Source organism: Leisingera sp. CC-HEC096 (genome assembly GCF_059429235.1).
Genome location: NZ_JCAIJS010000001.1, coordinates 2,175,161 through 2,257,500, shown reverse-complemented (window position 1 = coordinate 2,257,500; position 82,340 = coordinate 2,175,161). Strand labels below are relative to the sequence as shown.

General features: G+C 59.4%; 73 protein-coding genes, 1 tRNA gene, 2 rRNA genes and 1 pseudogene (1 of these 77 cut by a window edge). 43 read left to right on the top strand and 34 right to left on the bottom strand.

The genetic code is table 11. The features are described 5' to 3' along the window. The 3 genes from AC5STI_RS10900 to AC5STI_RS10890 form a co-directional block, all read left to right on the top strand. A 23S ribosomal RNA gene (locus AC5STI_RS10900) occupies window positions 1–1,766 on the top strand; it begins 1,062 nt to the left of the window's first position. Window positions 1,767–1,965: 199 nt separating this feature from the next. After that, window positions 1,966–2,080: ribosomal RNA gene (gene rrf / locus AC5STI_RS10895) — 5S ribosomal RNA — on the top strand. Window positions 2,081–2,124: 44 nt separating this feature from the next. Continuing rightward, a tRNA-Met gene (locus AC5STI_RS10890) sits at window positions 2,125–2,201 on the top strand. Here the strand turns inward: AC5STI_RS10890 and AC5STI_RS10885 are convergent. From AC5STI_RS10885 to AC5STI_RS10865, 5 genes are all read right to left on the bottom strand, one after another. Continuing rightward, window positions 2,158–3,846: a recombinase family protein gene (locus AC5STI_RS10885; RefSeq protein ID WP_495447754.1), complete on the bottom strand. Its 1,689-nt coding sequence runs from the start codon at window positions 3,844–3,846 to the stop codon at window positions 2,158–2,160. The genes AC5STI_RS10890 and AC5STI_RS10885 overlap by 44 nt on opposite strands. A gap of 25 nt (window positions 3,847–3,871) precedes the next feature. Further along, entirely contained in the window at window positions 3,872–4,051 is a 180-nt protein-coding gene (locus tag AC5STI_RS10880) for a hypothetical protein (RefSeq protein WP_260006523.1), read from the bottom strand. A 328-nt stretch (window positions 4,052–4,379) separates the two neighbouring features. Continuing rightward, a complete protein-coding gene (locus AC5STI_RS10875; RefSeq protein ID WP_495446653.1) occupies window positions 4,380–6,755 on the bottom strand; it encodes an AAA family ATPase in 2,376 nt (791 codons plus the stop codon). Then, window positions 6,701–7,606 carry a GIY-YIG nuclease family protein gene (locus AC5STI_RS10870; RefSeq protein ID WP_495446652.1) on the bottom strand — a complete coding sequence of 302 codons (906 nt, stop codon included), beginning with the start codon at window positions 7,604–7,606 and terminating at the stop codon, window positions 6,701–6,703. The genes AC5STI_RS10875 and AC5STI_RS10870 overlap by 55 nt, the downstream gene beginning before the upstream one ends. Window positions 7,607–7,746: 140 nt before the next feature. Continuing rightward, window positions 7,747–8,238: a hypothetical protein gene (locus tag AC5STI_RS10865; RefSeq protein WP_495446651.1), complete on the bottom strand. Its 492-nt coding sequence runs from the start codon at window positions 8,236–8,238 to the stop codon at window positions 7,747–7,749. A 146-nt stretch (window positions 8,239–8,384) separates the two neighbouring features. On the opposite strand from AC5STI_RS10865, the gene AC5STI_RS10860 reads away from it, so the two are divergent. Next, entirely contained in the window at window positions 8,385–8,543 is a 159-nt protein-coding gene (locus AC5STI_RS10860) for a hypothetical protein (RefSeq protein WP_167738125.1), read from the top strand. A gap of 214 nt (window positions 8,544–8,757) precedes the next feature. Beyond that, the gene (locus tag AC5STI_RS10855; protein ID WP_495446650.1) at window positions 8,758–10,581 is read left to right on the top strand and encodes a plasmid recombination protein; all 1,824 of its coding nucleotides are present in this window, start codon (window positions 8,758–8,760) and stop codon (window positions 10,579–10,581) included. 565 nt (window positions 10,582–11,146) lie between these two features. Here AC5STI_RS10855 and AC5STI_RS10850 read toward each other — a convergent pair. The 7 genes from AC5STI_RS10850 to aptA all read right to left on the bottom strand — a co-directional run bounded on the left by AC5STI_RS10850 (window position 11,147) and on the right by aptA (window position 18,727). Continuing rightward, complete coding sequence (locus AC5STI_RS10850; RefSeq protein WP_065267968.1) at window positions 11,147–11,557, bottom strand: universal stress protein; 411 nt, start codon at window positions 11,555–11,557, stop codon at window positions 11,147–11,149. 113 nt (window positions 11,558–11,670) lie between these two features. After that, on the bottom strand, window positions 11,671–12,963 hold the full coding sequence (locus AC5STI_RS10845; protein ID WP_495446649.1) for a TRAP transporter large permease: 1,293 nt from the start codon (window positions 12,961–12,963) through the stop codon (window positions 11,671–11,673). Beyond that, window positions 12,960–13,574: a TRAP transporter small permease gene (locus AC5STI_RS10840; protein ID WP_175392960.1), complete on the bottom strand. Its 615-nt coding sequence runs from the start codon at window positions 13,572–13,574 to the stop codon at window positions 12,960–12,962. Before AC5STI_RS10840 ends, AC5STI_RS10845 begins: the two co-directional genes overlap by 4 nt. Before the next feature lie 68 nt (window positions 13,575–13,642). Further along, on the bottom strand, window positions 13,643–14,650 hold the full coding sequence (dctP, locus tag AC5STI_RS10835; protein WP_495446648.1) for a TRAP transporter substrate-binding protein DctP: 1,008 nt from the start codon (window positions 14,648–14,650) through the stop codon (window positions 13,643–13,645). Window positions 14,651–14,719: 69 nt separating this feature from the next. Then, complete coding sequence (gene ald, locus AC5STI_RS10830; protein ID WP_495442699.1) at window positions 14,720–15,835, bottom strand: alanine dehydrogenase; 1,116 nt, start codon at window positions 15,833–15,835, stop codon at window positions 14,720–14,722. Window positions 15,836–15,860: 25 nt separating this feature from the next. Then, a complete protein-coding gene (locus tag AC5STI_RS10825; RefSeq protein ID WP_495446647.1) occupies window positions 15,861–17,372 on the bottom strand; it encodes a CoA-acylating methylmalonate-semialdehyde dehydrogenase in 1,512 nt (503 codons plus the stop codon). 32 nt (window positions 17,373–17,404) lie between these two features. Further along, window positions 17,405–18,727, bottom strand: a complete 1,323-nt coding sequence (aptA, locus tag AC5STI_RS10820) for an omega-aminotransferase AptA (RefSeq protein WP_495446646.1) — start codon at window positions 18,725–18,727, stop codon at window positions 17,405–17,407. 144 nt (window positions 18,728–18,871) lie between these two features. On the opposite strand from aptA, the gene AC5STI_RS10815 reads away from it, so the two are divergent. Both AC5STI_RS10815 and AC5STI_RS10810 read left to right on the top strand, forming a co-directional pair. After that, window positions 18,872–19,438: a cupin domain-containing protein gene (locus tag AC5STI_RS10815; protein WP_052257708.1), complete on the top strand. Its 567-nt coding sequence runs from the start codon at window positions 18,872–18,874 to the stop codon at window positions 19,436–19,438. A gap of 826 nt (window positions 19,439–20,264) precedes the next feature. Beyond that, entirely contained in the window at window positions 20,265–21,623 is a 1,359-nt protein-coding gene (locus AC5STI_RS10810; protein WP_495446645.1) for a KAP family P-loop NTPase fold protein, read from the top strand. A 234-nt stretch (window positions 21,624–21,857) separates the two neighbouring features. On the opposite strand, the gene AC5STI_RS10805 is transcribed toward AC5STI_RS10810, so the two are convergent. Further along, complete coding sequence (locus AC5STI_RS10805) at window positions 21,858–22,415, bottom strand: TRADD-N-associated membrane domain-containing protein (RefSeq protein WP_495446644.1); 558 nt, start codon at window positions 22,413–22,415, stop codon at window positions 21,858–21,860. A gap of 257 nt (window positions 22,416–22,672) precedes the next feature. Here AC5STI_RS10805 and AC5STI_RS10800 point away from each other — a divergent pair, with 257 nt between their 5' ends. From AC5STI_RS10800 to AC5STI_RS10785, 4 genes are all read left to right on the top strand, one after another. Further along, window positions 22,673–23,491 carry a hypothetical protein gene (locus AC5STI_RS10800; RefSeq protein WP_495446643.1) on the top strand — a complete coding sequence of 273 codons (819 nt, stop codon included), beginning with the start codon at window positions 22,673–22,675 and terminating at the stop codon, window positions 23,489–23,491. Between the two features lie 357 nt (window positions 23,492–23,848). Continuing rightward, on the top strand, window positions 23,849–24,304 hold the full coding sequence (locus tag AC5STI_RS10795) for a hypothetical protein (RefSeq protein ID WP_495446642.1): 456 nt from the start codon (window positions 23,849–23,851) through the stop codon (window positions 24,302–24,304). A 137-nt stretch (window positions 24,305–24,441) separates the two neighbouring features. After that, window positions 24,442–27,099, top strand: coding sequence for a calcium-binding protein (locus tag AC5STI_RS10790; protein ID WP_495446641.1), 2,658 nt, complete (start codon window positions 24,442–24,444; stop codon window positions 27,097–27,099). A gap of 373 nt (window positions 27,100–27,472) precedes the next feature. Next, on the top strand, window positions 27,473–29,059 hold the full coding sequence (locus tag AC5STI_RS10785; RefSeq protein ID WP_495446640.1) for a glycosyltransferase family 2 protein: 1,587 nt from the start codon (window positions 27,473–27,475) through the stop codon (window positions 29,057–29,059). Here the strand turns inward: AC5STI_RS10785 and AC5STI_RS10780 are convergent. Next, entirely contained in the window at window positions 29,056–29,535 is a 480-nt protein-coding gene (locus AC5STI_RS10780; protein ID WP_495446639.1) for a hypothetical protein, read from the bottom strand. The genes AC5STI_RS10785 and AC5STI_RS10780 overlap by 4 nt on opposite strands. A gap of 193 nt (window positions 29,536–29,728) precedes the next feature. On the opposite strand from AC5STI_RS10780, the gene AC5STI_RS10775 reads away from it, so the two are divergent. Then, the gene (locus AC5STI_RS10775) at window positions 29,729–29,980 is read left to right on the top strand and encodes a hypothetical protein (protein ID WP_495446638.1); all 252 of its coding nucleotides are present in this window, start codon (window positions 29,729–29,731) and stop codon (window positions 29,978–29,980) included. 572 nt (window positions 29,981–30,552) lie between these two features. On the opposite strand, the pseudogene AC5STI_RS10770 reads toward AC5STI_RS10775, so the two are convergent. Further along, window positions 30,553–31,989, bottom strand: a pseudogene (locus AC5STI_RS10770) (IS1182 family transposase); the annotation flags it as partial. 547 nt (window positions 31,990–32,536) lie between these two features. Between AC5STI_RS10770 and AC5STI_RS10765 the strand changes: the two are divergent. The 4 genes from AC5STI_RS10765 (at window position 32,537) to AC5STI_RS10750 (ending at window position 36,820) form a co-directional block, all read left to right on the top strand. Then, window positions 32,537–33,259 (top strand): hypothetical protein, encoded by a 723-nt coding sequence (locus AC5STI_RS10765; protein ID WP_495446637.1) that lies wholly within the window; start codon window positions 32,537–32,539, stop codon window positions 33,257–33,259. Further along, on the top strand, window positions 33,256–33,882 hold the full coding sequence (locus AC5STI_RS10760; RefSeq protein WP_495446636.1) for a hypothetical protein: 627 nt from the start codon (window positions 33,256–33,258) through the stop codon (window positions 33,880–33,882). The genes AC5STI_RS10765 and AC5STI_RS10760 overlap by 4 nt, the downstream gene beginning before the upstream one ends. Before the next feature lie 978 nt (window positions 33,883–34,860). Beyond that, window positions 34,861–36,405, top strand: coding sequence for an aldehyde dehydrogenase (gene adh, locus AC5STI_RS10755; protein ID WP_495446635.1), 1,545 nt, complete (start codon window positions 34,861–34,863; stop codon window positions 36,403–36,405). A gap of 67 nt (window positions 36,406–36,472) precedes the next feature. Then, window positions 36,473–36,820 carry a DUF779 domain-containing protein gene (locus AC5STI_RS10750; protein WP_495446634.1) on the top strand — a complete coding sequence of 116 codons (348 nt, stop codon included), beginning with the start codon at window positions 36,473–36,475 and terminating at the stop codon, window positions 36,818–36,820. 17 nt (window positions 36,821–36,837) lie between these two features. Here AC5STI_RS10750 and AC5STI_RS10745 read toward each other — a convergent pair whose 3' ends face one another. From AC5STI_RS10745 to AC5STI_RS10705, 9 genes are all read right to left on the bottom strand, one after another. Further along, window positions 36,838–39,039 carry a sensor histidine kinase gene (locus AC5STI_RS10745; protein ID WP_495446633.1) on the bottom strand — a complete coding sequence of 734 codons (2,202 nt, stop codon included), beginning with the start codon at window positions 39,037–39,039 and terminating at the stop codon, window positions 36,838–36,840. Window positions 39,040–39,042: 3 nt separating this feature from the next. Next, entirely contained in the window at window positions 39,043–40,212 is a 1,170-nt protein-coding gene (locus tag AC5STI_RS10740) for an FIST N-terminal domain-containing protein (RefSeq protein WP_475047302.1), read from the bottom strand. A gap of 32 nt (window positions 40,213–40,244) precedes the next feature. Further along, complete coding sequence (locus tag AC5STI_RS10735; protein ID WP_495446632.1) at window positions 40,245–40,940, bottom strand: LuxR C-terminal-related transcriptional regulator; 696 nt, start codon at window positions 40,938–40,940, stop codon at window positions 40,245–40,247. Window positions 40,941–41,080: 140 nt separating this feature from the next. Then, window positions 41,081–42,847 carry a PQQ-dependent methanol/ethanol family dehydrogenase gene (locus tag AC5STI_RS10730; RefSeq protein ID WP_495446631.1) on the bottom strand — a complete coding sequence of 589 codons (1,767 nt, stop codon included), beginning with the start codon at window positions 42,845–42,847 and terminating at the stop codon, window positions 41,081–41,083. 209 nt (window positions 42,848–43,056) lie between these two features. Further along, entirely contained in the window at window positions 43,057–43,857 is an 801-nt protein-coding gene (locus tag AC5STI_RS10725; RefSeq protein ID WP_495446630.1) for an ABC transporter permease, read from the bottom strand. Continuing rightward, window positions 43,854–44,573, bottom strand: a complete 720-nt coding sequence (locus AC5STI_RS10720) for an ABC transporter ATP-binding protein (RefSeq protein WP_495446629.1) — start codon at window positions 44,571–44,573, stop codon at window positions 43,854–43,856. The genes AC5STI_RS10725 and AC5STI_RS10720 overlap by 4 nt, the downstream gene beginning before the upstream one ends. After that, window positions 44,570–45,031: a cupredoxin domain-containing protein gene (locus AC5STI_RS10715; RefSeq protein WP_495446628.1), complete on the bottom strand. Its 462-nt coding sequence runs from the start codon at window positions 45,029–45,031 to the stop codon at window positions 44,570–44,572. Before AC5STI_RS10715 ends, AC5STI_RS10720 begins: the two co-directional genes overlap by 4 nt. A gap of 45 nt (window positions 45,032–45,076) precedes the next feature. Then, window positions 45,077–46,054 carry a YVTN family beta-propeller repeat protein gene (locus AC5STI_RS10710; protein ID WP_495446627.1) on the bottom strand — a complete coding sequence of 326 codons (978 nt, stop codon included), beginning with the start codon at window positions 46,052–46,054 and terminating at the stop codon, window positions 45,077–45,079. Next, window positions 46,051–47,214, bottom strand: coding sequence for an ABC transporter substrate-binding protein (locus tag AC5STI_RS10705; RefSeq protein ID WP_495446626.1), 1,164 nt, complete (start codon window positions 47,212–47,214; stop codon window positions 46,051–46,053). Before AC5STI_RS10705 ends, AC5STI_RS10710 begins: the two co-directional genes overlap by 4 nt. A 170-nt stretch (window positions 47,215–47,384) precedes the next feature. On the opposite strand from AC5STI_RS10705, the gene pedF reads away from it, so the two are divergent. After that, window positions 47,385–48,062, top strand: a complete 678-nt coding sequence (gene pedF / locus AC5STI_RS10700; RefSeq protein ID WP_495446625.1) for a cytochrome c-550 PedF — start codon at window positions 47,385–47,387, stop codon at window positions 48,060–48,062. Between the two features lie 18 nt (window positions 48,063–48,080). Continuing rightward, window positions 48,081–48,983 carry a substrate-binding periplasmic protein gene (locus tag AC5STI_RS10695; protein ID WP_495446624.1) on the top strand — a complete coding sequence of 301 codons (903 nt, stop codon included), beginning with the start codon at window positions 48,081–48,083 and terminating at the stop codon, window positions 48,981–48,983. A 10-nt stretch (window positions 48,984–48,993) separates the two neighbouring features. Here the strand turns inward: AC5STI_RS10695 and AC5STI_RS10690 are convergent, their stop codons facing one another. Together AC5STI_RS10690 and AC5STI_RS10685 are read right to left on the bottom strand one after the other, a co-directional pair. Continuing rightward, the gene (locus AC5STI_RS10690; protein WP_495446623.1) at window positions 48,994–49,896 is read right to left on the bottom strand and encodes an FAD:protein FMN transferase; all 903 of its coding nucleotides are present in this window, start codon (window positions 49,894–49,896) and stop codon (window positions 48,994–48,996) included. Then, on the bottom strand, window positions 49,893–51,977 hold the full coding sequence (locus AC5STI_RS10685) for a 4Fe-4S binding protein (protein WP_495446622.1): 2,085 nt from the start codon (window positions 51,975–51,977) through the stop codon (window positions 49,893–49,895). Before AC5STI_RS10685 ends, AC5STI_RS10690 begins: the two co-directional genes overlap by 4 nt. Window positions 51,978–52,114: 137 nt before the next feature. On the opposite strand from AC5STI_RS10685, the gene pqqA reads away from it, so the two are divergent. The 18 genes from pqqA (at window position 52,115) to AC5STI_RS10595 (ending at window position 67,031) form a co-directional block, all read left to right on the top strand. Beyond that, entirely contained in the window at window positions 52,115–52,222 is a 108-nt protein-coding gene (gene pqqA / locus AC5STI_RS10680) for a pyrroloquinoline quinone precursor peptide PqqA (RefSeq protein WP_027245494.1), read from the top strand. Window positions 52,223–52,243: 21 nt separating this feature from the next. Beyond that, window positions 52,244–53,128: a pyrroloquinoline quinone biosynthesis protein PqqB gene (gene pqqB / locus AC5STI_RS10675; protein ID WP_495446621.1), complete on the top strand. Its 885-nt coding sequence runs from the start codon at window positions 52,244–52,246 to the stop codon at window positions 53,126–53,128. Then, a complete protein-coding gene (gene pqqC, locus AC5STI_RS10670; RefSeq protein ID WP_495446620.1) occupies window positions 53,125–53,877 on the top strand; it encodes a pyrroloquinoline-quinone synthase PqqC in 753 nt (250 codons plus the stop codon). Before pqqB ends, pqqC begins: the two co-directional genes overlap by 4 nt. Then, window positions 53,874–54,161, top strand: coding sequence for a pyrroloquinoline quinone biosynthesis peptide chaperone PqqD (gene pqqD, locus AC5STI_RS10665; RefSeq protein WP_495446619.1), 288 nt, complete (start codon window positions 53,874–53,876; stop codon window positions 54,159–54,161). Before pqqC ends, pqqD begins: the two co-directional genes overlap by 4 nt. Next, window positions 54,158–55,243: a pyrroloquinoline quinone biosynthesis protein PqqE gene (gene pqqE, locus AC5STI_RS10660; protein WP_495446618.1), complete on the top strand. Its 1,086-nt coding sequence runs from the start codon at window positions 54,158–54,160 to the stop codon at window positions 55,241–55,243. The genes pqqD and pqqE overlap by 4 nt, the downstream gene beginning before the upstream one ends. Before the next feature lie 544 nt (window positions 55,244–55,787). Then, entirely contained in the window at window positions 55,788–56,360 is a 573-nt protein-coding gene (locus AC5STI_RS10655; RefSeq protein ID WP_495446617.1) for a methylenetetrahydrofolate reductase C-terminal domain-containing protein, read from the top strand. Continuing rightward, on the top strand, window positions 56,357–57,325 hold the full coding sequence (locus AC5STI_RS10650) for a methylenetetrahydrofolate reductase (RefSeq protein WP_475047277.1): 969 nt from the start codon (window positions 56,357–56,359) through the stop codon (window positions 57,323–57,325). Before AC5STI_RS10655 ends, AC5STI_RS10650 begins: the two co-directional genes overlap by 4 nt. A 533-nt stretch (window positions 57,326–57,858) precedes the next feature. After that, window positions 57,859–59,034, top strand: coding sequence for a substrate-binding domain-containing protein (locus tag AC5STI_RS10645; protein WP_490399987.1), 1,176 nt, complete (start codon window positions 57,859–57,861; stop codon window positions 59,032–59,034). 69 nt (window positions 59,035–59,103) lie between these two features. Then, window positions 59,104–59,868 carry an ABC transporter ATP-binding protein gene (locus tag AC5STI_RS10640; protein ID WP_495446616.1) on the top strand — a complete coding sequence of 255 codons (765 nt, stop codon included), beginning with the start codon at window positions 59,104–59,106 and terminating at the stop codon, window positions 59,866–59,868. Next, entirely contained in the window at window positions 59,861–60,583 is a 723-nt protein-coding gene (locus AC5STI_RS10635) for an ABC transporter ATP-binding protein (protein WP_495446615.1), read from the top strand. The genes AC5STI_RS10640 and AC5STI_RS10635 overlap by 8 nt, the downstream gene beginning before the upstream one ends. Window position 60,584: 1 nt before the next feature. Beyond that, complete coding sequence (locus AC5STI_RS10630) at window positions 60,585–61,616, top strand: branched-chain amino acid ABC transporter permease (RefSeq protein WP_495446614.1); 1,032 nt, start codon at window positions 60,585–60,587, stop codon at window positions 61,614–61,616. 1 nt (window position 61,617) lies between these two features. Then, window positions 61,618–62,676 (top strand): branched-chain amino acid ABC transporter permease, encoded by a 1,059-nt coding sequence (locus AC5STI_RS10625; RefSeq protein WP_495446613.1) that lies wholly within the window; start codon window positions 61,618–61,620, stop codon window positions 62,674–62,676. Next, window positions 62,673–63,458: an alpha/beta fold hydrolase gene (locus tag AC5STI_RS10620; protein ID WP_495446612.1), complete on the top strand. Its 786-nt coding sequence runs from the start codon at window positions 62,673–62,675 to the stop codon at window positions 63,456–63,458. The genes AC5STI_RS10625 and AC5STI_RS10620 overlap by 4 nt, the downstream gene beginning before the upstream one ends. After that, entirely contained in the window at window positions 63,455–64,051 is a 597-nt protein-coding gene (locus AC5STI_RS10615; RefSeq protein ID WP_495446611.1) for a TetR/AcrR family transcriptional regulator, read from the top strand. The genes AC5STI_RS10620 and AC5STI_RS10615 overlap by 4 nt, the downstream gene beginning before the upstream one ends. Continuing rightward, entirely contained in the window at window positions 64,048–64,815 is a 768-nt protein-coding gene (locus AC5STI_RS10610) for an enoyl-CoA hydratase/isomerase family protein (protein ID WP_495446610.1), read from the top strand. The genes AC5STI_RS10615 and AC5STI_RS10610 overlap by 4 nt, the downstream gene beginning before the upstream one ends. Window positions 64,816–64,819: 4 nt before the next feature. After that, on the top strand, window positions 64,820–66,307 hold the full coding sequence (locus AC5STI_RS10605) for a class I adenylate-forming enzyme family protein (protein WP_495446609.1): 1,488 nt from the start codon (window positions 64,820–64,822) through the stop codon (window positions 66,305–66,307). Continuing rightward, complete coding sequence (locus tag AC5STI_RS10600) at window positions 66,304–66,660, top strand: MaoC family dehydratase (protein ID WP_495446608.1); 357 nt, start codon at window positions 66,304–66,306, stop codon at window positions 66,658–66,660. Before AC5STI_RS10605 ends, AC5STI_RS10600 begins: the two co-directional genes overlap by 4 nt. Beyond that, window positions 66,654–67,031: a hotdog family protein gene (locus tag AC5STI_RS10595; protein ID WP_495446607.1), complete on the top strand. Its 378-nt coding sequence runs from the start codon at window positions 66,654–66,656 to the stop codon at window positions 67,029–67,031. Before AC5STI_RS10600 ends, AC5STI_RS10595 begins: the two co-directional genes overlap by 7 nt. A gap of 1,300 nt (window positions 67,032–68,331) precedes the next feature. Here the strand turns inward: AC5STI_RS10595 and AC5STI_RS10590 are convergent. After that, a complete protein-coding gene (locus AC5STI_RS10590) occupies window positions 68,332–69,360 on the bottom strand; it encodes an IS110 family RNA-guided transposase (RefSeq protein ID WP_027236523.1) in 1,029 nt (342 codons plus the stop codon). Window positions 69,361–69,494: 134 nt separating this feature from the next. Between AC5STI_RS10590 and AC5STI_RS10585 the strand changes: the two genes are divergently transcribed. The 4 genes from AC5STI_RS10585 (at window position 69,495) to AC5STI_RS10570 (ending at window position 74,936) form a co-directional block, all read left to right on the top strand. Continuing rightward, window positions 69,495–70,148 carry a cytochrome c biogenesis CcdA family protein gene (locus tag AC5STI_RS10585; RefSeq protein WP_082023080.1) on the top strand — a complete coding sequence of 218 codons (654 nt, stop codon included), beginning with the start codon at window positions 69,495–69,497 and terminating at the stop codon, window positions 70,146–70,148. Window positions 70,149–70,855: 707 nt separating this feature from the next. Beyond that, window positions 70,856–71,521 (top strand): L,D-transpeptidase, encoded by a 666-nt coding sequence (locus AC5STI_RS10580; RefSeq protein WP_036797386.1) that lies wholly within the window; start codon window positions 70,856–70,858, stop codon window positions 71,519–71,521. A gap of 490 nt (window positions 71,522–72,011) precedes the next feature. Beyond that, on the top strand, window positions 72,012–74,363 hold the full coding sequence (locus tag AC5STI_RS10575) for a heavy metal translocating P-type ATPase (RefSeq protein ID WP_193747985.1): 2,352 nt from the start codon (window positions 72,012–72,014) through the stop codon (window positions 74,361–74,363). Window positions 74,364–74,426: 63 nt separating this feature from the next. Continuing rightward, window positions 74,427–74,936 (top strand): L,D-transpeptidase family protein, encoded by a 510-nt coding sequence (locus tag AC5STI_RS10570; protein WP_035919395.1) that lies wholly within the window; start codon window positions 74,427–74,429, stop codon window positions 74,934–74,936. A 223-nt stretch (window positions 74,937–75,159) separates the two neighbouring features. On the opposite strand, the gene AC5STI_RS10565 is transcribed toward AC5STI_RS10570, so the two are convergent. Genes AC5STI_RS10565 through AC5STI_RS10535 form a run of 7 tightly spaced genes read right to left on the bottom strand, consistent with a single transcriptional unit; the run spans window position 75,160 to window position 79,780 of the window. Continuing rightward, window positions 75,160–75,615, bottom strand: coding sequence for a DUF411 domain-containing protein (locus tag AC5STI_RS10565; protein WP_027255769.1), 456 nt, complete (start codon window positions 75,613–75,615; stop codon window positions 75,160–75,162). 2 nt (window positions 75,616–75,617) lie between these two features. Continuing rightward, a complete protein-coding gene (locus AC5STI_RS10560) occupies window positions 75,618–76,991 on the bottom strand; it encodes a M23 family metallopeptidase (protein ID WP_027236528.1) in 1,374 nt (457 codons plus the stop codon). Further along, complete coding sequence (locus AC5STI_RS10555) at window positions 76,988–77,614, bottom strand: SCO family protein (RefSeq protein WP_027236529.1); 627 nt, start codon at window positions 77,612–77,614, stop codon at window positions 76,988–76,990. Before AC5STI_RS10555 ends, AC5STI_RS10560 begins: the two co-directional genes overlap by 4 nt. Beyond that, entirely contained in the window at window positions 77,614–78,078 is a 465-nt protein-coding gene (locus AC5STI_RS10550) for a copper chaperone PCu(A)C (RefSeq protein WP_027236530.1), read from the bottom strand. Before AC5STI_RS10550 ends, AC5STI_RS10555 begins: the two co-directional genes overlap by 1 nt. A 27-nt stretch (window positions 78,079–78,105) precedes the next feature. Then, window positions 78,106–78,765: a DsbA family protein gene (locus AC5STI_RS10545; RefSeq protein WP_027236531.1), complete on the bottom strand. Its 660-nt coding sequence runs from the start codon at window positions 78,763–78,765 to the stop codon at window positions 78,106–78,108. Beyond that, window positions 78,762–79,187, bottom strand: a complete 426-nt coding sequence (locus AC5STI_RS10540; RefSeq protein ID WP_027236532.1) for a disulfide bond formation protein B — start codon at window positions 79,185–79,187, stop codon at window positions 78,762–78,764. The genes AC5STI_RS10545 and AC5STI_RS10540 overlap by 4 nt, the downstream gene beginning before the upstream one ends. Beyond that, window positions 79,184–79,780: an SCO family protein gene (locus AC5STI_RS10535; RefSeq protein ID WP_051357804.1), complete on the bottom strand. Its 597-nt coding sequence runs from the start codon at window positions 79,778–79,780 to the stop codon at window positions 79,184–79,186. Before AC5STI_RS10535 ends, AC5STI_RS10540 begins: the two co-directional genes overlap by 4 nt. 174 nt (window positions 79,781–79,954) lie before the next feature. Here AC5STI_RS10535 and AC5STI_RS10530 point away from each other — a divergent pair, with 174 nt between their 5' ends. The 3 genes from AC5STI_RS10530 to AC5STI_RS10520 all read left to right on the top strand — a co-directional run bounded on the left by AC5STI_RS10530 (window position 79,955) and on the right by AC5STI_RS10520 (window position 82,298). After that, complete coding sequence (locus tag AC5STI_RS10530; RefSeq protein WP_039173602.1) at window positions 79,955–80,383, top strand: MerR family transcriptional regulator; 429 nt, start codon at window positions 79,955–79,957, stop codon at window positions 80,381–80,383. Window positions 80,384–80,620: 237 nt separating this feature from the next. Continuing rightward, the gene (locus AC5STI_RS10525; protein WP_039173604.1) at window positions 80,621–81,391 is read left to right on the top strand and encodes a transglutaminase-like domain-containing protein; all 771 of its coding nucleotides are present in this window, start codon (window positions 80,621–80,623) and stop codon (window positions 81,389–81,391) included. Beyond that, window positions 81,381–82,298: a cation diffusion facilitator family transporter gene (locus AC5STI_RS10520; protein WP_027236536.1), complete on the top strand. Its 918-nt coding sequence runs from the start codon at window positions 81,381–81,383 to the stop codon at window positions 82,296–82,298. The genes AC5STI_RS10525 and AC5STI_RS10520 overlap by 11 nt, the downstream gene beginning before the upstream one ends. The last annotated feature ends 42 nt before the right edge of the window (window positions 82,299–82,340 follow it).

Sequence of the window (82,340 nt, the reverse complement as noted above, 5' to 3'; positions counted from 1 at the left end):
TCCAAAACAACCAGGAGGTTGGCTTAGAAGCAGCCATCCTTTAAAGATAGCGTAACAGCTCACTGGTCTAATCAAGATGTCTTGCGGCGAAGATGTAACGGGGCTCAAGCCATGAGCCGAAGCCGAGGATGCACATAGTGCATGGTAGCAGAGCGTAGTGTGACATAGTCTCATTCCTCCTTAGTATCTTCGGATACATTGGAGGAGAGAGGCTTTCGATGAAGCCGGGGCGTGAGCCATCCGGTGGAGAGATCACTAGCGAGAATGATGACATGAGTAGCGACAAAGAGTGTGAGAGACACTCTCGCCGAAAGTCCAAGGGTTCCTGCTTAAAGCTAATCTGAGCAGGGTAAGCCGGCCCCTAAGCCGAGGCCGAAAGGCGTAGGCGATGGGAATCAGGTTAATATTCCTGAGCCAGGAGGATGTGACGGATCATGAAGGTTGTTCGCCCTTATCGGATTGGGCGGGCCGCTGATTGGTCCCTGGAAATAGCCCTCCATCAGACCGTACCCTAAACCGACACAGGTGGACTGGTAGAGCATACCAAGGCGCTTGAGAGAACGATGTTGAAGGAACTCGGCAAAATACCTCCGTAAGTTCGCGAGAAGGAGGCCCGGGTTCAAGGCAACTTGGATCCGGGGGCACAAACCAGGGGGTGGCGACTGTTTATTAAAAACACAGGGCTCTGCGAAGCCGCAAGGCGACGTATAGGGTCTGACGCCTGCCCGGTGCCTGAAGGTTAAAAGGAGGGGTGAGAGCTCCGAATTGAAGCCCAGGTAAACGGCGGCCGTAACTATAACGGTCCTAAGGTAGCGAAATTCCTTGTCGGGTAAGTTCCGACCTGCACGAATGGCGTAACGACTTCCCCGCTGTCTCCAACATCGACTCAGCGAAATTGAATTGCCTGTCAAGATGCAGGCTTCCCGCGGTTAGACGGAAAGACCCCGTGCACCTTTACTACAGCTTCGCACTGGCATCAGGATTGTGATGTGCAGGATAGGTGGTAGGCATCGAAGCCGGGACGCAAGTCCCGGTGGAGCCTCCCTTGAGATACCACCCTTCGCACTCTTGATGTCTAACCGCGGTCCGTTATCCGGATCCGGGACCCTGCGTGGCGGGTAGTTTGACTGGGGCGGTCGCCTCCTAAAGAGTAACGGAGGCGCGCGAAGGTTGGCTCAGAGCGGTCGGAAATCGCTCGTTGAGTGCAATGGCAGAAGCCAGCCTGACTGCAAGACTGACAAGTCGAGCAGAGACGAAAGTCGGCCATAGTGATCCGGTGGTCCCGCGTGGAAGGGCCATCGCTCAACGGATAAAAGGTACGCCGGGGATAACAGGCTGATACTGCCCAAGAGTCCATATCGACGGCAGTGTTTGGCACCTCGATGTCGGCTCATCTCATCCTGGGGCTGGAGCAGGTCCCAAGGGTACGGCTGTTCGCCGTTTAAAGAGGTACGTGAGCTGGGTTTAGAACGTCGTGAGACAGTTCGGTCCCTATCTGCCGTGGGTGCAGGATACTTGAGAGGAGTTGCCCCTAGTACGAGAGGACCGGGGTGAACGATCCACTGGTGGACCAGTTGTAATGCCAATTGCAGTGCTGGGTAGCTATGATCGGACAGGATAACCGCTGAAGGCATCTAAGCGGGAAGCCCCCCTCAAAACAAGGTATCCCTGAGGGCCGTGGAAGACCACCACGCCGATAGGCCGGAGGTGTAAGCGCAGCAATGCGTTCAGCTGACCGGTACTAATCGCCCGATAGGCTTGATTTGATCCAGTAACAGACAGTGTTACAAAACCAAACAAGCAAACCATCCCAAGAACTTGGACTGTTGATTGTATTGCCTTCCGCTCGTGGAAACGTCTCGTGACGTAACTGGGGTGCGGCCTCTCGCGTATTTGCTCCGCAAACACGCTGACGGCCGCCAACCAAAAAAATCCACTCGCCGAAGGCAAGTGGATTTTTCTTGGTTTGGTGGCCACAGCACAAGTGAAACACCCGGTCCCATCCCGAACCCGGAAGTTAAGCACTGTCGCGCCGATGGTACTTGGGCTCAAGCCCTGGGAGAGTAGGTCACCGCCAAACCTAGTAAAATCCAATAATCTCTCTAAACGATCAATAACACCTGTCGCGGGATGGAGCAGCCAGGTAGCTCGTCAGGCTCATAACCTGAAGGTCGCAGGTTCAAATCCTGCTCCCGCAACCAACACAATTTCCTCTGATATATCAAAGGCTTCGGATCTACCGTCCGGGGCCTTCTTCGTGTTCACCCCTTCCGCACCCGCCGCAAGCCGCAGAAGCCCGGCCAGATCCCCCTCCAGCATCAGATCCAGGCCATCGCCCTCCGCCGCAGGCGTCAGCACAATCCGCTCCACCAATGCGCGCAGCGCCTCCTTGGCTTCTTCCATGCCTCCGGCGGAGCCGAGGCTCCGGATCAGCCGCGACACCCGCTCCCGGTAGGCCTCCGCCATCGACGGGTGAAACACCACCGTGTCCGGGGCAGGGGTCTGCTCCAGCTCCCGTTCCAGCTGCTGGCGCCGCGCGTCGAGCTCGATCATCCGGTCTTTCACCTGGTCTGCGGGAATGCCCGCAATGATAGCATCCACCAGCTTCTGGTGGTCGCGTTTTGCACGGGCGAGCGCCTGTTCCCTTTCCTTGCGGTTCCCGGCGGCTGCCGCCTTCAGCCGGTTGCGCTCGGCTGTGTATTCTTCGCAGAAGACCTGCACCGCGTCCGGATCCATCAGGTGGTTCGCCAGCGCATCCAGCACCCGGGCTTCCAGATCAGCCTGCTTGATCGTGCGCTTGTTGCTGCAGACCGCGGCCCCTTTGTTCCTTGCCGGGGAGCAGCCGAAGCTGTCCTTCGAAATCTTGGCAAAGCCGCCGCCGCAGCAGCCGCAGGCCATTAGTCCGGAAAACAGCGTCTTTGGCCGCCGCCGGTCCCAGACCGGGGTCGATGTGCCTTTTGTCTTCAGCGCGCCCTGGCGGCTGCGGACTGCTTCCCAGAGTTCCGGGTTAATGATGCGCAGCTCTGGCACTTCGGTGATGGTCCATTCGCTTTCCGGGTTCAGGCGGGAAATCCGCCTGTTTGTCTGAGGGACCTTGTCGTAGCACAGCCGGTTCCAGAACTGGCGTCCGTTGTAGAGCTCATTGTTCAGGATGCCGGAGCCGCGCTGGCGGTTGCCATGGATGGTGGAGGCGCCCCAATGGCGGCCGGACGGGGACGGCACGCCTTCCTTGTTGAGCGCCTCTGCAATCTTTTTGGGGGACAGTCCCTTTGCATAATCCTGGAAGATCCTGCGCACGACCGCGGCCTCCTCCGGATTGATCTCGCGCTCGCCGCGGATCAGGTCGCCGCTTGCTGTGAGCTGCGGCTTCAGATCGTAGCCGTAAGCCTTGCCACCAGCGGATTTGCCCGCCAGCGCACGCCCCTTCAGGCCGCGGTGGGTCTTCATGGCAATGTCCTTGAGCTGAATGGCGTTCATCGTGCCTTTGAGCCCGATATGGATCTCGGAGATCAGCCCGTCCGCCACGGTCTCGATTGGAATGCGGTGGAAACAGAACTGCTGGTAGACTCGGGCAATGTCGGCCTGGTCGCGACTCAAGCGGTCGAGGGCTTCAGAGATAAGAACATCGAAGCGTCCGCATTGCGCATCGCGCAGCAGGCTCTGCATGCCGCTGCGCATAAGGCTGGCGCCGGAGATGGCGCGGTCGGAATAGGTGGCCACTACCTCCAGCCCTTGGGCCTTGGCGTAATCGGTGCAGTCGCGGATCTGGTCCTCGACAGAGGCGTCGCGTTGCAGGTCTGTCGAGTAGCGGGCGTAGATGGCTGCTCTGAGCCTGGGCTGGGACATGGCGGTGTTCTCCGGTGGTTTGATGTTAACCGGGAGAATTGCCGTCCCGGTGGTCGGTGCGGGCTGCCTCGCGGGCGAGGGCGCGCAGGAGTTCGTGAAGTGACGCGCGGGTGCTGGCGTCCTGCCGGCAGGAGCCGTTTTGCGGGCGGCCGGGTGTTTCCGGCGCCTGCTGGCATTCGGCATGTCTCTTCCGGTCCCGTGCCATTGGCCGAGGTCTCCTGTCTCCGGTGGGCGGTGGCCGCCCGCGTGTGCTGATGGAGACAGTTTACTGCGCCGGATTGGGTTGGAGCGACCCAGGTTGTAACCCCGCGGAGACGGATATTGTGGATAAGGGCCTAGAAATACGGAACTTTCCCTCTGCAGAGGGAGCTGGGAAGGGATGCGGGCATAGACCGCCCGCGCGGGGCTTTGGGGCAAAGTATTTCCAGGAGGGAGTTTTCCGGATTTTGGGCCAACTGGAGCCTGCGCCGCGGAAGTTTGCACATAAGAATTGTGCAAACCTCGCGGTGGCGCGGCTTGGTTGGCGGGCGCATCTACTGGTCCAGGACTTGCTCCGGACCATTTTTGCGCGGCACGTCACGCAGCCAGGACCGGACCGATTTGGCATCGAACTCTCGTTTCTGCACCAAGTCTGCAGCCATGTCCTCCAGCAGCTGCTGATGGGGATACAGCAGCGCGCGCGCGTGGTCCTCGGAATGGTCGAGCCGGTCCTGCAGGCGTTGGCGTTCGCTGGCCGTCAGGCGGGAGGGATCCTGCGGCCCAAACCAGCCGTTGCCGTAGGCGCCGAGTCCCAGCTCGTGGTCCACTGCCAACGCAATCCGCGCAGCCTGTGCCAAGTCGGACGTGGCGCCCCCGCCGGCCCCGGCAGAAACAGTATTGAAGACGAGCCGCTCCGCTGCCCGCCCTGACAAGTGGATATACAGCTGGCGTTCAAAGTCCGCCGGCAGACCTGCGTTCGGGGGAACATCCCGCTCAATTGTGCCGCCAGATGGAGACAGGCTGATCCTCGTGATCGTCTCGCCGTAGCTCCACGAGGTGATGGCGTGACCGGCTTCATGAATGGCGATGCGGTACAAGAGGTCTTGGTTCTCCTCCTGCGCCATGACCCCGAGATGGCGGCGCAGAAGCTGCAGATCGAGTGGGCAGCCGCTGTGCCGGGCTTCACTGCGGGCAGAGCGCACCGCGGCGTCCACGTCGGCGGCGGTTCTGCCAATGCAGTCCCGCGCCAGCTCCAACATCGCATCCTCGGGGAATGCGTCCTGCAGCCGCTCAGCAAGGAGGTGCTGCAGCATTGCCATGCTTGGCAACGGCATCTCGATCTTGATGTCAAACCGCCCGGCTCTCAGCACCGCGGGGTCGATGTGCTGCGGGTGGTTGCAGGCACCGACGACCATGATCCCTTCCTCCAGGCCGATGCGGTCCATCTGCTCCAGGAGACCAGCGATCACCTGCGATCCATATCTGCTGCCGTGGGTGTCGCCGCTGGTGCGCGAGCTGATCGCGTCGATCTCATCGATGAAAAGGATACAGGGCGCATTCTTCCGCGCGTCTTCGAAGCTTCTTCGCATCGCGAGCAGCAGGTTGCCCAAATGACCGGCGCTTTGCCATTCCGCGCAGCTTGTTTGGACGCAATTGACAGCGGCGCTCCGGCCCATCGCGCGGGCGAGGTGGCTCTTGCCGGTGCCCGGCAGGCCAAAAAGCAGCAAAGAGTGCGGGATCTCATTCCAAGCCACTTCGCCTTCGGCCCAGAGCCGCAGGTCTGCAACCAGTTGCCGGGCGGTGTCATAGGGCCGGCCAATGCCGGTGATCTCTTCCCTCGGCGCGTGGGCTTCGGGCGGTGAAGCGGCAGCGGCTGCAAGCGCCTGGGACAGGCGCTGCGCCATCTTCTTCGCTGTGGGCGCACGCAGGGCGAATGAGAGTGCGGGCGTGGAGAGCTCTTGCAGCTGGCCGTTCGGGGGCAGCGCCGCGCGGGTGGCGGCTTCATCAATGCGGCCCGTGCGGCTGTGCGTCTGGCGCAGCAGGGCGATCAGAAAATCCGCGTCCACTTGCGGCAATGCCAGCTGATGACAGTGCTCCGCCACCAGCGGCGACGGCAGTGCCATCTCATCCGGCAGGCAGATCCACAAAGGCTGGCTGTGCGCCAGGCCTTTGATGATCAGATCGTGCAGCTCATCAATGTGTTGCTGTTCAATCGCACCATCGCGGGCACAGGGGACAGCGAGGGTCACGCGCTGGTTCAGTTGCACTTGGCGCCGGCCGTCATAGGCCTGCCAGCCCGGCGGCAGCAGGGCGTGGTTAAGGAGGTTTTCCACGTTGGAAAACCCGGGAACTGGAACGTCGCGAAGGATCAGAACGGCGCCACGGGCAAGCTGCGCGTCCACTGCTGCCGGGGTGCCGAAGGCCGCGGCGATCCGAAGCAGAAGAAGCAGCTTGTCTGCCGGCAGGTCTGTGTGCGGCAGCCAGCGACCTGTCTCATCGCAGGCAAATGGGTCGGCGCCTTCCTGCTCCAGGTGTTCCCAGAGTTCCGGCGGCAGATGCCGCGCGTTCGGGTGCTCGCTCAGATGCTGCAGCAAAGAATGGGGCTGTTCCGGGGGCGTGGACACAAGCGGCTCCTCGGTGTCGGCACCGTCGGCTGGCGCGTCTTCTTTGAGTGTCTTGCGCCGAGTTTGCTGCAGCTCTCTGTGATAGAGATGATAGCGGCGGGCGCAGTCTTCGGCGAACTGCCACCAATCGGGGCGCGCGGGGGAGTGGTTGGATTGGTTCATGGCAAACCTCCAGTGAACAGGCAAAGAGGATCGGGCGCCTGGCAGAGCCGGGCGTGAAACAGTTCGGAAATTGAAGGGGAGGGAGGCGCTTAGCTGTCTTCTTCCGCTTTGATGGCGTCGAGCATCGCGAAGATCACCTGGCACACATCCGGAAAATAGACCTCACTTTTGACCCTCAATTCATCTGCGTAGAGGTCTGGCGGCGCGACGCTGTCGGGGTGCTCTGCCTTCAGCCGCGCATGCAGGCCTTTCTCAATTTGCACAGCTGTGTGGCCGGAGCTGATGGGAACTGTCCGCAGGACCTGCGCCTCCGTCTCCTTGGTCTTCAGAAGTTGGTGGTAAAGGCGGGAGACGGGATCGCGGCTGTAGCCGAGTTTGATCAGCTTGGCACCTTTGGCGAGTTTAAGCTTCATGACGTAGAGAAAACTTGGCGCACTGCTCCAGCCCTCGCCGCAGTTGCTGCATTGAAACCGGCCAGTCTGCATGTTGGCACGGGCAATCCGCTGAACATGGCCGCAGGCCTGATGCTGGTACAGACGGTAATTCTGGTTGCCACCTGTGTCTTCTCCGATCAGGTGCCACCCCCGTTCTTCTGCTTCGGCCTGTTCTTTGTCAGCGTGGCAAATCTCGCACCGTACACTGCACAGGCCTTCGGCTGCCCGCTTCACCATCTCAAATTGCCGGCGCAAGTTATGGCCGCAGGGGGCGATATAGTGGGCATAGTGACGGTCTTCCGGATCGCGGCCTGCCCACTTTAAACCTGCGGCCGCGGCGTCGGCCTGCCAGCGCGCTTCGATGCAATGCGGGCACTGCGGCTGGCTGTTCATAAGAACAAAAATCTTGCTGGCGTGTGTCCGTCGGCAGGTGTGGCAGGACAGGAGCAGGTGATAGCGGTCTTTGATGCGCTGGACGATTTTGAAACCTTTTGAGCTGGCGGCGGCGCGCCAGTGGGGATGGATTGTTTGCGGGAAATGTTCGCAGGTTGAGTGGGGCATGGGAGCCTCCGCATAGGCAAAAAGGGGCAGGGCAGGCGCCGGAACTGGCGCTTGCTGAAACTTCAGAATTGGCATGGCTGAGCCGGGCGCAGCGGCGTGTCCACTGCGGGGCGGGTCAGAAGAATGCTGGGAGGTTGGGTTTAGATCGGCAGGAAGTTCTGCGCTTCGGCCGCTAAGGAGAGTTCGACGAGTGCGTTCATCTGACGTGCGGCTGTATGCATCAGGGGCCGACGTACAGCGTCCTCGACGGTGAACAGCTCCTGGTTCTCATGGAATAGCTGCTGAAATCTGAGAGCCTCTTCCGGCCCCGTGGACTCGATGAGGAAGTGCAGCAGCATGCTCATGCGTTGCAAAGGCAAGTCGCTGGCCCGGACCACCTGTGCGGTCAGGATGTCGCCGCTGAGTTGAAGACAATCCTGCCAGCGGGCTTCGGCAGCCTCCTGAAAATCAGCGCAAGCGGGATCCCAGGAGAGGGAATGAGAAAGATCGCGCTCCAAATTAAGGGCTTCATCCACTGCTTTGGTCAGCGTGTCGAAGGTGCGGGTGATGAAGGTGGAACCATCATCTGCTTCGTTTGCAGGCCACAAGCCTTTTTCTGTGCCCATGCGCATGATACGGCAAATATCAGCCATAGTCGGTCTCCTCTCGCGAGATCGGTTTTGGTTAGGGTGCGGCAAGGGGTAGGAGCCTTGCTGCACCTGTAATATATGGTACCATAAAACCAAAAATCAATACGAGATTGTCAGACATGTCAAAAAAAGCGCGAGGACGCCCGGCGGTGGATACCGAAGCGGTCAATCTCCGATTGGCGCGTGGGATGATCGAAGTCATTGATAACCAGCGCCGCGAGCAAGACGATCTTCCGACACGGCCTGCTATGATCCGGCGGATGTTGAAGCAATGGTGCCAGGATCGCGGAATTGAAGTCGACGAATAGCTATTGCTGTCAGTGTAAATCTTCACCCCTTCCAGATTATCGAAAAAGAATAAGTCATCCACGGCCCCCGGCAGGGCGGGTCCAGCAGGCTGCTGGCCGCAGGAAGCTTTTGAAGGCGAAGGCCTGAAACAAGCTGACGAGGAGGGGATCGAAGGGGGTATCCCCCTCGCGAACTGGTAAGTTGCAATTCCGGGTCCCAGACCGGGATTGCAACTTGCCTAGTGAGTACAAGCCTCACAAAAACAAAAATAAGCCTATCGGGATTTTCTTCGCCTTCGCAGAGACTCGGATCAGAGAAGCAGATCCGAGCAGCAAGATGACCCTACAGCCCAAGTTCACCCAAGCCCAGCCCGTAATTCTTGATGAAGCACCTGTCGTGCTGCGATTTGCAGGCTTGTTTCCGCGGGACCTTGGCAAGTTCAAGATGCATGACAAGCGCAGCGGCGGCGACCTGGATCATGTCGACCAGGAGCTGTCGCGGCTGAACCAGGTGCTGGCCGGCGGGCCGGGCTGGCAGCAGCAGATACGCGGCGAAATTGCTGAGATGCGCCGTCACAATCACGAGGAGCATTTGCGCGCTCTGAAGGCCAAGTCACGCATGAAGGACGCCAGGAAGCTGGAGGCGGAAGGGCCTGCGGATCCCTGGCGGTCCTGCAGCAGAGGTCCGCTTCGGGAAGGCATATTCACTGTCAACAAAGACTGGTTCGGCGGCGCAGGGCTCTCTGAATGGGATCCGGAACGTGTCTCTGCTTTCCGCAAAACCGCCATGTTGTTCCTCCGTGAAAACTTTCCAAACGGGCAGCTGCGCTATGCAAGCGCCCACGTCGATGAAGAAGCTTACCATATCCACTTTGTCGTGGCCGTTTGGACCGAGAAACCATCCGCCAACCGCGGGCATCAGATTCTGCTGCAGGCATCTGAGAACCCGCTCATCAAAAGCTATGAGCATGCCCAGGATCTTGCCGGAGAGGCCTTCGAAACAATTGGGATCACTCGGGGGGAGCGCCGTGCCGAAGCCCGGCGCCAGGCGCGTGCAGAGGGAAAACCTCCGCCTGAGAAGCGGCAGCATGTGCCGCCGTCAAAATGGCGTGCCGAGGAGCGCCAAAAGGCGCAAGTAGAGAAAAAACGCATCCTGGGCGATGCCCAGGAGGAGGCCAAGGCGGCCGTTGAAAACGGCCGGGACCTGGCCAAGGCCACGGTCAAAAAGTCGCGCAAGCGCGCCATCAAAAAAGCGCGGGCCCGCAAACAGCGGACCGCGCGGGAAACTGCAAAGATGATCCGCCGCCGCGATGCGGCAGAGGCAGAGGCTGTGCAGAATAAAAAAGCGGCTGACGCCGCGAATGCTCTGAAAAAGAAAATTGTGGCTGAGGTCGGGGCATTGGAGCCGAGAGTGAAAGGGTATGAGGCAAGGGCAGAAGAAGCTGCAGAAAAGTACCGGGCCGAGACGGCAGCTCGGAAGGCTGAAGAGGAAAAACGCGCGCGGATCCTCCAGGAAAGGCAGCAGGCCGAGCAGGTGCTGAACGCCACGAAGGCAGAAAAATCTGATCTGGCCGCTCAGCTGCAGCGGATGGTTCAGCACCGCGGCCAGGAAGAGAAAGCGGCTGCTGAGGCCCGGGCTGCCCGGCTGGCTGAGGAGAAGAGGCTGCAGGGGGCAGAAGAAAAGGTCCGGTTGAAGGCTGCGGAGGCAGAGGTCATCACGGATGCCATCGAGACTGGGTTGGGTTTGGTTGCTGATGGGGCGATTTGCTGGCGGGAGGCGTCTGCGGATCAGCAGGCAGGCCTGGCCTGGAGCGCGGCCGCTCCGGATACCAAGGGTGCGCGGGCCGAAACGCTGAGAGAAATCCGCCCAGCAATGCGAATGGTCACGCGCATTGCTCAACTGGTGGCCCAGACCGTGAAACGCGTCCTCGCCAAGGAACGGCAAAAGCTGAAGCAGGACGCGGATTATGTCCGCGGTTTGCGTCAAGAATGGGAGCCGGAAGATGCAGCGCGGTTGTCGAGGATCACGCTCGGTGGGATAGACAGCGGACCGAAATAGGACGGATTGCTGACTTTTGCTGCTTGAAAAGCCAAGGTTTTCTGTGCGGACAAACCAGCCTTTCGCTCACGCCGCTACTGCTGATGCAGAAAGCCTTCGCCCCTGCGGCCGGGTGTCTGCGGCGACGCAGCGGATTTCCCAGTTGCGGTCTTTCATCGGTGTGAATTTCGGCCAAATCCAAACCGCCCTTTCGCCGCGACCGGGCTCGACCGTCAAAGAGCGGGAAGAAGTGTGAAATAGCTGCTCGTGCGCCTATGGCCGGTTTTGGCGCTTCGCGATTGCTGCGAACAGTATCTCCGGCGGCCAAACTTTTTCCAACGACCGCTTCCATGAGCGTCCTCATTCAGGCCAACCCCAAAAGACCGGGCAGAATATCGCGACACGACCATGCGACAGTTGCGGACAGCGCTCCGGTGAGCATCGCAGGCACACTCATTTTCTAGTTGCCCCAAATCAGGTGGCAGCAAAATGGTCCAACCGGCGCTCCTAAGTAAGCTCCAACCCTGCTTTGACTGCAAACCATTTGCACAGGGCTGGCTGTTCGATCTGCGGCCGTTATAAGCCGTTACAGGCGGAGGACATGAACCGAACAATGAGCGTGGCGGACGACCAGCGCGGCGGTCGAGCCCAAAAAGAACTCCTTCATCCCCGGTTTGTGCGAGGCAAGGACGATACAGTCGATTTTGTGTTTGTTGGCATATTCCGTTATCGCGCGGCCCGCTGACTGGCTTTCCAGAATGACGGAGTTCACATCCGCTTCACCCTGCAACCGGTCAGCCAGGCTTGCCTGGGCTTTCTGGTAGGATTTTTCGACAACATTTTGCTCCATGTAATACATGATCTGCTTGTTCGGCGGCTCGTGAATATGGGCTGCGGTGATCTTTCCACCCTCGGACAGGAGGGCACGTGCTGTGGAGAGTGCCTGTTCGCTGATGCCATGTTCCAGGGACAGCGCTACGAGTATGTTGCTATACATGGTGTTCCTCTTGTGTTCAGTTTCTGGGGCTGAAGGTTCGCGGCTGCCTGTCCGGCATCCGCCGCCGGCAGGGGAACGCCCCCGGTCCGGGGGCGCAGGAATAGGTGGCCCCCTTATTTGCTGAGCAGGAGGTCGGGCAGGAAGAGCGCCAGTTCCGGGACAAAGGTCGTCAGCATCAGCGTCGGCAGCCAGGCGAAGATGATAAAGATCAGCGTCGGCCACAGCATGCGCGAGACCGGTTCGTCACAGACCTGGGCACCAAGATAGAGAAGCGGCGCCGTGGGTGGTGTGATGTTCGCCATGCCCAGGTTCACGCCGATCACGGCAGCAAAATGGATCGGGTCCATTCCGGTGCTCTGCGCGATGGGCAACAGGATCGGGGTCGCCAGAAGCAGGCCCGAGATATCATCCATCAGCATCCCGATCAGGATCATCACGATGTTGATCATCAGCAGGATCACAATCGGGTTGTCAGATACGGAATAAACAAGATCTTTGGCCAGTTGCGGTGCGCCCTGCGAGATCAGGTTGTCCGACACGATCAGAACCATGAAGATCATGACCATCACCACGCCGATTGTGACGCCGGAATTCTGGATGGTCTGGGCCAGCGTTTTCCAGGTCAGGCCGCGGTAGAAGTAGATCGCAATCGGGATCGAATAGACCACGGCGATGCCGGCGGCTTCGGTCGGGGTCATGATACCGCCGTAGATCCCTCCCAGAATGATCAGCGGCATCATCAGCGCAGGTCCCGCCAGGCGCGCCTGGCGGCCAAAGGTGGGCAGAAAAGGCCTGGGGCGTTCTGTCAGGTTAATGCCATCGTATTTCCGCAGCATGAACTGGTTCACGACGATCAGCAGGGTGATCAGGATGAGCGCGGGGATCACGGTGGACAGAAAGCATTTCAGCACGTGCTGCTGTGCCACCCAGCCATACAGTATGTGCGACGAGCTTGGCGGGATCAGGAGGCCCAGAGGGCTTGCAGCCACGATCAGAGCAGCCGACTGCCCGCCGGGATAGTTGGCCTTTTTCAAGTGCGGCATCATGATGCCGCCGATGCAGGTCAGGGTGGCGTTGGCGCTGCCGGAAATCGAGCCAAAGACCCCGCAGGCCAGGACGCCCGCGGCGCTTAGCCCGCCCTTGATATGGCCAATGAACATTTCGGCGAGTGAAACCAGAGGCGCCGCGATCCGCCCTTTTTCCATGATGCCGCCCGCAATCATGAAAAGCGGGATGGCCAGCAGAACCAGTGACCGGATTCCCGTGGACCCCGTCGGCAAGTACCCTGTGATCGACTGATCACCGACCATGGCAATGAAAATCAGGACGGCCCCGAAGGCCACAAAAACGCTGACCCCAAGAAGCAGCATGGCGCAGACGATAAGAAGACTACCGGTGATGATCATTTTGCAGCCTCCTTGGCAGCAGCTGATTTGAGCGGGAGACCGAGACCCTGACGGATATGCACGTACAGATACGCGGTGGTGAACATAGCCATGAAGCCAAAGGCGATCATGATTCCGATCCGCCAGGTGACAAAGGGGATGCGCAGCACAGGGGTTGCGCGCAGCCGCGGGAACGAGAAGTCGTCAAGCAGCGAGACATAGCACGCGTACATGAGAAACAGGATCACCAGCAGCTCGACCGTCAGCACGATGAACCCGCGCCACCAGATCATCCGCGGGTTTTGGATGACGATGCCCAGAATATCCGCGTTGATATGCAGATTGCGCGCAGAGGCCAGAACAGCGCCTGCAAAGAAGCCCACGATGCTAATGCCCAACAGCCATTCTTCGTAGGCGAAAAGATCGCCGCCAAAGCCGTATCTGATGACAACAACCGCGCCAAAGGTGAATGCCATCAGGAACCCTGACACCATTACAATCTGTCTCATGACAAATGCGATCGCCTTCATCGGGTAGCCAATGATGACCGGCAATTCGTCGGTTATTTTGTTCCGAATGCCGTGAACTTCGTTCCCGGCGGCTGGTGGTTGTTCGCTTACCGAAACGGACATCTTTCTCCCTCCCATTGTTTCGCTCAAGAACAAAAAAGGGCCAGCTGGTCTGCCGGCCCTTTTCCTGATCAGTTGTTCTTGGCTGCCAGCAGGCGGTCGATGATGTCCTGACCAACGCTTTTTGCCATCTGCGGCCAGACCGTTTCCTGAACATGCGCGGCCATCGCAGCCTGTTCTTCATCGCTCAGGCGAAGGATGGTGTAGCCCTTATCAAGCAGCTTCTGACCGAAAACCTCGTCGTTTTCTCGGTTGTAGCTGAAGAAATCATTCGACGCTTTGGTCAGAGCTGCCTGCAACGCGTCACGCTGTGCGTCATTCAGCTTGTCCAGCGTCCGCTGCGATGCATAGAACGTTGTCAGTTCGGAGATCGAGTTGTACTCGACGAAGTGGGTGCCGACATCCGACTTGGCGAAGATGGAGTAGGTCGCGGTTTTGGTGCAGCAGATCGCACCATCGACGATACCGGATTGAAGCGCGGGGAAGATGTCCCCCCATGCCATGGTTGTTGCCTGGTAGCCCAGTTCTTCAACCATCGACTTCACAACGCTGGACGACCAGACACGAATGTTCATGCCTTTGTCTTCAAAGCTGCTCCAGTTCTGAGGCTCTTGCGAAGCAACGATGCCGATGAACCCTTCAGGGTTTTGAGCCATCACCCGGACGCCGTATTCGTCGGTGATCTCCTGCAGGATGGTGTTGAACTCGGAATCCATGTTGAGCAGCGTATTTTCCATGTCATCCCATCCTCCCAGCAGGAACGGCATGGACAGGAACTCAAGGCGCGGATCGGTGTCGGCGTAGATAAAAGCGGAAGCCAGATCGATGTTGCCGCGGGCGACATCTTCGAACAAGGCTTCACCAGAACCGAGCTGGTTTGCAGGGAACACGTCGATCTTCAGGCCAACATTGGCTGCTGCAACATCTGCGGCAACCTGTTCCATCATTTTTGTGCCCTGGTGGTCGATCGGGAACACGCCTGCAAAACGCAGGGTCATGTCTTCGGCGAAAGCCGCGGTCGACATCAGAGTGCTCAGCGCGCCAGCGGCCAGACCTTTGGTAATCTTGTTGAAACTCATCGGGTAGTTCTCCTCCTGTTTGACGAATAACGCCCGCACAGCGGTATGCTGTTGCGGGCGCGGATTTGCTTAAGTCAGCAAATTTCTGGGATCCTCGAAGCCGTATCCGAGGTCATCGGCCACAGCCTTGCAGGTCACCTCGCCGTAGGCCACGTTCAGGCCATTCAGCAGGTGATGGTTGTCGGCCAGCGCTTGCTGCCAGCCCTTGTTCGCAATGGCGATGGCATGCGGCAGGGTCACGTTGTTCAGCGCATAGGTCGAAGTCCGGGCCACCGCGCCGGGCATATTGGCGACGCAGTAATGCACAACATCATCAACGGCATAGGTCGGGTCTGCGTGTGTCGTTGCCTTGGAAGTCGCAAAGCAGCCGCCCTGGTCAATGGCAACATCCACGACCACTGCACCGGGTTTCATTTTCGCAATCAAATCACGCGAAACAAGCTTGGGTGCGGCGGCGCCGGGAATCAGAACCGCCCCGATCACGAGGTCGGCATTGGAAACCTCTTCCTCCAGCGCGGCCTGGGTTGAGTAAACCACCTTGGCGGATGCCTCAAAATGGTTTTCGAGCTTTTCCAGAACGGCCGGGTTACGGTCCAGAATGGTGACGTCAGCGTGCAGGCCAACGGCCATCTGCGCCGCGTTGAAACCGACAACACCGCCGCCGATGACAACAACCTTGCCGGGCTTCACCCCAGGCACACCGCCCAGGAGAACCCCGCGCCCGCCCTGGGCCTTTTCCAGGGCACCGGCACCGGCCTGGATCGACATCCGGCCTGCAACCTGGCTCATCGGCTTCAGGAGCGGCAGACCGCCATTGTCGTCCGTTACTGTTTCATAGGCGATGCAGACCGCGCCAGAGTTCACCAGATCTTTGGTCTGCTCCGGATCTGGAGCCAGGTGCAGATAGGTATAGAGGATCTGCCCCTCGCGCAGCATCGCACGCTCCGCTGCTTGCGGCTCCTTCACCTTTACGATCATTTCGGCGTGGGCAAACACCTCGGCTGCGTTTGTTGCGATCTCCGCACCAGCGGCACGATAAGCATCGTCATCCGCACCAATGCCCAGGCCCGCACCGGTTTCGACCAGCACCGCATGACCGTTCGTGATCAGCTCAGCCACGCTCTCGGGCGTCAGCCCGACGCGGTATTCGTGGTTTTTAATTTCCTTGGGTACACCGATGTACATTGTCTTCACTCCAGGAAAGAGAGGCTCACTTGGCCGTTGGCATGACGAATTCGGCACCTTCCGAGATGCTCTCGGGCCAGCGCTGCATGATGGATTTCTGCTTGGTGTAGAAACGCACACCCTCTTCGCCGTAGGCGTGCATGTCTCCGAACAGGCTCTTCTTCCAGCCGCCAAAGCCGTGCCAGGCCATCGGAACCGGGATCGGAACGTTGACGCCGACCATGCCGACCTGAACCTGTTTGCCGAACTCACGCGCAACGTTGCCGTCCCGGGTGAACAGCGACACGCCGTTGCCGAACTCGTGGTCGTTGATCAGCTGCAGGCCTTCGGCAAAGTTCGGCACGCGGACACAGGCCAGAACCGGGCCAAAGATCTCTTCGCGGTAGATCTTCATTTCCGGGGTAACGTTGTCGAACAGGGTGCCGCCCAGGAAATAGCCGCCTTCGTGCCCTTCGACGGTGTAGTCGCGGCCATCGACCAGAAGGTCGGCGCCTTCTTCGACGCCGCTATCAATATAGCCCTTGATCCGGTCGCGCGCGGCGGCGGTGACGATCGGGCCCATTTCTGCGTCCAGTTCGAGACCGTTTTTGATCTTCAGGGTCTCGGCGCGTTCTTTCAGTACCGGCATCAGCCTGTCTGCGGCATCGCCAACTAGCAGCGCAACCGAGATGGCCATGCAGCGCTCTCCGGCCGAACCATAGGCAGCGCCGATCAAGGCATCGGCTGCCTTGTTCATGTCGGCATCAGGCATCACCAGCATGTGGTTCTTGGCGCCGCCCAGGGCCTGGACGCGCTTGCCGTGGCGGGCGCCGACTTCGTAGATGTAATTGGCAATCGGGGTCGACCCGACAAAGGACACAGCCTTGACGTCGTCGTTTTCAAGAAGCGCATCCACAGCCACTTTGTCGCCCTGCACCACGTTGAACACGCCATCGGGGAAGCCTGCCTGCTTCATCAGGTCGGCATAGAGCAGCGAAGCCGAAGGATCGGTCGGCGACGGTTTAAGAATGAAGGTATTGCCTGCGGCGATAGCGATCGGGAACATCCACATCGGCACCATGACCGGGAAATTGAAGGGCGTGATCCCGGCCACGACGCCCAGGGCCTGGCGTGTGGTCCAGTTGTCCATGCCGGTGGACACCTGCTCCGTGTAATCACCCTTAAGGAGCTGCGGGATGCCGCAGGCAAACTCGATGATATCAATGCCGCGCTCGACCTCGCCCTGGGCATCGGTGAAGACCTTGCCGTGCTCGACAGTGATGGCGCGGGCCAGGTCGTCCTTGTGCTGACGCACCAGCGCCAGGAAATTGTTCATCAGCCGGGCCCGGCGGATCGGCGGCGTGTTCGACCACGCAGGAAAGGCCGCCTTGGCCGCGGCGACCGCAGCGTTCACGGTTTCGACGGTTGCCAGGGACACATCGCCGGTGTGTTCGCCGGTTGCAGGGTTGTAGACAGCCTGGGTGTTTTCGCCGTCGGGAGCTGTGTTTTGGCCACAGATATAGTGGCCGATCGAAGCGATCGGGGCAGCATCTTTCATGATTGCAGTCCTTTGGATTTAGAGGGGAAAGGTCACGGAAGCTCAGCCAGAACTTCGCCAAGTGTCTGAACAAGCGTGTTGATTTCAGGTTCCGAGATGATCAGCGGCGGAGAAAGTGCGATGATGTCGCCGGTTACCCGGATCATGATCCCAGCGTCCCAGGCGCGTTTCATCGCCTCATAGGCCCGCTCGCCCGGCGCGCCTTCGCGCGGCGCCAGTTCGATGGCGCCGACCAGCCCCAGGTTCCGGATGTCGATGACATTGGGCAGATCCCTCAGGCTGTGGAGCTGATCCTCCCACGGTTGCGACAGCAGAGCGGCGCGGCGGAACAGGTCGTTCTGTTCGTAGCTTTCCAGCGCCGCCAGTGCGGCTGCGCAGGACACCGGGTTGGCCGAGTAGGTGTAGCCGTGGAACAATTCGATCGGCGCGTCTGCATTTTCCATGGCGGAATTGTAGATCGCGTCGGACACGATGACCGCGCCCATCGGGATGACGCCGTTTGTTAGCCCTTTGGCGGTGGTGATGATGTCCGGAGTAACGCCGAAGTATTCCGACGCGGTCGATGCACCCAGCCGGCCGAAGGCGGTGATGACCTCGTCAAAGATAAGCAGGATGCCATGCCGGTCACAGATCTCGCGCAGCCGTTGCAGATACCCCTTGGGCGGCAGCAGCACTCCGGTGGACCCTGCCATCGGCTCGACGATGACGGCCGCGATGGTCGAGGCATCATGCAGCGCAACGATGCGCTCCAGATCATCGGCCAGTTCGGCGCCATGCGCGGGGCAGCCGCGGGTGAATGCGTTCTTTTCCAGATCATGAGTATGACGAAGGTGATCGGTACCGGTCAGGAGCGTGCCGAAGTGCATGCGGTTTTTCACGATGCCCCCGACCGAGATGCCGCCGAAGCCGGTGCCATGGTACCCGCGTTCGCGCCCGATCAGACGTGTGCGGGCGCTGTCGCCGCGCATCCGGTGGTAATGCAGCGCAATCTTGAGCGCGGTGTCGACCGACTCAGACCCCGAGTTGGTAAAGAACGCATGGCTCATCCCCTCGGGCATCATCGCCGTCAGCTTACCCGCCAGCTCGAACGCCTGCGGGTGGGCAAACTGGAAATTCGGAGCGTAGTCCAGCTCGTGAACCTGCTTCTGCACCGCCTCTACAATCAGCGGATCACGATGGCCTGCATTAACGCACCACAACCCCGCGGTGCCGTCCATAATCCGGCGGCCGTCCGAGCTGGTGTAATACATCCCTTCGGCAGACTGGATCATGCGGGGCTCGCGAAGGAAATCACGATTGGCCGAAAACGGCATCCAGAAAGACGACATGGTATTTGACTGAACGGGCATGTCCATTCCTCGCAAGGCAGATTATTATTTGATGAGAGATACTTGCAAAGTTTCAGCTTTTCGCACACCCGGCTTTGTAGGAATGTGTAAGTCATTGAAAAACAGATCGGGCCGTCTTAAGGTGCTTTCGATCAGAAGCAGGAAATCACAATGGGCGACTCTTCGGCACCCGATCTGGAAACCGCAAGACGCCTGCGATTGATTCGAACCTCAAAAGGTCTCAGCCAACGCGAGATGGCCAAGCGCGCGGGGGTGGGAAGCGGTACAATTTCCCAGATCGAAAGCGGATCAACCCAGCCTTCAGTGGCTCTGCTCAAGAAAATTCTCGCAGGTGTTGATGTTAACCTGGGCTTTTTCTTCAGCTTCGAACTGAAGAACGAGGACAACTTTTTCTTCCCCCGCAGCGGCATGCGGGACCTGGGGTCGCCGGGCGTGTCCTACCTGCTGGTCGCAGGTGAGCGGCGGAATCGAAAGCTGCAGATGCTGATTGAAGAGTACGGTGTCGGTGCAGACTCGGGCCGTGGAGCCCTGTCGCATGAGGGCGAGGAATGTGCGGTCGTAATTGAGGGGCGTCTGGAAGTAACGGTAGATGGACAATCCCGAATTCTTGGCCCAGGAGACGCTTATTACTTTTCCAGCATCCTGCCACACCGGTTCCGCAACGCCGGGGACAAGGTGTGCAAAGTCATCAGCGCGTGTACGCCTTCATCGTTCTAGGCCGGGGCGAGTGTCCGGGGCAACGATGTTCCAAGATGATTTTTTCAGGTGGTTCCGGCCCCTGTATCCAAACCTTTGGTTTCAGACAGTTCATAGAATTGTGCCGAATGTTAACTATGTCACGTAGCCTGGGCCCCGGTTCTCTGAGGATGCTGCGTGGCACAGGAACGGCTGTCTGACCAAGCTGCACCGCGGCGGCTATAGGCGGGGCGAACGGCGGCTTTGCTCCGGACTTGCTTCGGCCAATGGCAGCTTTGCGCGCATTGTGCAGTTTCACGGTTTCAACTTCGCTGCACCCGGCGTGAATGGCCGAGATCTCCGCTGCACCGCAGGCCGGTTTACCATGCCAGCGCAGAAAAATTCTTCCACTTTGCACGTGCAGCACAATTCTGACAGGTCCGGTGTGGGCTCTGACCGGGCATTCGCCGCACCTGGCGCGAATGACGACAGGCAGCCCAAACTTGCCGTTCAGTTATGGCGCGTCGCATTGAATGCTGCATGTGCGAGGCTATCCAACCATGCAGCGAAAGCGGACCTTCAACCTGAAAGTTGTACTGTTGCCGATGCCGTAAGTTGGACCAGGGGCACCGTAGCGCAGAGAACGGAAGTGGCATACTTAAGTGATGGGACCGGTTCAATATCATCCTTCACCGGTCGCTTGATACTCCGTAATTTTGGTGTCCAAGAAACCCATATTTCGATCACCAGGGCGAGAAAAATCTTTTCCAATACAACCGATCTTGTTTTGATACATACGGGACATCTCGCGCTCCACTGAAACTCACTAACCACAGGCGCTCAACCGACCAATCGTAGAAGGTATTGAATGAAACTCTTTCCCCAAGATGGTGATGTTGTTCTTTATGAAACTGGATTTGGAGACGACATCCTCGAGCGAAAATCCATCTCAAGACAGTTGTCAGATCTCACCGAGAGAATAGAAAATCCAATAGTTATTGCCCTTGACGACAAATGGGGATCCGGGAAGACCTACTTTCTAAAGAGATGGGTCTACGCACACAAGGAAGAGAACGGTGGCAGCGCTGTAACCGTCTATTTTGACGCCTTTGAAAACGACTATCTTTCGGACCCTCTTGTTTCGATCATCACGGCGGTGAGCGAGCGCATACCTGAGGAACAACGGTCAACGCTCGAAAAATGGAAGGCGGTTGCGACAAAGCTTGCAAAGCCTGTATTCGGAATCGCCCTATCTTTGGGGACCTTTGGTGCCAAGCAGCAACTCAACGAAATCGGCGATGTTCTTGTGGACGCAGCGAGCTCGGAAGCGAAGGATGCCGCCCAAAGCCTATGGGATGCTGAGAAAGAACGCAAAGATGCGGTAAATTCTTTCAAAGAGTTATTAACTAAGCTTACCGAAGGTGAAGCTGCCCCAATCGTTATTGTAGTCGATGAGTTGGACCGATGCCGCCCAGATTATGCCTTATCAGTACTAGAGGTTATTAAACACTTCTTTTCGGTCCCCAAGGTTCACTTCATTCTTGGAGTTAACGGTACAGCTCTCGAGAACAGTGTGACGGCTAGGTATGGCGCTGGCATAGACGCCGAGAGTTACCTACGGAAATTTATCAACGTGTCATTTTCGCTTCCGCGCTCCCTTGGAAGTAGTGGAGATGAAACCGTTGTTGCGCGATATGCAGATCAGTTAATCACTGAATTGAACTTGCCGGAGAAACTGTCAAACCGGTGTGCCAACTTATTGTCCTGTGTTGCGGTACAGAACAATGTCTCTCTCAGAGACGTTGGAAAAGTGGTTTCAAAAATTGCACTACTTCCTGAGATTGTATTTGAAAAAAATATTCTAAACGGTTGGATTGACATACTATGCATTCTCCTTGTGAGTTCTGTTGTCGACCCAAAGCTCCATAAGAAGCTCGTTTCGGCAAGTGCTTCTATCGATGAAATACGAGACTTCCTCGGAGCATCGAAAATCAAAACCACTGAACAGGTCGAGGACAGGTACAATCCTGACTTCGATCACAATCTAACGTTTTGGCTGGCGGAAGTTGTTTATGCCTGTGGATCAGATTCAGATGTGGAGGGCCAAGGTTTGCCATCATGGTGGAATGAAATGGGTAAGCAGTTCGATCAATTTGGAACGCCGCGAGAACCCAAGACGATTCCAGCCAAAATTCAGAAAGACTGGGTGGACGTCTTCAGAATTTGATTGCATTTTTTAATGCTGGCCTACTCAGTGGGTTCTGCTTGATGGCTTCATCAGAAAGTTCGCTTTGGGCTGGCTGGGGTAATCACAGTTGGCCTGGGACAGGCTATGCCGGTTTCTCGGCGCTGTGCCGCCGCAAAACGACAATTAGGCCAGAACGACGGAGTCTGCAGAGTGTGCCGACGTACGCGACATTTATTTTCGATACTGTTATTCTTTAGTACTCTGAAAAATGACTCAAGCTTTCCCAGGCTTGTCCAAACTATCTAGCCGCGCCATGAACCTATTTGATACGGTTTTTATCTGCTCTTCACGGCTCTTGGCGTCAGTCAGAAGCGAGGTACTCAACATTGCAGAGTAAGCTGATTGGCTGCCCAAGAGGCGGTCATGTAGGTGATTAACCTGGGTTGTGGTTTTCGAATAAAGGGAAAAGAAAATCGCTGATATGGCCTCAGCAATCAGACCGACGGCTGATCCCAGGTAAGCGGAAGACAACCCTTCAATGCCCTTTAATTGAAAATATATTCCAAAACCGACTGAAACACAGATGATTATGAAACCGGCCACGGCAGAAAACATACAAATCTTAAAACTCTGCTGCGCGTGAAGACGGGCCTCTGCTACAAACTCATCCATATTGGCGAAGCTGATTAGATTCATCAACTTAAAGATGTCTTCACCCGACGCGCTCTCAAGTTTATCTAGCAACTCTTTCTTTTCACTTCGCGCTTCCGCCCTTTCTTCTTTGCTCAATTTAATAATTTCTGCAGTTAAGTTAACAATGTCAATAATCATATTCAGCCTTGGGGATGCTACGTTAGAAAAGTTGAATGGAGTGTGCAGAACTTGGAAGTTGAAGTCTAGGTAAACGCAGAGGGAAGTTGGCTCTGGTGCAGGAAAAGTTCATTGCACCCAGCCCTTCGGTCAGTGAGGACCTTTTCTGGACAACCCAGTCAAGGTTATTGTCTTCATTGCAGCTTAGGTTGCACGCGGCAACCGCACTTGGCCGGTCGCAGCACAAAGCAGCGGTTGAACCTATCCAGTAAATCTTGTTGGATCAGCAGAAGAACTTTACTTTGTCATGCTCGCCGCGAGCAAAGAACGAGATAAAAACAATGACGTCGAATGGTGCAGCGCAAGAAAAGGTTTTAATCTCTATACGAGAGTGGTCGCAAAAGCTACAGGAGTACCCTGGCTGGCGAGAATGGAAGCGTTCGCAAATCGGTTACACGCTTCGATTTGACGATGAGCTCATAACTGCTGAAAGGGTTTCTGGAGAGTTCAAGTTTTCGCCTGAAATGGAGAGGGAACATGCCGTAGTGGTTTTTTATTTGGAGATATTGAATACAGCACACGCATTACGTGACGTTGAATGGTACTTTCGACGCTACCCATTCTCCAACGCACCTGTTTCGAGGGAAAGTCACCTAAGATACTGCTGTGAAATGTATTTTGGTCGCTTCTATCAATTTCGAGAGCGGCTAAAAAAATTATCAAAGGCGGTTAAAGACGCAGTTCCCCACCACGGACTGGATTTTGGCAAGTTCATAAAGGCATACGACAAGGAGTTCGACCAGGAAATTAGAGCCAGGAACGGTATTCACCACCATGAGGCTTTCGATGACGTGGCAATCTCACGAATCGCACTACTGGAGCTCACAGATACATCTGATAGTGGTGGGCCGCGCAAGCGTGCGTATCAAGCGCACTATCGCAAGACGGCCAAGGAATGGGCTTCAAGAGCTAAACGCCGTTCTAAAACTCTGGATCAGTTTGTCGAAGCCGTGGCTGACGCCTTGTTAAGAGTCTGCCCATTCTTGGTTGTTGAAAAAACTAGAGAATTTCGCAGCCGTTCAGAACGGGTGAAGTGACTGGTGGCATTTTTGCCCGGCCCATTCTGCGCAGAAGCGGTGCTCGGGCTTACCCGAAGAGCAATTGTTTGCCTCCGAAGCTGTTGTGTTAAAAGGCCCTGTTTCACAGGACGCGACCATAGCTGATATTGGCGCGGTCGCCGCGAACGGCAGGAACGGCGGGCTGCGCCGCAGCGGAAAACCTCGGCTGGTTGCGTCAAACCGCCGAGTTTGCAAAGGGCGCTTTCTGCGCATCGCGCCCCCTGAAGCGGTCCGCAGCATTGGCAGTAGCTCGCCGGGTTCGGTGAGTGGCCGCTTTCGGTGAGATGGCCCGAAAATTTTGCACCGGCAGCATCCTTGCCGCGTCACACCAAGTCTATGACCGCTTCGGGCTGGCTTGAGCCGATCACAACTGGCCTGGGGCAGGCTGGTGCTGGTTTCTCGGTGCTGTACCGCCGCAAGTCGGTAGTGAGCCCAACTTGTACCTTGGAATTTCTCGCTGCGCGCGCTCGCAGCAGCAAAATCGCCGCGACTGCAACATTTTCAGCACCGCCGTGCGGCGTGAAGAACGGTCATTCGTTCGGGATGCAGCGAGGTTGTATGTGGCAATCTACACGGTCTGCTGGAACAGTTCATAGCTACAGATGTTCCAAATGGCGCCATTTTGAAAGTGCAGGCAGTGAAACCTTGATGGCAAAGTGCAAAATCATAGTCGGCTTAAAAAGCCCCGCACCGACAGTAAGTAGCGAGTCGAAATTTGGACATGCGTTAGCTGATACTGCGTTCCGTGCTCAGAATAGAAAATCTTGCAACGCTATGTTTTTGCTAAAGTAACTAAGCCCACAGTCAGCCACCAAATCAAGGAGGACATGTGCAGCGCGTGCTGGTGGTCGGGAAACTTCTGAGTTGAAGCACTGATTAAATCTGACTTAGTGTGCCCTCGCATAATATATGACAGGAGTTTTATTGAAATGCCTTCATACACGCTTACCGAGACAGGCGCAGCGTCCTACGAGGTCAACCCTCACATGTTTGGCGGAAATCTTATCGGCGAAACAAATGAAACCACAGGTACGCCGAGCAGCCTGTTTCAAGAGGCAATGGCAGAGCTCGGCATGACAAGGCTGCGGTATCCCGCAGGCAAGGCAGAACCTGAAAACATCACAGAATTGGATCACTCCAAAAATGGAACAAGCAAGCTACGCGCAGATTTGCGTGAATATCTTGATTGGGTAAAGGGGAGCGGCACCGAAACGACGTTAGTTATCCCCGCGCTTGAAGAGAAGGCCAGTAATGCAGATATTCGCGAATGGTCGAAGCTTGTCTTAGACTACATGGGCGACGACGCAGAACTCATTGTTGCCTATGAAGTTGGTAATGAATACTGGGGAACTGCTGACGAAGTTGAGTATGGCAACAACGCCCGAAATATCATCAGGTCTCTTCAAGAGAGTCTGGACTCGGACAGCGAGGCGCATGAGCCCGGCATCTGGATTCAAACTGCAAATCCTGTTGGCGGTTCATCCAACTACAACGACGGCAACTCAGGGTCTATCACCGATGCTGACGCGATTCTGGCGCTTGGCACCTGGGACACCTCGGATAGACCATCCGACTGGCAAAGCGGGCAAAGTGCCAGCCAGTACTATAACTCCCTGACCTCTTTTGAAAAAAATATCATCAAAGCAAACTTGGAGCTTCTTGAGCGCCTAGACAGTGATCGAGATATCACCAATGGATTTCAGGCTGGAACAGCAGGTCTAAATGTGGACGGTATCGTTGCCCATTACTATTACAACAAGACAGATGACGCCTTTGGCGGCGATAATGCGGATCGGCAAAACAACGATCAAGATCACCGCTTCGCCGTATGGGAAGCAATGCTGCCGCAAGATGTGACGGTTCAGATAACTGAATGGAATGTGCGAGCAAGTAATTACCGGGAAACAGGGCTCAAAGCTGCTGGCGTCGTTCAAGAGCAGTTCCAGAATATGCTTGAGCTGGGTGTCGACGGCGCGGACTTCTGGGCGCTGAGGCACAATACAACAACGTCTGTTGCAGGCGATCACAGAGATGAGAACCCGATCAAACTGTCTCCTTCTGGCTTAATGCTGAAATACATGGCTGACAGCCTCGGGGGTTCAGGGCATAGTGCCATGTCCACGTTGGATATTTCTGGCTACGACAGCGAAAATGTCGAGGTCAATGCCTATGAAAGTCACTACAAAACCGTAATTTACGTCACATCACGCTCCGATGTATTTAATCAGGAGGTGACTCTGGATACGTCCGGCATCACTAACGGTGCATGGAATTGGAGTGGTCGGCATGTTGGCATTGACCCTGATAGCTCCAACGGTTTGAGCGAGCATTGGGCCTACGACACGGACGGCGATGAAATTTCTGGTACAAGAATCCGCAAACGAGTCATCTCGGCCGAAGAACGGACTGAACTTCGCGAGTTGCTTGGCAGCGATTTGGCAGATCAGTACCTCACCCCCGTAGGCGGCGGGGAATACAAAACGTACCTCCCCCACGTCGATGGTATTATTCCAAAGGTCGCCAACCCGCAATCATTGGAAGATTTCTATTTTGCTACGGAATCTGATGTGGTCGGCTTGGAAACTCTGCTTTCCAAAAATGATCTAGGTAGCGACCCGAACGGCTTGAGTTTCGAGCTAGACCCGTTTGAGTTTGTGGAAATCACTATTGATACCACACGCAGAATCGACGGGACAGGGAGCTCAGAAACTGTTTCCGGTGCCTGGGGGAGAGATGCGATTCATGGGTACAATGGTGATGATAAATTGTCAGGGAAACTGGGCGCTGACAGACTATATGGCGGCAACGGCAACGACACTCTTCACGGAGGCGACGGCAACGACTATCTCAAAGGTGGCAGCAATAATGACCGCCTCTATGGAGGTAAGGGAAGAGATACTCTTATCGGCAGCGAAGGCAATGACTACCTTCGGGATGACGCAGGAAAGGATGTCTTTAACGGCGGTAGCGGATCAGACACCGTTTCATACTACGGCCACAAATCTGGCATGACTGTGAACCTCGCTACCGGAGAAAATAGCGGTGGCGATACATACTTAAGCATCGAGCATCTTGTGGGTTCCAATTTAGCGGCTGATAATCTTTCCGGCAGCTCAGTAAGGAACAAACTGTCCGGTCATGCTGGTAACGATAGACTGGATGGCCTTGGGGGGAACGACGCACTTTTCGGTGGAAATGGTGATGATACGCTTCTAGGCGGCAACGGAAATGATCAGCTTGTTGGAGGGCGTGGAACAGACGACTTAACCGGTGGCGGTGGCGCAGATGTATTCGAATTCAAGTCTGGCGGCTTAATAGACTGGGACGATCTAAATGGGTCGTGGGCAGAAAAACAAGACCAGCTTGACCTAGTGACAGATTTTGTGATCGGAACAGACAGAATAAAATTCAATGACTTCGACGGTGTTTCTGCAATGTCTGACCTGAAGTCTTGGAAGACCACAATTGACGGTAACATCTACTTTACAGTGCAAGTTAGAGATACAAATGAGCGCATTTTGGTTGATGTGGAAGATTCAACGACGTGGTCCCAGTTTTTTGATGATGGCAATTTTTTGTTCACTTAAGTTGACGCCAGACGTTCTTCAGTAGCTCACATTTTTGGCACCGCCCGTGAGTGGGCGGTGTCCTTTGTTTCCCCCCCGGTTAAAATCCAACTTTCAAGGAGAACCTGACTCGTTAATCACCGCGAGGGAGAGTGAAAATGCCTACGCCCATGCTTGTTCTTGGGTGCGACATACGACCTTCACCCAAGCATGAAACTGTCCACGTAAAAGAAACCGGCAACAGGCTCCTCGGTCGCGCAGGAGAGTTCGTGATCGTTGCCAATTTTTGATGTAGACACGCAACAAGCGGTGATCGATCAGATTCTTAGGAGTCTCTTAAGGCGGACGTATAGGTTAACAACGGGTGTTTCCCGGGCAGCCAAGGAGCGGAAGGTTGACGAACGAAGTGAAGTGGGCTGTGGTCACAACTTGCGCAGAGCCTAGAAGGTTAGTCGAAGCGTTCATTGCACATCATCTGGCGATTGGCTCGAATGAGATAGTATTGTTTTTTGATGACCCTGCTGATGGTCTGGCCGACGCTTTCTCTCAAGTGCCAGGAGTAAAGTGCATCTGTTGTGATGCGGCATACTGGACCAAACGCAGGCCCAAGAAAGGTCGCCCTTCCGGGCATCGCCAGCGACAAACGCTCAACGCTGAGTATGCGGCCCGGAATCTCTGCGAAAGCGAGTGGGTCGCACACATTGATGTCGATGAGTTTTTGCTGCCGCGGTCTGCGGGATCAATCGCCGAGATGCTAAGCAGGACACCTGACACAATTGACGCTGTGCGCGTTCTTCCTGCTGAGAGAATGTTTGCAGGGAAATACTTACACGGTCGGTTGGACATGGACGGCATTTACAAGCTCAAACCCGAGTGGGGTAGTGGCTGGGGAAAAGAGCTCTATGGCACGCAGCTAGGTGAACTTTTTCCAAACGGCTTTCAAGGGCATGAAGTTGGCAAGAGCTTCAAGCGCCGGAAGAACCGCGATGCGCGTTTCAATATCCACTTCGTTCGGAAAGACGGAAAGAACATCCCGGAACACAAAGTCGAGCAGGATGAGGCCGTCTTGCTGCATTTGTTTCCCGCGTCTTATGAAGATTGGATTGGGAAGTATGAACGACGGGTTGATGACCAGGAATATTTCAACTCGATGCCCGGTCATGCCCAGAAGAGATATTCGATTTACGTGGAAGCACGAAAGCGAAACGGTGAGCTGTCTGTAGAAGAGCTTTTCGAAGTACTGAGTGTACTACCTGAAGAAAGCCCCGCACGCACCAATTATCCAGAATTGTTCCTCGACGTGGACTTGAATGTGGCAGACAAAGTGCAGCAGCTTGTCAGCCCCTTTCTTACACGCTCGAATTTTGAACACATGTCACCTCCTGATCTTTCTCCAATTCCTGAAACCCAGCGGGTTTTTCAGATCGGAATGAACAGGGGGGGGAGCAAGGAAATCAGCGCTATGTTTGGACGTCGGGGTATGAGCTATGCCCATTGGGATCGGGGACGGATTGCAAAAAGCCTCCAATCTGCGAAGGCAGCAGGTCGTAAACCTTTCGCTGGATACGAGAACTACCAGCTCTTGAGCGATATATCCTACGGAAGCAATGGGTCGCGCATTTACGATGGCTTTTACGATTTCGAATACATCGCGAAGTTTTATCGGAGTTCAATTTTCTTGCTGAATCACAGGCCGATAGACGAATGGCTTTCCAGTCGGCGAAAATTTCGCGATGGTAAGTATATGGCAGAACATATGGCGGCAGCTGGCATACGCTCGGAGGAGGCAATGCTCGCGAAATGGGCAGAGGATTGGCAGGCCCACGCCGAGAAAGTCAGGGAGAGCGCCGCCCATGGCAACATCCGGCTGATCGAGTACACTTTGAACACCGAGAAGCCGATTTCCTTTTTTAGGCGGCTGGAGAAAATGCTTGGGCGTGATGCCCTGCCGAACACAACAAATAGCTACTCGCCCAGCTAGTGCAACCGAGCGTTTACCAGTGGATCGCTGATAGCAAAGGCACGGCGCACTTTTGGCCAAAAGTGAAATATCTCCTCAGCCATCTTTTCCTCAAACACACCCAGTAGCAATGAACTTAGTGCGCCAGAGGATTGAAAAGCAGTTTTTATTTTTTCTGGCGTAACATTCTCGTCGCCAGATATCTTCCAAAAGGCCTCGAAGTCATTCACGGCAGAAATTGCTAGTAACATCCTTGCGAACCTAGGCTCTTCTCGGTTCGAAACAGACAAAAACAAATGGGCCGTCAATACGTCCAGTGCGGAATGGATAAGTGTGTCCTCAATCTTGATTTCCGCTTTGCAACTGCGAACGCAAACAATGTTTTCGAGCACTAGATCAATGGCAACTGAGTCCGACACTTCCAATAAGTCGCGCACGCGACCGAGGGAAATGGGGATTCCAATCACGTCAAATCTTGGCTTAGTCAGAAATCCCATTTTGGCCCTCCCAGCAATGAGCATTCGTACAATCAAAACTATGAGAAGATAATAGGTTAACGGACGGTTAAGAGGGGCCAGATTTAACGCTGCCCTTATTAAGTTCGACGCTTCAACTGTTTGTAATCAAGGTCACGACTTCTCACTGGCCTTCCGGCGTTTTCTCGTAGTTACATCGGACAGTTTGCCGCCATTGAAACAGATTGCAGCGAACTACCTCTTTGTCCGCGTCTGGATTGTCGGCGAGGGCTGCGGCGAAAGTGCGGTCTCGGTTCGGGTCAAATCGACACCCGCGAACGACCGCTTCGACGACATGCGCTGCATCGCAACGATGGGCGCGCTGCGTGCGCGAATGGATGCTGCGTCAGCAAAGGCCAAAATTCCAATGTCGGTTTTGTCCGGCTCCTCGTTAGCAGGTCCTGGCTGCAGCGAAAGGGCGGTTTGAATTCCGCGTCTCAGAGTGGCTTTGAATGGCCGGTCTCGCGACATCGACTGCAATGCAGCAGTGAGCGTACCGCACCTGCAAGCAAATGCTGCGTCAGCAAACACCTGAAAGGGCAATGGCAGCATTGTCCCGCGTCTGTCCCTTTCGATGCTGATTGTAGGCTGCGCTCGCGGCGAAGGGCGGCTTTCTCCCGTGCTGGTGCGGCATTCAGCTTAAGCCATGCTGCAAGAACGCGCGACTTTGCAAACTCCGCTATCTGCGCTCCGCTGCCCCCGGTGCAACCCGCAGCACCCCGTGAAGCAGCTCGGCCCTGCCGAGCGTCCGCTTCCGGGAAATTGACCATGAAATTTCGCACCAGCAGCATCGTCGGTGTGGCACCAGTTGTCTGCGACCGCTTAGGGCTGAGGGTGTGTGGAAACTCGTTTGGTTTCTCGACGATGAGGATGTTTCAGTCGATTTTGTGGAGGCAGCCGGATTTTGGGTCACTTTAGCGCCTTATGCGCCGGAGAGGGCTGAATCCGCGCTCTTGTGGCGTTTTTTGCGGTACGATTTGAGCTGAGCGCCGCCCACCAGGCCGGAATGGCAGTCAAAAGCCCACGTACCCCGATCAGGGCTATCATCCGCTTGATGTTATAGGCGAGGACATGGAAGGCCATCTCGGTGCGGACGTTCTTGAGCGTTCGCATCCGGAAGTGCGTCGCTCCCATCCAGCTCTTGATTGTGCCGAACGGGTGCTCGACGGTTGAGCGGCGGAGGCCCATCAAGGCCGGGTCGCGGCTCAAACGGCCACGCATCTCGTCGACCAGATGCTCGTGTTCCCATCGGGTGATACGACGTTCCCTGCCGGTCGTGCAGCGCGCCTTGACAGGGCAGGCCTGACAGACGTTGGTCCAGTATCGCCGTACCACCAGGCCGCCTTCTTCGGTCGTGTAGCGGTATGTCAGCGCCTCACCTGCCGGGCATCGGTAGATATCCGCATCCGCGTCATAGGCAAAGTCGGCCTTCACATACATGCCCTTCTTGCGGTTGCCCGAAGTCTCGGGCCGGGGGAGGGTTGTGGTGATGCCATCCTCGTGACAGGCCAGAATTTCCCGGCCGCTGAAATAGCCCTTGTCAGCGACCGCGCTCATTTCGTCGCGTTCGAGAGCGGCCTTCGCCGCCTTGGCCATCGGTGACAGCTGTTCACGGTCATGCCCGGCATTGATCACGTCATGCGCGACAATCAGATGGGTCTCGGTATCCACTGCGGATTGGGCGTTGTAGCCTACAAAACCGCTGCCTTTGGCGCTGGTGGCCATGGAGCGGGCATCCGGATCAGTCAGGGAGATCTGCCTGTCTGGGCTCTCCCTGAGCGCCTCGCCCATGTCCACCAGGCGCTCGATCTCCTGCCGGATGCGCTCGCAACGTTGCGCCAGGTTGGCGATCTTCCCGGCCCGGGCCTCGCCCTCTTCCTGACGGTCGATCCGGACCATTTCTTCAAGGTAGCGCTCGATGCTCGCGACCAGATGGGCGGTGCGGCTGGCGATCTTGCCTTTGGTGAAGTTCTTGTCGCGATTATTCACCGCCTTGAACTTGGAGCCATCGATGGCAACACAATCCCCCTTCAGCACCCCGATCCGGCGACAGAGTTCGACGAACTGCGCACAGGTCCGCCGGATCGCCGGGCCGTTGTCGCGCCGAAAGTCGGCGATCGTCTTGTGGTCCGGGACAAGCCGACCCGTCAGCCACATCACCTCGACATTGCGCCCAGCCTCCCGCTCCAGGGCACGGCTCGAAGGGACGCGGTTCAGATAGCCATAGATGAACAGCTTCAGCAGGACCGATGGGTGATAGCCGGGCCGTCCTGTCTGCGCCGGCGCCGTCCGCAGGAAACCGATCTCCCCAAGATCAATCTCGTCCACGAAGAGGTCAATCACGCGGACCGGATTATCCTCGTTTATCCAGTCTTCCAGCCGGGCCGGAAAAAGTGTCACCTGACTGCGGTCCGTACCCTCGATATATCCCGACATGCCTGCCTCCGGTCTTTGCCGAAAAGCATACAGCATCCGGAGTTTTCACACAGCCTCGGCTGACAGGTGCCGAATGCCCTCTGCGCAAAGGTGCGGGCTTGCAGGCGCAAGCTGCCGCTGGAGGTGCCGTCCAAGATGGGCCGGACGGTGTAGGCAGCAGCCTCAGCTGGGCAGGTTCTGGTTAGTCGCTAGGCGCAGCTGTGAAGCGCCAGGGCAGCACCTTGATTGGAAACTACATGGCTTAGCTTGAGTTGGTTGTTGGCAAGCCCGCTGACAGGCTAGTCCTAATGCAATACCACCTCCGATCGGCGAGGAATGGTAAGGGAATGGGGCTGGATCAACGGAGGTGGCGCAAGCGCTGCTGCTCGCGGTCATCGCCCTGATCGCTGCCAACATGGATCCGACGGCGCCGACCCCATCGCCAAAACCCTAAAAAGGGGCATATCTGCTTGCGCACGAGGCGAGTCGCTCATAGCCTCCGCGTCGTGGATTTCCTGTTCTGGGGCGAGTGCTTATGTTCGATGCCGTAATCGCAAAGAAAGCGAGAATGGAAAAGATCCTCCACGTCGCGAAGCGTAATCCCCGCGAGGACCTTGTAACCTCTTCTCTCTTCGGGATGCTGCGGCTTCTAGCGCCCGAGGCGCGGCAGACGGCGCTTTCAGTCCTATGCGACCACCCGCTGCCGAGCGACGCCAAAATCTATCTCTGGCCGTTCTTCATCGGCAGAGGCGAGAACTCCGAACCCGATGTCGTGCTGGAATTCATGGAGAATGGGCGGCGGGCCTTCTGGGTCATCGAGGTGAAATGGGGAGCGCCGCTCGGCGCGGACCAATGCGCTCGAGAGATCCGAACCGTAGCGCGTGGACGGTGCCGCCGCGGCGGTGTGCCCGCGGGTGAGCGGAACGTGCATGGCTACACACTCCTCGGGGCCGAGCCCAAGCACCAGAAGGCGGTGGCTGACCTGCGCCTCAAAGTCCGGAACGGGCTGGAAGCCGTCCCCTTTGACGGCATCAGATCGCTGGAATGGACTGCTGCTGTCGAAAAACTGCAGACCCTCGAACGTGAAGCAGACGACCCGGGTCTCAAGTCATGGTCGCGGCTGTCCGCCGACTTCCTCGCAGGGCAACCGCAGGGTGCTGTGCTTGGGGCCTGGCCGACGATGACAATGCCGATGAAAGGCAGCTTTAATTTCGATGCCGAGGAGAGGTTCGCCCTGCCGCCGATTACCGCTGTGCCAGCAACCCGATATAATTTCAGAGAGAACGAATGACTGATCACGATGCTATTCTTTGGCAGTCCGCGAGGAACCTACTCGACGCGCAAGAGAACCTGAACAAGCTCTACGAAGCGTTCTGGCAGGTCGAATGCAGCGACTCAGGGCTAAAAATCGAGGAGCTCGAAGAGGACGCGTCGGATGGGGAATTTCTCCAGCCCGTTTGGAACACCTATTTCGTCCACCGGCGGAACACTCGCTCCAACTCAAAGGCAAAAGGCATCGTGACGATCGCGATCCAGCTCACAGCGGACGAAGGCACCGAGGCCGACTGGGCGGACGGCAAGCGGTCCAAGGTCATCGTCGGGTATTGGCCTAACGGAATGGACGACGGTGCATGGGTCTTCACGACGGACGGACCCAACGACGCGGGCTATTGTGAAGAGTGGGTCGCAGAGAGGCGCTTCTGGCGCAGAGAGGACACTGAGGACAAGAGCTGGTTCTATGCCGTGCCGCTCAATCTTCTAACCGACACGAAATGTGTACGAGAACTCATCGTCGCCCCAGTGCATGAGATCCTGCGGGCCGGACCCGGTGACGTTTTCAGCAAGGTCGACGACTCCCTCGCCAAGGTAGAAGCCAGTCTCTGCCTCCCGCCGCAGCCCAGTGCCGCGTTATGACTCGGCTCTTCTTCATCGGTAACGTCCGCACAGTTGCCTATTAGCAGTGTTTCAAGGTTGCCTGCGCGGCGAAGGGCGGCTTGTGGTTGCGGTTATGCGGCGAAGAAGCCCACTCGACAGACTGAAAGGCCGAGTTTGCAAATGTAGCTATCTGCGCACAGGGGACTTAAGAGAAAACTAGACTGCGCTTGCAACGGATGGCGGCTGGCGACGCAGCGGTAAGTTATCGGGCTTGAATGAAACAGTGTCCAAACCCTGCTCCCGCAACCAAAATCCTCAAGTAATAACAAAGTCTTACGCCCCGCAGCAGCGGGGCTTTTTGCGTTTGCAGGCCTGGCCATTGCCGAGCTTGACTTGGGCAAAATCCACGTTCCAGACGTGATTAGGATACTTCGGCCGGATCAGGATGATTGAACGGTCTTTGTGGTATAGGGGCCTCCTCCTCGTATTCTCGTTCTCAAGGCTGTGCAGCTCCAGCAATTGAGACCTGCGCATGCCACCGAACTGGTGCCGCCAAGTGCAGCTGGCCGCATCGCAGGTACCAGCACCGCGGCAATTGGTGTGCATGCCGCTGCCATTCGCCAGCTTCAGTTCGATCTCAAGCTAGAGTTTCAGGTTGTCCCTGTCCAAATACTGCTTCCGAGCCATCTTCTGTTCCCCTTTATCGGCAAGAGTCGTGGCCCAGGTTCAGCGGGGTAAAGACAGCTGGCGGGCACCGCGGGCGGGAATCAGCTGGCTTGGTTGCCGAAAATCTCGGTAGTGCTTTGCAGGACGTGCGGCGCATCGGGCTGGTGCCGGAGATGGCCAGGTTGCCGTTCGGGTTTCCCCGCTCAGCCCCAACCAGGGACTTTGGTCGAATACCGCGGCTTCCGCCGATGGTCTAAGCCTTTGAGCAGCACCGGACCGAGTGCCTGCAATTGAAGGTGCATGGCCGCCAGTTCCGCTGCATTTCTTGGATCAATTGTTGGGAGGAATGGCATGAACATCCACACAACCGGGCTGGCCAATTCTGCGCTGGACACGGCGCATCTGGGCGTCGAGTTTCCGTTCAAGCCGCGCTATGGCAACTTTATCAACGGCGAATTCACCGCGCCCCGCTCGGGCCAGTATTTTGAAAACACCACCCCGATCAACGGTGATGTGATCTGCGAGATTGCCCGGTCGAACGCCGATGATGTCGAGGCGGCGCTGGATGCGGCCCATGCAGCGTTTCCGGCCTGGGGCAAGACCTCGACCACCGAGCGCGCCAACATGCTGCTGAAGATCGCCGATATCATGGAGGCAAACACCCAGCTGCTGGCCGCGGCTGAAACGCTGGACAACGGCAAGCCGATCCGTGAGTCGATCCATGCCGACCTTGCCCTCTGTGTTGACCACTGGCGCTATTTCGCGGGCTGCATCCGCGCCGAGGAGGGCCATATCTCGGAAATCGACGCCGACACCTATGCCTATCACATTCCGGAGCCGCTGGGCGTGGTCGGTCAGATCATCCCATGGAATTTCCCGCTGCTGATGGCGGTGTGGAAGCTGGCGCCGGCGCTGGCGGCGGGCAACTGCGTGGTGCTTAAACCGGCAGAGCAGACGCCGGCATCGATCATGGTTCTGGCGGAGCTGATTGCCGGTGTGCTGCCGGCCGGCGTCCTGAACATCGTCAACGGCTTCGGACTGGAGGCGGGCAAGCCGCTGGCCTCGTCAAACCGGATTGCCAAGATCGCCTTTACCGGCGAGACCACCACCGGGCGGCTGATCATGCAGTATGCCAGCCAGAACCTGATCCCGGTGACGCTGGAGCTTGGCGGCAAGTCACCGAACATCTTCTTTGAGGATGTGATGAGCGCTGATGACGCTTATTTCGACAAATGCCTGGAAGGTTTCACCATGTTTGCCCTGAACCAGGGCGAGGTCTGCACCTGTCCCAGCCGGGCGCTGATCCAGGAGTCGATCTATGACGACTTCATGGCGCGCGCGATCGAGCGTGTGAAGGCGGTGAAGCAGGGCAATCCGCTGTCCATGGACACGATGATCGGGGCGCAGGCGTCAACCGAGCAGAAAGAGAAAATCGCCTCCTATCTGCAACTGGGCAAGGATGAAGGCGCCGAGCTGCTGACCGGCGGCAATGTCTCTGCCTTGGAAGGGCTGGAAGGCGGCAATTATATCGAGCCGACCGTGTTCAAGGGCCACAACAAAATGCGGATCTTCCAGGAGGAGATCTTTGGCCCGGTGCTGTCCGTCACCACCTTCAAGGACGACGCCGAGGCGCTGGAGATTGCCAATGACACGCTTTACGGCCTGGGGGCCGGGGTGTGGACCCGCGACACCAACCGCGCTTTCCGTTTTGGCAGGGAGATCCAGGCCGGACGTGTGTGGACCAACTGTTATCACGCCTATCCGGCTCATGCGGCTTTTGGCGGCTATAAGCAGTCGGGCATCGGGCGGGAGAACCACAAGATGATGCTGGACCACTACCGTCAGACCAAGAACCTGCTGGTGAGTTACAGCCCCATTGCGCTGGGGTTCTTCTGAGCAGCCGAACGACGGGCGGCCCCGGGATATCCGGGGCCGTTTTCTTTCATTTGGCGGGGAGACTGCAATGACAGGGCCAACGAGCATGACTGTGACGGCAACAGAGGCGGCGCTGCAATTGATCGGGGAATTGAAGGCGCGGTTCGGGCCGGATCTCTTGTTTCATCAGTCCGGCGGCTGCTGCGACGGGTCCGCGCCAATGTGCTTTCAGCAGGGGGATTATATCGTCGGAGACAGCGATGTCCTGGTTGGAGAGATCGGCGCTGTGCCGTTTTACATGAACGCTGATCAATATGACCGCTGGAAGCATACCGATCTGGTGATCGACGCCATCGACGGTATAGGCGGGATGTTTTCGCTGGAAAACGGCAGCGGGAAGCGGTTCCTGACGCGCTCGGACGTGTGTCTCCGCTAAAGCCGCTTGCGGGCTGGTCAGACCAGAGCACGCTCCAGGAATGCGCGCAGTTCGCTTGTGTCTATCGGCTTGTGCAAAAGCGCTGCGTTCAGTCCGGCGCAGGCCGCCGCCAGATCTGGTGAGCGGTTTGCGGTGACCAAGCAAGCCGGGACCGACCCGTGCTGCGCCCTGAGGGAGGCAATTGCGTCCGTTCCCAGTGCGCCGTTGTCCAGCTGATAGTCGGCAATAATAGCATCGGGGCAGATGTCGATTTCCTGCAGCAGTGCGCTGGCCTCGGCGCAGCTGGCGCAGGGGAGCACATTGAGCCCCCAGCTCTCCAGCGTGATCTCCAGCGCCGCCCTGAGCCCGGCGTCGTTTTCGATCAGCGTGACAATCCGGTTTTCGAACGGGACCGCCGCAAGGGGGCTGGGGCCGGCCAGCGGCGAAGGCGCTCGCGCCGCCGTGCTGAGCGGCAGCTCCACCGAGAGGCAAGTGCCGAGCCCGACTTCGGAACTGAGGTTCAGCGGATGCTTCAACAGCCGGCAAGCCCGCTCTACAATGGCAAGCCCGAGCCCCATGCCGTCCGAAGGGCTGGCCTTGGCGTTGAGCCTCTGAAATTCCTGAAACACTCTGTCCTGATGCTCCGCGGGGATGCCGGGGCCGGTGTCGCGGACCTCAAGCAGCACGTGTCCATGCCGCTGCCGCACTCCGATAAGAACCTTTCCGCGATCGGTGTAGCGCACCGCATTGGAGGCCAGGTTTTGAAGGATGCGGCGCAGATAGGCGGCGTCGCTATCGACCACGGCGCTGCTCCGCACGACCCGGAAGTCCAGCCCCTTGAGCCGGGCAACGGGCTCCAGCTCGTCTTTCAGCTGGTCCAGCATTGCGCCAAGGCTGATGGCCGTGCGGTCAATGGCAGCGAGGCCGGAGTCGAGCTTGGAGATGTCCAGCAGGGCACCGAGGATGCGTTCAACCGCCACCAGGGCGTTGCCCGCCTTGGCCGCCCGGTCTCTGAGGCCCGCGTCGCGCAGATCGTCCTCCAGCGAGCCGACATAAAGCTTGGCAGCGGACAAGGGTTGCAGCAGGTCGTGGCTGGCGGCGGCGACAAACCGGGACTTGGAGGCATTGGCGCGTTCAGCCTCTGACAGCGCGTCCTCCAGTTCCAGCGTCCGTTCAGCCACTCGCTGCTCCAGCGTTTCGTTGACTTGGGAAATGGTGCGGACGGCGGCGCGTTCGGCGGTGACATCTGTAAAGCTGATGACAAAGCCTTTGTCCGGCATCTGCTGTGCAAAGACTGTCAGGATGCGGTCGCGGCCCAGACCGATCTCGAAGGAAAGCGGCGCCCGCTTGGCGGTGCTGGCAACCCAAGCCTCGACTTCTTCCGGCCGGGTGCCGCCGAGGATCCGGATGCTGTCCGCGGCCTGGCGGTACAGGGTTGCAAAGAACATGCCCAGCTGGAACTTACCCGCGGGCATCCACAAAAGCTCCCCGGCTCGGCGGTTCCAGCCGACCAGGCGGTTCTGGGCGTCAAAGATGCAGACACCCTGGTCGAGATGCTCCAGCGTTGCCTTTATCACCCGCGACTGGTCGTCGAGCAGCCGCTCGCGCTCCTGCCGCTCCAGCCGCATCATGTCGGTGATGTCGGTTTGCAGGATCACGGTGCCGCCGTCCGGGGTGCGGTGCTCGCTGACTTGCAGCCAGCTGTTGCCGGCCATCATCACGTTGAACACCGCATGGTCGTCCTTGTGGCGGGCGATCCGGTAAGCCTCCCAGCCGGCGGCGGTTTCTCCCTCCGGCAGTGCTAGATGGGCGCTGTTTGCCACCAGATTCACGTAGTCGGCAAATTTCAGACCCGGCCGTAGCGCATGGTAGATATCGGCCATGTGCTTGCCGAACCGTGTGTTGCACATGACCAGCACATCCTGCGCGTCAAACAGCGCAAAACCTTCCTGCACCGTCTCAATCGCATTGGCCAGATTGGCGCGGGCGGCCTCGGTTTCGGCATTGGCCAGCGCCAGCCTGGCGTTCGACTCGTTGAGCAGGTCCAGCGCATGCTCCAGCTCGCGGGTGCGCAGGCGCACTTCTTCCTCCAGCATCACAGCGCGCTGGAACTGGGCGTAGGCCTCGCCGGATGCATCCGAGCTCTGCTCGGCGCGGCGCATCAGGGTTTCCACGATCTTCAGCAGCTTCTGGTTCTGCCGCTCCGGCGGGTCGCTGGGGTCGATCAGCTCATGCACCATGGCTCAGCCCTCGTCCGGCGGATAGATTGCTACCCCGGTCAAAGTCTGGTTGACATGCATTGAGTTGATCTGCTCGCCGTAAGTCGAAAAACCGACCACCCGGTTGTCGCGCAGAATGCGGGAAATGTCCTGCGAGACCTGTTTCTGCTGCGCCTCCAGCCGCCGCAGGATGCAATCGCAGGCCAGGATAATCTCTGGGCGGCGCTCGGCGCTGAGGGCGGCCATTTCGCGCTCCAAGTGAGTGACCATATCCTCCGGCTCAGCCAGGGTCAGCACCACTCCTTCGTCGATGGCGGAAAAGAACACCAGCTCGTCGTTGTCGGCAACCCGCTGGATGGCGCGCACATGGTGCTGGTCGCCGAACTGCACCGCGACCGGGTGGGCGGCAAAGGTGAAGGGGGTGAGCTGTTCCGGATCTTTGCCAAGAACCCGGGCGTATTCGCGGGCCGCGGGTTCGGCATTGATCTCATGCACCACCCGGCGGGCCGGATCGGCCCCGGTCACCACCATGCGCTTCTGCGACGGGATCAGGTGGTCGGTCTTGAACACTTCGATCGGGCAGCGGCTGCGGACCTGGATCAGGATGGCGGCGTTGGAATGGGCTTGGCCGCCATGCAGCACATATGTCTTGCCGAAGTTGGTGCCGTCGCCCGCGGAACCTCCGAAAAAGGCCACCGGCCCCAATCCGACCGACAGTTGCGAGGTCAGCGTGTCCTCCTTGGTAGAGAGCCCATCGACCAGCAGGAAGGTGAAGTCCGACACCCAGTCACCGGTGTCTTGTGCCATGTGATTGCGGTTGCGGATCATCCGTTCGATCACGCTGTGCGGATCAAAGCTGCCGAGATCCTCGATCAGGATGGTGCGGGTCTGGAAATGCGACTGGGAAAACCCGATGGCAACGATCTCGCCCTCGACATAGCCGGCCGCTGAAATCTCTCCGGCAGAGGTGCAGCCGACAACCTGCGCCGGGGCAAAACGGCGCTGTGCCTCATCGATCAGACGGGCAACGTCGGTGTCTGGTGACAGAAACAGAACCACCAGCGATAACCCGTTGGGGTTCAGCGCCTGTGCGAGCTGTTCCACAGCGTCCGTTGCCCGGCAGTCAACCGAGCCGGACCGGACGACCTGAGGTTCCGCCACGGACGTGCGTGACGGACCATGGACAGGGTCCATCCTATTTCTCCTCCCCGTTTTTGCCCGCCAGATTAGGCGGGCGGCGGCGTGCCTTGCAAGACGTTAGCAAAGCTTGCCTGCTTGGCGGCTAGAACCGCCTGGGTGCGGCTTTGCACCCCGAGTTTCCGCATAATGGCGGTGATGTGGGCCTTAACGGTAGTTTCGGCAATAGACAACTCATAGGCGATCTGCTTGTTGAGCTTGCCCTCGCAGATCAGCTGCAGGATGCGTGCCTGCTGGTTGGTAAGCAGTGACAGCCGCTGAAGCACATCGTCGTTGTTTTCCGAGTCCCTATCCAGATGCACATAGCCGTCGGGCAGGAACACATCGCCTTGGCTGATTGTCTCCAGCGCTTTTTGGAACACATCGCGCTGGCTGTGTTTGGGGATGAAGCCATTGGCACCGGCATGGATGACTGAGCTGACGATACGGTTGTCTGCCATTGAGGACACCACGAGGATCGGGCAGCCGGTCACCTTGCGCAGGCGCAGCAGCCCGTCCAGCCCGTTGACGTCGGGCAGGTTCAGATCCAGCACCACCAGGTCAACGCGGACGCCGCCGGCGAGCATGTCGAGCGCAGCCTGCAGCGCCGGCGCGGTGTGCATGCTGCTGATCGCGGAAACGGCCTGCAGTGTCATCGCTAAGGCGTCACAGAAAAGCGGGTGGTCATCCACCAGCAGCGCCGCATGGAACTCTGGAGTGTTCGGCGTGTCGGTGTGTGTCGGCATATTTGCACCAGAACTGTTGTTTTCCTGCCAGCTTAGCAAGCTGACAGCAGCAGCGGTATACGCCTAAAGTCGCATATGGCAGGCGCGCTCCCTCCGGAAGCGCGTCTGTGTTCCTTGCTTGCGGCCCTCTGCCGGGCGGATCAGTCTGCTTGTGCAAGCTGGCGCGGCAGGCGGAACGTCCAGAGCATGCCGCCCTGGTTCAGGTAGTTGACCTTTTTGGCCACCTCGCCGCCCCACAGCGGCACCGCGCCGCCCCAGCCGGAAATGACCGAGACATACTGCTCGCCGTCCTGTTCCCAGGTGATCGGCTGGCCGACGATGCCGGAGCCGGTCTGGAACGACCACAGTTCCTCGCCGGTTTCGTCATCAAAGGCGATGAAACGGCCCTCGGGGGTGCCGGTGAACACGAGCCCGCCCGCGGTGGTCATCACCCCGGCCCAGAGGGGCGCGTCGTTCTTGTACTCCCACTTGATGTCGCCGGTGTCCGGGTCGATCGCCTTGAGGCTGCCGATATGGTCCTCGTAGTTCGGCTTGATGGTGAAGCCCGCGCCGAGGTAGGCGGCGCCCTTCTTGTAGCTGATCGGCTCGTTCCAGATGTCCATGCCCCATTCGTTCGAAGGCACATAGAAATTGCCGGTGTTCTGCGAAAACGCCATCGGCATCCAGTTCTTGCCGCCCAAGAACGACGGCGAGGCAAAGATGACCTCTCCCTTGTTGCCGTCGGCCGCATCCGCAGGGTTTCCGGGGCGGTTGTCCTCATTAAACACCGGGCGCCCGGTCTCGTCGATACGCTCAGCCCAGGTGATGTCCTTGACGAAGGGCGACGCACTGACGAATTTTCCATCTTCCCGGTTCAGGACATAGAAGAAGCCGTTTCGGTCGGCGGTGGCAAAGCGCTTGTTGCCGCTGCGGTCGGTATAGGCGACCACCTCGTTGACGCCGTCATAGTCCCAGCCTTCGCGCGGGGTGGTCTGGAAGTGCCACTTGATCTCGCCATTGGCGGGGTCGATGCCGATCCGGCTCGCGGCGTAGAGGTTATCGCCCGCGTTGCCCTCCACTGGGGTGCCTGCGTTGCGCAGGTGGCTGTTCCAGGGCGCCGGGTTGCCCGCGCCAAAGACCAGGGTATCGGTTTCCGCATCGTAAGAGCCGCCGAGCCAGGTGGCGCCGCCGCCGGTCTTCCACATGTCGCCCGGCCAGGTGGCGTTCAGGGTGCCGGTCATGGTGCTTTCCTCACCCTTGAAGGTGCCCATGTGGCCCTCGATCACCGGCCGGGTCCAGACCAGCTCGCCGGTTTCGGCGTCGCGTGCCTGCACCTCGCCGACAATGCCGAACTCGCCGCCGGAGTTGCCGGTGATCACCAGCCCGTTGACGATCAGCGGTGCTGCGGTCATCGAGTAACCGGCCTTGTAGTCGGCCACCTTCTTGCGCCATTTCACGTCGCCGGTCTTAAGGTCCAGCGCCACGATGCGGGCGTCCAGCGTGCCGAAATAGAAGGTGTCGCTATAGATCGCGCCGCCGCGGTTCACCACGTCGCAGCAGGGCAGGATACCTTCGGGCAGACGGGCGTCGTACTGCCAGATCTCCTGGCCGGTCTCGACGTCGATGGCATAGACCCGGCTGTATGAGCCGGTGATGTACATGATGCCGTCGTAGATCAGCGGCTGGGTTTCCTGGCCGCGCTGCTTTTCACCGCCCAGGCTGAAGGCCCAGGCAGGCACCAGGTTTGCGACATTATCCTTGTTCAGTGTGTCCAGCGGGCTGTAGCGCTGCAGGTGCCGCCCCATCCCGTTTGTGACCACCTGCGTTGTGGTCGTCTGGTCGTTCCTGAGGTCGTCTTCGGTGACCCCGGCGTGGCTGACGCCCGCCATCATGGTCCCCGCGGCGACCGCCGTGATGAAGCGGTTCATTGGGCTCCTCCCTATCATTGGATACTCCTCAGCCGCCGCCCTGTGCGGGCCTCCGGCCTGCCACAGTATCCAAGGCGTGCCGGGTTGGCGGTATTGCACAATGGTCGTATGCGGAAAGCGGCAGGGGCAGGGCGAGGCGCAACACGGCAAGGCTCGGCGCCTTGCGGCCCGGGTTTGCGGTGCATTAACCAGCGGTGTCCGCGGCCGCCTCAGCCCGGTTTCGCGGTCTTGCGGATCAGCCCGCGCGCCGGGTCGTAGCCCCAGACCGCCAGCCCCAGCCAGACCAGTCCGGACAGCAGCACCCAGGCCAGCGCGGCGGCGTTCAGCTGCTGATACAGCGCAAAGCGGATCAGCTCGACCACCTGGCTGAAGGGGTTCACGGCGCAGATATCGCGCAGAAGCGCGGAGCTTTCGGCCATCTTCCACAGCGGGTAAAGCGCGGTGGACAGGAAGAACATCGGAAAGATCACGAAATTCATCACCCCGGCGAAATTCTCCAGCTGGCGGATCACCGAGGACAGCGCCAGCCCCAGTGCGCCCAGCATCAGCCCGGCCGGGACCAGGGCGGGCAGCAGCGCGGCATAGCCGCCCCAGCCGAAGCGGATGCCGAACAGCGCGGCCAGCGCCAGGAACACATAGACCTGCAGGATCGAGATCGCGGTGCTGGCCAGCAGGCGGCAGACCAGCAGCCACCAGCGCGGCAGCGGGCTTGTCAGCAGCAGCCGCATTGAGCCCATTTCCCTGTCATAGACCATCGACAGCGAGCTTTGCATGCCGTTGAACAGCAGGATCATGCCGCACAATCCGGGCACGATATAGACCTCGTAAGTGGTGTAGGTGGCATAGGGCGGGGTGATTGACAGGCCAAGCGCGGCGCGGAAGCCCGCGGCGAAAACCACTAGCCACAGCATTGGCCGCACCAGTGCCGCGACAAAGCGTCCGCGCTGGCCGATGAACCGCAGCGCCTCGCGCTGCGTGATTGCTGTCAGGGCGGCCAGCCAGGCGGTCATGCCGCCTGTTCCGTCAGCCTGAGGAAGTGATCGGCCAGCCCCAGACCGCCGCGCAGCTGGCGGGCGGTTCCGTCTTGCGCCAGCCTGCCGCGGTGCAGGATCAGCAGCTGATCGGCGTCCTCAATCTCGTCGGTCAAATGGGTGGCCCAGAGCACCGTCAGCCCCTTGCGCCGCGACAGGTCGTGCACATGATCGGTGATCGCGCGCCGGGTGGCCGCGTCCAGCCCCACTGTCGGCTCGTCCAGCAGCAGCACTTTGGGGTGGTGGATAAGGCTGCGGGCAATCTCCAGCCGGCGGCGGTGGCCGCCATTGAGATCGCGCACCCGCTCATCCAGCCGGCCGCGCATCTCCAGCCGTTCCAGCGCGGCCTCGATCCGGGCCTGCGCCCTGGCACCGCGCAGCCCGTGCAGGGCGGCGAAATAGCTGAGATTGCGCTGCACCGTCAGGTCTAGATCCAGTGTCGGCTGCTGGAAAACCACCCCCATCTGCCGCAGAGCCTTGCGCGGAGCGCGGGCCATGTCGTGGCCGCCAACTTCAATCCTGCCCCGCGGCGCGGTGAACAGGCGGGTAAGCAGTGCAAACAGTGTCGATTTGCCCGCCCCGTTGGGGCCCAGCAAGGCGCAGAAGGTGCCGGGTTCAACCCGGAAGCTGACCCTGTCCAGCGCCTGCCGGGTGCCGTAGGCATAGCTCAGGTTTTCTACCCGAAGCCCGGTCATTGGATGGTGATCTCCAGCCGCTGAGTATCGCCGGTCGAACCGGGCACCTTAAGATGGTAATTCCCGGGTTTCAAAGCAATAAAACCAATTTCCATCTCGCCGGCCTCGTCAAACTCGATGCTGTCGAGCCCCAGCGGGCGGATCTCAAGGCCTTCCACGACAATCTCGTCGATCCAGACCGCACGGAAGAACTCAGAACCCGTCAGCGCCAGCTCCTGGCTGCCGTCGCCTTGAATCTCGAACTCGTAATAGGTGCCGGATTTCAGCGCCCAAGGGGCGTCGGCCAGTGGCATCCCTGCGGACAAAGTGACCGGCGGCAGGTCTTCTTTGTTGGAGGCGGACAACAGCCCGGCGAGGCCGAGGCCCGCCTGGCCCTGATCGTCATCATCGCTATCTGCGAAGCCGGCTGCGGGCAGGGCCAAGCACAGAACCGTGGAAAGAATACGGGATTTCAGCATCGGGTGTCCTCCTGTCGGGATGCGGTTGCCGTGGGGCGGCAGGTGTCAGGGCCGCAGCGCCGCTCCCCAGGGAAAGCGGCCGACCTTGATGGATTTCAGTGCCTGGCGCTTGGCGGTGTCGATCACGGTGACATCGCCGGACACGCCGTTGGTGGTGAACAGCAGCGACCTGTCCGGGGAAAACGCCATGTGCCAGACCCGGCGGCCAACCAGGATGTAGTCTTCCACCTCAAGCGTCCCGGCATTGACCACCGCAACATGGTTGGACGGTCCTAGCGCAACGAAGGCGGTTCTTTCATCGGCCGTGAAGGCAAATCCCACTGGCTGCACCCGGTCGGGATGCACACCTTTGACATCGAAGCTTATCTTTCCAGTCTCAGTCTGAGTGGCGGTGTCGAAAACGGTGATGGTGCCGCCGATCTCGGAGGAGACCCACAGCGCGCTGCCGCCTGCGGTGAATTCGGCGTGGCGGGGCCGGGAGTCGACCAGCGTATTGGCAAACAGCTGTTGCGTTTCCGTGTCGATCCAATGCGCCATATTGGTGGTCTCTGAGGTGGTGATGGCGATTTTGCCATCGGGCGAGACCGCCATGCCTTCGGGTTCGATCCCGACATTGATCTGTGCGACCACCTTGCGGGTTTCGGTGTCGACCACCGTGGTCACGGCATCGTCCTCATTGGCGATGTAGAGATGCCGGTCGTTCGGGTGCAGCACGAATTGCTCGGGATCCTCGCCGGAGGGCAGCTCGTGCAGGATCTCGCCGGTGGCGGCATCCAGAACCTGAACCGTGTCGCTGTCAGAGGCGCAGACATAGGCTTTTGAGAAGTCCTTGGAAAAGGTGATGCCGCGCGGCCGCTCCCCGGTTTCGATGGTGCGGACCACTTCCAGCGTGGCGATGTCGATCACGCTGATGGTATCGTCCTTTTCGTTTGTGACCCAGATTTCCGCGGCATCAAGCGTTGCGGCCGGGGCCAGCAGCGCTGAGAAGGCGAGCGCGGCAAGGGGTTTTGCAATAGATGTCATTGGAAGGCTCCGCAGCGGCTTTCGGGTTCATCAAGGCCCAGGGTGTCGAGTTCGCTGTGCTGGTGCAGGAAGCCGGGCAAGGGTGCCTGCGCCGCCAGCGCGCGGGGGGTGGCGAGCGGGATCGGCTGGCGCAGCTGGCCGTTCCAGCGGCGGTAGCTGAGCGGCCGGCCCTTGAAACCGGCCAGCTCGAAACTGTCCGACAGGATGAAGCTGCGCAGAACTGCCGCGCCGGCGGAATTCGTGCGCGTCACCGCCTCGCCGATGGTTCGCATCGCGGCCCAGGCGGCATAGTCCCGGGCAAGCATCTTGCGGCCGGCGAGCTCCTGGAACCGGGATTGAAGCTGCGCCGCGCCCCATTGCTCGACCACCGGCGCCCAAGCCGTTGGCACTAGCCCTTCGGAACCGGCAACCGGCCGCGGCAGCCAAGTGTTGTAGGGCAGATAGCGGGCAAAGTCCTGCAGCTCGTCGGCAACCAGCAGCAGGTCATGGCGACCCAATTCCTGCGACATCAGCGGTACCTCCTGGGCGGCATTGCGGCGCATGTCGGCACCATAGTCCCAGGTCTGCTCGGCAGTGATTTCCAGCCCGAACTTGGCGGCGCTCTGGCGCAGCGCAGCGGCAAACGCCTGATCCTGCGGGTGGCTGCCGGAAATCAGCGCCAGCCCGGTCCAGCGCTTGGACAGCGCAAACTGCATCAGTGCGTCGCTGCGCATCAAGTCCGAGGGCAGGCTGTGCAGGAGGTTGCGGCGGCAGTCGCCGCTGCGCAGGCCGGTGTCCGGGCTAGCGCTGTTGAACAGCAGGGCATTCTGCGCCTCCGGCAAGTCGGCAGCGGCCAGCAGCGCCGGTTTGGGCGCATCCAGGATCAGCAGCTTGCTGCGGCTCAGCGCCGTCCGCACCGCCGCGGCAAAATCGCCGTCCTCAGGGACGGAAATGGCCTCCAGGCTGTAGCTGTGCCCTAGAAAGCCGCCGGTGGTCCGGTTGTCGGTCAGCCCCAGCTGCGCGCCTGTCTCGCCAAGATCCGCGGGCGGCGGATCAAGATTGGAGAGGGTCGGGGGCTGCACCTCCTGCTGTTTCAGGTAGATGACCGGCACCTCAACCCCGTTCGCCGCGGCAAAGGCAGCGGGCAACAGGGCCATCACGAATGTGATCAGAAAGCGCATCGGAACACCCGGTTTTGTCTGGATGGGTTGAGCGTACTGCCGCCCGGAGGTTCGCTGCCATTGGACCAAGGTCGTAGGCTGCCTGCGCGGTTCTCCAACTTAAGTCGCGTATCGGGGCAGGGCGCAGGCTGGCTATTCTTGCGGCAAGCACAAACTTACGGGAGGAACTCATGTTCAAACTGCCTCTTGCGGCCCTTGGCCTAGCAGCACTTGCCACAGCGGCGCACGCCCACGGAGATGTCGCGCCGCAGCCGATGAATACCGATGCCCTGCCAGACGTCGGAGAGGAATGGCTGACCGAAAACCCATATCGCGGCAAGGATGCGGAAGTCTGGCAAACAGCGGTCGACATCGGCAGCAGCGGCTACAACCAGAATTGCGCCCGATGCCACGGGCTGGGCGGCGTTTCCGGCGGGCTGGCACCTGACCTGCGCTACCTTGAGGCAGAAGAATTCGGCGACGAATGGTTCGTTGAGCGGTTCCGCAGCGGATACACCCAGAACGGCATCACCAAGATGCCCGCCTTCGGGGAGCTGCTGGGCCAGAAGGCCGCCTGGGCGATCCGAACCTACTTGGAAACCCGGCCCGATGACGGTGCCCTGGACGAGGCCACCGGCCGGCTGCTGGAAATCCGCGATGAGCTGACAACGATGGCCGGCGGCGGGGGCGGAGATGCGGCTGCGCTGCAGGCGGAGCTTGCCAAGATTGCAGAGGGTGTCGAAACCGGCTCCGGCGCACCGGTGGCTGACAGCGTGGCTTACCGGGCTGCCAGCCTGATCGATGGCGCAAAGCCGGACTTTGCGGGTGCCGCGGAGGCCTTGACCGTGGGCTTGTCAGCAGCGCATTGACCCGAAGGGCTGAGATAGATGAAACAAAAGCTGGCCGGTCTCCTCGTCTTTGCAGCGCTTTTCTGCGGCTGGGCGCAGGCGGGACTGGCCCGCTGCGCCAGCCATGTGCCGCAGCCAAAACCGCAGAATGCTTCGCGCGATATCGTCGGGCAGGACCTTGAGACAATCATCGAGCGCGGTTTCATCACCTTTGCCGCCTACGAGGATTTCGCGCCCTGGTCTTACGAGGAGGCGGGCAAAATAAAGGGGGCAGACATCGATTTGGGCCGGATGATTGCCGCGGAGCTGGGGGTGGAAGCGCGGTTTTCTCTGGTCGCGGCGGGCGAGAATCTGGATGCGGATCTGCGAAACTGGGTCTGGAAGGGGCCGATCGTGGGCGGCAGCGTGGCCAACGTTATGCTGCATGTCCCCTATGACAGCGAATTCGCCTGCCGGGTCGAACAAGTGGTGTTCACTGGCCAGTATCATGTGGAGGAAGTGGCTATCGCCTACCGCCGGGACGCATATCCCGAAGACCCGCCGGTGCCCGCCTATTTCCGCTTCGACAGCGTCGCGGTTGAGAACGACTCAATCGCCGACTTCTATTTATCGGCCTTTCCCGGCGGCCAGCTGAGCGGCAATATCCGCCGCTACCCGACGGCGGCAGCGGTTATGGCGGGCCTGGATCAGGCGGAGGTCAAAGCCGCGATGGGGCCTCTGGCGCAATTGGAGGCCGGGCTGACCGCGCAGACCGCGGTCCATACACCGCCGCTGCCGGGCTTTTCCGCGGGGACTTGGACTTCCGGCGTAGCTGTGCACTTTTCCTACCGTCCACTGGCCTATGCGGTGGAAGATGCCATCGCCGCTGGACTGCAGGACGGCCGGATTGCCGCCATTTTCGCAGCTCATGGCCTCAGCCACCGGCCGCCGGAACTTCGCTAGAATACTGGCCCTAACCCACTGTCCTCAATCGGCCATCCTGCGCGAGAAGAGTGGCGCGGGGGCGGCCGGGCAGACGGTCCAGCGCGGTGGCGATTTCAGCTTCGCTCATGAGGCAAAAGGCGGTGGAGGATGCATCCGCTACCGCGGCGCTGTCCGCTTCGGTGCAGACGGTGGCCCAATGCGGCTGGCGGCCGAGGGCGGGATGCAGAATATGCGCGGTGCCGTGCAGCCGCAGGGCGCCGGGGCTGGAGGTTGCAATGGCCCGGCTGGTCAGGCTGCGGGCTGCAAAAACACCGCGCTCCGGATCAGCCAGCCCGATGCGGAACGGACCGCCGAGCGCGGCAAACTCGCCGGCGTTGATCAGAACCCGCTTCAGCCCCAGGCGAGCGAGCGCGGCGCGGACCGTGTCTGTGGCATAGCCCTGGGCAATGCCGTTGAAGGTCAGCGCCTGGCCCGGCATCAGCCGGATTTCCTGCTCCGCTACGGACACCTTGTGCCAGCCCGTGAGGCGGGCGGCCTCGCGACTGCCTTCACCACGCGCGACGGCCTGCCAGAGCGGCTGGACTGAAGGGTCGAAGATACCTCCTGTTGCCGCATGCGCTTGGGTGCAGAGCCGGGCTAATTGCAGAAACGGCGGTGGCGGGTTTCTCAGAACTCCGGTCCGGTTCAGCCGGGACAGGGCAGAGGCCGGATCATAGAGGCTGAACAGTTGTTCGGCCCGCCGCAGCTGCGACAGTGCGGCTGCAATCGCCTGATCTGCCAGCGGCGGCGGCGCGTGGATGGTTAGACGCGCCTCGGCGCCCAGGGCAAATCCCCGCCACGTGACGGGTGCGGCCCGCGCTGCTGGTGCCGCGGCGCCCAGGGCGGCGGCAGAGATTACCAGGAACCGGCGGCGGGTCAGTCTGGCGCTCATTCCGCGGCCTCCAGCTGTTGTTTCTTGCGCGCCGCCAGGATCAGTGGAACGCAGCGGGCCGGGTCGTCGTGGATCGACACACAATCGAGGCAGCCAAAGCATTCGTCATAGCGGACCGAACCGGATGGCTCGATCGCGCCATAGGCGCACTTCACCCGGCACAGCTGGCAGGGGCTGCCGCAGGCGGCGCGCCGGGCGATCCAGTTACGCTGCCGCAGCAGCCCGCCCGCCGCCATGGCCGCGCCCAGCGGGCACAGGTAGCGGCAGAACGGCTTGAACAGCACCAGCCCCGCAGCCAGCCAGAACACCGCATAGGCAGTGAAATACCACTCGCGCTGGAAAGTGGTGGTGATCGCGGTCTTGAAAGGTTCGACCTCGGCTGCGGTGTCCACGTGTTCAGGTGCCAGGAAGACCAGCGAGATCAGCACGCCCAGCACCCCGTATTTGAGGAGTTTGAGCCGCCCGTCCCAGGCTGGAGTAAGGCCCGCCTGAGGCAGTCCCAGCTTGCGGCCCAAGTGGTGCGCGAACTCCTGCAGCGCGCCAAAGGGGCACAGCCAGCCGCAGAACAGGGCCCGCCCCCATAGAAAAAATCCGAGGATGGCGAAGCCCCACAGCAACAGCGAAAACGGGTCGTAGGCGAGGAAGGCAAAGCTGCCGCCCTCGGCCGCGGTGCGCAGCACGCCCAGCACGGTGACGATGGAAAGCTGGCCCTGACCCCACCAGCCGATGAAAACCGTGACAACCGACAGCACCGTCAGCCGTAACGGGGTAAGCACCTTGCGCGCGGCAATCCGGCTTTGCGCCAGCAACAGCGCGGAGGTCAGCGCTGTCAGGAAAAGCGCCAGCAGGACCACGTCGGTCTGTCGGCTGCGCAGCGCCTCCAGCCAGGGCGGCACCGGCGCGGGTGCTTCGTCCCGCAGGAAAAAACGTTCGGGGGTCCGGTGCGTGACCGGGAACTCCACGGTACCGGTCTCGGGCTGGAACATGCCGTGCGCCCGCACCGCCTGGACGTGCAGCGTCCATTCCTGCGCCGGGTCAAAGCCGAGGCGGCGGTCGGCCCGCAGGATCATCGCCGTGCCGTCGTGCAGAGGCGCTGGCAGAGCCGGCGACAGCTCGACCAGCAGATCGCCGTCCCGCAGCGCCACCGGCAGACCATTTTGGGCTGCGAACACCCGGTCCGGGGCGGTGTTCCGGATGAATTCCGGGCTGACCAGCCCGTGGCGGCCGGTCTCGATCAGCAAGAGAGGCTCATCATCGGGAGAGATCGCCAGGAAATCCTGCAGCTCGTCATAGCCGTCCGTCGACAGAACAGCCTGAGCGATTGACGGCGGGCCAAGGTCGATGATCCAGAGATCCAGATAGGGGGCCTCGGGATGCTGCCGTGCCTCTGGGTCGTCATCTGCCCAAAGGGTGCCGGCAAAGGCCGCGTCAACCTCCGCATTGGAGACTGTGGCGCGGGCGGCCAGCCCCTGATCGACCAGCGCCGCCCAGTCCAGCGGCTCGCTGTGGTCCGGGTCCGGCCGGGCGGGCGGGGCGGTGATAACGCCGTGCATCTTCTCGCGTGCGACTGCCAGGGCTGCGGCCATGATGGAGTCATGGGCGATCCGAACTGAGGCGGTCGCCTTGGTGACCCCGTCGAGATAGACCAGAGAGGAGCCGGAACCCGTTTCGCCGTAGGGCGTGCCGATGGTGATCGAGGAGAAAACTGACAGGCCGGGGTACTGCTCGAAGAAGCGGTGAAACGGGGCCGGGCCAAGCCCGGAGACAAAGACCGGCTCGTTATGGCTGATAAGCCGGACATCCAGAAAGGTGCCGTCCAGGTCCAGGAGCACCAGCACGTTAACCGGCGCGCCGGAAAACCCGGGCAGGGGGGCTAGCGGCTCGGTTTCAAAGGCATAGCCTGCCTCCGCCCCGCCCGAGTTGAGCAGTGTATAGACACCCTTGCTGTTCACCGGCTCGCCCAAAGAGAATGGCGGCATGACAAGAGCGCTGATTTCCTCGCGCGTCAATGGCGACGCCGCCAGCACGCTGGCCGCAAAGAACCAGGCGTTAAACCAGAGTATGAACCGGGATACGCGCATAGACAGCAGTCTGCCGGGCCCGGACGCCTCGTGCCATTGGACCAAAGTCTGAGGCCGTCCTTACGACCAAAGGCCAATACCGGGGCCGGGGGCTGGCAGCTAGGCTGATGGGATTAAAGCCAGCAAAGGAGGACGAAATGGCCTGGTCTGCCCCGAAACTGAAAGAAATCAACTGCGGCATGGAAATCAACATGTACTCCCCGTCCGAGGACGACGGCCGCGAATACGAACCCGATCTGTTCTGATCGCCAAAAAGGAAAACGGCCATGCGGTTTCTGGTTCTTGGCGCGGCGGCGGGCGGCGGCTTGCCGCAGTGGAATTGCGGTTGCCGGAATTGCCGGGACGCGCGTCTCGGCAAGATCGCATCCGCCACCCAGTCCTCGCTGGCCGTCACACTGGACGGGCAGAGCTGGGCGGTTCTGAACGCCTCTCCCGACATACGGGTTCAGCTGCAGCACTGCCCGTCCATGCATCCGCAGTCGTTGCGCCACAGCCCGCTGCGCGCGGTGCTGCTGACAAATGGGGATATTGATCACATTGCAGGTCTCCTGTCCCTGCGGGAACAGTCGCCTTTTTCTCTGTTCGCCACTGCCGGCCTGCTGGATGTGCTGGCGGCCAACCCGGTGTTCAACGCCCTTCCGGCGGCTGTTGGCCGCCATCCTGTGCGGCTGAGCGAAGATTTCGAGCTGCTTCCGGGATTGCGTGCAACGGTTTTTCCGGTACCGGGCAAGGTGCCGCTGTTCATGGAAGGCGGGCAGGTGCAGACGGACCTGATCGGGGAGCAGACCGTCGGCGTCCGGCTGACCGACGGCACCAAAACCGCCTATTACATCCCCGGCTGTTCCGGCGTGTCCGGTGAGCTGCTGGAGATTCTGGCGGATGCTGACCAGGTATTCTTTGACGGAACGCTCTGGCACGATCAGGAGATGATCCAAAGCGGGACAGGCACCAAGACCGGCCAGCGGATGGGGCATATCTCGATCAGCGGCGCGGAAGGCTCGATTGCCTGTCTGCAGACAGTGGATGCGGCGAAGACGTTTATTCACATCAACAACACCAACCCGATCTGGCAGCCCGGCAGCGCCGAGCGCGCGCAGGTGCTGGCCGCCGGATGGACAATTGCAGCGGATGGAATGGAGATTGCCTTATGAATGTGCAAACCCGGGAAATTCCGGCAAGAGAACCGCTGGAAGCCCGCCTGCGCGCCATCGGCGCGGCGCGGTACCACGACAAGCATCCGTTCCATCACAGGCTGCACGGCGGGGAATGCTCTCCCGACCAGGTTCGCGCCTGGGTGATCAACCGTTGGGCCTATCAGGCGGCGATCCCGATGAAGGACGCGGCCTTTCTGTCCCGCTGCACTGATCCCGCCATGCGCAGGGCCTGGCGCAGCCGGATCGAAGATCATGACGGCGGCATCAGCGAAGGCGGCGGCATACGCCGCTGGCTGCGGCTGGCCGAAGCGGTCGGGCTTGACCCGGACTACGTGGCCTCCGGCCGTGGCGTGCTGCCGGCCACCCAATTCGCCGTCGACGCCTATATCCGCTATGTGCGCGACATGCCGCTGCTGCAGGCAGTGGCTTCGTCGCTGACGGAACTATTCGCGCCGTCCATCCACGAGCAGCGGATCGAAGGCCTGCTGCAGCATTACGATTTCGCCAATGCCGCCAGCCTGTCCTATTTCCGCAAGCGGCTGACTGAGGCGCCAAAGGACGTGGGTTTCGGCCTGGCTTGGGTGCTGGAGAACGCTGACACATTGGAGAAGGAAGCTGCTGCCTGCGAGGCGCTGATCTTCAAGACCAATGTCCTGTGGGCGCAGCTTGATGCGCTTTGGGGCGCTTATGTAGAGCCGGGGCGGATCCCGCCGGGCGCCTGGCAGCCGGGCGAGGGGCTGGCATGAAGCTGGCACTTGCCCCCACGGACCGCCCCTGTCTGCCGCGCGGGGTGCGCATGATTACCGACAAGGTGCGGGGCGGCAAGGTGCTGCTTTGCCCGGAAAAAGCCATTGCCTTGGATGCCATCGGAGTGGCGATCCTGTCACGGGTCGATGGCAGCGCTTCGTTCGAGGAAATCGTTGCCGGTCTGGCGGCAGCCTATGATGCCCCGGCGGAGCAGATCGCCGGCGACGTGCAGCGCTTCCTCGCCGGGCTTCGGTCCCGGATGTATCTGGCGGTGCGGCCATGACGGTGCCTCCGCCCATCGCGATGCTGGCTGAGCTGACGCACCGCTGCCCGCTGGCCTGCCCCTATTGCTCCAACCCGCAGGACCTCTTGGGCCGGGACGCGGAGATGACAACCGGTGAGTGGGCGGATGCCTTCCGCCAGGCTGCGGAACTGGGGGTCCTGCAATTGCACCTGTCCGGCGGCGAACCCGCCGCGCGCCCCGATCTGGCGGAACTCACTGCCGCGGCACAAGGCTGCGGGCTTTATACCAACCTGATCACCAGCGGCATCGGCCTGACGCCCAAGCGGCTGGATGCGCTGGAGGCAGCGGGGCTGGACCATATCCAGCTGTCGCTGCAGGGCACAAACGCGGAGCTCGCGGATTGGATCGGCGGCTACAAGGGCGGATTTGACCGCAAGATGAAAATCGCGGCTGAGATCAAAGCCCGCGGTATTCCCCTGACGCTGAACGCCGTTATGCACCGGCACAATCTGGAGGATCTGGAACGCACCATTGAAATGGCCGTCGAAATGGGCGCGCGGCGGCTTGAGGTCGCCTGCGTTCAGTTTCACGGCTGGGCGTCCCGCAACCGGGCACAGCTGCTGCCCACCCGCGCGCAGACAGAGGCTGCCAAGCGCGTCGTTACTGAGGCGGAGCAGCGTCTGCGTGGTGTGCTGGCCTTTGATTTCGTCCCGCCTGACTATTACGCGGACTATCCCAAGGCTTGTATGGGAGGCTGGGGGACGGCTGGGCTGAACATAGCGCCGGATGGAACTGTGCTGCCTTGCCATGCGGCCCAGACTATCCCGCATCTGGACTTTGACAACGTCCGCAGCAAGCCACTGGCCGCGATCTGGTACGACGGCGCCGCGTTCAATGCCTACAGGGGCACTGATTGGCTGCCGCAGCCCTGCCGCAGCTGTGACCGCAAGGAAGCTGATTTCGGTGGTTGCCGCTGTCAGGCGCTAGCCTTGGCAGGCGACGCAGGCGCAACAGATCCCGTGTGCCGGAAGTCGCCCCGGCATCAGGCCGTGCTCGATCTTCTTGAACAAGCCGGAAACAGTTCAGACGCTGCTTTTGTTTACCGGAGCGCTGCTGGCTGAGAAGAGCCGCTGAAGGCGCGAAACGGTGGTGTATTGGCTGCCAATGGACGGGGAAATCATACAGCACCTTACAGAAAAAAGAGAATGCTTATCGCGGGAGCAGGCAGGCGTCACCGTCCGCCCGAACCGTCCGCTCGCGGGACCCGGCCGGCTGCAGACACAGATTGCTCTTCTGCCATTTCATGCAGAGTTTTTTACCGGGCATTTGCTCTCCAAGCGAACCTGGCTGGTTCAGTCCGTTGTGCCGATGGACCCAAAGACAGTCATACACTAAAAATTAGGCGAGCCATTCCAAAGCAGCTCTTCCGCCAGGCCTTGTAAGAGCCGCGGGCATTGGCGGTTTCGGCTGAGTGGCCCGTGCCTTGTCACATGGGCCAGTTGGACCGAGTATTTTGGGCAGGCCGCAGGTGAGACGTCCGGCGGGTACGGCGGATCGGCAGTCGGGACAGAACGTGGAGACTTGGCGCATTCGGATGATTTTTTAGGTCAATGCTGCCTCAAGATATAGATAAACGTTGTTAAGGTCTGGAGAAAGGGTAGCTCAATGTACCGGATTCGCCTGTTCGCCATTCGTCATGCGCGTAGCTTTGAGTGGATATACAAGCGGGTGGAGCAGGTCATGATTGCTCTGGACCCAGTCTTGAGCAAAATCGGGTATCACCGGGTCGAACGTCCCATCGCCTTTGTCGAGAAATGCGTCAAGACTGTGCTGTTCGATTGCAAGATGTGCGGGCAGTGCGTGCTATCCTCGACCGGCATGTCCTGCCCGATGAACTGCCCCAAACAGCTGCGCAATGGCCCTTGCGGCGGAGTAAGGCCAGAAGGGTTTTGCGAGGTAAAACCGGAAATGAAGTGTGTTTGGGCGCTGGCCTGGGACGGTGCGTCGCGGATGAAAGGCGGCGCGCAGATCGCAACTGTGCTGCCACCGGTCGAACGCAACCTCGAAGGGTCGTCGTCCTGGCTGCGGGTGAGCCGCGAAAAAGCAGCTCATCTGCGTGAGGCCCGGGAAAAACGCCGCACCGCCATTGCGGACGCTTTCCCTGATGCGCGCAAAAACGAGCCCTCTGCCGCGCCGCTGGCGGAAGAGCCTGCTCAGGCTCAGAAGGGGGCAAAATGATGGACCACACATTGCCGCAGCCTTATTCAGCGCCTCCCGAAGGCCATGTTTCGCACAGCCGGCTGGAACGGGTGCTGCGCTCAGGCCGCTTTGCCATCACGGCGGAATTGAACCCGCCCGACAGCGCTGACCCTGCGGATGTCTATGATGCTGCCCGCCCGCTTGGGGAAGTTGCCGACGCTATCAACGCGACGGATGCCTCGGGCGCGAACTGCCATATGTCCTCAATCGGGATCAGCGCGCTGCTGACCCGAGCCGGGTATTCCCCTGTTTACCAGATCTCCTGCCGCGACCGGAACCGGATCGCCATTCAAGGGGACGTGCTGGGTGCCGCCGCCATGGGGGTCAGCAATGTTCTGTGTCTGACGGGCGATGGTGTCGGCGTTGGGGACCAGCCGGGTGCCAAGCCGGTTTTCGATTTTGACTCATTGTCGCTCCTGCGTACCATCAGAACCATGCGGGATGAGCGGAAGTTTTTGTCCGGGCGCACCATTACCAACCCGCCGCTGCTGTTTCTGGGGGCGGCTGAGAATCCTTGTATACCACCCTACGAGTGGCGCCCGGAACGACTGGCCAAGAAAGTGGAGGCCGGGGCGGAGTACATCCAGACCAACTACATTTACGACGTTCCGCTGTTCGAGAAGTTCATGGCGCGGGTGCGGGATCTGGGATTGGACAAGAAAGTCTTTATCCTGGCCGGCGTCGGTCCGTTGGCTTCTGCACGGGCGGCCCGGTGGATGCGCTCGAACGTGCCGGGGATCCATATTCCGGACGCGGTTATTGAGCGTATGGAGAAAGCAGAAAAACCCGGGCAGGAAGGCAAGAAAATCTGCGTGGAGCTCATACAGCAGATGCGTGAGATTGCCGGTGTATCCGGGGTGCATGTCATGGCTTACCGGAAGGAACATCAAGTCTCTGAAATAATTCAAGAGTCTGGAGTTCTAGCGTCACGTAAGAGGGCTTGATAACCGCGTTGCACTGCCCCGTGGCGCTTCGATGCGGACCAGCCAGAATTTGGGCGGGCTCGGGCGCAGGGATTGTTTGCACAAGTTTTTGAAACGGTGATTGATTGCCGGATTAGCAACGCGGGTTTGCGGATCCCGCCCGTGGCGGAATTTCCAGAGCGGCGAAAAACGGCCCGAAAATGGAAGCCTGGCCTGTGCAAGAGGAGCGGAGCGGGCTTGTCCGGTGGTTCCGGGGCCTGCGGAACCCGCGTTCGCTAAAGTCTGGGCGCGGGCCTTCGAAGTCTTGGCATTTCGTGCGGTGCAGGGCGGCAGGCCGCAGGTGGAAACACTGCGGCAATACGCAGGTCAGGGAGCGCCGGAGGAGCTCGCAGGCGGCCATGCCATGAACCGCCAGCGCCCACTCTCTTGGCATCCAATGTGGCCGAAACCTGGTCATGGGGCAGGCCTGTCAGCGACCGTGAGTCACCATTTCATTGACATGAATGTTGATTCATGTTTCATGTTTTGCAGGGAGAAAATAGGGAGGAGCCCTCATGCTGCGCTTATTTGCGTTGACGGTTGCCGGTGCATTGATGTCGTCTGCAGCCTCTGCCGAAATCCGCATTGCCCATGTCTATGGCAAAACCGGCCCGTTTGAGGCCTATGCGGCCCAGTCGCACAACGGTCTGAAGCTGGGTCTGGAGTACGCCACGGGCGGCACCATGGAGATCAACGGCGAGAAGATCGTGCTGATCGAGAAGGACACACAGTTGAAGCCGGACATCGGCCGCGCGCAGCTGGAGGAAGCTTTCGGAGATGATGACGCGCATATCGCTGTCGGCCCAGTCAGTTCCGGCGTGGCATTGGCCATGCTGCCGGTTGCCGAAGAGTATGAACGCGTTCTGATCGTCGAACCTGCGGTCGCGGATTCGATAACCGGCGCCAACTGGAACCCCTATATCTTCCGCACCGGCCGCAACTCGTCGCAGGACGCGATTGCCAATGCGGTAGCATTGGGTGGTGAGGGCGTCACCATCGCGACCCTGGCGCAGGATTATGCATTCGGGCGCGATGGCGTCGCGGCCTTCAAGGAAGCGCTGGAAGCAACGGGCGCAACCATTGCCCATGAAGAATACGTCCCGACCGACACCACTGACTTCACGGCGGCAGCCGAGCGGATCTTTACCAAGATGGGAGAGGTCGAGGGCGAGAAGAAGCTCTTCATCATCTGGGCCGGCGGCGGCAACCCGATGGGTAAGATCAACGCAATGGAGCCTGAGCGTTTCGGCATCGAGATTGCGACCGGCGGCAACATTCTGGCTGCACTGAAAGCCTACAAAGAGCTGCCGGGTATGGAAGGCGCGACTTATTACTACTACGAAATTCCGCAAAACCCGGTGAACGAGTGGCTGGTGAAAACCCATTTCGAGCGGTTTGACAGCCCCCCGGACTTCTTCACCGCTGGCGGCATGGCGTCCGGGCTTGCGATTGTCGAAGCGATCAAGAAGGCAGGCGGCGCAGAGGACACCGAAGCGTTGATCGAGGCAATGGAAGGCATGTCCTGGGAAACCCCTAAGGGCACCATGCAGTTCCGTGCCGAAGACCATCAGGCAATGCAGCCCATGTATCACTTCCGCACTGAAATCCAGGACGGGAAGGACTATGGCGTGCCGGTGCTTGTGCGTGAAATCGGCATGGATGAAATGAACATCCCGATCCGCAACCAGTAACCGGCGGGATGTTCCCCGCCTAACCCCGGCGCGGCCGCCGAGGCCGCCCCGGGGGCAGGGGAGAGATCAATGACCCAGATACTTCTTGAAACGGATGCGTTGACGGTGCGGTTCGGCGGGCATGTGGCTGTTGATGCGGTGTCCTGCGGTTTCCGCGCAGGCGAGCTGACCGCTATCGTCGGGCCGAATGGCGCGGGCAAGACCACTTATTTCAACCTGATCTCGGGCCAGATCCCGGCCAGCTCCGGCACGGTGAAGCTGATGGGGGAGGACATTACCCGTCTTGGCGTGGCTGCCCGTTGCCGCCGCGGACTGGGGCGTGCGTTTCAGCTCACAAATCTGTTTCCCAGCCTAACTGTTCTGGAAAATGTGCGTTTAGTGATTCAATCGCGCCAGCACAAAGGGTTCGGATTGTTCTCGAGGGCGGACAGCCACACCGAACTGACAGTCGCGGCGATGGCCATTCTGGAACGGGTGCGGCTGGACACCCAGAAAGACCAGCTGGTGTCAGAGCTGTCGCACGGCGACCAGCGCAAGCTGGAAGTGGCGCTGCTGATTGGGCTGGATCCGATGGTTTACATGTTCGACGAGCCCACCGCCGGGATGAGTGTTGATGAGGCGCCGGTGATCCTGGACCTGATCGCCGAGATCAAGGCGGACCGGGAACGCACGGTTCTGCTGGTAGAGCATAAGCTGGACGTGATCCGCAGCCTCGCCGACCGCATCATCGTTCTGCACAATGGCGCGCTGGCCGCCGATGGGCCGCCGGCCGAGGTCATGGCATCTGCGGTGGTGCAGGAGGCCTACATGGGCAAGGAGCTGGACCATGTCTGACCCGATCCTGTCGTTGAATGCGGTGCATACAGACATCGCGCAGTATCACATCCTTCAAGGCGTCGATCTTGTTGTGCCGCGGGGTCAGGTGACCATGCTGCTGGGCCGAAATGGTGTGGGCAAGACCACGACGCTGAAAACCACAATGGGGCAATGGACAGCAAAGTCAGGGGAAATTGTCTTTGACGGTCAAGATATTACCCGCCTCCCGGTTCCGGCGCGCGCAAGGGCGGGCATCGGCTTCGTGCCCGAGGATATGGGGATTTTCCGCGATCTGACGGTAGAAGAGAACATGGTGCTGGGCTGCACCTCCGGCCCGCTGGATCCCAGACGCAAGGAGTGGCTGCTGGGGGCTTTCCCGGCGCTGGGAACCTTTTGGAACAGCGAGGCGGGGAACCTTTCCGGCGGCCAGAAACAGATGCTGTCGATCGCCCGTGCAATGGCGGAGGACCGAAAGCTTTACCTGATCGACGAGCCGACCAAGGGGCTCGCCCCGGCAATCGTGTCGACGATGGCTCAGGCGCTGCGTGAGCTGAAAGCGCAGGGTGCGTCCATTCTGCTGGTGGAACAGAACTTCTCGGTTGCCAAAGCGCTGGGCGACAGCGCTGCCGTCATGGATGACGGGCGGGTGATCTGGAGCGGAGAGATGGCCGAACTGGCCGGAAACAAGGACCTTCAGGAACGTCTGATGGGTCTTAGCATGGAGGCGCATTGAGATGACCGCAGCCCCCGATCATAGACCGACTTTCGCCAGTATCACCCTGACTGAGCGGCTGGCTGAGGCAATGCCGTTTCTGCTGGTCCCCTTGCTTGTTCTCCTTGGGTTTTTGGCAATTGGCGTGCCCTCGTCCTGGCTGACGCTGACTGTCTCAGGCCTGGCGATGGGGATGATGATCTTCATCATGGCGTCAGGGCTGACCCTGGTCTTCGGCCTGATGGATGTGATCAACTTCGGCCACGGTGCCTTTGTTTCCGTGGGCGCCTTTGTCGGGGTGTCGGTGCTCATTGCGCTTGGCGAGTGGACCGGCACCGCATCGCTGCTCCTCAACATGTCTGCAGTGCTTCTGGCCGTGGTCGCCGCGATGGCTGTGACTGGAGTTTTAGGCTGGGGATTTGAGCGGATCATCGTGAAGCCGGTTTACGGCGCGCATTTGAAGCAGATCCTTGTCACCGTTGGCGGCCTCATCGTAATTGAGCAGCTCATCCATGTGGTCTGGGGGCCGGATGAGATCTTCATCAACCGTCCCGAAACGCTGAAGGGCGCAGTCACCTTTGCCGGGGCTGCGATGGAGAAGTACCGCCTTCTGGCCGTGGGGGTCGGGCTGGTCCTGTTCATCGCTATGCGCATGGTTCTGCGCCGCACCAAGATCGGCTTGATCGTGCGCGCCGGGGTGGAAAACGGCCCGATGGTCGAAGCACTCGGCTACCGTCTGCGCCTGGTCTTTGTCGGCGTGTTCATCGCCGGCTCTGCCCTTGCCGGGCTGGGCGGTGTGATGTGGGGCCTCTATCAGGAGGTCATCACCGCCGGGATGGGAGAAAAGATGATGGTGCTGGTCTTTATCGTCGCCATCATCGGCGGGCTGGGGTCGGTCGAAGGAGCATTTATCGGCGCTCTTCTGGTCGGGCTGATGCAGAACTACGTGGCCTTTCTGGAACCTAAGCTGGCGCTGGTGTCGAACATCGCGCTGATGACCGCAATCCTGATGTGGCGGCCGCAAGGCATGATGCCAGTTGTGAAGGCGAAGTAAGATGATCGTCAAACTACTCTCCGGGGATCAGCCGCGCTCAACTGTTCTGACGGCGCTGCTGGTTGTGATCCTGATCTGCCTGGCGGGTGCGCCGTTCCTTTTCGATGGCGTGCGCCCGCTGGATACCGCCGCGCGGATCTGTATCTTCATCCTGCTGGTGGCGAGCTATGACCTGCTGTTGGGCTACGGCGGGATCGTTAGCTTTGCCCATACGATGTTCTTTGGCCTGGGCGCCTATGGGGTCGCGCTTGCATCCACACACATGGGGCGCGGCTTTGATGCGCTTTTGGCAGGGTCGCTGTCCGGCGCCTTGGCTGCGGTTGTTCTGGCGCTGCTGATCGGTCTGTTCAGCTTGCGGGTGCGGGCGATTTTCTTTGCCATGATCACGCTGGCTGTGGCGTCTGCTGTCGCGGTCCTCGTGTCGCAATTTTCGGGCATCACCGGCGGTGAAGACGGGTTGACCTACAAGATCCCGCGGGTTCTGACCTCGGCCAACCGCATGGGCGAGTTCATGGGCACCAAGATCAGCGGCAAGATCCTGAATTACTATCTGGTGTTTTCCGCCTCGCTCATCCTGTTCCTCGTTCTGCTGCGTATCGTGAATTCGCCCTTTGGCCGTGTACTGCAGGCAATCCGAGAGAATGATTTCCGGGCCGAGGCGATCGGCTACCGTGTGGTTTGGTACCGGACTGTTGCGACCTGCCTTTCGGCGGCTGCGGCTGCGCTGGCGGGGAGCTTGTTTGCCATCTGGCTGCGCTATGTCGGACCGGACACCACGCTCAGCTTTGAGATCATGCTCGACATCCTGCTGATGGTCGTGATCGGCGGCATGGGCACAATGTATGGCGCGGTGATCGGGGCGACCCTGTTCATCCTGGCCCAGACCTATCTGCAGAACCTGATGGGCAGCGTATCCGAGGCAACCTCGGCCCCGCCGCTGATCCCTCACCTGCTGGATCCGGACCGCTGGCTGATGTGGCTGGGCATCCTGTTCATCCTCAGCGTCTACTTCTTTCCGACGGGTATTGTCGGGCGGCTGCGGGAACGGCGTGCGTCATGACCATTCCTGTTCTATTTCTGCACGGCTGGGCCATGAACGGGGCGATGTTCGATGACACGGCGGAACGTCTGGGGCCGGGGTTTGACTGCTACGCGCCTGATCTGCCGGGGCATGGCGACCGGGTAGCGGACAAGGCGAGCCTCGACGCCTGTGCAGCCCTTGCAAAGCGGTGGATTGAGGATCTGGACAATCCCATTCTGGCTGGCTGGTCCATGGGTGCCGGGGCCGCGTGGCGGCACCTGTCGCGGCATGGATCCTCCGGCCTGCGCGGGCTGATCACCATCGACATGAGCCCCCGGATGCTGCCGGATGAGGGCTGGAACCTGGGCCTGCTTGGCCATAGCGCGGAAGCCATTCTGGCAACCTCAGGCAAAATCGTGCCGGAGTGGCCCCGCATGGCCAAAAGCATTGCGCGCAACATGTATGCCCGCACCAGCGATCCGGCTCCGAGCCGCGAAGACGTAACAGCCCTGCTGCTGGCGCAAGACCCCGCACGCCTGCGCCCGATTTGGGATGATCTGGTGGCTATGGATGAGCGGGAGACGATCCGGAAAATCGATATCCCCTACCTCGTCTGCTCCGGCGCGCAAAGCAGGCTCTACAGCCAGGATGCAGCGCGATGGATTGCGTCGCAGGCAAAACGTGCGCGGGTGGAGAGCTTCGAAAACGCTGGACACTCACCCCACCTGGAAGAGCCCGGGGCCTTTTGCGATACCTTCCGGCGATTTGTTGCGGCAGAAGGGCTCGCAACACCCAATCAAGATCAAGACGAGAGCCGATGACCAAGCCGACAACTGCCAAACCTAAAACCAAACGCGGAATGGAGCGCCGGGCCAAGATCCTTGCCGCCGCCGAACAGGTGATCGGTGAAAAGGGCTTTGCTGCGGCCTCCATCGCTGACATTACCCGCGCTGCCGAAACTGCCCTGGGCACCTTCTATATCTATTTTTCGGGCAAGGACGAAGTCTTTCGGGAGCTGGTGCAGGACATGGGCCATGCAACCCGCTCCCAGGCCGCGGAACGGATTGCCGGTGCTATAAACCGGCTTGAGGCCGAGCGTGCAGGTCTGGAAGCCTATCTGACCGTGGTGCGCGACCGCCCGTTGCAATACCGGATTGTCGAGGAGGCCCGCTTTGTCGATCCCGAAGCCTACCGCGAGTATTATACCGAGTTTGGCAAGGCATACGCTGATCAGCTAAATCAAGCCGCTGAGAAGGGAGAGATTTCTCCTGGCGACGCCGAAGTGCGCGCCTGGGCCCTGATGGGGGTTGCGAAAACGCTGGGTGAACGGTTCGTTCTTTGGGAAGACGAGGCCGACATCGACCGGGTCGTTGCGGAGGCCCACAAATTCATCTGCAACGGATTGGCGCCATGAGGGGACTGGTTTCCTGGGACAAAGCGGATCTGCCGAACGGGGAGCCCTGTTTCCGGATCACGATGAAGGCACCGCGCGCCAATGCGCTGGAGCCTGGTTTGTTGCGGGACCTGCACCGGGCGTTCGATGCTTTGGAACAATCAGATGCCCGAAAGGCGCTGGTCCGCGGCGGGCGTCATTTCTCCACCGGCGGTGATGTCGGCCGCTTTTTCGAGGCGGCACAGAACGGCCGTGCGGAGAGCTACGCCGAAGACGTGGTCCCGGTTCTGCAAGATCTGATCATGCGGATGATAGAGATGCCCGTTGTGATCGCCTCGGCGGTTCGCGGTGCTGCAACCGGCGGGTCGGCGGGGCTTGTTTTTGCATCGGGTATTGTTGCGGCTGACCCGGGCGCCTTTGTGCAACCCTACTACGGCGTCATGGGCTTTGCCCCGGACGGCGGGTGGACCGCACTCCTGCCCGAATTGATCGGTGCCGGACCAGCACAAAGCTGGCTGATGGCAAACCATCGCCACGACGCAGCCCAATTGCAGCGGCTGGGGCTGGTTCAGGCGGTTGACGCTGATCCGGAGGCCCGGGCAGCAGCGCTGATGGCTGATATCGACACGGGCTCTGCGCTGGCAGCCAAGTCGATGGTCTGGAATGGCGACCGGCTGGCCCGGGTCCGAGCGGGGCTGGACGCGGAAGCTGCCGCCTTCCGAAGGCTAATCGGGCGCCAGGAAACCCTGTCGCGGATGAAACAGTTTCTTACACCAACCGGATAATGCGATGTTCAATGTAATCCCGGATATGGCCGCAAAGCGTGCGGAGCTGACCCCCGATGCCTTGGCTTTTCACGACACCTCCACTGGATGCGACTGGAGCTTTGCCCAGATCAACGATGCGGCAAACGCAGTGGCCGCAGGGTTGCAGGCACAGCAATTGGCGGAAGGCGACCGTGTCGCCATCATTTGCCAAAACCGGGTGGAGTTTTTCATCACCCTGTTCGCCTGCCAGAAGACCGGGATCATTCTGTGCCCTCTGAACTGGCGCCAGCCTGCGGCGGAACTTGTGCAAACTCTTAAACATGCTGGTATCTCACTGATGCTGACGGACGCGGAGTTTGAGGCCACGGCGCGCGAGGCTGCAGCGGGCGCTGGTGCGCCTGTCCTTTCCATCGAGAAAGACCTCGCCGGTTGGATCAGGGCAGGCGGCCCTGTGTTCAAAGAGCCTGTGCCAGCCGAACGGCCATGGTACCTGCTGTTCACTTCTGGAACCACGGGTCTGCCAAAATCGGTAATCCAGACCGCGCGTATGGCTTGGGCAAATACCGTGAACATCGGCCAGGCGATCGACATTGCATCAACCGACCGCGCGGTGTGCTTTCTGCCCCTGTTCCACACTGCTGGAATAAACCTGTACACTTTGCCAGTTTTCCTGACCGGCGGCAGCTCTGCCATTCTACCGAAGTTTGAGGCAGATCTGGTCCACGGCCTTTTGGCTTCCGGGCGAATAAACCAGTTTTTCGGTGTGCCGGCGGTCTACCAGGCCTTGTCTCTGATGCCGGGCATTGAAAATCTGGATTGGCCGTCGATCCGCTGCGGCTGCGGCGGGGCGCCGCTGCCGGAACCGCTGATCCGCTTCTTCGGCTCAATGGGAGCCAATGTGCTGAACGGCATGGGGATGACCGAAACCGGCCCGACCGTTTTTCTGATGGATGCGGCTCATGCGGCAGAGAAAATCGGATCCGTCGGGAGACCTCAGAGCCTTGTGGAAGTCCGTCTGGCCGGGGTGGCGGAAGGCGCCGAAGGGGCGGGTGAACTGCAGGTGCGCGGACCAGGGGTCACACCCGGGTACTTCGGCAACCCGGAGGCGACAGGGAAGACCTTTACCGCGGATGGCTGGCTGGCCACCGGCGATGTCGCGCGGCGGGACGCGGATGGCTACTACTACATTGTTGACCGCATCAAGGACATGTACATCTCGGGCGGCGAAAACGTTTACCCCGCCGAGGTCGAGCGGGTGCTGAATGATCACCCTGCCATTCTGGAATCCGCGGTTGTAGGCGTTTCCGACGCGAAATGGGGCGAAGCAGGTGCTGCATTCATAATGTTGCGCCCAGGCCAGATTGCAGATCCTGAAACACTGCGCCCGTGGTGCCGGGAACGGCTTGCCGGATACAAGGTGCCTGCACATTTGAGGATCGTTGAAGATTTCCCGCGCACGGCTGCAGGTAAAGTATGCAAACCCAAGCTGCGCGAGGACTTCAAAACATGATTGATCTGCAGGAACGCTGGACCCCGACGCAAGCAGAGTTTGATGCCTTTGCGGAAGTTTCGGGCGATGACAATGCGATCCATGTGGATCCCCGGTTCTGCGCTGAAACGGCCTTTGGGCGCACAGTGAGCCACGGAATGCTGATCTATTCCAAGCTTTGGGGAATGCTCAAGCGTTATGACGCCGGGCTGTCTCAGGTCAGTCAAAGCCTGATGTTTCCGAACCCGGCTTATGCGGGCGAAGAACTCAGCCTGCGGATTGCACAAGAGGCGCCGGGGCGGGTGATGATGCTGGTCACGCGGGTGGAGGATGGCGCGGAGTGCCTGGTTGGGGAGGCAGAGATCGCATGCTGACAGTAGGGCAATCGGCGCGGACTACACGCAGCTACACCCGGAAAGATCTTGAGGCTTATGCGGAGTTGAGCGGTGCCAGCGCTGATAGCGTGCCTGAGCCGCTGATCGCTGCCTTGTTCTCTTATCTTCTGGGGGTGGAGCTGCCGGGATCAGGCACCAATTATCTGAAACAGGATCTGGACTTCAAAGCGCCCGCACCGCTGAATACCGCTCTGGAGGCTAGGGTGGAGATCGTCAAGCTGCGGCCTGAGAAACATCTCGTGGATCTCTGGGCAAGCTGCACCGCACCAAATGGCACAATCATTTGCGAAGGCCGCAGTCTGGTCAAAGCCAAAGACGTTCCGGGAGCCTTTTCGAGCCAGAATCGTTGAGGAAACTCCAATCTGAACTGGCTGGATCGAATTGTTGTACCCTTTAGGCAGTTTGCTGCCTGGAGCTAATTTGTATCGAACATTGTAAGGTGATTTTCTGCCTCTGAAGACCACTTCCGCGGTTCAGGCTCAGATCTGCGAGGGGTATGGTCTGCGGCCCCTGGATACAAAGATACGCGGAAATCCGGCTTGGAGTTTGTGGCGGCTTCGGAGCTTGAGTTCAGAGCACGTACCTCGGAGTAGTCCAAAGGTGGGTAGAAAAAACGCTTGGGACGGCGGTCGTACCCGGCCGGAAACCATCGGATGCCCTGACCTTTCAGCGCTTTTTCAAGGGGTTGGGGATCTTGATGCGATTAGTGAGAAAAAGGGAAATTTCGCCTTGCATTCCGTATGCTTGCGCAGATATACGGGTCAGCGGAGACGTGGCCGAGTGGTCGAAGGCGCTCCCCTGCTAAGGGGCATGCACCCAACAGATAACACCTCTAAAACAATCGGAAAAACCAGACTACACGTACCCCTTTGCACGGATTTTGCACAGGTTTGCTCGCAGTAGGCCTACCGCACCCGGTCAGCGGATGTTCCCTGCTGGAAAGCCCATCAGTCTGTCCTGATCTTCTCATTTGAGCATGCGGAGCTGCACTGGCTGACCTCATTCATCATCACGTTGGCAGTACGGCATTCACTCCATGAAGGGGAAAGGGCGGTACTTGTTGAGTTCTCTTACTTAATCCAATGACCGGGCTGAAGGTGGCCGGGCCCGAAATAGCTGGCTTGACCGGCACGTGCATTGGGGACGGGGGACGCCGGATAGGCGTGCGACGGAGCTTCTTTTGAAGGACGTGGAAGAGCAAAAAATTAGTACTGGGGTGTGTTTTTCCGAAGCGGGTGATTTTCTGAACCATTGGCGCGGCGATGCTCAATGCGGAACCAGGATCCGGCATTTTTTGATGCGGGCAGACTGCAGGAACGTGCCGACCCGTCGGATGGAAGCTGCCGGGGAGATCAGAAACTAACTTTCACCATCCCTGCCACAACTCACATCTGTGGAGGCCCCCTTTAATGCAAGTTGTTTTTTGAGCGTTTGGGAATGTGAACGGATGCGGTCATCTGTCAGGCCTGTTTATGCGGCGTTTCAGACGCCGCTGGCCGGTATGGAGATACGCGGTTCAGTTCCACATCACAGTGGCGGGTTGATTATCCCGGTGTGAGTTCCTGGTTTTACTGAACCCGATCTTTCCGATCATTTGCCCTTACACTCAAAGACCTCCTCACATTCCCGACGTACCGGCCATCGCAACGCTTACGCGGCGGCGATAGCCGGGTCTCTGTAATCTTCGTGTTTCACCAACATGGCCCATAACCTGCGCGCCATCTTATTTGCGAGTGCAATTGCGACGACCATACGTGGTTTTCTTGCGAGCATCCTTTGGAGCCAAGATGCTTCAGGGGCACCCTTGTGAATCGCCATCCTCACTACGGACATGGCACCGATGACCAAGAGCCTGCGGATATCTCTCTGCCCCATCTTCGACGTTCGGCCCAATTTCTGCTTTCCCCCGGTCGAGTGTTGCTTCGGTACCAGCCCTACCCACGCAGAAAAATCCCGACCCCGACGAAAGATTTCCATAGGTGGGGCGAAGGCCGAGACAGCCATTGCAGTTATCGGACCGATGCCTGGCATGGTCTGGAGACGGCGTGCGTTATCGTCTCTTGTCGCTTCGATGCGTACCTGCTTTTCAAGCCTGCCTATTTGTTCTGTTAGTGTAGCGATCTGACCAAGGTAGATTGATCCAACATCTGTCACCACTTTTGGCAGACCGTTCTCGGGATCTTCCAAGATTTCCCTCAGACTTTTGATATTTGTCGTCGTTTTTGGTGCCACCCGGCCAAACTCGGCGAGATGAGCCCGCAGGGCGTTGATCAGCTGCGTGCGTTGCCTCAAAAGCAGGTCACGTGTCCGGAACAAAACCGCCCGACTTTGCTGCTCATGTGTTTTCACGGCGACTGTTCGCATCGTTGGACGTGACGCAGCCTCGGCAATCGCTTCTGCATCAGCCGCATCATTCTTATGCCGTTTGACGAAAGGTTTCACATAGATGGGCGGTATCAATTTCACATCATGGCCAAGTGCCTCGATCTGACGCCCCCAGTCATGCGCGGTTGCACAAGCTTCCATAGCAACTGTGCAATTCGGTTGTTGTACAAAAAATGCCAAAACTTGCGCCCGAGACAGCTTTTTGCGGAACAGAACACTGCCGTCAGCCGCTGCCCCATGCACCTGAAAACTACGCTTTGCTAAATCTACTCCTATGATCGCAACCATTTCCATTGTCGCCTCCTCTGTTTCTGGTCTGTTAAGACAGTACCAGCATGGCACATCACGATGCCGTCGGGAGGGGCATCCACTCCATCACAGTGCGGAACTTTGCAGCCGTTGCCTTTTCGGGTGTTTGCTGACGCAGCATTCGCTCGCAACCGCGGCACGCTCATCGCAGCTTTCCAGCCACTGCTGGTGATGTCGAAGAGGTCAGCCGGGCTCAGACCCTTTGGCTCAACCTCTGCTTCGTGCTCGGGTTCTCAACGATATTCATGGCACTCAGGGCTTCGGCAACGGCCCTGGGTCAGGCACTGTTGCGGTGGCGTTATGAACTCAACCTCGTTGGCGGTGGCATCGTGATTCTGTTCGGGCTGTTCATGATCGGCGCGGCGCGGATCGGCGCCATGGAACGGGATCTTCGGTTCCATCTCGACGTCCCCGGCGGCAGGCCGGCCGCGTCCTATGTTCTGGGCCTCGCGTTCGGCTTCGGCTGGACCCCCTGCATTGGCCCAATTCTCGGTGCGATCCTCACCGCCAGTGCGGCGAGCGCCATGGTTGGGCAAGGGGTCTTGCTACTGGCGATTTATTCTGCAGGCCTTGGCGTGCCGTTCCTGATTGTTGCGGGTTTCACCGATCGGCTTGTCGGCCGGTTGCAAGGCGCCAGACGGGTCGGGTGCCGCCTGCATCAGGCCGCGAGCGCGGTCATGGTCGTGATGGGGCTTGCGATGATGACCGGGCAGCTCACCGCGCTGTCCTACTGGCTGCTCGATGTCTTTCCGGTCCTCGGGCGGATCGGCTAGCAGCCAAATGATTGTCAAACTCCTAGCACCGATCCTGGGATCAAACCTGTCTGTTCCACCACCGCGAGTACAAGGCCGGCACTAGAGTTGGATTCTATCTGCACGAGCCGGCAGTCGGCCGCCCAGTCGATCCTCGCGGTTGGATCCAGCGCATGAACGTTCCGGGCGAGTTGGCCGTAGTCCGCCTCGCCCGTATAAAAAGGGACATCAATGATCAGCTTCCGGTTCATTGACAGACACAATGCAGCTTTCCGGCGCTGGAGTGTCAAGACTTATCCGGTACGGTACAAGAGCTGCGCCACGTCTATTACAACGGTCTGCGTGTCAATCGGCATGATGTCGGGACGCGTCATAGGCATTCAAAATGGCTCTGAATCGATTTTGGCACAACTACCCCGTCTCTAAGGTCAGAATACTTGAACGAGCCGTGACTTGAACACGCCGATATTCGCCCTGCCATCGAAGCCACCGCGTGGCGCAATGGGCCGAAATCTGCCATTCAACTTCTCTGTCAGAAACCTCCATGTGATGAACTGATCAGTTTTCCCTACCCACGGAGGCCTTGCCAGGTTGGGACAGTAAGCAAAAATAGCTCGGTCCAGAAATCTACGCTGGCCTCAGAAACCCCTTGACCCTTTAGTAGCTGTAGCTCTTATCGGAGTGGGGTAATTTGAAGCAATCAAAGGGCACAGGAGAAAATCTCAGATATGATTACGAGACGCCATTTTGTCGCAAGTTCGTCAGCACTGTTCTCTACTGCAATCGCAGAACCGGTGTGGGCCGGATCTTGGCCGACTGCCACACAGAAGGCAAATTGGGACGCTCAAATCACACCGCCAAACTATGATCCGGCAACGTCTAATCCATGGGGGCTGCACCAACGTTTCCTTCCCACCCGGGTCGTTGCAAACGACGGGTTGGTGCCGGGGGACATCCATGTCGATGCCATTGCGAGATACCTTTACCACATTGAAGAGGGGGGAACTGCCATGCGCTATGGTGTGGCCATAGCCCGTGGCAATTTGTACGAACCTGGCACTTACACCATCCGGCGAAAAGTTGAGTGGCCGCATTGGACGCCTACTCAATCCATGATCGAACGCGACCCGGAGGCCTATTCCCAGTATGCAGACGGGCAGGAACCAGGCCCCAAGAACGCGCTAGGTTCCCGCGCTCTCTATTTGTTTGTTGGAAACCGCGATACCTACCTGCGTATTCATGGAACGCCTTGGCCGCGTTCGATCGGTGGCAGGGCGAGTTCAGGATGCGTCCGCATGGTTATGGCGCATATCAACGATCTCTACCCAAACGTGGAAACCGGCTCGACGGCCTATCTGTATGAGGCCGAAGACGGCATCACTTCACGGAGTTGAGGGGGAGGTTGGTGACCTAATCTATGCGTTTGGTTTCGAACAGATCGGGTTTCCCGCCGTTGTTCTAAGCGGCAGCAACGTGGTTTCAACTGGCCCGCTATGCTCATACCAGTAGCAGCCGTCTTCAGGCAGAAGCCGTGCAGACGCAAGATTTTGTCCCGGAGCCGCGAGATCAACGACGGCGTCAGGCACGTTTCCGACCCGCGTTGCGGCGTTGCCGGAGACACTAGTAGAGGAAGAACATCCTGCCAGAATTAGCATTGTGGCCACGATTGCCGCATTTCGTTTCTGCATCTGAACCTCTGCCGTTTGCTTTTTTGTTTCCCGTCGGCAATCTGGCATACGGTATGTTTCGCCACAAGCCAGAGGTCGGACCCTCGCATTTACGGCGCATTTGAGCGTCTAGCGAAAAAACGCGTTTGACCACTTGAAGCTCTAGGTGCTGTAGGAATTAGGTTCGAAGGATCTCGTCGAATCTGAAGGTCCGCCTATGCCGCTCGAAACCCGCCGTAACGATGACAATAGCACCTGCACGCAGGATCATGAATCTGCCTGCTGCGGCGGTGCTTCAACCTGCGGGGACATTGGTCCGGCAGGCCCGCCCCCTGCTAACGGGCGCAGTTTCCAGGTCTCCGGACTCGATTGCGCCGAAGAGGTGGCAATTCTGAACCGGGCCGTGGGTCCGAGTGTGGGCGGAACCGAGCACCTGGCGTTTGACGTGATCAACGGACGCATGACGATCCTTGATACCGCAATAGCACTATCCGACTCCGAGGTCACCAAGTTGGTCGCTAGTACCGGGATGAGTGCGAAGCCCTGGGACGTCAAGAACGCAGCGAAGGATCAGGCAGCGCATCTGGCACGTCAATGGCGCTTCACCGCGTTGAGTGGCGGATTTTGGGCAGCAGGTTTCCTCTACCACATCGTCGAGACCGGTATGAGCGGGGCTATAGGGCTGTTCGCTGGTCATGGGGAGGGACCGATGCCGATGGCCGAAGCCGGACTCTTCGCGGTTGCGATCCTCTTTGGCGTCTGGCTCGTCGCTCCCAAGGCGTGGTCCTCAGCGCGGCGGTTCTCGCCCGACATGAACCTCCTGATGGTCGTCGCCGTGGCCGGCGCCATCGGCCTTGGCGAATTCTTCGAGGCCGCGACGGTCGCCTTTTTCTTCTCGCTTTCGCTTTATCTCGAAAACTGGAGTGTCGGCCGGGCGAGGAACGCAGTTTCGGCGCTGCTGGACCTCGCGCCCCCCACGGCAAGGGTGCTTTATGACGATGGATCGGAAGCGGAGGTTCCAGCGTCCGCGGTAGCTGTAAATGCAAAATTCATTGTGCGCGGCGGCGACCGCATTCCGCTTGACGGTGAAGTCGTAGGGGGAGCGGGTGCTGTTGATCAGGCCCCCATTACCGGTGAAAGCGCTCTGGTGCCAAAGGAACCGGGCGACGAAGTCTATGCCGGCACCATCAACGGTGAAGGCACTCTTACTGTGCGGGCAACGAAGAAGGCATCGGACACAGTGCTTTCGAAAATCATACGCATGGTTGGCGACGCGCATTCCCGCCGCGCTCCTGTGGAACAGTGGGTGGCGAAGTTCGCGCGGATATACACGCCGGTAGTCATGGCACTGGCAATCGCTCTCGCGGTTCTTCCGCCACTTGCTGGCGGCGCATGGGGCTTCTGGTTCTACAATGCTCTGGTGCTCCTGGTCATCGCCTGCCCCTGTGCGCTGGTGATTTCGACGCCTGTCTCGATCGTTGCGGCGCTGGCCTCTTCGGCGCGGGCGGGCGTGCTGATCAAGGGCGGCGCCTATGTCGAGGCACCTGGCCGCACGACGGCGCTGGCCTTGGACAAGACCGGAACGATCACCGAGGGCCGACCGGAGGTTGCGGCAATCCATCCGCTTGGAATGGTGGAGGCGCGGGACCTGCTTGCGCTGGCGTCTTCGCTGGAGATGCGCTCCTCGCACCCGCTAGCGCGCGCTATCCTCGAGCGCGCCGGGCGGGACGCCGTTTCAGTAGCCGCTGCGGAGGATACCCGCACGGTGCCGGGGCGAGGGCTCGAAGGTCGCATGGGTGACCGGCCCGTCTGGCTTGGTTCTGACCGGTTCGCCGCGGAGAAAGGTTTTGGGGATGCCATTCCTGATGAGTTGCGGGACCGGATCGAAGGGGCGGGGGCGACGCTGGTCGCGTTGGGCGACGAGACGGGCGTGTTGGGCGTTCTTGAACTGCGCGACCGGATCAGGCCTGACGCCAAAGGCATCGTCTCTCGATTGCACGCACAGGGTGTCAACACCGTTGTCATGCTAACTGGCGACAACGAGCGCACGGCGCGCGCGGTAGCAGCCGAAGTCGGTATCGACGAGGTTCGCGCTGAACTGCTGCCAGAAGACAAGGTAACCGCCATCGAGGAACTGGTGGACAGCCATTCGGTTGTTGCCATGATTGGGGACGGCGTAAACGATGCCCCCGCCATGGCGCGGGCGCATTACGGCATCGCCATGGGCGCCGTAGGCTCGGACGCGGCCATCGAGACGGCGGACATCGCGCTGATGACAGATGACATCGCCAAGGTGCCGTGGCTGATTGCCCATTCGCGCCGCACGATGAGCATCATCCGCCAGAATATCGGCCTTTCGTTAGCGACGAAAACCGCCTTTGTCGTGGCGACTGCATTCGGAATGGCCTCGATGTGGGGGGCCATTGCTGCGGACGTGGGTGTGTCGTTGCTGGTGGTGGCCAATGCGCTGCGGCTTCTGAACGCGGACGGCCGCCACAAGTCGCCGCCGGAAGGCGGCGAGCCAGCAGGTGAACAAATGGCGAAGGGCGCTTTGGCACATGGTCATTGATTTGGTGCCGGCCCTTCAACTAGGGTTGTGGTAACAAGCCGTCAATAATGGCACCGAGCAGCGATGATCAACAGAATCCCGAGACGCAGAATTCTACTGGGCGGCATTGCCGTCCTCCTATCCGGCTGTGCAAGCAAGTTCCGTAGTTATACCGGGCCCGAAGTTACCCGTTTGCGGCTCTACAAATCAGAACGTTTGCTTGTTCTGGATGGCGCTGAGGGTGTTTTGCGCACCTACCCGGTCGGGCTGGGGTTTGCACCGGAAGGTCATAAGCAATTTGAGGGGGATGGACGAACACCCGAAGGCGCCTACCTCATTGACCGGCGCAATCCTGACAGTCTGTTCCACCTCTCCATCGGCATCTCTTATCCAAACGAGGCGGACATCGCATTTGCAGCGGCGCAAGACAAATCTCCGGGTGGTGACATCTTCATCCATGGCGGGCCGCGACGGGGCATTGACCCAATGAACAAACGCGACTGGACCGCAGGCTGTATCTCTGTGTCCGACCGCCAGATCGAAGAGGTCTATGCAATGGTGCGGGACGGGACGCCCATCGAAATATATGCATAGACCGCGCTCGACGGCGGGCAGTCACGCAAATGGTGCTTGAATTGCGGCATTGAAGGCCGAGATTGCAAACACCATCACGATCACCTCGCAGGCATCGGTATACTCCGTCCGTAGAAACGAAACCGGTCTGTGATCATCAAGTGATTTGGTTGCAAGGTAGCCTGAACGGCCAGGCGAACAGAGGAATACAGCTCCGTTCTCAGCCCGCGTGCAATCGTGCTGATCAGTTGCCGGGGTAACTGGCGTAGACTTCGGTCGAGCCGTCATTGTTGATAAGGAACACATCGTAAGCCTCTCGCCAGCTGCCCTGATCCATACCAGGCGATCCGAGCGGCATGCCGGGTACGGCAAGACCCACTGCGTCGGGACGCTCGGCAAGGAGCCTGCGAATGTCGGCCGCGGGCACATGCCCCTCAATTACGTAACCCTCGGTGAGACCTGTGTGGCAAGAAACCATGCGCTGCGGCACACCGTTGTCGAGTTTGAACCGCACGAGCAGCCCTGCGAACATGTTTTTTCCGCTTGGAACAAACCCGCTTTCCCCCAGATGTTCCATCCAAGCGAGGCAGCAACCGCAGCCATTGGTCTTTTTAACCTCAATGGGCGTCGATTGGGCCAGCACCTGTGCGGCGGGGAGCAGGGCAAGAGCACATGCCAGGGCGGCGATCGGTCGTTTCATGGTCAAAGCCTTTCATTGGGGTTCTCGGCGATCACGCTGGCAAGCTGCTCCTCCAGCCTGGCGCGTGCCGCCCTCAGGCGTGTAAGCGCCGCTGTGTCCGGTGTTGCACGCCTGGTGGCCTCGGCGAGCCGGTCATCGGAGAGCGGGTCAGTGGGCCGGCCGTCTACGCGCACCTCGTAATGCAGATTGGGGCCGGTCGCAGTGCCCGTCGCGCCGATCCGGCCAATGGTATCCCCGGCCGACACGCGTTGACCCTCAGCAAGGCCTTCGGGCACGGCGCTGAGATGAGCATATCGGGTCAGTGTGTCCGCACCATGGGCAATCTCGACAACACGGCCATAGCCACCGCGCCATCCAATAAACGCAATACTTCCGGGCGCAGTGGCGCGGACAGGCGTTCCACGCGCTGCAGCAAAGTCCACACCAGTGTGCATGCGGACATTGCCAAAGACCGGGTGCTTGCGGCGGCCGAAGACGGAAGTTAGCCGCGCGCCCTCTACTGGCTGGGAAAAGACACGCAGCACTTCGCCGTCGAGATAGATTGTAGCCTTGCCGGTTCCATCCTCTGGCCAGGCGATTTCATAGAGAGCGTCTCCAAGGTCCAATGCAGCGAACGAAATTTCGGGCTGGCGGACAGCCTTGTTCGCAACCCGCGCCTCGCGCCAGAGAAGGCGCAGCGTCTCGCCGCCGCTCAGTTCGCGCCGGAAATCCACTGTGCCGCCCAGCATTTGCGCCAGATCGACGGCGAACCGGGCTGGTATCCCGGCATCGTCCAGTGCCCCGAAGATCGAGGTTTCGATCCTGGTCTCGCCAGCAAGGGTCACGATTTCGGGTTCAGGGGCCACAACCCGGGTGGCGAGCTGCTCTCCAAATAATGCCTCGATCCGTATGCCCTCTTCGACAACAAGGGTCACATTGCGAGGGCTTCCATCTGTCGTGGATATGACAGTGATTGCGTGACCGGGGCGCAGTCGGCGGAGATCGTATTCTGCGTCAATCGCAAGGGCGATCTCTGCGCGGTCTGTGGCGGCAAGCCCGGCCTCGGCCAGAACCGCATCAAGCGTCTCGCCCGGAGCTATTTCGCGTGACCATGTGATGAGTGGCGGTTCTATGGCAGTCAGCGGAGCATCGTTCCTTACCACGGCCGGAAGGAACGGCGGACGAAAGTCCGGCGCACTTCCAGGCCGCGTGCGGGCAAGCCTGTAAGAGGGGCCTTCCACAAACCGAGGCGGTGTGAGAGGCGCAGGTTCCCAAACGCCAGCCTCGGCTAGGGTCGGCTGAACAGGCGTAGTTGAGTAGGATGTGGCGACCATTGCGACCGCCGCCGAAATCCCGCTCGTTACCGCCAGCCCGGCCATCAGGCACCTCAACCTCATGTTGCTCCCTCCAGTCTAACTTTCATCGCGCGTCGGATTTTCGGAACTGCGAATTCTCTCGGTTCGTGGTAGTCGATAGTGCTGACGAAGCGTCCCTCGGCATCGAACAGAAAGACCTTCGCCGTATGGTTCATCGTGTATCTCCCATCTTCGCCAGTAACCTTCTCATAGGTCGCGCGAAGGCCCTCGATTGCACGCTTGATCTGCGCTTCTGGACCGGTCCAGCCGCGGATCGCCGAATGGAAGTAGCCGACATACTCTGCCATAGCGTCGACAGTGTCGCGCTCGGGATCTACCGTGATAAAGATGGTGTTCAGCCGCTCGGCGTCCTCGCCCATCATGTCCAGCCAGCTTGAGATGTCCGAGAGCGTCGTGGGGCAGACGTCAGGACAGTAGGTGAAGCCGAAGAATATCATCGACGGGCGCCCGACAAGCGTATCAGGGCCGACTGGCTGCCCTTTGTGGTCAGTCAGGCGGAAGTCCATCGCCGTAAGCGGCAAGGGCCGCTGGTCCATGGGCTCTGGTGCGCCGGGGCCGTCTACACGCCACCAGCCCAGCAAGAGTGTCAGGCCAATCGCACCAAATGCCGCCGCGCCATATCCGAGAGCTGAACGCCGCCGCATCAGTTTCCCGGGCCGCGCGCTGCGATGCCAAGAACCGGCACGTTGACCGTTACCCAGCCACCGTCCGAAAAAACAAGCGAAAGCGGAAAAGTCTCCCCTTCCTTCATCGGGCGCTGAAGTTTCATCAGCATGGCATGCAGACCGCCGGGCTCCAGCGCGACGGTCTCTCCTGCCGCAATAGACACGTCACCCGCGGGAGCCATTGAACTGACGCCTTGTTCGTTCGTCGAACTCCGATGAATTTCAGGCATCATGGCAATATCAGTCTTGATACCTGTCAGTGTGACCGGCTCATCGCCTTCGTTCACTATCTCCATGTAGGCAGCTCCGGGACGGCTGGTGCCGATAGATGCCCGCGACCAGGCATTCTCGATGCTCACTTGGCCGGAACCGGCCAGCGCGGCGGAGGCGGCGCCGAGTGGCAGCACAAGTGCTGCAAGGGCAGCATGAAGTACCGGTTTCATTTCGCCAGTTTCCTTTCAGATTGTCACTCAGCTATTGGTTGCCGCGACTTCGGCTGCGACCAGCGCGCGCAATTCTGCCTCGCCGAAAGTAGCGAGCGGCTTGCCGTTCACAAAGAAGGTCGGCGTCTGGCGCACACCCACGGCTTCGACATCGGCACGGTCCTGATTGAGGATGCCTACAATATCCGGCAGGCGCATTTGCGTCCGCGCGGCTTCTGCGTCGAGACCTGCGACCGCAGCGATATTGAGGATGAGGCCGGGCTCGGGCGCACCGTGGGACGCCCAGCGGGGCTGATCCCGCAGTATCGCTTCCAGAACTTCCTCAAAGACCCCCTGCATGCGCGCAGCTTCGAGGACCTGGATCGCTTCTTCCGAAGCTTCCCCGTGAAACGGTGTGTAGCGGATCACCACACGCACTGTATCGCCATGCTCGGCCATAATATCCTTCACGACCGGGTAAAATGCGCGGCAGGCTTCGCACGCAGGATCGAAGAACTCCACGATCGTCACGGTCGCACCCTCGGGGCCGAGAACCGGCGAATAGGGCCGGATCAAAGCGTCGGCAATCTCCGGGGTGACTGAAGAGGCCTCCCCAATGGGCTCTGATCGCGTTGCATACCAAGAGGCGCCAGAAAAGGCCGCAACTGCGAGAGCAGAAACGGAAAGGATCAATGAGCGGCGGTTCATTCGGTATTTTCCTTCAAAGAAGCGGCTGACAGGGCAGCGGTGAGGGCAAAGGCCAGGAACGAGAGCAGCGGGATTGGCACGCTGAGGACAAGCTGGCCTTGGTCAGTGCAGGACGGACCTGCCGCAGTACAGGGCTGGATGCGTTCGGGAATGAGCCCCCAGAAAAGGCCGAGATGCCACAATGCGATGGCTCCGCCGGCGAGAGAAAGCGCGACACCGTAGCGGCCGGCCCTCCTGTCCCGCCACCAGAGCCCGCAACCCAGCACAACCGCCAGCGGGAACATGAATGCCCGTTGAAACCAGCAGAGGACACAAGGCGTCTGCCCCAGAACCTCGCCAATGAACAAAACAGACAGTGAGGAAACTAGTGCAACGATCCATGCGGCTGCGAGCGACGTGTCGGATGATAGCCTGAATGTCATAAGGAAATCTGCTCTCTCAGACTGGATACGATCTCTTCTGCTGGCGTGCCATAGGGCCACGCCGTGACATAGCCACCTTCAGGATCGAAAAGGAACAGCTGCGAGGAATGCCCCATAGTGTAACCGCCGGGGGCCGCAGCCTCCTCGATTTTTTCGTAAAAGATGTGAAAGCTCTTCGCTGTCCGGTCGATCTGGTCCGGGGTCCCCGTGAGACCGATGATGCCGGCCTCGAAGCGCGGTACGAAATCTGCAAGCGTCATTGGTGTATCGCGCTCGGGATCGATCGAGATGAAGAGCGGCTGAATCCGCCCGGCGTCCGGACCTAGACCTTCCATCACAGCGGCGACCTCAGCGAGAGTCGTCGGGCAGACATCGGGGCAGTTCGCGAAGCCAAAAAAGACTAGCATCCACCGCCCGGCGAAGTCTTCCTGCGTCCGTGTTATTCCTTGATGGTCCGTGAGTTCGAAGGCCGCACGGAAAGCCGACTGCGTCTCACGTGCCTGATCCGCACGATAATCCGCCCAAAGCAAAAGCCAAATTAGCGCAACAGCCGCCAGCGCCCAAAGAATTTTCCGAAGGAGTTTAAGCTTCAAAGCAAGCAGCCCGTTTCTGATTCCACGTATTTTTTGCGCGTCTACACCCTGCAGCTACTAGAGGTTCAACCGTTTTTTTCAGGAGAGGGACTTTGTCGCGTGTCTGTGAATTGAGTTGTGGCCAGTGCCAGACCCAATTAAACCTACCAGAACTGTAGCGTCCTGGGGGTGCGTATGCTCACGATTGGCAGTTTGGGAAAGAAGACTGGCACCAAAGTCCAGACCATCCGCTACTATGAACAGATTGGCCTGATGCCCGAACCAGGCAGGACCGAAGGCGGTCAGCGGCGCTATGGTGAAGCCGAGCTTGATCGCCTATCCTTCATCCGTCACGCGCGCCAGCTCGGCTTTTCTCTGGATGCAATCCGGGAACTACTCGATCTGAGCGACCATCCGGAACGGTCCTGCGACGAAGCCGATGCTATAGCACGGCGGCAGTTGAAGCAGGTGTATCAGCGGATCGCCAGACTTGAGGCGCTGCGCACTGAGATTGAACGAATGGTGCATGAATGCAGTGGCGGCAAGACATCTGATTGCCGGGTCCTTGAGGTGCTCCGTGATCATGCCGAATGTCTGACGGAGCACGACGAAATCGGCGCATGAGTGCAGCTCTCAACTATCCGGGGCGTTGTGCATTTAAGCACTGACATGCCTTCTTTCGAAGGCAGCCGCTGCGAGCACGAAGTCTGGAGGCTCACAGCCTGCAAAAGGAGTGGACCACATAACAGCTTAAAGGCAAGTGATCCTGACAATCCTGGATAGCGATTGCAGGATTAGGGCTTGAAGCTACAGTTACTGTAGCGGTTACACCCCTTCTTGCAAGATTCGAGGAGAAATGCAGTGTATCCGGCAGATCCGCTTCTTAAGCCTACGAGGCTATTGGACTTTGACCATCCGTCAATTGCCAGGCTAATAACGAACCGCGGGTGGAAGGAACTGGCCCAGCATGAGCAAATCGGCGCGGTGTACGGCTTCGTCCGCAACGAGATTGCCTTTGGTTACAACCACGCGGATGACATCCCAGCCTCCAGGGTTCTCACCGACGGCTACGGCCAGTGCAACACCAAGGGCACACTGCTCATGGCGCTTTTACGCGGAGTGGGTGTGCGGTGCCGGCTGCATGGCTTCACGATCCACAAGGCGCTGCAGCGGGGCGTGGTACCAGAGATCGTTTATCCAATTGCTCCAGACGAGATCTTGCATTCATGGGTGGAGGCCGAGACAGAGGAAGGCTGGGTCAATCTCGAGGGTTTCATCCTTGACGAGGCATTCTTAGGGACGCTCCAGGCCGCCTTTTCCGGTACCGAAAGCCTATGCGGCTATGGTGCCGGAACCAATTGTTTGAGCGCGCCACCAGTCGATTGGACAGGTGGAGACACTTACATTCAGAAAACTGGTATTGCCCGGGATTTTGGAACTTTCGGCACACCGGACGAATTCTACCGGGACCACCGGCAGGCGTTCGGAATTTTGCGTGACTGGCTCTATCGCAAAGTTATCCGCCACTGGATGAATGCTCGTGTCCGCGCAATACGGTCCGGGCACGTGCCGCACATCCCGGGACTGGGCCTAGTGAACCACCGCCACGAGAAAAACCAAGATGCCGCATGATCATGGCCATGCTCATATCGATCCTGCTTCTGGAGACCGTCGGATTTCCATCGCGATCTGGGCGAATGCCCTTCTGACCATCGCTCAAGTCGTCGGCGGAATTTTCGCGGGCAGCCTCGCTTTGATCGCGGACGCGCTGCACAACTTTTCAGATATGGCATCTCTCCTCATCGCGTTTGCCGCGCGCAAGATCGCCCGGCGGCCCGCCGACGAGCGTATGACTTTCGGCTACGGCCGGATCGAGATTGTCGCTGCGCTGGTCAACTACACAACGCTCATACTGGTTGGTGTCTATCTCATCTACGAGGGGGGCATGCGGATGATCGACCCCCCCGAGGTTGCGGGCTGGACTGTCGTAATCCTCGGCGGCATTGCGCTGGTGGTGGACACGTTAACCGCATTTCTCACTTACTCGATGCAGAAAGGCAGTGTTAACATTCGAGCACTCTTCCTGCACAACCTTTCTGATGCGCTGGCTTCAGTCGCCGTGATTATCGGTGGCTCGCTCATCATTCTCTATGACATGAAGTGGGTTGATCCTGCGATCACAATTGGTATCGCGCTTTACATTCTCTACCTCGCTGTGACCGAGATCGGCCGCCCAATCCGGACGCTGATGCTGGGCAGCCCGCCGGACATAGACGGCAAGGGGGTCGTGGAAGTGATCCGGAGCGTGGACGGTGTTGCCGATGTTCATCACGTGCATCTTTGGCAAATGCAGGAACACGAGGTCGCGCTCGATTGCCATGTGGTAGTCGAAGAGGGATGCCTTGCCAATGCTGAGCAGATCAAGTCGGATATCAAATCGTCTCTCGCAAAACACTATGGCATCCGCTATTCCGTTCTGGAGTTTGAGGCATCCGCCAACATGCACACCGGCGCGGAGTTGTTTGGACATGGTTCATGACAGTCGATGCAAGGCACACCGGTTCCAGCGGAAGCCTTGGAA

Bases quoted from the DNA above. Each gene is read 5' to 3' on its own strand.
- AC5STI_RS10885 (WP_495447754.1), bottom strand. From the start codon at position 3,846: ATGTCCCAGCCCAGGCTCAGAGCAGCCATCTACGCCCGCTACTCGACA.
- AC5STI_RS10880 (WP_260006523.1), bottom strand. From the start codon at position 4,051: ATGGCACGGGACCGGAAGAGACATGCCGAATGCCAGCAGGCGCCGGAA.
- AC5STI_RS10870 (WP_495446652.1), bottom strand. From the start codon at position 7,606: ATGCCCCACTCAACCTGCGAACATTTCCCGCAAACAATCCATCCCCAC.
- AC5STI_RS10865 (WP_495446651.1), bottom strand. From the start codon at position 8,238: ATGGCTGATATTTGCCGTATCATGCGCATGGGCACAGAAAAAGGCTTG.
- AC5STI_RS10850 (WP_065267968.1), bottom strand. From the start codon at position 11,557: ATGTATAGCAACATACTCGTAGCGCTGTCCCTGGAACATGGCATCAGC.
- AC5STI_RS10845 (WP_495446649.1), bottom strand. From the start codon at position 12,963: ATGATCATCACCGGTAGTCTTCTTATCGTCTGCGCCATGCTGCTTCTT.
- AC5STI_RS10840 (WP_175392960.1), bottom strand. From the start codon at position 13,574: ATGTCCGTTTCGGTAAGCGAACAACCACCAGCCGCCGGGAACGAAGTT.
- dctP (WP_495446648.1), bottom strand. From the start codon at position 14,650: ATGAGTTTCAACAAGATTACCAAAGGTCTGGCCGCTGGCGCGCTGAGC.
- ald (WP_495442699.1), bottom strand. From the start codon at position 15,835: ATGTACATCGGTGTACCCAAGGAAATTAAAAACCACGAATACCGCGTC.
- AC5STI_RS10825 (WP_495446647.1), bottom strand. From the start codon at position 17,372: ATGAAAGATGCTGCCCCGATCGCTTCGATCGGCCACTATATCTGTGGC.
- aptA (WP_495446646.1), bottom strand. From the start codon at position 18,727: ATGGACATGCCCGTTCAGTCAAATACCATGTCGTCTTTCTGGATGCCG.
- AC5STI_RS10815 (WP_052257708.1), top strand. From the start codon at position 18,872: ATGGGCGACTCTTCGGCACCCGATCTGGAAACCGCAAGACGCCTGCGA.
- AC5STI_RS10810 (WP_495446645.1), top strand. From the start codon at position 20,265: ATGAAACTCTTTCCCCAAGATGGTGATGTTGTTCTTTATGAAACTGGA.
- AC5STI_RS10805 (WP_495446644.1), bottom strand. From the start codon at position 22,415: ATGATTATTGACATTGTTAACTTAACTGCAGAAATTATTAAATTGAGC.
- AC5STI_RS10795 (WP_495446642.1), top strand. From the start codon at position 23,849: ATGACCGCTTCGGGCTGGCTTGAGCCGATCACAACTGGCCTGGGGCAG.
- AC5STI_RS10790 (WP_495446641.1), top strand. From the start codon at position 24,442: ATGCCTTCATACACGCTTACCGAGACAGGCGCAGCGTCCTACGAGGTC.
- AC5STI_RS10780 (WP_495446639.1), bottom strand. From the start codon at position 29,535: ATGGGATTTCTGACTAAGCCAAGATTTGACGTGATTGGAATCCCCATT.
- AC5STI_RS10765 (WP_495446637.1), top strand. From the start codon at position 32,537: ATGGAAAAGATCCTCCACGTCGCGAAGCGTAATCCCCGCGAGGACCTT.
- AC5STI_RS10760 (WP_495446636.1), top strand. From the start codon at position 33,256: ATGACTGATCACGATGCTATTCTTTGGCAGTCCGCGAGGAACCTACTC.
- adh (WP_495446635.1), top strand. From the start codon at position 34,861: ATGAACATCCACACAACCGGGCTGGCCAATTCTGCGCTGGACACGGCG.
- AC5STI_RS10750 (WP_495446634.1), top strand. From the start codon at position 36,473: ATGACAGGGCCAACGAGCATGACTGTGACGGCAACAGAGGCGGCGCTG.
- AC5STI_RS10745 (WP_495446633.1), bottom strand. From the start codon at position 39,039: ATGGTGCATGAGCTGATCGACCCCAGCGACCCGCCGGAGCGGCAGAAC.
- AC5STI_RS10740 (WP_475047302.1), bottom strand. From the start codon at position 40,212: ATGGACCCTGTCCATGGTCCGTCACGCACGTCCGTGGCGGAACCTCAG.
- AC5STI_RS10735 (WP_495446632.1), bottom strand. From the start codon at position 40,940: ATGCCGACACACACCGACACGCCGAACACTCCAGAGTTCCATGCGGCG.
- AC5STI_RS10730 (WP_495446631.1), bottom strand. From the start codon at position 42,847: ATGAACCGCTTCATCACGGCGGTCGCCGCGGGGACCATGATGGCGGGC.
- AC5STI_RS10725 (WP_495446630.1), bottom strand. From the start codon at position 43,857: ATGACCGCCTGGCTGGCCGCCCTGACAGCAATCACGCAGCGCGAGGCG.
- AC5STI_RS10720 (WP_495446629.1), bottom strand. From the start codon at position 44,573: ATGACCGGGCTTCGGGTAGAAAACCTGAGCTATGCCTACGGCACCCGG.
- AC5STI_RS10715 (WP_495446628.1), bottom strand. From the start codon at position 45,031: ATGCTGAAATCCCGTATTCTTTCCACGGTTCTGTGCTTGGCCCTGCCC.
- AC5STI_RS10710 (WP_495446627.1), bottom strand. From the start codon at position 46,054: ATGACATCTATTGCAAAACCCCTTGCCGCGCTCGCCTTCTCAGCGCTG.
- AC5STI_RS10705 (WP_495446626.1), bottom strand. From the start codon at position 47,214: ATGCGCTTTCTGATCACATTCGTGATGGCCCTGTTGCCCGCTGCCTTT.
- pedF (WP_495446625.1), top strand. From the start codon at position 47,385: ATGTTCAAACTGCCTCTTGCGGCCCTTGGCCTAGCAGCACTTGCCACA.
- AC5STI_RS10695 (WP_495446624.1), top strand. From the start codon at position 48,081: ATGAAACAAAAGCTGGCCGGTCTCCTCGTCTTTGCAGCGCTTTTCTGC.
- AC5STI_RS10690 (WP_495446623.1), bottom strand. From the start codon at position 49,896: ATGAGCGCCAGACTGACCCGCCGCCGGTTCCTGGTAATCTCTGCCGCC.
- AC5STI_RS10685 (WP_495446622.1), bottom strand. From the start codon at position 51,977: ATGCGCGTATCCCGGTTCATACTCTGGTTTAACGCCTGGTTCTTTGCG.
- pqqA (WP_027245494.1), top strand. From the start codon at position 52,115: ATGGCCTGGTCTGCCCCGAAACTGAAAGAAATCAACTGCGGCATGGAA.
- pqqB (WP_495446621.1), top strand. From the start codon at position 52,244: ATGCGGTTTCTGGTTCTTGGCGCGGCGGCGGGCGGCGGCTTGCCGCAG.
- pqqC (WP_495446620.1), top strand. From the start codon at position 53,125: ATGAATGTGCAAACCCGGGAAATTCCGGCAAGAGAACCGCTGGAAGCC.
- pqqD (WP_495446619.1), top strand. From the start codon at position 53,874: ATGAAGCTGGCACTTGCCCCCACGGACCGCCCCTGTCTGCCGCGCGGG.
- pqqE (WP_495446618.1), top strand. From the start codon at position 54,158: ATGACGGTGCCTCCGCCCATCGCGATGCTGGCTGAGCTGACGCACCGC.
- AC5STI_RS10655 (WP_495446617.1), top strand. From the start codon at position 55,788: ATGTACCGGATTCGCCTGTTCGCCATTCGTCATGCGCGTAGCTTTGAG.
- AC5STI_RS10650 (WP_475047277.1), top strand. From the start codon at position 56,357: ATGATGGACCACACATTGCCGCAGCCTTATTCAGCGCCTCCCGAAGGC.
- AC5STI_RS10645 (WP_490399987.1), top strand. From the start codon at position 57,859: ATGCTGCGCTTATTTGCGTTGACGGTTGCCGGTGCATTGATGTCGTCT.
- AC5STI_RS10640 (WP_495446616.1), top strand. From the start codon at position 59,104: ATGACCCAGATACTTCTTGAAACGGATGCGTTGACGGTGCGGTTCGGC.
- AC5STI_RS10635 (WP_495446615.1), top strand. From the start codon at position 59,861: ATGTCTGACCCGATCCTGTCGTTGAATGCGGTGCATACAGACATCGCG.
- AC5STI_RS10630 (WP_495446614.1), top strand. From the start codon at position 60,585: ATGACCGCAGCCCCCGATCATAGACCGACTTTCGCCAGTATCACCCTG.
- AC5STI_RS10625 (WP_495446613.1), top strand. From the start codon at position 61,618: ATGATCGTCAAACTACTCTCCGGGGATCAGCCGCGCTCAACTGTTCTG.
- AC5STI_RS10620 (WP_495446612.1), top strand. From the start codon at position 62,673: ATGACCATTCCTGTTCTATTTCTGCACGGCTGGGCCATGAACGGGGCG.
- AC5STI_RS10615 (WP_495446611.1), top strand. From the start codon at position 63,455: ATGACCAAGCCGACAACTGCCAAACCTAAAACCAAACGCGGAATGGAG.
- AC5STI_RS10610 (WP_495446610.1), top strand. From the start codon at position 64,048: ATGAGGGGACTGGTTTCCTGGGACAAAGCGGATCTGCCGAACGGGGAG.
- AC5STI_RS10605 (WP_495446609.1), top strand. From the start codon at position 64,820: ATGTTCAATGTAATCCCGGATATGGCCGCAAAGCGTGCGGAGCTGACC.
- AC5STI_RS10600 (WP_495446608.1), top strand. From the start codon at position 66,304: ATGATTGATCTGCAGGAACGCTGGACCCCGACGCAAGCAGAGTTTGAT.
- AC5STI_RS10595 (WP_495446607.1), top strand. From the start codon at position 66,654: ATGCTGACAGTAGGGCAATCGGCGCGGACTACACGCAGCTACACCCGG.
- AC5STI_RS10590 (WP_027236523.1), bottom strand. From the start codon at position 69,360: ATGGAAATGGTTGCGATCATAGGAGTAGATTTAGCAAAGCGTAGTTTT.
- AC5STI_RS10580 (WP_036797386.1), top strand. From the start codon at position 70,856: ATGATTACGAGACGCCATTTTGTCGCAAGTTCGTCAGCACTGTTCTCT.
- AC5STI_RS10575 (WP_193747985.1), top strand. From the start codon at position 72,012: ATGCCGCTCGAAACCCGCCGTAACGATGACAATAGCACCTGCACGCAG.
- AC5STI_RS10570 (WP_035919395.1), top strand. From the start codon at position 74,427: ATGATCAACAGAATCCCGAGACGCAGAATTCTACTGGGCGGCATTGCC.
- AC5STI_RS10565 (WP_027255769.1), bottom strand. From the start codon at position 75,615: ATGAAACGACCGATCGCCGCCCTGGCATGTGCTCTTGCCCTGCTCCCC.
- AC5STI_RS10560 (WP_027236528.1), bottom strand. From the start codon at position 76,991: ATGAGGTTGAGGTGCCTGATGGCCGGGCTGGCGGTAACGAGCGGGATT.
- AC5STI_RS10555 (WP_027236529.1), bottom strand. From the start codon at position 77,614: ATGCGGCGGCGTTCAGCTCTCGGATATGGCGCGGCGGCATTTGGTGCG.
- AC5STI_RS10550 (WP_027236530.1), bottom strand. From the start codon at position 78,078: ATGAAACCGGTACTTCATGCTGCCCTTGCAGCACTTGTGCTGCCACTC.
- AC5STI_RS10545 (WP_027236531.1), bottom strand. From the start codon at position 78,765: ATGAACCGCCGCTCATTGATCCTTTCCGTTTCTGCTCTCGCAGTTGCG.
- AC5STI_RS10540 (WP_027236532.1), bottom strand. From the start codon at position 79,187: ATGACATTCAGGCTATCATCCGACACGTCGCTCGCAGCCGCATGGATC.
- AC5STI_RS10530 (WP_039173602.1), top strand. From the start codon at position 79,955: ATGCTCACGATTGGCAGTTTGGGAAAGAAGACTGGCACCAAAGTCCAG.
- AC5STI_RS10520 (WP_027236536.1), top strand. From the start codon at position 81,381: ATGCCGCATGATCATGGCCATGCTCATATCGATCCTGCTTCTGGAGAC.